The sequence below is a fragment of the Hymenobacter sp. BT559 genome, from assembly GCF_017571525.1.
Lineage (GTDB): Bacteria > Bacteroidota > Bacteroidia > Cytophagales > Hymenobacteraceae > Hymenobacter > Hymenobacter ginsengisoli.
In genome coordinates this window covers 1-114,269 of sequence record NZ_JAGETY010000005.1, presented here as the reverse complement: position 1 = coordinate 114,269, position 114,269 = coordinate 1, and the positions used below count along the sequence as shown (strand labels likewise).

Below are 114,269 nucleotides of genomic sequence, written 5' to 3'. Positions count from 1 at the left end.
AAGTAATTATATACCGCCGTAAGGCCAAAGCCCGCCGGAATGCCCTGCATCACATACAGGTAGAAGAAGGTGGCGTAGCGCAGCCAGGCGCTGTCGCGGAGGACGAGAGAAGGCAAAGCGGGCGGGAAATGGAATGGGCCTTGCCACAACGAGTCGGGCCAGACTACTTTTGACAAGATACATCTCCATACGTCTATGCGCTTTGTGCTACCTACTTTACTGCTGCTCGGCCTTGGGCACTGCGGCTTCGGGCAGGGCACCGCTCCCGCCAGCGAAAAGAAAATCACGATGTCTTTTTCTGGCTCGCCGCTAGAAATCCCGTTGATTGGGTTGGTGTATACGCTGCCGCAGCGGCCTTCGCTGGAAGACTCGCTGGCTCGTCGCTTTTACACCCGCAACCGGGTGAAGAGCGTGGCACTGGTGCGCCTGCGCCCTAGCGGCGGGGCTCCCGACACCGTCGACTACACCGAGTTTGACCGGGCGGGCTACCCGGTGCTCATGGCTAATCCTGATTTCAAGCAACGCCAGCACTTGCGCTATAATCGGCGGCACCAGCTCATCAGCCTGACGAAAGATGCCGAGCCTGGCTTCGCCTGGGTGGTGCAAACCGACTTCGACCCTGCCACCCAAACTACAACTACGCGCGTGGGCCCCACGCCAGCCGCGCTAGCCCTCTTCCAAAAGGGGCACACCACCCAGCACGGCGCGACGCGCGACTACGAAACCTTTCTAACGGCGGTGCCCGGCTTGCCGGCGCCACCGGTTAGCCGCGTGCTGCTACGCACCCGTAAGCTGGGCGGTGACACTACGCGCACCGACGTGCTAGGCTACGAGGGCGAGCAAGTAGTTCAGTCAGAGTCATATTATGCCATTGGCCGGCTGCATCGGCAACTCGAAAGCGGGACCATTGTACTGCCCGTGGCAGGCCGCGCCACCCGGACCCTGGAGGGAAAATTTGTTCCCAACCAGCGCAGCACCTTCGATGCGGCGGGCCAGCTTATCCGCCTCCAGTATCTGCCTAAGCCGCCCGAGCTCACCGCCAAACCCGTGACCCAGACCAGCGCCGACGGGAGCGGCAGCCTGACTATCAAAGCCTCCTCCGATACGCTGACTACCACTTACCAGCGCGACGCCGATGGCCAATTGCTGCGCGAAGCGATTAGCGGAATGAGCTACGCCGGGTTTACGAAGCCCGCTAGCCCGCCTTTCACCACGTATGACTACCTGCCCAACGGCCTGCGCCGCAGCAAAACCGACAGCCACGGCACGCGCTACGAGTACCGCTACACGTTTTATTAGCGTGCTTTAAGCGGCTAGGGCCTCGGTGACGCGGCTGAGGTCGGTGCTTACTTTTTGCAAAAAGGCCAGCTGCTCGGCCAGGGTGCGGTCGGGGTTGGTTGTGTCGGCTTGGGCATCGACGCGCACGTCTTGCATAAGCGCCACGGTGGCAGAAGCTGCCGGGGCAGCGGTATCGGGTGCCGGCGCGGCGGCTAGCCGGGCCAGGCTCTTGCTGAGGGCGGCCTGGGCACTGGTAAGCACGCGGCGCGCCTCGGGCGGCACGGCAGGGTTGGGCGTGGCCTCGTCTTGCCAGGTGGTAGTGAGGGCCGAGATATTGGCCGACAAAATGTGGTTGAGCACCACAAACTCGTGCACCTCGCTAGGGCGGCGGCGGGTGCGGCGCGGCTCGGAGAGCATGCGCTGGAAGGCCGCCGCCAGGTTGGCCGAGGCCACGTACACGTCTTTGCGCAGCAGCCGGTAGGTAGTGGGCAGCACCTCGCGGCCGGCCAGGCGGTCGGCCAGCTGGCGCAGGTAGGCCAGGTTGGCGCGCAGCGTGGCGGCCAGCAGGTCGGGCAGCTGCTCGCCCTCCCAGCGCGGAAACAGCAGGTAGGCCGTGGCCAGGGCAATGGCGCAGCCCAGGGCCGTGTCGGTGAGGCGCTCCTCAATCACCCCAAGGTAGCTCAGCCCCAGAAAGCTGAACATGATGAGCAGGTAGGCCGTGAGAAAAATCACCGTCACGAGGTACTTGGTGCGCTGAAACGAATAGGCGATGACCATAAACACCAGCAGCAGCCCGAAGCGCACGTCGCCATTGGGCACCGCCCACAGCACCAGCGAGCCCATCACGCCGCCCACCAGCGTGCCACTGATGCGCTGGATGTTGCGCTCGCGGGTGAGGCTGAAGCCGGGCTTGAGCATAAACGTCACCGTCATCAGAATCCAGTAGTTGTGCTGCCCGTGCCACAGCAGCTCGGCCACCGTGAAGGCTACCGAGCAGGCCACGGCCATGCGCACCGCGTGCCGGAATACCGACGAGCTCAGCGTCAGGTTTTCGCCTAAAGTGCTCCACTCCAGCTCTTGCCGAGCCACAAACTGGGTATGCCCCGCCACGCGGCGCGGGTCGGGGGCTAGCGCGGCGGCCTGGCCCTCGTCGAAATAGCGCCGGATGCTGCGCACGCGGCGGTGCAGGTCGCGCAGGTTCACGAGTATTTTCTTCAGCACCAGCGTGCTCAGGCCGGTGCCAGGGTCGGGCGTGGGCAGGGCATTGATGCGGGCCTGCAGCTGCGTGAGCTCGGGCAGGCGGTCGGGCGGCGGGCTGCCATAGGCCCGGTTGGCCAGGATGGCGCTGCCCAGGTAGTCGAGGTCCACGGCCAGCCGGTTGATAAAGCCCTGAATTTCGCCCAGCACGCCCGTGCTGCCAAAGGCCGCGCGCAGGGCACCGTAGTCGTAGTACCCCGCCGTGATGTGCTCGTAGAGGTCCACCGTTTCGGTGAAGGTGAGCACGAGGCGGCGGCCCGTGCTGGTAGTCTCGCTCACTATCTGGCGCGAGCGGAAGATGAGGTCGCGCACGGCTTCCTGCTTCTCGTTCACCGTCACCTGCTGAGCCACCAGGCGGCGGTAGTCGTCGGCAAGGTCAGTGCTTGCGTTGTAGAAAGTAGCCTTAATGTGCAGAAAGCCCGCCACCGCGTGCAGGCACTCGCCCAGCGCCTGCTGGGCCGAGCGGTAGGGCTGCACGCTGCTTTGCACCATGGCCAGCAGCAGGTACCACAGGCCCCCTAGCCCCAGCAGGCCGGCGTGCACCGCGTTGGCCTGCCAGCCCTCGGGCGGGTGGGCCAGCGTGAGCACCATGCCCAGCAGCGTAGCCGACCCCACCGCGCCCGCACGCGCGCCCCACACCAGCAGCATAGTCAGCCCAAAGCTCAGGCTCACCAGCAGCAGGCCCAGCGCCAGCCGGTAGGGGGCTAGCCAGCCTACCAGCAGCGCACCTATAAACACCAGCGCCAGAGCGGCCAGCAGGCCATTGCGGCGGTGCTGCAAGGGGCCGGGCGTGTCGGTCACGCTCAGGCACACGGCGCCGGTCGAAAGGGTGATGCCCGCCGCAAACTGCCCCCACTGCGCCCCTAGCACCGCCGGCAATAGAATAGCCAGCGTGGTGCGCAGCCCATCGGAGAAGTGCTGGCTGAAGAAAAAATACGACAGGTCGCGGCGCGACACGCGGGGCAGGGGCATTCAGCAGTGAACAATGAGCAGTGAGAACTGCGCAATTAACGAGTAAGAAGGCCACAAGGTCATCTGCGGCGGCCAACTATTCACTCTTCACTGCTCACTGTTCACTCCTTACAGCAGCAGGGCCGCCAGCGCGTAGTCGGCCAGCAGAATCGAGATGATGGAATTGGTGACGGCCGCGGTGCTGGCCTTGCCTACTTCCAGGGCACCACCCTTCAGCGTGTAGCCTTTGTAGGAAGAAATAGCCGACACCAGAAAGGCAAACACCACCGACTTTATCAGCGAAAACAGCACCGTGTAGGGCTTGAAGGCGTAGCGAATGCCCTCAATGTATTCGGCGCCGGTCATGGAGCCCGATACCTGCGTGGCCACGTAGCCGCCCAGGATGCTCAGGTTCATGGCCAGGATAACGAGCAGCGGAAACACAAACAGCGAAGCCAGAATGCGCGGCAGCACCAGGTACGAAGCCGAGTTGATACCCATCGCGTCGATGGCCGAAATCTGCTCCGTGATGCGCATAGTGCCTAGCCCGCCCGCAATGGCCGAGCCTACCTTGCCCGCCAGCACCACCGAAATGATGGTAGGCGCGAGCTCCAGAATAGTCATTTCGCGCACCATAAAGCCTACGGTGCTCATCGGGATGAGCGGGTTGACCATGTTGTAGGCAATCTGCACGCAGGTTACGGCGCCGATGAAGGTCGAAACTAGGCCCACGATAAAAACGGAGTCGGTGCCGATATCGACGGCCTCGTCGAGGGTACGGTGCCAGAGCACGCTGCGGCGCTCGGGGCGGGTCACCATCATTTGCATCAACAGCACGAAGCGGCCAAACGCAGAAATTGGCCGAGGATATTTATACATCACCTAGAGATAACTAACGAGCCGCAAAGGTACAACCCAAGGCAGGGCGCTAAAAAAAGAACGTCAAGCAGGGCTAGCCCTGCCTGACGTTTTACTGCGCGTTGTACTTTACGTATAGCACCTGTTTTAATACAAGACGTCGGCTACCGGCTGCAGCGGCTTGGGCAAGTCGGTTTCGCTGAGCATCTGGCGCAGGTCGATTTCGATGCTGCGGCAAATGGCCGACATCGACACATCGTTCTCTAAGTTTTCAAAGGGGTTCTCGCTGTTGTGGCCCACCTTTTCGATGGTGTGGAATACCCAGCTCACGAGCGTGGCGAAGGGCACCATCAGCCACACGTGGTAGGGGCCGAGGGCCACGCGGTGGTCAAACTCTTCGACCAGGCCTAGCGGCAGCAGCAGCGCAAAAATCATGACGAAGACGTAGCTGAAAAAAGCGTACTGCCGCGGGAAAGGCGTGTTTTTGATGCGCTCGCAGGCGCCTTGGTGGTTGTTGAGCTCGCGCAGGGTTTCGGCCATCGATACCTCCCGAAACTCCGTTAGCATATTATCAAAGCTGAGGCGGCGCAGGTCGTGCCCCTGCCGGATAACCAGCTGCGCCGGTGGGTTATTGGCTTGCCCTAGTGCATGGTCGGCGGGGTCGAGCAGAAAGGGCACTACATCGGTTTGCCAAAGCTCGGCCGTTTGGCGGCGCAGGTGCAGGCGCAGGGCATTTACCCAAGCGATGTGCCGGTATACCAAGCGGCGGTGAGCCGCCAGCTCGGCGCTGTCATAGTGATAGTTGTCGTCGGGCGTGCGCACAAAATCGAGGGCCCGCCCCGCCCAGGTGCGCGACGAGTTTACCACGGCCCCCCAGAGCTGGCGAGCCTCCCAAAAGCGCGAGTAAGACGCGTTGCTCTTAAAGCCGATGTAGAAGGCTACTGCCGTGCCCAGCGTGGCCACTGGCTGCCACGGAATGTCGAGCCAGTGGATATTGAGCGGCCCGTAGAGCAGCCCGATAAAGGCATCATAAAGCGCAAAAAGCAGCAGGGGCCGCCAGCCATATTTCTCCCAGATAAAGCGAACCCGCAGGTTTTGTCCGATGTGCATAAGATGAAGCTTTGCGTAAATATCCTATCGCATCCCTGAAAGCAGCCAGCGTAGGCGCGCGGAGGGTTGTACGGCAAAAGCTACTTGGGCTGCCACCGCCCGGCCCAGCAGGGCTAGCCGGCGGCCACACGCGGGCGGCCGTTGTAGCTTCGCACAAAACTCACTAGCCTATTATTCTATGAAGCCCCACGCTCTTGCTTTGCTCCTGCTGGCCACCGCGCCCGCACTCGCCCAAAAACCCGTTAAGCTCAAATACAAGGCCGACGACCCCAAAACGGTGTACGACGCCGTGGAGCAGCCGGCCGTGCCCAAGGGCGGCCCCCAGGCCTACGCCGAATACCTGGCTAGCCACCAGAAATACCCCACTGCCGCCATGCAGGCCAAGCAGGAAGGCACCGTGCTGGTAACCTTCGTGGTAGAGCGCAGCGGCAGCGTGGGCGAGGTAGAAGTAAAGCAGCCGGTGGCACCGCTACTTGATGCCGAGGCCATTCGGGTGGTGAAGGCCGGCCCCAAGTGGACGCCCGCCCACAACCACGGCCAGCTGGTGCGCCAGCGCGTAACGCTGCCCGTAAGCTTCGTGCTGGCCGAGGGCTCGGGCGAAACCGTGGAGGTGCCCGCCGCCGGTAGCACCAAGCCCGGCGCGCCGCTGCCGCCCGGCGCGGTGGCTGCCGCACCCGGCACCACCTCGGTGGTAGGCACCACGGCTAGCGGCACCAACATCATCCGGCCCGAAAAATCGGCGCAGCCGGTAGGAGGCAATGCGGCGTTCTTCGCCTGGATAGCCGCCAACCAGAAATACCCGGACCTGGCTCGCAAGCGCCACATTCAGGCCAAGGTGCCGGTTGAGTTCGTGGTGCAGCCCGACGGCTCGCTCACCGATGTGCGCGTGGTGCAGAAGCACGGCTCGGGCCTCGATGAAGAAGCCGTGCGCCTCATCAAGGCCGCCCCTAAGTGGGAGCCCGCGATGTATCAGGGCAAGCCAATAAAGCAAAAGATGGCTTTACCGGTTATATTTCAACTGTAGGGCTTGTGCGCGTCAGCACGCACTGATATTAGCCCTACTGCCCTGGTCTATGTCCCTTTTCTGCGCCATGACGCCCACCCTTGCCCCTACCCGGCCGGTTGCTCCCGCCCTACCCGACCACTACATCTGGCCGCACCAAGGCCGCTACCGCGAAAGTGCCCAGGCCATTGCCCAGGCCTTGTTTGATGCCCTCGACGATGACCTGCGCCCGCAGGTGTCGGTGCTGTGCCTGTCGCTCGACCCCTCGGCTAGCCAGCTGGTGTGCCAGGAGCCACACGAAAGCGAGCTGCCCAAAGATGCTTTTGCCGAAGTAGTGGCCGAAGGCCTGGTGCTGGAAGCTACCGGTCTGGGACCACCCGTGGCCAAATCGGCTGACTGGATGAACCCCGCGCAAGTGCAGCAGCGGCTCGAAAACCTGGGCATCCGGGCGGCGCTGGTGCGGGTACTAGAGCGCCTCGACGCCGGCGCTACTACCCAGCATTTTGTGGGCTATCCGGTGCGCCTCAACGGCTACCTGGTGTTTACGCTGCTGCGAATGCAGCGCAAGCCGCTACGCTCATACCCGGCGCTTAAGCCCGAACGCTTTTACACCAACGGCAAGCCGGTAGCCAACTCGCTGCTGGCCGCCGCCATGTACCGCTTCAACGAGGAGTGCCTTAAGTCGCTGAATGAGCCGTCGCCCGGTGCAGGCTTCCTCTTCCGCCCACGCGATACCGAAGAGCTGCTGCGCGCCGCCGGCCAAAGCCTGCTCGACACGCCCGCGCTAGCCCTCGGCACCGACCCGAGCATCGCCCAGCTGTTTAATACGCTCAATACCATTTCGAGCCTGCGCTATGAGGGCGCCGAGGGCATCGGCCGCCTGCTGCTGGTGCCGCGCGGCCACCCCAACATAGAGGAGGTTTTTGCCCTCACCTGCCCCACCGAGCTCAGCGACTACCGCGCCGTGCGCAAGCTGCTCGAAATGACTAGCCACGATGTGCACTTGCTCGCCGATGGCGAAAAAGTGTACGCGCTAGGCCGCCAAATCGGCCACTACGACGCCGCCCGCGAAGACCTGTTCGACATTCACTTCGTGACGCACTACGCCTGGGAATTTGCCCACGCCGGGCAGGTGCTGCTGCGCTCGCGCTACGGCCTGCCCAACCTGCCGCGCCCGCGCCTCAACCGCACCCGCTTCAAGCGCGACCTCAAGCGCACCTTCGACCTGCACCGCTCCGACAAGGTGGCCCACCTCTGGGACGTGGTACTCGAAGCCAGCAAGCAGCCCAAGGGCACGCTGCTCGTTATCACCACCGAGGCCCTAGCTGAGGCCGACCGCCTCAAGCTGCAATGCACGCTCATCGAACCCGTGCCGCTCACGCCGCTCATTACCCAGCTCATCACCAGCATCGACGGCGCCGTACTGCTCGACCCCGACGGCTACTGCTACTCCATCGGCGTCATCCTCGATGGCAAGGCTAGCGGCCACGGCAACGGTACCCGCGGCGCTCGCTTCAACTCGGCCGTGCGCTACGTCGAAAGCTCGCCCTACCCTTGCCTCGTGGTAGTGGTAAGTGAGGATGGTATGGTGGACGTGCTCACTAAGGAAAACCTGGCCGAAGTGCGCGAGTAGGCTATTATTCTTACCAACTAAAAACCGTTTGTCATTGCTTCGCAGGGCTCGCAATGACAAACGGTTTATTTTTTAGCCCGAAACGACCACGTTATCTTAAACACCGCTACTACGTCGCCGGCCTCGTCGCGGCCAGTGCTGGTGCACACCACCGTGCGGCCCTCACCGGTGGCGCGACTCTCAGCCACGGCTTGGGCGATGACTGCGCCATCGGGACAAGTGAAAGCGATGGTGCCCACTGCCTTTTTGCTAAACTCAGCCGTAAGGCCCACTACCAGCATCGATACCGGGCCGCCGCTCTGCACCTGCATCATCGCCTGAATGCCGCTAGCCAGCTCGGCCGCCATAGCCAGACAGGCGAAATAGATGCTGCGAAACGGATTCTGGGTAAGGTACTTGTAGCGGATGGTGACCGTAGCCGCCTCCGGCGTGAGCGCCCGCAGGCGTAGACCGGCCAGCCACGCCATCGGCAGCTTACGCAGCATAAAGAGCCGCAGCTTGGCGGGGCTAAGTACCTGGCGGCGAAAGACCTGGGCGGCCGGCGAATCTTGCGGGAGTGAAGGCATGGCGCATTCGCCCCCTGCAACAAACCAACGGGAGCAAGGCGAAGCTAATGCTTTTTGGGCTAGGTGGTAGTGGGTGGCATTTTCCTGGTTGGCTAGCCGCAGGGTGAGGCTGCCTACGCAGGTGAGCACAGCGCCCGCCTCCAGGTAGGGAGCCGCCACAAAGGCCGTGAGCTGCTGACGCAGGTCATCGCCGGGCTTTAGGCGGAGGGCGTAGACGAAGGAGCCATGGGGGCAGTAGGTACGCCCACGCCAGGCTAGCCAGCAGCGCAAGCAAAAGCAGCAAAACAGGTTTCATCACCCCACAAAAGAACGGTGGACCGGGCTAGCGCTTATTGCTAGCCCGGTCCACCGTTCTTATTTAGCCCAAAGGGATTTTACTTGCTAAAGCGCACCGTACCGTAGCGCACCTTGATGTTGACATTGCCAGCACCGCGGGCCGGCACGCGGCCACCGTACACGCCCATTACGTCGGCGATGCCGTCGGCTTTGCCGCCTTCTGAGAGTACCCGAACCTGCTTTTTATCAACCAGCAGCTGGCCCTGCTCGGTACTCACATCAAAGCGAAAGCTCGGCGTGGCCTCGGCAAAACCCAAGCGAATGGTACTGTAGCCACCATCCAGCGTTATCTGGCGAAAGTTGGCTCCCATGTCGCGCACCTCAAAATCGGGGCAATAGCGCACGGCCATGTCGAGGCCCTCACTGAGCTTGCCCACGCTGAAGTGCGAGTAGCCCGACGAGCCGCGCAGTGTGCGCACCGTGCCCAAAGCAACGTCGCCGTACTTGCTATGCACCGTCAGGTCATGCACGGTGCCCATGTCGATGTCAGAATAATTCGTTTGCAGCTCAATCTGCTCGCCGGCATCGAGGCGCAGGCGGGCATAGTCGGCTTGCAGGCTGGCCTGCCGGGCGTAGGGCAGGGTGGCGTCGCCATTGGCAATGTGCACTACGTTGGCGGTGCCGCTTAGGCGGCCGGTGCGCAGGGCGCCGTAGTTTACGGTAAGCTGGGCCGGGCCCTGCCAGTCGCTCGCCACCGTCACGTCGGCAAATGAGCTGGTGAGGCGCAGCGCCGTGGTGCTAGGCAGCCAGATGGTATAGTTGACTTCGTAGCGGCAGCCACCGCCGCTGCACCGGCCCTTCAGGGCGGGCCCAAACTGCGAGTTCACGGCCACGCCGCCCGTGCGGGCGTCGTAGTCGAGCCACTGCACGCCCAGGCCGTCGAGCAGCTGGCTAGCCCCGGCATCCGTTTCGGCGCGGGCTATCAGCTCGGCTTCTACTTTCATCTCGGGCTTGTTCCAGGCGCTGATGCGCACGTGGCCGTAGCGCGTATCGAGCGCAAACGCCTGCCCGGGCTTGGCTACCCGAAAGCTGCGGCTCAGGCGCCGTCGCTGCTCGATGGGGGGCATGGTTTCTTCCTGGCCAGGGTGCGGCTGGGGCTGGGCGCTGGGCCCATCCTGCGCGGCACTACCCGGCACTGGCGCCATGTAGTAGTTCAGCTGGCTGCGCTCGGGCACCTGCTCGGGGGCAGTCTGCGCCAGCCCCGGCAGGGCTAGGCCCACCAGCGCGGCAGCCAGGCGCCAGGTACGGTTAGCGGCCATTGCGGCGAACAATATTATCGGCCAGGCTGCGGCTGTCGGCCAGCACATATTCGCCGTTGCTGCCAGCCGTGCCGGCCAGGTTGGCCTGGTCACCGGCGTGCAGCTCCAGTTGCTTATCCAGTATATCGAGGCGAATTTGCAGGTTGCGGTTCATGGCCGTTAGCACTACTTCGGGCTGCGGATGCCGGGGCAGCTCGCGCTTCAGCTGCTGGTAGCTCGAATCGAGGCCTACGAGCTCGCGGGCCCATTCGGCCGTCGCATCGGGGGCTAGCTGGCCGAGCTGGGTTTTGCGGTCGGTAAGCTGCGCAATGTAGTAGCGCTCCATGCCGTGCACGGCGGTGTCGAGGCGCGCATCCACATCGGCGCCGCCCTGGCTGGCCGCCAGCACGTTATCGGGGCCGAGATATAGTGCGGCGTCGGCAGCGCTGGGGGCAGTTTCGGTAGCCTGAGCAGCCACAGCCGGGCTATGCTTGGTTTTCCAGGCTTCGCCCAGGCCGGCGGCCACCAGCAGGGCGGCCAGGGCGGCCGCAATGCCGAAGCGCTGCCAGCGCTCGTTTTTCTGTACCCGCAGCACGGGTGGGGCTAGCGGCAGCGAGGCGGCGGGTTGAGCGGTATAGTCGGGGGCAGCAATAGCCATGTGCGGCACATCTGAGGTAGCCGTGCTCTCGCCGTGCAGCTGCTTTTCGAGGGCAGCCCATAGCTCAGGCCGGGGCTCATGCAGGTCGAAATCGGCCCGGTGCCGCTCCGCGTAATTTTCTAGTGAATGACGATTAATAGGGTCCATAATGAATAGGTGCCGCAGAGCTGCGGCGTAGGACTATTACGCGAGGCTAATACGAGTGCCCCGCCGCAACGGCCAGTAACTAGGGTGGGAAAATTTAATTTTCTGCGCTGAAAGCGGCTAACTAGCTTAAGCCGCGCTCCATAGCCAATTCGCGCAAGCGGGTGCGCGCCCGGCTGTACTGCGACTTGGAAGTAGACTCCGTAATGCCCAGAATGCCGGCTATTTCGAGGTGGTCGTAGCCTTCGAGCAAGTACAGCGACAGCACCACCCGGTAGCCATCGGGCAGCTCCTGAATGCAGCGGCGCAGCACGTCGGCGCGGTATTGCTGCTCTTCGGCGTCTTCGTGAGCGTGGGGAGGGCTAGCCTCGGCCGGGGCCGAGTCGTGGTGAAAGTCTTCGAGCGGCACCAGCTGCAAGCGCCGTTGCCGCAGACAGTTGATGCTTTTATTGACGACTATGCGCTTAAGCCAGGCCCCAAACGACGAGTCGCCCTTGTAGCCGCTCAGTTCGCGAAACGCGCTTAGAAAAGACTCTTGCAACACGTCCTCGGCCTCGGCGTAGTCGCCCGTGATGCGCAGGGCGGCGTTGAACATGGCTTTGGAGTAGCGCCGATACAGCTCGGCTTGCGCCTGGCGGTCATTTACGCGGCACCGCTCTACCAGCGGGGCATTGATGTCGATATACGCAACGGCTTCCATAGGCAAACGCAGCTGGGATAAAGCGCAAAGGTCGGTGCTAAGCCGAATTTGTAGCTAACAGACAAGGCGCGTGGCGGCTAGGTTGCACCAAGGCTACTTAAGCTTCTGTTTTGCTACGCTGCTGTAGCAGCCGTACTACCAATCCCGTCCACCCAGTTTGGTGGCTAGCCCCTAGGCCGTGGCCATCGTCGCCGTGAAAGAACTCGTGAAACAACAGGTAATCGCGAAAGTGCGGGTCGTCTTGCAACGGGCCAGCCGGGCCAAAGGCCGGGCGACGGCCCGTTTCGTCTTTCAGCAGCAGCTTGGCCAGGCGCTCAGAAAGTGCATCGGCCACCTGACTCAGGTTGTAGAGCTGGCCCGAGCCAGTCGGATATTCGACCTTAAACGAGTTGTCGTAGTAAGAATGCAGCCGCTGCAATGACTCGATAATGAGATAATTGACTGGGAACCATACTGGCCCGCGCCAGTTGGAGTTACCGCCAAACATATCCGACTCGGCTTCGCCGGCCACATAGCGCACCTCGAAACTGTCTTCGGCAGTGTGGTACTCATAGGGATGCTCCAGATGGTAGCGCGAAAGCGAGCGAATGCCATAATCGGAGAGAAACTCTGTTTCATCGAGCATGCGCGTGAGCACGCTCTTGAGGCGGTTGCGGCGCATAAGGCTCAGCAGGTGGCGGGCACCCTTGCCGGGCTCCTGCCAGCGGCTCACCAGGGCCGCCAGGTGGGGGCGGTGCTGCACTAGCCACCACGCCCGGGCCGTAAACTGCGGCACGGCTTCCAGCAGCTCATCCTCAATTACTTCTACCGCAAACAACGGAATCAGCCCCACCATCGAGCGGATGCGCAGACGCTCGCGCGAGTCGTCGGGCATGTGCAGCACGTCATAGTAAAACTGGTCCTGCTCATCCCATAGATTAAACTCGCCGCCGCCCCCTAGCGTCATGGCGTGGGCAATGTAGAGAAAGTGCTCGAAAAACTTGCTCGCCATTTCCTGATACACCGGGTTGGTTTTGGCCAGCTCCAGGGCCATTCGCATCAGGTTGAGAGAGAACATGGCCATCCAGCTGGTGCCGTCGCTCTGTTCAATCTTACCGCCCGTTGGCAGCGGCGCCGAGCGGTCAAACACACCAATGTTGTCCATCCCCAGAAAGCCGCCCTCGAAGATGTTGCGCTCATCGCGGTCCTTGCGGTTTACCCACCATGTGAAGGTCATCACCAGCTTTTGAAAAACGGCTTCCAAAAACTGCGTGTCGCCCTGGCCACCGTTTAGCTTGCGGTCCATCTGGTACACGCGCCAGGTAGCCCAGGCATGCACCGGCGCATTCACGTCCTCAAATTTCCACTCGTAGGCGGGCATCTGGCCGTTGGGGTGCAGGTAGCCATCCTGCGTCAGCAGCCGCAGCTGCTGCTTGGCAAAGCTGGCATCGAGCATAGCTAGCGGCAGGCAGTGGAAAGCTAAATCCCAGGCCGCATACCACGGGTATTCCCACTTGTCGGGCATCGAGATGATGTCGGCATTGTGGAGATGGCGCCATGTCGAGTTACGCCCCCTTTGGCGGGCTCCCTGCGGTGCCGGCCAGTTGGGGTCGCCATCAAGCCACTGGCTTACGTCGTAGTAGTAATACTGCTTGCTCCACAGCATCCCGGCGAAGGCCTGGCGCTGCACAGCCCGCGCATCGGGGCTAGCCACTCCTTCCTGCACGCAGTCATAAAACACGTCGGCCTCTTGCTGGCGCTCGGCAAAAATCTGGTCGAAGTCGGCAAACGGTGCCTCATGCGCGGGCTGGCTCAGACGCAGGCGCACCTGCTGCGACTCGCCCGGCGCGATGGTCAGCGTGTAGTGTGCCGCCGCCTTCGTGCCACGCTGGGCAGGGTTAACTGCCTTGCGGTGGCGCCGCACCACGTAGTCATTGATTCCATCCTTCCAATAGCTGCCCCAGCCGGCCTTACGGCCCAGCAGTTTGGGATTGGTTTCGTTGTCGCAAAAGAGGAGCGCACCAGGTCGCTCGCAATACAGCTGGTACTGCCCTAGCGCGTGGTGCCGGGCCTCTACCCTATCGGGCCGGGCCTGGCGCAACTCTGGCTTCCGGTCATCATAGCCCCAGGCCCAGGTATTGCGAAACCATAGCTGCGGGAGTACGTGCAGCGTGGCGGCTTCGGGCCCACGGTTGTGCGCCGTAATGCGTATCAGCACGTCATCAGGTCCAGCCTTGGCATACTCTACAAACACGTCGAAGTAGCGATTCTCCTTAAAGATGCCCGTATCCAGCAACTCATACTCTGGCTCTAAGCGGCTGCGGCGGGCATTCTCCGCGCACAGGTCTTCGTAGGGAAACGCCTGCTGCGGATACTTGTACAGCATCTTCATGTACGAGTGCGTAGGCGTGCTGTCGAGGTAGTAATACTGCTCCTTCACATCTTCGCCGTGGTTGCCCTGCCCATTGGTCAGGCCATACAGCCGCTCCTTCAGTAGCGGGTCCACGCCATTCCACAGCCCTACTCCAAAGCAAAGCTGTTGCTGGTCGTCGCTCAGGCCCGCTAGGCCCTCTTCGCCCCAACGATAGGCGTACCCACGTGCCATATCATGGGTAATAAAATCCCAGGCATTGCCATCAGCACTATAATCCTCGCGTACCGTGCCCCACTGCCGTTCGGTGAGGTAAGGGCCAAACTTCTTCCACGCTGCCGTCTGGTTATTGGCTTCCGCCAAGCGTCGCTGTTCCTGCATAATAACTCACTAAAAGCCTCGCTGGCCGCTAGCCCTGCCTTGGTTGGCAAAACAGCTCTTAGCTTGGCTGACTCTCAAATTCCTCTCATACTGCTAGCGTCCGCCACAGTTGCCTTACCTGGACCCTAGCCAACTCAATCTACCTGACTGTCTCTTGCATAAAAAAGGGGGATGCGCCTCACGGCACATCCCCCTTTTCTGTACAGCTTGTACTAAAACTACTCAGCCGTCTCGGCTTCCTCACGGGTTTCGCCGTTCGTCAGCGTATCGGTAGCTGTGTCAGCCGGAGCCGACTCAGCAGTAGCAGCCGGAGCATCAGCTACCACGGCAGCCGACGTACCAGCTTCGTTGCCAGCAGCTTCAGCGCCGCCTTTGCCACCCCGACGACGCGAACGACGCGTGGTAGTAGCCTTGGCTTCGTTAGCATTTTTAGCTTCGAGCAGCGTCTCGTTGAAGTCAACCAGCTCGATGATGCACATATCGGCATTGTCGCCGGCGCGGGTGGCGCTCAGCTTCAGAATGCGCGTATAGCCACCGGGGCGGTTAGCAATGCGGGCAGCAACCTCACCATACAGCTCTTTCAGGCTCTCCTTGTTTTGCAGGGTAGCAAACACGGTACGGCGCGAGTGCGTGGTATCATCTTTCGATTTGGTCAGCAGCGGCTCTACAAACTGGCGCAGGGCTTTAGCTTTGGCTAGGGTCGTCGTTACGCGCTTCGAGATGATGAGCGACGAAGCCATGTTCGACAGCATCGCATTGCGGTGGGCGGCAGTACGGCCCAGGTGGTTGATTTTTTTACCGTGTCGCATCGGACAGTTTTGGGTAAATGCTACGCTTGCGGACCAGGACCACGGCGGGTCGCGAGAACCTCATTAGAACCCTAATCCCTAGGGCGTAGCGGGTTGAATAAATAGGTAACAATAAAAAATTACTGGCTGCCACTTCCTTTCAGCAAGGAGTTAGCAGCCAGCAAGGCAATCTACTTCTAGTCTTCGTCCAGGCGGTATTTGCTCAGGTCCATGCCGAAGTGCAGGCCCTTCTCTTCCACCAGGTTTTCCAATTCAGTGAGGCTCTTCTTACCGAAGTTGCGGAACTTCATCATGTCGGCCATGTCGAGCTGCACGAGCTCGCCCAGAGTCTTGATGTCGGCCGCTTTCAGGCAGTTGTAAGCGCGAACCGAAAGGTCCATCTCGCCAAGCGAGGTCTTAAGCACCTTGCGCATCGCAAGGGTTTCCTCGTCGATAGGCTCAGCGGCTACTGGGCGGTTGCCGCTCAGCTGCATCGTGCTATCCGAGAACAGCATGAAGTGCTGAATGAGGATATTGGCGGCACCTTTCAGTGCTTCCTCAGGGTGAATCGAACCGTCGGTCGAGATTTCAATTAACAAGCGCTCGTAGTCCGTCTTCTGCTCAACGCGGGTGTTCTCGATGCTATACTTCACGTTCTTGATAGGCGTGTAGATAGCATCGATAGCAATTTGACCGAAAACCTGGTCGGCAGGCTTGTTCTCGTCGGCGGGCACATAGCCACGACCGCGCGCGACCGTCAACTCAAACTCCAGTTCCTTGGCCGGGTCGAGGTTGCAGATAACCAGTTTCGGGTTCAAAATCTGGAAGCCCACAGCAAATTTGCCGATGTCACCTGCAGTGAAGCTGTCTTGCCCACTCACGCGCACCGTAATCTTGTCCTCAATGGCGTCGCTGATTTTTTTGAAGCGCACCTGCTTGAGGTTCAGGATGATTTCGGACATGTCCTCAATCACCCCCTCAATCGTCGAAAATTCGTGCAGCACCGAAGTCGTGCGCACCGACGTAATGGCGAAGCCCTCCAGCGACGAGAGCAGAATACGCCGTAGCGCGTTCCCAATCGTTACGCCGTAGCCCTTCTCCAGAGGCTTGAATTCAAACGTCCCGGTGAAGTCGTCGGATTTCTCCATTACCACCTTCTCCGGCATTTGAAAAGCTAAGATTGACATATGTGGGGCAGTTAATTAGTGTAATACAGGAAAAGCAAGCCGAAGCTTGCCTCAAATTTGGGTAGCCAGCCAAAACCACAAATGGGTTGTTTTCGTGCCCTAGCGCGCTAAAAAGCAACTATCTAGGGGCACCGGCTTAGCACAAATGCGGCCCGAGCCGAGCCCGGGCCGCACCAAGTGCCAGTATTACTTCGAATACAATTCGACGATGAGCTGCTCCGTGATTTTCTCCGGAATCAGGTCACGCGACGGCATATTGGTGAACTTACCCACCATTTCCTTGCCATCCCACTCCAGCCACGAGAACTGACGAGCATTGCGCACGGTCAGCGAGGTCGTGATAGCTTCGAGCGACTTCGACTTCTCACGCACGCCAACTTGGTCGCCAGCGCGGAGCTTGTACGAAGGAATGTTTACTACCTCACCGTTTACCGTGATGTGCTTGTGCGACACCAGCTGGCGAGCAGCACGGCGGGTGCTGGCAATACCCAAGCGGTAAACTACGTTGTCAAGGCGCGACTCCAGCAGGCCCAGCAGGTTGTCACCGGTGATGCCGGGCAACACAGCAGCTTTGTGGAACAGGTTCTCAAATTGCTTCTCGAGCACGCCGTATAGGTATTTCACCTTCTGTTTCTCCATCAGCTGGACAGCATATTCCGACTGCTTCTTGCGGCGGCCACGGCCGTGCTGGCCGGGGGGGTAATTCTTTTTGTTGAGCGCTTTGCTCGGGCCGAAAATCGGCTCCGAAAAGCGACGGGCGATTTTGGCGGTAGGGCCAGTATAACGTGCCATTTTAGAAAAATATCAGAAGTAAAAAATCAAACGCGGCGACGCTTTGGCGGGCGGCAGCCGTTGTGCGGCAGCGGCGTCACGTCGCGGATGGTCGTCACTTCGATACCAATGTTGCCCAGTGCACGGATGGCCGACTCACGACCAGCACCAGGGCCTTTCACAAACACCTCGGCTTTGCGCATACCCAGGTCATGGGCTACTTTGCCACAGTCGCTAGCTGCCATTTGAGCAGCGTAAGGCGTGTTTTTCTTCGAACCACGGAAACCCATCTTACCGGCCGAAGCCCAAGAAATTACTTGGCCGTTCGAGTTGGTTACCGAGATGATGATGTTGTTGAAAGAGGCGCGGATGTGGACCTGGCCCACCTGCTCCACTACGACAAGCCGCTTCTTGGCTTTGTCTTTTCTTTTTTGTGCCATTTAGTTATCGCTGTAAATGCGGCAGGTGTTGGCTCCGCCTCACGCTCACGCAGAGCATGGGGCGGAGCCGATTGCCGCTACTGGTTATTTCGTTGCTTTCTTCTTGCCAGCCACGGTTTTGCGCTTGCCCTTGCGGGTACGCGAGTTGTTCTTGGTACGCTGACCACGAACAGGCAGTCCTTTGCGGTGGCGCAGGCCGCGGTAGCAGCCAATATCCATCAGACGCTTAATGTTGAGCTGAATCTCCGAGCGCAGTACGCCTTCGGTCTTATGTTCAGCAGCGATGATGGCGCGGATTTCACCCGCTTCGGCCTCGGTCCAATCTTTCACCTTCTTGTTGATATCAATACCAGCTTTGGTGAGAATTTTAACCGAGTTGCTCCGGCCGATGCCGAAGATGTAAGTCAGGGCGATTTCGCCGCGCTTGTTGTCCGGGATGTCAACCCCTGCGATACGAGCCATATTGGTTAGTTAGATGTTTGCGGACCAGAAAGCCCGGCAGCGGCTTGGAAGGCGGCCTAGCGAACAAAAGTTCAAAAGGCCAGTACCCAAGGCTCCGGGTTTCTGAAAATTGATTTAGCCCTGACGCTGCTTGAAGCGGGGGTTCTTCTTGTTGATAACGTAGAGCTTGCCGTTGCGACGGATGATTTTGCAATCAACGCTACGTTTCTTCACCGAGGTTTTTACTTTCATGACCTTGAAAAGAACGAAAAAAATTACTTGTAACGATACTTAATGCGGCCTTTCGACAAGTCGTAGGGCGACATTTCGAGCTTTACCTTGTCGCCGGGCAGAATCTTGATGTAGTGCATCCGCATCTTGCCCGAAATATGGGCAATCAGTTGGTGGCCATTTTCCAATTCCACGCGAAACATGGCGTTAGAAAGGGCTTCGAGGATGGTACCGTCCTGCTCGATGGAGGCTTGTTTTGCCATAAGGGCTATTGCAGTGCTTTTTCTATGTAGTCAAAGGAGGTCAGAATCTCTGCCTTGTCTTTTCTAACAACAACGGTGTGCTCAAAGTGCGCGGCTGGCTTATTGTCGCGCGTTCGGATAGTCCAGCCATCTTTTTCCTGCACCACGTCCTTCTTGCCAAGGGTAACCATTGGCTCAATGGCTAGGGTCATGCCGGTTTGCAAGAGTGGTCCAGAGCCCCGCTTGCCGTAGTTTGGCACCTCCGGTTTCTCATGGAGCTTTGCCCCTACCCCATGGCCTACTAGCTCGCGCACTACGCCGTAGCCCTTGGGCGCCACGTAGTTTTGAATGGCATAGCTAATATCGCCTACGCGGTTGCCGGCCACGGCCTGCTCTATGCCTTTATACAGCGATGCCTTCGTTTCCTCAAGCAACTTCTGCACTTCCGGCGCCACCTCCCCGATTGGGTAAGTGTAAGCACTATCTGCGTGGTATCCATTAAGGAACACCCCGCAATCTACTGTCAAAATATCCCCACTCTTCAATGGTTCATCAGTAGCAAACCCGTGTACCACCACCGAGTTAGGACTCAGGCAACAGCTGTGAGGGAAACCGTATAATCCTTTGAACGAAGGGGTAGCTCCGTGGTCACGGATGAACTCCTCGGCGCGGCGGTCTAGTTGTCGCGTCGTGGCTCCCTCCCGCACCAGCGCAGCTACCTCGCCGTGGGCACGCGCCAACAGTTGCCCAGCGGCGCGCATTAAGTCTATTTCTTCTTCAGTCTTATACTGAATAGTACCAGTTGCCATTCTACTACTTTACGAGGCAATGGCTATCGGCTGCGATGGGCGACCGCGCAATTTACCTGATTTCATCATACCGTCGTAATGGCGCATCAGCAAGTAGCTTTCTACCTGATTGAGTGTATCCAATACTACACCCACCATAATGATGAGCGAAGTACCGCCGTAGAACAGCGACAAAGGCCGAGTGACGCCTAGCAGCAATGCCAAGGTCGGGAAGACTGCAATTAAGGCAAGGGCTACAGCGCCTGGTAGCGTAACACGAGTCAGAATTTCGTCAATGAATTCCGATGTATCGCGGCCCGGCTTCACCCCTGGAACAAACCCACCACTACGCTTCAGGTCGTCTGCAATCTGATTAGGATTGACGCTGATAGCAGTGTAGAAGTACGTGAAAACGATAATCAGCAATGCGAATACCGTATTATACACCCAATGTTCGGGCGAGAAATACGCCGCGATGGTGGCCGCCATATCACTGTTCTTGTCCCACGCCGAAGCTGCAATACTAGGCACAAACATGAGCGACTGAGCGAAAATGATAGGCATAACGCCAGCAGCATTAACCTTCAGTGGGATAAACTGGCGCTGAGCATCCAATTGAGTAGCTCCTCCTACTTGTTTGGCATACTGCACCGGAATACGACGAACGGCTTGGGTAAGCACGATAACCGCCATTACTACTAAGAACAGCACAACCATTTCCAGTAGGAAGACCAGCGCATGACTCAGGCCCTTCGAAGCGCCTTCGCCAATGAGGGCACCGGGCAGACGCGACACAATACCAATCATGATAATCATGGAGATACCATTGCCAATGCCTTTATCAGTAATCTTCTCCCCTAGCCACATGCAAAACAGCGTACCTGCTGTTATGATGAGTATGGTAGAAATAGTGAAGAATGTACCTGGGTTAACAATAGCCTCGGCATTAATCGTGGCTAAAAAGCCTACCGATTGCGCCATCACAATTGGAATAGTGAGTATGCGGGTATACTGGTTGATTTTGTTTCGGCCAGACTCACCTTCCTTTTGCAGCTTCTGAAAGTAAGGCACGGCTATCGTGAGCAATTGTAACACGATAGAAGCCGATATATAGGGCATAATACCCAACGCGAAAATCGATGCGTGGCTAAATGCCCCACCAAGTAGCGTATCGAGAATACCGAATACACCCCCAGTACCTTGCTTAAGCTGTGTGGGGTCTACACCAGGCAGAACCACGTAGCAGCCTAGCCGGTAGATAGCAATGAAAAATAGCGTATTGAGGATTCGCGTACGCAAATCCTCAATAGCGAAAATATTCTTTATCGTTTCGATAAACTTATTCATTGCCAATGACTAACAATATAAGCTACAGCGTAACTGCTTTGCCACCTGCTTTTTCGATTGCCTCAACGGCTGATTTCGAGAAAGCGTGAGCGTGTACCTCGATAGCGGCGCTAAGTTCGCCACGGCCAAGCACTTTGATTTTAGAATTCTTCGACACTAAGCCAGCTTCGGTGAAGTAGCCATCAGCCATCGTAGCTGAGTTATTAGCTTCGAACAGGCCCTGGAGTACATCTAGGTTGATGCCTTTGTACTCAACGCGATTAATGTTTTTGAAGCCGAATTTAGGCACGCGACGCTGAAGCGGCATTTGCCCCCCTTCGAAGCCCGACTTGCGCGAGTAACCTGAGCGCGACTTGGCACCCTTGTGGCCACGGGTAGCGGTACCACCGCCGCCCGAACCTTCACCACGACCGAGGCGCTTGTTGTTGCGCGTAGAGCCAGCGGCGGGTCTGAGATTAGATAGATTCATGACTAGGATAAACGCTTACAGTTCGGTTACTTCCAGCAGGTGCTTCACTGCGTTCACCATACCCAGCACGCTGGGGTTGGCTTCGTGAGTAGCGGTGCTGTTCAATTTATTCAGGCCGAGGGCCTGCACGGTGCGCTTCTGACGCTCGGGGCGGTCAATTGCGCTGCGCACGAGCTTTACTTGAATCTGTGGCATGGTCAATTAACCGTTAAAAACGCGAGCGAGAGAAATGCCACGCGCCTGAGCGATTTGCATCGGGTCGCGCATTTTGGCAAGAGCAGCAAAGGTAGCCTTTACCACGTTGTGGGGGTTCGACGAGCCTTTCGACTTAGCCAGTACATCTTTGATACCAGCTGATTCGAACACGGCGCGCATGGCACCGCCGGCGATTACGCCCGTACCAGCCGCAGCGGGCTGCACGAGTACGAAACCTCCGCCGTAGCGGCCTTCCATTACGTGAGGAACAGTGTGCTTGTACAGCGGCACTTTCACCACGTTTTTGCGAGCGTCGTCAATGCCTTTGGCAATGGCGTCGGTTACCTCGTTGGCTTTGCCCAGGCCGTAGCCCACGTTGCCTTTTCCGTCGCCTACCACCACGATAGCCGAGAAGCTGAAGCGACGACCACCTTTCACCACTTTGGCTACACGGTTGATGGCTACTACCTTTTCTTTGAAATCCGAGTCGCCTTGCACAGCGCTGTCGTTGCCGCGGCCACCGCGGTCATTGCCGCGACGGTCGTTACCGCCCCGGTTGTTACCCCCACGGTCGTTGCCTCCGGCACCGCCACCACGGTTGTTGTTGTTATACTCTGCCATGATGCCTTAGAAATTGAGGCCGCCTTCGCGGGCTCCTTCTGCCAATGATTTAACGCGACCGTGATAGAGATAGCCCGAACGGTCGAACACTACTTTGGTAATGCCAGCCTCCTGCGCTTTTGCAGCGATTTCGCGGCCTACGGCGGCAGCTAGGGCCACGCCGTTACCACCTTCAGCGGTTACCTTCTTCGACGAAGCAGCAGCTAGCGTGCGACCAGCCGTGTCATCGATAATCTGGGCATAGATGCCCGTGTTGGAGCGGAACACCGACAGGCGCGGGCGCTCCGGTGTGCCGGACACTTTCGTGCGGATGATGCGCTGAATGCGCTTCCGGCGAGATGCTTTATCGAAAGCCATGATACTAGATTACTTTTTAGCGGCAGTCTTGCCGGCTTTACGACGAACGATTTCACCCACGAAGCGAACACCTTTGCCTTTGTAAGGCTCCACTTTGCGTAACGAGCGGATTTTGGCGGCTACTTGGCCCACCAACTGCTTATCGATGCTGGTCAGGGTAACGATGGGGTTCTTACCTTTTTCAGTGACGGCAGTAGCCGATACTTCAGGAGGCATAGCCAGATACACGTTGTGTGAGTAGCCGAGCGACAGTTCCAGGGCTTTGCCGTTGAGAGCGGCCTTGTAACCTACGCCTACCAGCTCAAGCTTGTGCTCATAGCCAGCGCTCACACCGGTAACCATGTTATTGATGAGGGCGCGGTAGAGGCCGTGCATCGCCTTGTGGCGCTTCTGCTCCGTGGGACGAGTTACTACTACGTTGCCATCTTCGGTAGCTACCGTGATGTCACGGTCTACTTGCTGAGTCAGCGTGCCCTTAGGGCCTTTCACCGTTACGGTGTTTTCGTTGTCAACCGAAACCTGCACACCGCTGGGCAGGCTAATCGGCAGTTTACCAATGCGGGACATATAGATACTAGGGCTTAGCAGGTTAGTACACGTAGCACAGCACCTCGCCGCCCACGTTCTCGTTTTTAGCCTCCTTCTCGGTCATTACCCCTTTCGAGGTCGACAAGATGGCAACACCCAAGCCACTCAGTACGCGGGGCAGGTTCTCGACATGCCGATACTGGCGCAGGCCGGGGGTGCTCACGCGCTCCAGCTTGGTGATAGCCGGGGCTTTGGTAGTGGGATTATACTTCAGGGCGATTTTAATCACGCCTTGGGCCGAAGTATCATCAAACCGGTAGCTCTGAATGTAGCCCTTGTGGTAGAGCACTTTCGTGATTTCCTTTTTGATGTTGCTGGCCGGGATTTCCACTACCCGGTGGTTCGCCTTGATGGCGTTGCGCAACCGGGTGAGGTAGTCGGCAATCGGGTCAGTATTCATTTGTTTTTAATTGGTCCACAACTTGGGGCCGCAAAGATAAGAAAATTTCGCAGCAGTAGCTAATAGCCCTACAGCGAAATTTCAGTTAAGACTACTGGGCTCGGCTTTCGGGGCGCGGCCCATGGTTTCTTTCGGCAACCTGCCAAATAGGGTGGGCTAGGCCCACGGATATTCTGTTTCGGGGTGCAAAGGTAGCAGGAAGTGTGGCACTTATGCAAGGCCCACTTTCAACAAAAATTTGTGACGACTCAACTATTAGACAAAAAAGCCCTCAACTCGGTAAGTTGAGGGCTTCATATTCTCTAAGCTGTAGTACTACCAGCTCGACTTCGTAACGCCGGGAATCTTACCAGCCAGCGCCATTTCGCGGAAGCGAACGCGGCTGATACCAAACTTGCGCATGTAGCCACGGGGGCGGCCGTCAATCATGTCGCGGTTGTGCAAACGCACAGGCGACGCGTTGCGGGGCAGCTTGTCGAGGCCAGCGTAGTCACCGGCAGCTTTCAGGGCCTTGCGCTTCTCAGCGTAGCGGGCTACCAGGGCAACGCGCTTGCGGGCCCGGGCTTTGATAGATTCTTTAGCCATTATTCAGCTTCCTTTTTAGCGTTAGCGAAGGGCATACCGAAAGCGCGGAGAAGCTCATAGCTTTGCTCATCGTTTTCGGCCGTCGTTACGAAGGTGATATCCATACCAGAGATGCCTTTGATTTTATCAATCGAAATCTCGGGGAAGATAATCTGCTCCTTTACACCTAGGGTATAATTACCCCGGCCGTCGAAGCCCTTATCGTTGATGCCTTTGAAGTCACGTACACGGGGCAAGGCCACGGTCAGCAAACGGTCCAGGAATTCGTACATCCGCTCGCCGCGCAGCGTAACGCGCGCACCGATGGGCATACCCTCACGGAGTTTGAAGTTAGAAACCGAACGCTTCGCGATGGTTGGAACAGCTTTCTGACCGGTGATGGTCGTCAACTCTTCTACCCCGTTGTCAACCAGCTTCTTGTCAGCAACAGCGGCACCGATGCCACGGTTGATGCAGATTTTGGTGATGCGCGGTACCTGCATGATGCTCTTATACTGGAATTTCTCCTGGAGCGCGGGTACCACCTCTTTTTCGTATTTATCTTTTAGACGGGCCATGGTCGTAGTGCGGATTAAGCGGTGGCCGAATCAACCTTCTTCACGTTCGACACGTGAATGGGGCTTTCGATTTTGGTGATGCCGCCCTGGGGGTTCTTCGCACTCGGCTTGTTGTGCTTGGTTACCAGGTTTAGGCCTTCTACGATGACGCGCTGCGTCGAGCGGTTCACCGACTTGATAACGCCACGCTTGCCCTTTTCATCGCCAGCAATTACGAGTACGTTGTCGCCCGTCTTCACGTGCAGCTGAACGGGGGCTGCTTTCTGTTTCGTTGCCATAACTTAAATTACTTCAGGGGCTAACGATACGATTTTCATGAACTGCTTCTCGCGCAGTTCGCGGGCTACTGGCCCGAAAATGCGCGTGCCGCGGGGCTCGTCGTTGTTGTTGAGCAGTACGGCAGCGTTGTCATCGAAGCGGATGTAAGAACCGTCCTTGCGGCGGATTTCTTTCTTCACACGTACGATAACGGCCTTGCTAACCGTACCCTTCTTGGCGTTGCCCGAAGGTATAGCCGATTTGATGGCTACCACGATTTTATCACCAACCGTAGCGTATTTCTTGCCCGTGCCACCCAGTACGCGGATGCAGAGCACTTCCTTGGCGCCGCTATTGTCGGCTACCGTGAGGCGGGATTCTTGCTGTATCATCGTTCAGGATTATTTAGCACGTTCAACAATTTCAACCAAGCGCCAGCGCTTGGTCTTGCTCAGGGGGCGGGTGCTCATGATGCGCACCAGGTCACCTTCGCCGCACTCGTTTTTCTCGTCGTGGGCGTGGAACTTGGTGGTCTTGCTCACGAATTTGCCGTAAATCGGGTGCTGGTGTTTTGCAACAACGGCTACCGTGATGGACTTATCCATCTTAGAGCTGGTCACCTTGCCCACGATTTCTTTCCGCATGTTGCGGTCCGAAGCGTTATCGTGAGCCGGCAGAAGGTTTTCTTGAGTCGGTTCCATTACTAGGCTTTGTTAGAGGCCTGCTCATTGTTCCGACGCGAAAGCTCCGTTTGCAGGCGAGCAACGGTTTTGCGGTTGGCCTTCAGGCGGCCGGGGTTTTCGAGCGGGCTGATAGCGTGCGCGAAGCGCATCTGCTGGCCGTTGGTTTGCTCGGTCTTAATCTGAGTGCGCAGGTCGTCGAGCGACAGGGCGCGGATTTCTTCGTTTTTCATCGAATTAAGCAGCGTTCTCTACGTAGTCGCGACGAACTACAAATGAGGTACGAACCGGCAGCTTCTGAGCCGCTAGGCGCAGCGACTCTTTTGCGGTTTCGAGGCTCACGCCATCCGATTCAAACATGATTTGGCCAGGCTTCACGCAGGCTACCCAGTACTCGGGCGAACCTTTACCCTTACCCATCCGCACTTCAGCAGGCTTCTTGGTAATTGGCTTATCTGGGAAAATGCGAATCCATACTTGCCCTTCGCGTTTCATAGCACGGGTCATGGCAATACGAGCAGCCTCAATCTGGCGAGCCGTAATCCAAGAGATTTCCAGTGACTTAAGCGCGAACGAACCGAAGTCTATGGAGCTGCCGCGGTAGGCTAGGCCTGTTACGCGACCCTTTTGCATCTTGCGATACTTGGTCCTTTTCGGTTGTAACATCTTGAGTAAAAAAAGAAAACTTAAAAAATTATTAGCGTTAAACCGTACCCTGAAAAGAATAATTCAGGATACGGTTTAGACTTTCAATTAAAGCTTAGCGACGGGGGCCGCCACCTTGACCGCCACGGTTAGCACCACCTTGGCCGCCGCGGTTGCCACCGCCTTGACCACCACGGTTGGCACCGCCACCCTGGCCGTCACGACGCGGACCACGGTCACCACCACGGTCACCATCGCGACGCGGGCCGCGGTCACCGCCACGGTCATTACGCGGGCCACGGTCATTACGACCGCCGCGCTCATCGCCACCTTGGCCACCAGCAGGAGCCTGGTTAGGCGAAAGGTCGGGCTTGCCGAATACCTCACCACGCATTACCCACACTTTGATGCCAATTTTACCATACACCGTTTGGGCTTCTGACAAAGCATAGTCGATGTCGGCACGCAGTGTATGTAGTGGGGTGCGACCTTCCTTGTACTGCTCCGAGCGGGCGATTTCAGCACCGCCCAAACGACCACCGCACTGAATTTTGATGCCCTCAGCACCAGCGCGGAGCGCAGCCTGAATTGACATTTTCATTGCACGGCGGAACGAGATACGAGCAGCCAGCTGCTGAGCGATGCTCTCACCTACGAGGCGAGCGTCTAGCTCAGGGCGCTTAATCTCGAATATATTGATTTGAACGTCCTTCTTTGTAATTTCCTTGAGTTCGTCCTTAATCTTATCTACCTCCTGGCCGCCTTTACCAATTACCACACCCGGGCGAGCCGTGTTGATGGTGATGGTGATGCGCTTCAGGGTGCGCTCGATAACGATGCGTGAGATACCACCCTTTTGAATACGGGCGTTGATGTATTTGCGAATCTTTTCGTCTTCAACTAGTTTGTCGGCAAAATCTTTGCCACCGTACCAGTTAGAGTCCCAGCCTTTGATAACGCCGAGTCGAAAGCCAACCGGATTTACTTTTTGTCCCATGGTAGATTAGGCGTTAGCGGGGGTTTCGGTAGAAGTTGCCGCGTCGATGGTCGAGATAGCACGCTTTAGCGCGTTTAACTCTTTTTTCGACATTTGCGACTCGCGCTGCGGGCCAACCGTCAGCGTGATGTGGTTCGAGCGCTTGCGGATGCGGTGGCCACGGCCCTGAGGGGCGGGGCGCAGGCGCTTCAGCTGGCGTCCTTCGTCCACGAAGATTTCGGTGACGTAGAGGTTGGCATCTTCGATGCGCTCCTCAGCGTTTTGCTGCTGCCAGTTGGCTAGGGCCGACAGGAGAAGCTTCTCTACCTTCTCGGCACCCGAGTTGGCTTCGAAACGGAGCAGACCGAGGGCCTGGGTTACGCGCTTGCCGCGTACCAGATTGGCTACCAGGCGCATCTTGCGCGGCGAGGTAGGCACGTTACGGAGTTTGGCTACTGCTTCCATCTTAACGCTTGCCTTTATCTTTTTTGGCGACGTGGCCGCGGAAGTTGCGCGTAGGTGCGAACTCACCGAGTTTATGGCCGACCATGTTTTCAGTTACATAAACCGGGATGAACTTATTCCCGTTGTGGACTGCGAAGGTGTGGCCTACGAAGTCGGGCGAAATCATTGAGCGCCGCGACCAAGTTTTAACCACTGACTTCTTGCCAGCGCTATCCAGCGCTTCTACCTTTTTTTCGAGCCGGAAGTCAATGTACGGCCCTTTTTTGAGTGAACGTGCCATATATTACTTCTTGCCTTTGCGGCTGACAATCAGGTTTTCAGAGTACTTATTCTTGTTGCGGGTCTTCTGACCTTTAGCGAAGATACCATTGCGGCTGCGCGGGTGACCACCCGACGACTTACCTTCACCACCACCCATGGGGTGGTCAACAGGGTTCATAGCTACACCACGAACGCGGGGACGACGACCAGCCCAACGGTTGCGACCGGCTTTGCCCATTACCACGTTCATGTGGTCACCGTTCGATACCGTACCAACCGTAGCGGTGCAGGTAACCAGTACCATACGCATTTCACCCGAAGGCAATTTCAGCGTAGCGTAACGGTCCTCACGGGCTACAAGCTGAGCGTAAGTACCAGCTGAGCGAGCGATAGCAGCACCTTGGCCGGGCTGTAGTTCGATGTTGTGCACGATAGTACCGAGGGGCATCTCACGGAGCGGCAATGCGTTGCCAACTTCCGGAGCTACACCGGGGCCCGATACGATAACGGTATCTACATTCAGGCCAGCAGGGGCAATGATGTAGCGCTTCTCGCCGTCGGCGTAGTGCAGCAGGGCAATACGAGCGGTACGGTTAGGGTCGTACTCGATGGTCTTCACTGTAGCAGGAACACCGTTCTTGTCACGCTTGAAGTCAACGATACGATACTGGGTCTTGTGTCCACCGCCGATGTAGCGGTTAGACATTTTACCCTGAGAGTTACGACCACCGCTCTTTTTGAGCGAGGTCAGCAACGACTTCTCCGGCGTCGACGTGGTTAGCTCGTCGAAGGCCGGGGCTACGCGGAAGCGTTGGCCTGGCGTAGTGGGTCTGAGTTTTTTAAGTGCCATTACTAGCTAGTTGGGCTTTTGCGGCGAAGGCAATTAGAGATTGCCGTAGAAATCAATAATGTCACCATCTTTCAGGGTCACGACGGCTTTTTTGCCGTGCGAACGACGACCCGAAACCTGGCCACCTTTGGTGAACTTCGACTTTACTTTGCCAATCGTGCGCATCGTGTTGATGCCTAGCACGGTCACGCCGTATAGTTGCTCGATGTCCTTTTTAATCTGCACCTTATTGGCCGTGCGCTCTACTTCGAACACGTAGCGGCCTTTTTCGGTGAGGCTGGTGGCCTTCTCGGTGATAATGGGGCGTTTCAGCGTGCTCATTATTCGGCAGAGTTATTAGCGGTGTACAATTGCTCCAGCGAACGCAGACCTTCCTCGCTCAGGAGCAGGGTATCGGTGTTCAACAAGTCGTGGGTGTTGAGGGCTACAGGGGTAGCAATTTTCACCTTCTGCACGTTGCGGGCGCTCAGCAGCAGGTTCTTGTCGGCCTCAGCGGCTACGTACAAGGTCTTGCGGCCATTGTTGAGCTTCAGACCGTCGAGGATAGCAACGAACTCTTTGGTCTTAGGAGTGCTCAGCGTCAGATTTTCAACCAAGGCTACTTTGCCTTCGCGAGCCAGCACCGACAGGGCTGACAGACGAGCGACGCGCTTGGTCTTTTTGTTCAGCTTGAAGCCATAGTCGCGGGGCTGTGGGCCAAACATACGGCCACCACCTACGAATACACCCGATTTCATCGAACCAGCACGGGCACCACCGGTGCCTTTCTGCTTCTTCAGTTTCTTGGTGGTGCGGGCCACTTCGGCGCGCTGCTTCGATTTGTGCGTACCCTGACGCTGGTTGGCCAGGTACTGCTTCACGTCGAGGTACATGACGTGCTCGTTTGGCTCGTGGCCAAACACGGCGTCGGACAGCGTAACCTTGCGGCCAGTGTCTTCGCCTTTGCTATTGAATACGGACAGTTCCATCTCTAGTAAGCTTAGCAGGTTATTTCTCCAGAACCACGTAGCCATTCTTGGCACCGGGCACCGAGCCGCTCACCAGAATCAGGTTCTTATCAGCTACAATACGCATCACCTTCAGGTTCTGAATCTTGACGCGGTCCGTGCCCATACGGCCACCCATGCGCATTCCTTTGAATACGCGCGAAGGCCATGAGCAAGCACCGATAGAACCGGGGTGACGCAGGCGGTTGTGCTGGCCGTGGGTTTGGCCACCCACGCCCTGGAAGTTGTAGCGCTTCACAACGCCTTGGAAGCCTTTGCCTTTCGAGGTGCCAACTACGTCAACAAACTCACCTTCTTCGAACAGCGTGGTTTCAACCGTGCTGCCGAGCGAGTAGGTGGCTACGTCTTCGGTGCGGAACTCTACCAAGCGCTTCTTAGGCGTGGTGCCGGCTTTGGCGAAGTGGCCAGCCAGAGCTTTGGTGGTGTTTTTGGCTTTTTTCTCGCCATAGCCGATTTGAACAGCATTATAGCCGTCCGTTTCGACCGTCTTAACCTGCGTCACTACGCACGGACCCGCCTCGATGAGCGTGCAGGGAATGTTTTTCCCGTCCGGAGTGAAGAGGCTTGTCATACCGATTTTTTTACCGATGATGCCAGGCATTCTGTGTGGATATTAAATGACACAAAAAGAAAAGGCCCGAGTGGCCTTTTCGCTAAGGGAGTGCAAAGGTAGGAGTTTTAGCGGAGAAAAGCTAACAGGGCTGAGAAAAATTTTATGAGTCAGCTAATTAGGAAATTCTGTCTTAACCAGCAGTACAATATAAAGCAGTACTGCTAGGTGCCATACTGTTTCTGCTTACAATGCATACGGCTAATGATGCGCTACTCTAGTTCTAGCTTCAAGCTATATGCTTTTCAGGCCGAATGGAAGCCGACATTTGTGCTCCTTGGGCCAGAAATTTTGCCAATCGTAAGTACTGCTTGTTGCGTCGAGCCCGAAAAATCAACTTGACTACGAACAGCCACCTAACTAGCCAAGCGTGCATAGGACTGAAGTTTTTGCGCAGAAAATAGGCTAGCGAAATGTAGAACTCACGCAAAATACCGTATCCCGGTGTACTGCTGCTGCCTCCGAGGTGGGTAAATTCGGCAGTTGGTAAGACCATTACTTGCCGCCCAGCTTGCCATACTTGCCAAGCTAGGTCCTCTTCCTCGCAGTACAGAAAATACTCTGTATCTAAGCCACCGACGAGCTCAAACAGTGCAGCGTCGACAAACATAGCCGCGCCAGTTACCATATCAACCAGATAAGGCTGCTGAGCAGTTCGAGCACCGCGCGGCGGGTGGTGCCCCAGCCCCAGCGCACGGCACAAAGCCCGGCCCAACAACTTATCGGCCAGAGTAGGAAAGAAACCATAGCTTTCCTGCCATTCCCCTTTCCTGCCAAACATTTGCGGAGCGGCTAGGCCCACTTGAGGATGGGTAGTCAGTAGATTAGTTAGCTCAGTCAGACAATCGGTACGTAGTAAGGTATCGTTGTTTAGTAGAAATACATACGCAGGGCGGCGCTGAGCTGCGGCTACGCGGTAGCCTAACATGTTACCGCCGGCGAAACCCAGGTTACTATCTGAATAGCATACTTCTACTTCAGGAAATACGGCTAATTGTTGCAGCATCAACTTGTCGGCTGGCGACGAAGCATTATCAACTACCACTACCCGATAAACCGTATTGGGATGGGTGTGCTGACGCAGCGACTGTACACACGCCAGCGTATAAGCCGAAGAATTATAATTAACCAGTATAACTGCTATCATATTAAAAGCTATAAAAAACGCGTAGTTGGGAGCACGTTATAAACTCGTTTCAGGCTATTGAAGGGGTTAATAATTCTATTACAGCGCTAACTACACGGCTTATGTCTATTTCGCTTAGGTCAGGGTCTTGAGATGGGTGCGTAAAATCGCCCCTAGCGAAGCGGGTTTCCTGGCTAGGAGGAAACAGGCAGTAGCAGGGAGTTTGTAACAACTCGGGAGGGTAAGGGAAAAACTTACCGTAGTTTTCTCCCATCAGTATTACAACACAGGGCGTTCCGGCTTGAGCTCCCAGGTGTGCCGCAACTGTATCGTTACTAATTAAAGCTTGCGCACCGGCAATGAGCGCTGCTAGGCCTGGCAGATCAGTTTTACCGCAATAGTTAAGCAAGGGTACTGCTGTACCCGCTGCTCGCTGTACACGTCGAGCCAGTACGGAGTCGGCTGCACTGCCTGCTAGCACCAATTGATACTTGCCTCCGTAATACTGATGCAAATACTTCGCTAAGCGGCCAAAATGCCCGGTAGGCCAACGCTTTTGCCGAGCGCTAGCCCCAGGAAATAGCACTACATATGGCTTACCAATACTGGCGGCCATCACGGTGGCTTGTTGCCGCACAGTTGCTGGCAGCGTAAGTGGTGCAACAGCTACTTCAACTGAACTCGCTACACCAGTTGACTCATCACTAAGCGTTTGCCAGTGTAAAAAAAACTCACGGTTGCGGTAGTATTCAAACAGCACTTCACGTGTGGTTGGCAGCAATCGGGTGTAACCTGCATCGAGAGCTGCATACCACTCACCTGTGGGGTGCGAACCTTGGCTACCGACGCGTACTGGCGCACGCAGGAAGCGGATAAAATTCTCGACGGCTGCTTGCCTTACATGTACCGGGTAAATTGCTTCTGCCACTCCCAGCCCACCAACTGCTTGTAATATCTTTACTCGGTAAGCTAAATCCTTACTGAAGCGACCGAAATCTACTGCTATTACTTCGGTGAGTATATCGCTGTCCCATAGCTGCGCTAGGGGTGCCCATAAGGAATTCGCGAGCAAAGTCAGATGCTGCCCCCGGTGTTTCATAACGGCCGCCATTTGCCGCAACCAAGGTCGATATAGGAGATAATCGCCAATGGAATCGTTGCGCACCACTAGCATCTGGCCCTGCTTGGGCATCGCCTGTAGCTTGAGCGCCTCTGCATCACAGGTATTCAGTCTCTTCCATTCTTCTTGCTGCCGATACGCACGCCTGAACTGCCGAAACTGAGATAAAAGAGTACGTAGCATGATGCTAGCAAAGGCAAGAAAGCCACATAGAACTAACGATTAGGTGGAACCGGTTGTTGGACTGATGGTCGCAAACCAATTGGTTCAGCAGCTATCATCAAAAAAAATATTCCAGTTAAAATACCAACGTGAGTTTCCAAAGTATATTCTACTAAGAAAGAGATACTCACAATGACATAGAGCAGTATCATCAGTACATTTTGACTACGCCACGCAAATAACAAGGGATAATAAAAACTCAACAAGAAAATAAACAGGCCTATCCACCCATAAGCCAAAAGATTGTAAATAAATTGATTATGCGGCATTAAATAATGCACGACTTTAATGGCGGGGTATTGCAACTTGTATTGACGAGCTATCTCCTCATTCATCCGCACTTTACTCACTCCTATTATTGGATGCTTCCTAATTAAATTCCAAGCTATTTTGTAGGAATATACCCGCGCCGTAATGGAGTAATTATTAGCAGCATCTACTATCTCAATCCTTCCTACGTCTGAACGTGTATTGATAACCTTATTGCGTAACGTTGGAAATAACAAGATGCTTATCAAGGCAAGTATTCCACCCAATGTAGCCACAGAAAGCATCATCTTCCAGCGATGACGCTGCCAAACCAGCCATAGAATACCAGCTGCGTACATTGTAGCCAGTCCACTACGAACTGCTAGCAAATGCTGAAACATAAATAAAATGATTGTTCCAGCCAACATAGCCCGTCGTAAGATGACTGGAGCATTTGCGTCAGAGGCTACTACTGCTCCTGCTATTACTGCGATACTTACTAGTAAGCTAAAGCGGATATGGTCAGGCACAGTGGGCATTACTTGTGACTGAATATAAAGCTGATTAATTTCCTCATAGTGCTGTAAATAAGTAATAGTAGCTCGTCCAGCAGAAATTAAGCAGCAAATCATCAGTAAGAGCCACAAGGAGTTGCTATCTCGCTTTGACATCGCTGGCAAAAGACAAAAAGCAATGGGCAATACTAGCAGAGGTAACTGTAACAATAAGTCGCGCCACAATTCACTATTATTTAATGAACTATTAGTGACCCCCCAAATCAAATGCAACAAGTAGACAAAGCCAATAGTCAACAGGTATTTATTATTCAAATAATATAACCTGCTTTTGTTTGCTATAGCATACAATAGGCTCCATACAAATAATCCTCCTACCCCAATGCTTGGTAATACCCGCACAAAATCAGAAGAGAATATTCCAATAATAATAACTGAGCTCCATAATACACTCAACACCCGAGTTCTAGCCTCTGAAAAAAGTGCTACATAAGAAAACGTCAGATTCTTGGCAAGCTTCATAAATACAATCCGCATGTATCCAATAATTCGATACATGAAATAATTGGCTTCGTCATTTTCACTAGTAAATGGCTCGTCGATAAAGCGATTACACTAGCTTTAAAACTACTTCACGACCACTACTGTGGCAGCGCTTCATTTTTGTTGAAGGCACAAAGCTACATGCAGACTGTCGCCGGCTCGACAGTTCACACCTCGACTTCGTAACTTAAGCAAAGTAGATAGGAGTAAAAAGCCCCACCGGCAAATGTCGGTGGGGCTTTCATTATTATAAGCGTTAGGCTCAGACTTTGATTTCAACGTCAACGCCGCTGGGCAGTTCCAGCTTCATTAGCGCATCTACTGTCTTGCTGCTGGTCGAAAAAATATCTACCAGGCGCTTGTAAGTGCAAAGCTGGAATTGCTCCCGGCTCTTCTTGTTTACGTGGGGCGAGCGCAACACCGTGTACTTCTCCTTTTCCGTGGGCAACGGAATGGGGCCGCTTACGATGGCACCGGTAGCTTTTACGGCCTTCACGATTTTCTCGGAAGACTTATCGACCAAGTTGTGGTCGTAGCTTTTCAGCTTGATTCTGATTTTTTGGTTCATGGTTGGTTAGGGCCGATTGCCCTAGGGTTGACAAGCTGAGAGAATACTAGGCGCGAGTGCCTTTGGTTTTAGCCACAATGGCATCAGCCATGTTGGTGGGCACCTGCTCGTAGTGCGAGAAGGTGAGCGAAGCCGAGGCACGGCCCGACGACAGCGTACGCAGGTCGGTTACGTAGCCGAACAGCTCCGACAGCGGAACGTCTGCCTTGATAACCTGAGCACCGCCTTTGGTGTCCATTCCTTTCATCAAACCACGACGACGGTTCAAGTCACCAGTTACGGGACCCGTGTACTCGTCGGGGCAAACTACTTCAACAGCCATGATGGGCTCAAGCAGTTTCGGACCAGCTTTGCGAGCAGCCTCACGGAAGCCATCACGAGCAGCGAGTTCGAACGATAGGGCGTCCGAGTCAACGTCGTGGAACGAACCGTGGTAGAGGCGCACCTTCATCGTTTCGATGGGGAAGCCAGCCAGCGGACCACGCTTCATTGCTTCCTCAAAGCCTTTTTGGATAGGAGCAATGAATTCGCGGGGAATTACACCACCTACGATAGCATTGTCGAACTCCATACCGGGCTTTTCCGGCTCAGTCTCTTTCGGGCCAAGCTCAAATACGATGTCGCCGAATTTACCACGGCCACCGGTTTGCTTCTTGTACGTTTCGCGGTGGTCAACCTTCTTCGTGAGGATTTCCTTGTAGGCAACCTGGGGAGCACCCTGGTTGATTTCTACTTTGAATTCCCGACGCATGCGGTCGATGATGATTTCAAGGTGCAGCTCACCCATACCACGCAGGATGGTCTGGCCGGTTTCCTCGTCGGTGTTCACACGCAGCGTGGGGTCTTCCTCGATGAGCTTGGCGATAGCCATGCCCATTTTGTCAACATCAGCCTGCGTCTTCGGCTCGATAGCGTAGCCGATTACCGGCTCGGGGAACGACATCGACTCGAGAACTACGGGGTTCTTTTCGTCAGTCAGCGTATCACCAGTTTTGATGTCTTTGAAGCCTACACCAGCAGCAATATCACCCGCTTGGATTTTGTCAATCGGGTTTTGCTTGTTGGAGTGCATCTGCATAAGGCGCGAGATACGCTCCTTCTTGCCAGTGCGGTTATTCAGTACATACGAACCACCGTCGAGCTGACCGCTGTAGCAGCGGAAGAAGCAGAGACGACCAACATAGGGGTCAGTAGCAATCTTGAACGCTAGGGCCGTGAAGGGCTCCGAGTTGTCGGGGTGACGCTCTACCGGCTCACCAGTCTCAGGGTTAGTACCCTCAATGGCAGGCATGTCGAGCGGCGAGGGCAGGTATGCCATAACAGCATCCAGCATCGTCTGTACACCTTTGTTTTTGAAAGCCGAGCCGCACAGTACCGGCGAGAACTTCATGTCGATAACCGCTTTGCGGATAACAACCATCATTTCTTCGCGGGTAATGCTTTCCGGGTCTTCGAAGAATTTCTCCATCAAAGTATCATCGTACTCAGCAACGCTCTCGATGAGCTTCTCGCGCCACTCGGCTACAGTATCAACGAGGTCCTCGGGAACGGGAATTTCGTCGTACGACTTGCCTTCGGTTTTGTCGTCCCACACAATGGCTTTGCCAGTCAGCAGGTCAACTACGCCTTTGAAAGTGTCTTCTGCGCCAATCGGGATTTGCAACGGCACAGGGTTAGCGCCAAGCTTGTCCTTGATTTCGTTAACTGCTTTGAAAAAATCAGCGCCCGCACGGTCCATCTTGTTGACGAAGCAGATGCGGGGTACGCTGTACTTGTCAGCCTGACGCCATACGGTTTCCGACTGGGGCTCTACACCCGATACGGCGCAGAAAAGGGCCACAGCACCGTCAAGCACACGCAACGAACGCTCAACTTCTACCGTAAAGTCAACGTGACCGGGGGTATCGATGAGGTTAATCTTGTATTGCTTGGTTTCGCCGGTCGTGTTACCCTTCGCGTCGGTCGGATAGTTCCAAAAGGTAGTAGTAGCAGCCGAGGTAATAGTGATACCGCGCTCCTGCTCCTGCTCCATCCAGTCCATCGTGGCGGCACCGTCGTGTACCTCCCCGATTTTGTGGGTCTTACCCGTGTAGTAGAGAATGCGCTCCGAAGTGGTGGTCTTGCCCGCATCGATGTGGGCCATGATACCAATGTTGCGCAGGTACTGAAGGTCTTTATTGACTGCCATTACGGTAGGTTAAATAGCGCGTTAGCGGATTATTGAGTTCAGAGGTGAAGACAACCAAAGCTGGCTAAACATTCAATCTAAACTCAACAACCCGCTAAACGCCCGATAGATTAGAAACGGAAGTGCGAGAAGGCCTTGTTAGCTTCAGCCATCCGATGGGTGTCGTCCTTTTTCTTAACGGCAGCACCTTCACCTTTGGCAGCAGCGATGATTTCGCCGGCCAGCTTGTCTTTCATGGTCTTCTCACCACGGCGACGAGCGTACTGAATCAGCCACTTCGAACCCACCGCGATACGGCGGTCGGCGCGCACTTCAATCGGCACCTGGAAGGTAGCACCACCTACGCGGCGGCTTTTTACCTCAACGGTCGGCATCACGTTGTTCAACGCTTTGCGCCACATTTCGAGGCCGCTTTCCTTGGTGCGGTTTTCTACCTGCTCTACGGCGTCGTAGAAAATGGTATAGGCCAAGTTTTTCTTCCCGTCATACATCATGTAGTTGACGAAGCGGGTTACGAGCGTCTCCTTGAACTTGGGGTCCGGCAGGAGAATGCGCTTTTTCGGTTTTGACTTACGCATGGTATAGTTGCTTGATTGTTAATTGTCGATTGCTTATTGTTGATTGCCAGCCGGTTAAAGCCAGCAATCAACAACCAACAATCAGCAATCAGCTATTACTTTTTCTTACCGGGTGCCGGCTTGCCACCTTTACCAGCGGCTGCAACCTGGCCCGGCTTCGGACGCTTAGCGCCGTACTTCGAGCGACGCTGCAAGCGGCCGCTTACACCTGCCGTGTCGAGGGCACCACGAATGATGTGGTAACGAACACCTGGCAAGTCTTTTACCCGGCCTCCGCGGATGAGCACAATGCTGTGCTCCTGGAGGTTGTGGCCTTCACCGGGAATGTATGCGTTTACTTCCTTACCGTTGGTAAGGCGCACACGGGCCACTTTGCGCATAGCCGAGTTCGGCTTCTTAGGCGTGGTGGTATACACGCGAGTGCATACGCCCCGACGCTGCGGGCACGAATCAAGGGCAGGCGACTTCGACTTGGTAGTCAAAGCCTCACGGCCTTTCCGTACGAGTTGGTTGATGGTTGGCATTTAGCGATTAGTTGAACGGGAGCCGTTTGCCCCCAGAATTTTCAGGCCTGCAAAGGTAAGAAAATAGTTTGGCAATAGCAAACTCGCTGAAAAAGTTAATTTTCCGCGTTTGCCATAGCGGCAGAAAAGTGGCTAGGCCTCCCCTACTGCACCGCCAAAATTCATGGGGTAGCTCGGGGTTTCCTGGTGCAGCTTAATGGGACCGTAGCTCTGCTCGAAGCGCTGCACGTTTTCCTCTAGCGCGGCGAGCAGGCGCTTGGCGTGCTCGGGCGTGAGGATAATACGGGCTTTTACTTTAGCCTTGGGCGCACCGGGCATCATGCGAATAAAGTCCACTACAAACTCGCTAGTACTGTGTGCAATGAGCGCAAGATTGGCATATTCGCCTTCGGCAATAGCTTCGGCTAGCTCAATATTAAGGGCAGTGGGGTCGGTGTCTTGGGGTTGATTAGGTTGCATATGGGTAAGGAATCTCAAATACAAGCAAACGATATGGGCAGTAAAAAAGCCGACCGGCTCTCACCGGACGGCTCTCTCATGCAAAATTACGGCTAGCCCTGCTTAGAGTTCACGCACCCAGATATTGCGGAAGCTCAGCGGCTCACTCTTATCACCGTGGGCTTGGAGCTTGATGGGGGCGGGGCCTCCCTTTTGCCCCTCGTAGCTGGCGGGGCCTATGTAGCGGGTGGGGCCAGCTAGCTCTACGTTGTTTTGAACGAGCACGCCGTTGAAGAGCACGGTGACGCGGGCGGGCGTTTGCACCGAGCCATCGGCTTTGAAGGTGGGCGCCGTCCAGATAACGTCGTAGGATTGCCATTCGCCGGCTTTGCGAGCGGGGTTGGCCAAGGGTACGCGCTGCTTGTAAATACTGCCTGCCATACCATTGACGTAGGTTTTGTTATTGTACGAGTCCACGATTTGCAGCTCATAGCCAAGGTCACCCTTGCCTAGCGAGGCCAGGAAGACCCCGCTGTTGCCGCGCGCCTGCCCGGTGCCGCTGATGTTGGCCGGAATGCGCCACTCGAGGTGCAGCTGGTAGTTGGTGAACGCCTTCTTGGTTTCGATGTTGCCAGTGGTTTTGTCCACGGTGAGGATACCGCTGGCAACTTTCCACTTGGCGGGCGTAGTACGCTCGTCGGTCATTACCCACTGGCTGAGGTCTTTGCCATCGAACAACACGACGGCATCGGAGGGAGCAGGCTCGAAGACGGGGCTAGCCACTACGGTTTTGGGCACTGGCTCATATACCTCCGTATCCTCGGGCTTGGCGGTTTGCTGGGCGCACGCCAGGGTGGTGGCACCAAGGAGGAATGCACTGGACAAGAAGAGCTTCATAAGGCAAGAAGGGTGAGGTGGAAAGATAGAAGGGCTAGCGGCCAGCTACACATCGCACAGGCGCACGGCCTGCCGCAGCGAAGCCAGCTTATCGGTTTTGGTTGGAATGAACTCCTGAGCTACGTAGCCCTGGAAGCCAGTTGCTTTGATAGCCCGCATGATGGCTGGGTAGTTTAGCTCTTGATTGTCGTCGAGCTCGTGCCGGCCAGGTACGCCGGCCGTATGGTAGTGCGCGATGTAGGCGTGGTTGTCCTTGATAGTGCGGATGACATCGCCCTCGTCAATCTGCATGTGGTAGATGTCGTAGAGCAGCTTGAAGTGCTCGGAGCCTAGCTTCTTGGCCAGGGCCACGCCCCAGCTGGTGCGGTCGCACATATAGTCGTGGTGGTCGACTTTGCTGTTGAGCAGCTCCATCACGAGCACTACTTTATGCTTCTCGGCCAGGGCCACTAGGGGCTGCAAGCCACGCACGGCATTGGCTAGGCCTACCTCATCGCTCATGCCCCGGCGGCTGCCGCTGAAGCAGATGAGGTTGGTGTAGCCGGCCGCAGCTACTTTCGGAATCATCTCACTGTATTGCTTCTGAAGCTGCGCGTGGAAGCGCGGGTCGTTGAAACCATCGGTGAGGTTGATTTCGGCGCCGTTGCACATGGGCGAATCGAGGCCGTGCTTTTTGAGCGTGGGCCAATCGTTGGGGCCCACCAAGTCGATGCCTTTGATACCCATTTCCTTTGCAGCCACGCAAAGCTGCTCCAAGGGCATATCCTGAAAGCACCAGCGGCATACCGATTGTTTGATAGTGCCCAGCAACGGGGCTGCGGGAGCAGGTTGGTTTTCTTCCATCGGGCGGGCGCCGGCCACGCCTACAGCGCCTACTGCGGCGGTGGTGGCTAGCAGGCCTTTGAGGGCAGCGCGGCGATTCCAGGTACTCATCATTACAAAAGAAGGGGATAGGTGGCTAGCCCGGTGCTACGGCCGATGCTTCGCCGTAGGCGACTGGGGCATCAGAGGCGGCGGGTGCAGTGGCGCGCTCACGGAACAACAGCAGGAACAGCAGCAACACTACTGCCGCGATGCCGGCGGGAATAAGCCAAATCATGCGCCAATCGTGGCCACCGCCGGCTAGGGTATTCTTATCGAAAATATCGCCCGACAGCAACGTGCCGATGAGCATGCCCACGCCATAGGTAGCCAAAGTGATAAAGCCTTGGGCCGAGCTCTTGAAGCGCTCGCCGGCCAGGTTGTCGGTATAAATCTGGCCCGTTACGAAGAAGAAGTCGTAGCACACACCGTGGAGCACGATGCCAGCAATGAGCATCCAGTAGTTGCTAGCGCCGTCGCCATAAGCAAAGAACACGTAGCGCAGTACCCAGGCCGCCATGCCGATTGCCAGCATTTTCTTCACCCCTAGCTTGCTAAAGAACAGCGGAATAGCCAGCATAAATAGCAGCTCCGATACCTGCCCGAGGCTTTGCACGCCGGCAGCGGCCTTCATGCCTACCTCGTTGAGGAAAGGATTGGTGAAGCCATAGTAGAAGGCCAGTGGGATGCAGATGGCGATGGAAGCCAGGAAGAAAATCAGGTACGAGCGGTTTTTGAGCAAGCCAATGGCATCGAGGCCTAGCAGGTCGCCGATGGAGCTTGACTGCCCGCTTTTTACGGGCGGCGTGGCGGGCAACGCGAAGCTGAACACGCCTAGCAGCGCCGAGGCACCAGCAGCCATCAGGAAGGTAGCTTGCAGGCTGTTGGTCTGCTCCCAGTTCAGCCAGCCGATGGTGAGGCCAGCGATAATCCAGCCCAAGGTGCCCAGTACCCGGATGGGTGCAAACTCCTTCTGCGGGTCTTTCATTTGCCGGAAGGCGATGGAATTAACCAGCGCCAGCGTGGGCATATACAACACCATGTAGGTGAGCACGTTGGGGTAAAAGCTGTTGAAATCGGGGGCCGAAGAGGCACGCCACAGCAATAGAGCACCAGCCAGGTGTAGCACACCCAGGATTTTCTGCGCCGAGAAAAACCGGTCGGCAATAAGCCCGATGATGAACGGCGCCACGATGGCCCCGATAGACTGCGTGAGGAAAGCTACACCTACCTGTGTGCCCGTGGCGTGCAGGTTGTGCAGCAAATAGGTGCCTAGCGTCACAAACCACGCGCCCCAGATGAAAAACTCCAGGAACATCATGATGGACAGCTTAACCCGGATGGTGGAAGACATAGGCAGAAAGGGTGGGATAAGGAAGCAAAAGGATGATATCAGCCTCGGCAAGCGCTAAGCCAGCGGCTTACTTGAGGCTGAGAATGTAGCGAACCATTTCTTTCGAGTCGCTTTCCGACAAGCCGGGGTGGGGCGTCATGGCAATATCGCCCCAGTGGCCGGCCCCGCCCTTGATAATGTGCTGGCTCAGCATGGTGATATTAGCGGGCGTGGCGGGGTACTTCTGGGCTACGGCGGTGTAAGCGGGGCCTAGTAGCTTGTCGCGCTCGCGGTGGCAGCTGGCGCAGTCGGCTGCGGCCATCAGCTTGGCGCCCTGGGCGCCCGGGGCGCCGGTGGGCTCCGTCCCAATTTTGGTGTTGCTGGTATCTACCTGCGGCTGGCGGGCTACAGCCGTTACGTTGGCGCCGGTGGTGCTGTCGGTGTTCAGCTCATCCGATTTTTCGGTGGCAGCGGCTTTCGAGGCGTTGGCCTTGTCGGGGCCATCCTGCTGGTAGCCGCTGTTGCAGGCCGCTAGCAGCACGCCAGCGCTGAGAAGAAGGAATACCTTTTTCATAGGGAAAAGGGGAATTAAAGTCCTAGTAATGTTTTGTTAAGCGTCTTGTCGATGCCCGAGGCAGCAAAGTCGTCGAAGGTGCGGTCGGTGACGCGGATAATATGGTCTTTGATGAACTGCGCGCCTTCGCGGGCGCCGTCTTCGGGGTGTTTCAGGGCGCATTCCCACTCCAGCACGGCCCAGCCGGGGAAGTTGTACTGGGCCATCTTGCTGAACACCGCCTTGAAATCGACCTGCCCATCGCCCAACGAGCGGAAGCGCCCGGCGCGCTCCAGCCACGACTGGTAGCCGCCATACACGCCCTGCCGCCCGCTAGGGTTAAATTCAGCATCCTTGACGTGGAACATCTTGATGCGCTCGTGGTAGATATCGAGGTGCTCCAGGTAGTCGAGGCACTGCAGCACGTAGTGCGAAGGGTCATAGAGCAGGCAGGCGCGCGGGTGGTCGTTTACTTCCGTCAGGAAGCGCTCGTAGCTGATGCCATCGTGCAGGTCTTCGCCGGCGTGCAGCTCGTAGCAGAGGTCAATGCCTTCGTTCTCAAACTCATCCAGAATTGGCAGCCAGCGGCGGCCCAGCTCGGAAAAGCCTTCCTCCACCAGCCCGGCCGGGCGCTGCGGCCAGGGGTACACGTAGGGCCACAGCAGCGCGCCGCTGAATGTGACGTGCGCCGACAACCCCAGCCGCCGCGACGCCTTGGCCGCGTAGGTGAGCTGCTGCACCGCCCACTGCTGGCGGGCGGCCGGGTTACCGCGCAATGCCTCAGGCGCAAAGCCGTCGAACAGTTGGTCGTAGGCCGGGTGCACGGCCACGAGCTGGCCCTGCAAGTGCGTCGAAAGCTCGGTGATTTCGAGGCCCGCGGCCCGCACCTTGCCTACCAGCTCGTCGGCATAGGTCTGGCTTTCGGCGGCCAGCTTGAGGTCGATGAAGCGATTATCCAGCGTGGGCATCTGAATGCCCTTGAAGCCCAGCCCGCTAGCCCAGCTGCACATGCCCTCCAAGCTATCGAACGGGGCCTCATTGCCGATAAACTGCGCTAGAAAAACGGCTGGTCCTTTGATGGTTTTCATGGGCAATTACACGGTAAACTCGGTCCACTTCTGGTCGGAGCGGCCCGAGGCAATGACGTTTTCAATAAAGGCCATGCCGCGCACGCCTTCTTCTATACCAGGGTAATCGTGCGCTTCGGGCCCCGCCGGTTGGCCGGTCTGCTCAGCCTGCAAGGTCAGGGCGAAGTTGCGGTAGAGGTTGGCGAAGGCTTCGAGGTAGCCCTCGGGGTGGCCGGCGGGCGTGCGGGTATTGTGCGTGGCGTAGGAGCCTACGCCGGCCCCGCCCGTGCGCCAGATTTCGGTGGGCTTATCGAGCCACTTCACCAGCAAGGTATTGGCGTCGGCCTGCATCCAGTCGACGCCACCTTTTTCGCCATATACCCGGATGCGGACATTGTTCTCCTCCCCTGCCGCTACCTGCGTAGCCACCAGCACCCCGCTAGCCCCGCTGCTGAGGCGCAGCAGCACCGCGCCATCGTCGTCGAGCCGGCGGCCTTCGACTACGGTGTTGATATCGGCGCAAAGTTTTTCGACTTGCAGCCCGCTTACGTACTCCAACAGGTTGAACGCGTGGGTTCCAATGTCGCCCATGGCGCCGGCCACGCCGCTCTTGGTCGGGTCGGTGCGCCAAGCGGCCTGCTTGTTTTCGCCGCCTTCTTCAAACTTGCTGAGCCAGCCCTGCGGATACTCCACATACACCTTGCGGATGCGCCCTAGCGTGCCCTCCGCCACTAGCTGGCGGGCCTGCTTCACCATGGGGTAGCCGGTGTAGGTGTGCGTAAGGCACAGGTGCCGGCCGGTGGCCTGCACCACGGCGGACAGCTCTTTGGCCTCGGCTAGCGAGAAGGTCATAGGCTTATCGAGCACCACATCGAAGCCACTTTCGAGCGCCAGCTTGGCCGGGGCAAAGTGCAGGTGGTTGGGCGTGACAATGCTGATAACCTGCACCCGCTCGGCGGCAGGCCGCGCTTTTTCCTGCTCAATTAATTCCTGGTACGAGCCATACACGCGCGCCGGGTCGAGGCCCAGCAGCTGGCCGCTAGCCCGCGACGTATCTGGGTTGCTGCTGAAGGCGCCGGCCACTAGCTCATATTGGCCATCGAGGGCAGCGGCCAGGCGGTGCACGGCGCCGATAAAAGCGCCCTGCCCGCCACCAATCATACCCAATCGTAATTTCATCATGTAGCTGTTCGCTCCTAAGCTATTGACCCCTAGCTGCAAGCAAAAACGTTACAGCTAGGGGTCAATAAATAAAGAAATCAGGTAGTTGCCCAGGCGCGGTCGCCTTTTTTGTAGGGGTAGTTGCCGTCGTACTTGCCCGGCACGGGCAGGTAGCGCAGCGCCTGCGTAGCGCCCACCTCCGAGGTGAAGAAGCCAAGCAGCGTCAACTCCTTTACCATCCGGAAGTAGTGGTTGGGCTGCTCGGGCGTCTTGGTCTTGGCGTAGCTCTTTTGCTCGGCATTAAGGGCTGTGAGCAGGGCCGTGCGCTGGGCCGGCGTGCTGGCCAAGAAGCCTTTGCCGTTCATTTTCTGGCTAGCGGCTTCCAACTCGGTCAGGCCCTTGGTGAAAATCTCCTGGTCGGCCGGCGTGTAGCAGTCGCGCACCATCACGTTCATAAACGCACCTACGTTGGCGGCTTTGGCGCCCGGCGTCTTGGTGGCAGGAAGGATGGTGTCGGCCACCTCATTGAGGTAAGCCGTCTGCTCCGGGTTCAGAACATCTTTAGGCTTGGCGTTGGCGGTATCCTTGGTTTGCGCCTTGTCTTTGTCAGTGCTAGCGGGGCTGCACCCGGTCAGGAAATAGTCGGCCCCAATCACAGCGCCGCCCATCAATAGGGCTACCCGCGCCAGGGCATCTCTGCGGTTCATCATGGCTTTGAGAAGTGAAGGGGTTAGACGTTCTGTTTTTTAAGCTCGCCCACGGCGTGGTCTACGGCGCGGGCCGTCATGGCCAGGTAGGTGAGCGAGGGGTTCTGGCAAGCAGCCGAGGTCATGGCCGCGCCGTCGGTCACGTACACGTTGGGGGCATCCCACACCTGGTTGTACTTGTTGAGTACCGACGTTTTGGGGTCGCGGCCCATGCGCGCCGTGCCCATTTCGTGGATGCCGCCGCCCATCGCGTAGCCGTTGTTGTAGGTCTTCACGTTTTTCAGCCCGGCTTTCTCCAGCATTTCCTGGGCATCGGCCATCATATCCACGCGCATTTTCTGCTCGTTGTCGCGGATAACGGCGTCCATGGCCAGCACCGGCAGGCCCCACTTGTCCTTCTTGGTTTTGTCGAGGGTAATCTTGTTGTCGTGGTAGGGCAGGGTTTCGCCGAAGCCCGTGATGCCCATGGTCCAGCCGCCTGGCTCGCTCAGCGCGTCCTTAAACTCGCCGCCGATGCTCATTTCCGGAATCTCGCGGCTCCAGCCCTCGCGGCCGGCGCTGCCTTGGTAGCCAAAGCCGCGGATGTAGTCGCGCTTATCGCCAAACAGGTTGCGGTAGCGCGGAATGTAGATGCCATTGGCGCGGCGCCCGTACACGTACTTGTCCTCGTAGCCCGGCATTTCGCCGTGCGCACCGGCCCGGAAGTGGTGGTCCATTACATTATGGCCTAGCTCGCCGCTGCTGCTGCCCAAGCCATCGGGCCACACGTCGGTGGCCGAGTTCATCAGCACCCAGGCCGAATTCAGGGCCGAAGCGTTCAGGAAAATAACCTTGGCGTAGTACTCGTAGGTCTGGTTGGTTTCGGCATCCAGCACTTCCACGCCCTTAGCACGCTTGGTGTCCTTATCATAAAGGATTTTGGTGACGATAGAAAACGGCCGCAGCGTGAGCTTGCCAGTCGCCATAGCCGCTGGCAGCGTAGCCGACTGCGTGCTGAAGTAAGCACCGAATGGGCACCCTAGCCAGCACTTATTGCGATACTGGCAGTTTACGCGGCCATTGAGGTGCGGGCGGGTAATGTTGGCCGTGCGGCCAATCACCATGTGGCGGTCCTTATAATGCTTCTTGATGCGAGCGGCCACGTCCTTCTCCACGATGTTCATTTCCATCGGGGGCATGAAATCGCCGTCGGGCAGCTGGGGCAGGCCGTCGCGGTTGCCGCTGATGCCCGCAAACTTCTCGGCGTGGCTGTACCAGGGCGCTAGGTCGGCGTAGCGGATGGGCCAGTCCACGGCGATGCCATCCTTGGCATTGGCCTCGAAGTCGTAGTCGCTCCAGCGGTAGCTCTGGCGGCCCCACATCAGCGAGCGGCCACCCACCTGGTAGCCCCGAAACCAGTCGAAGGGCTTTACTTCCACATAGGGGCTTTCCTTCTCATTCACCCAGAAGTTGAGGTTGCTCTCATTCAGCGTGTAATCGCGCTTCAGCACCGGGTGGTCTTCTATCATCTGCTGGGTTTTGCCGCCGCGGTGGGGCAGCTCCCAGGGAGCTTTGTTGGCGTTTACGTAGTCCTTGATGTGCTCTACGTTGCGCCCGCGCTCCAGCATGATGGTCCGCAAGCCTTTTTCGGTCAACTCTTTGGCAGCCATGCCGCCCGAGATACCAGAGCCAATGACGATGGCGTCATAGGTGTTCTTTTCCATAAAAATTGGGTGGGGATAGAAAATTCGGGGAGAAGCCAGCCAGCGGCCAGCTTACACCAGCGTACGCTTTATATAAGTGATGCTCTGCTGGATGCTGTCGAAGGGCGAGCCAGGCGTTTTATCCTGCTCCACAAAGAAGTACTGCATGCCCGCCAGCTTGGCCTGGGCGAAGATGCGCTTAAAGTCGATGCTGCCATTACCGACTTCCGTGAAGTTGCGCTCGGCGGTCTTGTCCATGTCCTTCACGTGCCAGAGCGGGAAGCGGCCGGGATGCTTTTGGAACATTGCCACCGGGTCCTGGCCGGCTTTGGTAGCCCAATAGAGGTCCAGCTCCATCTTCACCAGGTTTTTGTCGGTCATGTTGAGCAGCGTGTCGTAGGGCAGCTTGCCATCCTGCGCCTTAAACTCGAAGTCGTGATTGTGGTAGCAGAGCTGGATGCCGGCCTTTTTGCAGCGCTCACCGGCTTTGTTGAGGTGCTCGGCAATCTGCTTGTAGTGGTCGAGGCTGCCGCGCTCGCTATCCATGAGGTAGGCGCACACCATGTACTTTACCCCTACTTTGGCCGCGTCGTCCACGGCTTTGTCCCAGCCGTGCAGGATGGTGCCTTGCGTGGGCTGGCCGTTCATCATGGCCTCGCCCAGCACGTAGTGGCTGCTCGGCATAATGAGGCCATTCTGCTTCAGCACCTGGGCAAACGCAGCGGGCTCCATGCCATAAAATTTCTGGCTGCCCGTGTAGGTAGCGCCTTCTACCGAGTTGTAGCCCATCTTGGCTACCTTGGCCAGGGTACCGGTGGGGTCTTGCGCCATCGCATCGCGCACGGTGTAGAGCTGCAGGCCGATGTATTTGGGCGCTGCCGCTAGCAAGCTAGGGCTAATAAATGCTCCGGCAGAGAGCAAGGTGGCAGACTTGACAAAAGCGCGGCGTGAGGTCATAAGCGCGAGGGAGGTGGGAAAAAGGAGAGAAAGTCAGCCACTGATATAAGCAGCATAATCGCTTCATCAACTAGCTGCTTATTCCAAATTCACTAGCTGCTACACTTAGCGTGGGCAAGGTAATAAATAGGGAAGAAAGAATGCGCTAGCTGGGGAGTTAACAACTGCTAATTTATTGGCTGTTTTTTCCGGAATAGGTACCATTGCGCGTCCATTCTTAACCACAACATTACACTTTGCCCGCTCAGAGTACGCCTACGACACACTTCTGAGCCGATTTAGGCCCTAGCACTGGAAACACCAGGGCTAGCCAGGTACCGGTTAAAAAACAATTCACAAAAAATCCCCTTCTTCGCCTCTACATGGCTTCTCTTATCATTCTGTTAGCTGTGCTGGCGCTCGTAGGCCTCATTAGCTGGGCCAAAGTCAATGCCTTTCTGGCCTTCTTACTGGTATCGCTGGGCGCTGGCCTGGCGCTGCACATAGCCCCGGCGGCGCTGCTGGCGGCCATGTACCAGGGGCTAGGCGACACACTGGGCTCCGTTACTATCATCATTGTGCTAGGGGCCATGCTCGGCAAAATAGTGGCTGATAGCGGTGCCGCCCAGCAAATCACAAGCGCGCTGGTCGATGCCTTTGGCCCCCGGTATTTGCTATGGACCTTGATGCTGTCGGGCCTGCTCATCGGCATTCCGCTCTTTTACAACGTGGGCTTCGTGCTGGTAGTGCCGCTGATATTCGCGGCCGCAACCCGGTACCGGCTACCGGCCGTGTACGTGGGGCTGCCAATGCTGGCGGCGCTCTCGGTACTGCATGGTTTTTTGCCACCCCACCCCTCGCCCACGGCGCTGGTGGCGCAGTTTCATGCCAGCCTGGGTCGCACGTTTGTCTATGGGTTGGTGCTGGCCATTCCGGCCGTTATTCTGGCGGGACCGGTGTATGCGCGCACGCTGCGCGGGCTGGTGGCCGTGCCGCTAGCCGGCTTCGTGGCCCCGCCCCTACCCGCCAGTGCCCTGCCCGGCCGCCTCAATAGCTTTCTGTCGTCGTTGCTGCCAGTGCTGCTACTTGGGGGCGCTTTGCTACTGAAAGCCCTGCTGCCTACTAGCAGCGCGCTAGCCCCCCTGCTGACGCTGCTTGCCGAGCCAGCCGTGACGCTGCTGCTCTCGGTAGCGGTGGCTACCTGTAGCCTGGGCCTGGCGCGCGGCCAGCGCATGAGCCAACTTATGGATAGCTATGGCCTGGCGGTGAAAGACGTAGCGGCCATTTTGCTGGTGATTGGCGGGGCGGGCATGCTCAAGCAGGTGCTCGTAGCCAGCGGGGCTAGCCAGGAAATAGCGGCCAGCCTGCGCGGCACGGGGCTGCCGCCGCTGGTGCTGGGGTGGCTGCTGGCCGCTTTTATTCGGGTTTGCCTCGGCTCGGCCACCATTGCCGGGCTCACGGCGGCGGGTGTGATGCTGCCTACTCTGAGCCAGGGCCACGTCAACCCCAACCTGATGGTGCTGGCCATCGGGGCGGGTAGCCTAGTGCTGTCGCACGTCAACGACTCGGGCTTCTGGATGTTTAAAGAGTATTTCAACCTGTCTATCAAAGACACCCTGCGTTCGTGGACGGCGATGGAAACCATCGTGGCGGTGGTGGGGCTAGCCGGCGTGCTGGTACTCGACTGGCTGCTGCCGCTGCTGCACCTCTAATTGTTAGCGGCTTGGCCCCAGCTTGCGAAGCACTGCCTGGCTTTTGCCAGTCTTGGCCCTGCTATTGGGGGCTAGCACCCTGGCCACAATGTAGCGGCCGATTTTGCGGCCCTGCTCATTGCCTTGCTCGATGCTATCCATGTAGTGAATGCCGCCGTAGAAGCGCGACACTGACGCCTCGGCCGCCGCCTGGCGGAAAGATGAGAAGGCGCGCTGCCCGCTGCCAAACGGAATCTCGGTGTCATCGACGTAGGCAATTTTGTCGCCCAGCAGGTAGGTCAGCACTTCGGCAGAGGCGTTGGATACTACCGCGTGGCCGCTGGTGTACTCTGGAAAGGGCGGCGTTTGCAGGAAAGGCTGCCACTTTACGTCCATGTATTTGTTGATGTATGTTTCGGGCCGGATGCGGTTGGTGGCGTACTTCATTTCCCAGGTGCTGATGAAGGAATCCATTAGCGTAATACCTTCGGCGCAAAGCACGTACACTGTTTTGTCGAAGCCTACTTTGCGCTGCCGGGCCACCAGGGCCGCAATGTTCATCCAATGCCCGCCGGGGCTAATTTTCTTAAAGCCGATGGACATATGGCCCGCCGTGTTGATGGCAAACGGGTTGCAGTCCCAGAACTGCGCTATCTGCACCTGCTCGGGGCTCAGCTGCTTGCCTACCCGGTACACAGCCTGCGCTTGCCGGTAAAAGACTGAAGCTGTGTCCTTGCTGAACGCGCACGGCAGCGCGGTCCGAAACTGGCTGGCCGAGTCGATAACCAGCGGCCGGATGGTTTTCCAGTTGGGCTCCACGGCTTCCATGTAGGCCGGCGGCGTGGGGTACCAGTTGCCCTCAGCGCGCATCGGTGTATAGCGTTTGAGCGCGCTCAGCTTACCGTAATTATCGGTCTTGGAGAATTTTATCACGGCCGCGGCAGCCAACTTCGCCACTCTTATCGATTGGCTCAGCACGGCGGGGCTTAGCCCTTGCTTGGTAAGGCTCTGCACGAAAGCAGCCTGCTCCTCAGCCAGGTTTTCGCCCGAGGGCAGCAACAGACGGGCGGTTTCGAGCATGGCGTAGTAAGCGGCTAGTTGGTAGTCGTAGGGCGACCGCACGGTATCGAGCCGCAGGTCGGCAGTGAAATTCCGGACCAGCTGCTTCGGGGCCGGCAGGGTCTTGTTGTGCGCGGCCACGATACTGTGCGCCCCCAGCATGCAGTAGGCGTAGTAGCGCGCCGCCGAGGGCGGGCTGATGACGTCGTGCACCATCGTCATATTGATGGCATCGAGCGCCTTGCTAGGGTCGGGCAGCGCGGCATGGCGCGGGGCCTGGGCGGCGCCGCGGTGAGCTAGCAGGGGCAGCACCAGGGCTAGCCAAACAGTACGAAACGTCATCGCGAAAGCGGCTGAAAAACTTCTTCCTGGTAAAACTGCACGGGGCCGCTGCTGACGCCCACCACCAGGTAGGGCTGGCGGCCCACGGTAATCTCGCTGGCCGATTTCACGTCGCCGACCACGCAAATACCCGCCGCCGGCTGCGCCACGTAGCGGAATCGGCCCCGGCCGTCGCCGGCCAGCAGGCAGCCGTAGCTGGCGTCGATGCTGCCCATTTTCAGGCGGTTGTCGGTGTGGTTGCCCAGCAGCAGCAGGTCGGGGTGGCCGTCGTGGTTGTAGTCGCCGCTCAGCACCTGGGTCACCACCGAGAACTGCGCCTCTACTGGCAGTTCGGCGGGCGCGAATTTACCCTTAGTGTTGAGATACAACATGGTGCGCAGCTCGGTAGCTTCCAGCTTGCTGGCCTTAGCCAGCTCATCGGCGGGGAAGATATCGGCCATCGTGGCGTCGGCGTAGGCTTTGTACGAGGTGAAGCGGCGGCGCATGGGGTAGATAAGGTCGTTGAGCTCATCGCGACTCACGTAGGGGTAGCTCTTGCCGTCCATGTAGAAGTTGAAGAACGGGTCGATTGAGCCATTACCATCAAAATCAGCGTAGTACAGCGAGGCCGGCTCCTGGGCGCTGGCCCGCAGCGGGCTATTCAGGCCGAGGTTACCGGCCACGATGTCGGGCTGGCCGTCGGCGTTCACGTCGGCCACGTGCAGGCTGAACCACAGGCCCGGCTGGGGACTGGCGAAGTAGTCGGTAGTCTGGTTTTTGAAGCCCTGCGGCGTATTGACCCACACCGTTAGCGGCATCATCTCGCCGCACAGCACGAGGTCGGGGCGCTTGTCTTTGTTGAGGTCTACCCACTGCGCGTCGGTCACCATGCCGGCCTGGGCGAAGGGCACTGCCGCGGCCGTGAAGGCGCCGTGGCCGTCATTAAGCAGCAGGTAGCTGGGCGGGGCTAGCGGGTAGCGGCCGGGGATAACGCGCCCGCCCACGAACAGGTCGAGGTCGCCGTCCTGGTCCACGTCGGCGGCGCGCACGCAGCTTTTGCTGCCTGCCGTGAGCACCGGCAGCCCGGCGGGGGCTAGCGACAGGCGGCCGTGGCCGTCGTTGAGGTACAACTCGTCCTGCAAGTCTTCCTGCCCGGCTTCGTAGAGCGCGTAGCCGCCCTTGGCCAGGTAGAGGTCAGGGTAGCCATCGCCGTTGGCGTCGAAAAACGTGGCGGCCGCTACCGTGCCGGCCGGCCGGCTGGTGCTGCGCGCTAGCGGCGCCTCGGTGAACTTGCCGCCCGGCTGCTGGAGGTAGAGCTTGCCTACCTCGTCCTTGCCGCCGCTCACGAACAGGTCGTCACGGCCGTCCTTGTTCACGTCGGCCTTCGTCATTACCGGCGCCGTTTTCGAGTACATGAACAGCATGAGCACCTGGCGCTTGAAGTCGTTAAGGGCCACTTCCTCAGGCTTGAAATCGAACAGCGGCGCGGCGGGCCGGAACACCTTTTTGGGCACCGCCGGGGCTAGGGCGTAGGGCCGGTCCTTGGGCTGGCCGCTTAGCTGGAGCAGCTGGTTAGCCTTCACGTTGGTGAGCAGTTGGGTGGTCTGGTTGGGCCAAATGATGCGCACCGAGTCGGCCCGCTGGCTGGTGCCGAGCCCAAAATTCAGTGTCGTGGACACGCACGAGAGGTAGCCGCGGCTAGGGTTCAGCTCCTGATACTGTGCCTGGCCGGGCGTGTACACGTACACCTTGGCGCCCACGGCCTGGGTGTTCAGACCAGGGCCTTTCAGCTTGAAAGCCAAATAGCTGGTGTGGTTCGCTTCGCTGGCGTGGTTGCGGTAAAGGCTGGCCGGCTGGTTGATAGTATTCACCACCAAGTCCAAGTCGCCGTCGTTGTCGAGGTCGGCGTACACGGCGCCGTTCGACATATTGGTCTGGTTCAGGCCCCACTCCTGCTGCTTGTTGGCGAAAGTCAGGTTGTGCTCGTTGCGGAAGATATAGTCGGGCATAGCCGTGGCGGGCATGGCCGTCACGAGGTCCATCAGCAAAAATGGCTCCCTCGCCATCGCCTTTTTAATCTTGTAATCGCCCCAGTAGCGCAGAAAATCCTTGTTGGTGTAGTCGCGCAGGTAGCCGTTGCTGATGAAAATATCCTTGTAGCCGTCGTTGTCGAAATCGGCGATGAGCGGGCACCAGCTCCAGTCGGTTTTGGCCACGCCGGCCAGCTGCCCGATTTCGCTGAACGTGCCGTCGCCGTTGTTGAGGTGCAGCATGTTGCGCATGTACTGTGGGTACAGGCCCTGCTGCTGCTGCAACTCAAACAGCTCGTAGTTTTCCTGCAATTGCAGCGACTTCTGGCGGTGGTTGTCGGCCGGCAGCATGTCGAGGGTGAAGATGTCGGGCTGCGTATCGTTGTTGAAATCAGCGATATCCACGCCCATCGAAAACTGCGAGTGGTGGCGCAGCATCTGCTGCGAGTGGTCGGTGAAGGTGCCGTTCTTGTTGTTCAGGTACAGGTAGTCGGGCTCGTTGTAGTCGTTGGTGACGTACACGTCCTGCCAGCCGTCCTTATTGATGTCGGCCACGGCAATGCCCAGCCCAAACGTGAGTGGATTCTGCACGATGCCCGCCGCCCGCGACACGTCCACGAAGTGCCCGTTGTCGTTCCGAAACAGCTTGTTGCCGGCCAGCACGTCCACCTCATCCTTGTGGCGCGCAAATTCCATATTGTCAATCTTTTTGACGTTATGGTTGAGCAAAAACATGTCGAGGTCGCCATCATTATCGTAGTCGAAAAAGGCAGCCTGGGTGCTGTAGCCGGGGTCATCGAGGCCGTACTGGCTGGCCTGCTCCGTGAACTTGCCGTCGCCCTGGTTGATAAACAGCTGGTTGCGGCGCACGTCGTCGGCCTTTTTGCCCGAGTAGCACACGTAGATATCGAGGCGGCCGTCGCCGTTCACGTCGGCCATCGTGGCGCCGGTTTTCCAGCCATCCTTGCGGCCCGCCAGCAAGGGGCTAGCCTGGTCGGTCACGTCCTTGAACTTGCAGCCGCCCTGGTTGAGGTACAGCTTGTTGGGCCGCATGTTGCCGGTAAAGAACAGGTCGGGCAGGCCATCGCCGTTCACGTCGCCCACCGCTACGCCGCCGCCGTTGTAGAAGTACTCGTAGGACAGAATATTTAACGCCTCGTTCTCGCTGATGGTGTTGGTGAACGCGATGCCCGTTTCCTGGGGAGTGAGCAGGCTGAACAGTGGCTGCTGGGTCTGGGCCAGCCCAGCGGGGCTAGCCCCCAGCAAGGCCAATACAGCCAGGCAACTAGCTCTGAAATAGCGGTTAATCATACGTAAACCCAGCGTAAAAGAACTTATGCAGAAAAACGGGCGCAACGCCTTGAGCTTTGCTGGTTAAAAGATACTACCTGCGCATTTATCTTCTTGCGCAGCAGCCGGCTGCGGACCAGCCCCGTTGCGCTAGGCAAATGCTACGCTATGGCTTCAGGGTTTCAACCAGGCCCTCGTCGTTGAGGCGGATGGTGGGCTGCCCGGCCGCCGTGAGGATAGCCGTAAACTGGTAGGGCGTGGCGGCCAGTGCCAGCTGGTTGGCTTGCTTCGCCACCTGCATTTGGGGTGCTACCCGAAGCTCGGCCAGGCTAGCGGCGTAGTGGCCGGTGCGCTGCTTGTACTGCTGCTGGCGGTAGTACACCAGCCACAAATACTGCTTGCGCAGCTCGGCCACCGGCAGTTGCCAGGTGGTGCCGGCCCGGCGCGTAAACTGCAGGTAGCCCCAGCGCTCGGGGCAGTGCATGTTGATGACACCCTGCGGCGACCACACCCAGTTGTGCTCGGATAGGTCTTTGCCAGCGGCGTCTTGCAGCTTCACATTCTGGGTGCCGGCCACCTTGGTGTCCCACTCCACCCGCGAGAAGTTGATGCGCCACAGCGTGCCCTCGGTGGGCGGCTGCCACGGAAAGCCCATACGCACGGCCTTCAGCGGAATGGCCATTTCGACGGTCCAGCCCTGGTCCTGGTCGTGCGGCTGGTTGAGGGTACCCGCTAGGGCCACCCCCGAGCGCAGACCGGCCACATCCCAACTGATGAGGGCGTCGCCCTTGTCGCGATAGGGCTTGGGCAAGTATAGGTCGAATATCTTGTTTAGCGCATTTACTTCCACCTCAAAATATTGGTGCGCATTATTGTCGGGGTCGATAAAGACCTCAAAGTCATTATCCTTATAAATAATATCGTCGTGGTGCGTTTGGTAGGCCCAAAGCTGCGGCTCCTGCAAGGTGGCGGCAATGAACAGCGTCGAGTCATTCCAGAGCATTTTCACCCGCGTTTGGAAAGTGGGCCGGGGCTTAGTCGCGCCCTCAATATCGACGAAATCGGTGGTCCAAGGAGCTTTTTGCCAGTCGCTTTCCTGCAGGCTGCCATCCATCGCCAGGGGCTGGCTGGTGTGCTGCACCACGTAGCCCAGCGGGGGCGTAAATAAGTTTTCCAAGCCCTGAAAGGGCGTTTGGGCGTGCCCGGGCAAGCTGCCCAGCGCCGCTAGCCCCAGGCCAGCGCAAATTGGTAACAGTGGTTTCATGAATAGCAAGGAACTGGCCGACGTTTATAAAAAAGTGGGGCTTTACCCCAGGCTTGCCCGGAATAAAGCCCCACTTAGCTGTTGAGCACGGCAGGCTTATTTATCCCACCACACGCGCGAGGTGAGCAGGTCGCCACCGGCCAGGCCCGCCACCCCCGCTGCGTAGCCTGCAGGGTTGTTGCCGATTTCAGTGGCCGGGTAAATCATGCGGCGCGGAATCGTCCCGTTGGTCACGTTGCCGGGGTAGTTCACGGGTGTCAGCACGGGGTAGCCCGAGCGGCGCCAGTTGAACCACGCCTCCAGGAAGTTAAACGTGGTGCAGGTTTCCACCCAGTACTGCTCGTTTATCTGCTGCAATGCGTTGGCGGTGCTCAGCGGGTTGGCCGCCACGAAGGTGGCGATGTCGGCCGGGGCCACCGTAGCGTTCGTATTAAACTGCCCCAGCGACTCCAGGGCGCTGCGCAGGCCGTTGGCGTAGTGCGTGGCGGCAGTGGCGCCCACGCTCCAGCCGCGGGTAGCTGCCTCGGCCAGCAAGAATTCGGTTTCGGCGTAGGTCAGCAGGTAGATGGGGGCATTGCGCTGGATATATACTTGCACCCGGGGGCGCGAGTAGTTGCCGAGCGGGGCCACGTCGTTGCCACTGCCCGTGGGGCCGGGATAGTCGGCACGCTTGTGGATATCGTTAGCCCCGCCCGTCTGGTCATAGCCATTGGGCAGGCCGCGCTGCAGGCTGGGCGTGTTGTCGCCGGGCAGTGCCTGGTTGGCGTTGTTGCCGGCGCCGGGCTGCGGTATCTCGGCAATAGCCCCTAGCCGGGGGTCATTGCTGGTGCGCAGGTAGTCGATAAGGGTTTTGCTCCACTTCACTTCCCGGAAGTCGTCGGTCGTCAGCAGGGCGTTGGTGGTGGCGTTCTGCGTGTCGCCGAAGGCAATGTCGGTTTTCACGATGGCATTGTCGGCGGTGCCCGTCATGGTACCCCCGGCAGCGGCTTTCTCGGTATAGGTTTTAGCCAGCGCGGGGTTCACCTTGGTCATGCGCATAGCCACCCGCACCATCAGCGAGTAGCCGAGCTTTTTCCACTGGGTGATATCGCCGCCGTAGAGCAAGTCGCCGCTAGCCTTGACGCCCGTGGTGTTCAGGCTGGCAATGGCGGCATCGAGCTGGGTCAGCAGAGCCGGGTAAATGTCCTGCTGCTTGTCGTACTGCGGCGTTACGATACCCGCAGCTGCCTGCACGGCCTGCGTGAAGGGCACGTCGCCATACGTGTCGGTGATGCGCTGGAATATCATCACCTTCATAATGTTGCTGATGGCGATAACGTTGGCGTAGCGCGTGGCGCTTTGCGTATTCGCCACGCTGATGGCCTGCTGCAAGCGGCTTAGGGCGGTGTAGCCCTGGTTGAAAACGAGCGCCTGATAGCCCGTAAAGCCGCCGGCGTTCACGTACTTGTCGCCGTTGCCGTAGTAGTTGAACGTGCTGGCTAGGCCCTGAATTGACGTTGACGGATACAGCAGCTGCCCATAGCCAGTATTGGCAAAGGTGAGTTCGCCGTCGGTGAGCAGGTAGTTGGGGTCGAGGTTATTGGCCGAGGCTGCGTTGGGGTTGGTATTTATCTGGTCGAGGTACTTCTCCGAGCAGGAAGAACCCCCTAGCACGGCCGCCAGCGCAATAAATGGAATGAGCTTTTTCATAGCGTTGCTTATTTGAATTTCACGTTGAGGGTCACGCCGTAGGTGCGGGCGAAGGGCAGCGAGCCACCTTCTACGCCAGCGTAGGCCACCAGCGGCGAGATGGTATTCTCGGGGTCGATGTTGTCGGTGTGCTTAAGAATGGTGAACAGGTTGCGGCCCACCAGCGACAGCGTGATATCCTGGAAGGGCGTGTGCGACAACACGCTCTGGTTGAAGGTGTAGCCTAGCACCACCTGGCGGAACTTGATGAAGCTGCCGTCGAGCACCGACAGGGTCGACACGTTGGCCGCCAGCTGTGGGTAGTAAATGTAAGCTGGCACCGAAACGTTGTTTTGCGCGCCGGTTTCCGTCACGCCAGTGGCTACTACGCCGGTTTCGCGGCCGTTCAGGGTAGCTTGGTTCTGGCCACGAACGTAGGAGTAGTATTCGGTAGCCGACAGGATTTTATTGTTGAAGCGGAAATCAACCAGGAACGACAGGTTCACCCCGTGGTAGTTGAAATCGTTGTTCCAGCCGCCGTAGAGGTTGGCAATGCCCGAGCCCATAGGAGTGAGGTTGCCGCGCAGCGGCACGCCGTTGGCGCCTACTATAATGTTGCCGCTAGCGTCGCGCTTGTAGTCGTAGGCCATAATCTGCGCGATGGGCAGGCCCTTCACGATAGAGATGTTGGCGTTCATCGGGCGGTACGTGCCGGTTTGCAGCGGCGTGGGCGTAGCCGACTGGTCGATGTCCAGCACCTCGTTCTTCAGCTTGGTAAAGTTCAGCGAAGACGTCCAGGTGAAGGAGCCGCGCTTTATCGGCACTACGGTCAGCAAGGCTTCCACACCGCGGTTGCGGGTAGCACCCAGGTTTACCGAGCGGCTCTCAAAGCCGGAAGCCACCGACGTGGAGGCCCCCACAATCTCACCGTTGGTCTGGCGGTCGAAGTAGGCTACATCTACGCCAATACGCCCGTTGAAGAACCGCAACTCGGTACCCACCTCAAATTCGCGCAGGCTAAACGGCCGCAGGTTGGCATTGGGCAGGCGCGAATCGAAGCTGGCGCGCGGCGTACCGTTGATGGGGTTGCCGATGTTGTAGTAGAAGTTGGTCTGGTAGGGGTTAGCCGGCTCACCGCTGGTTTTGGCATACGAGGCGCGCAGCTTGCCGTAGCTCAGCACCGACGATTGCAGCAGGTCGGAGAAAACGAAGCTACCCGACACCGAAGGCGTGAAAATGCTGCGGTTGCCATTGGGCAGCGTCGAGAAGCGGTCGTAGCGGCCGGTGGTGCTCAGCGTCAAGAACTTGTAAGTGAAGTCGGCAGTATAATAAGCCGAAGGCGTTACAAGTTCCGTGAACTGGTATTCTAGGTTGCGGTTGCGCAGGTTGGTGGGCGTGTACAGGTAAGGAACGATAAACTGCCCACCATACAACCGGCTGCTTTCGAAGCGGTTGTAGCGGTAGTTGCCCCCCACGCTGGCGCTCACGGTGATGTCCTGCGTGAATTGCTTGTTGAACGACAGCAAAGCGTCGCTGTTCATTTCCAGGCGAGTGCCCAGGGTCAGGTTGTCGAGTCCTCCTTCACCAGCCGATGAATAGAGCGTGCCGTAGGGCGTCACGTTGAAGCGCCGGTCGCTGGAATAGTCGTAGCCCGTGCGCGCCATCAGCGAGAGGAAATCGGTGAACGCGTACTTGGCTGATACCACGCCAATCAAACGCTTGCGCGACAGGTTGTTGACGTACTGATTTACCACAAACCACGGGTTGGTGGCATAGCTATCCGAGTTCCAGGCAGTTTCCAACCCATTTTTATTCACATCATAGCCAGGCTGCAATATCGACTGGTCGATGTTGGGCGACAAGAACAGGATGTTGTTGGCGTTCAGCGGGGAGTCGCTCAGCTGCGGGCGGTTCTTGTCCTCCTGGTCGATATAGTTAAGCGACAGGTTGAAGCTCAGCTTCTTGGTCAGGTCGTAGGCCGTGGTGAAGGTGGCCGTGCGGCGCGACAGCCCGCTGTTGCGCAGTATCGAATTGTTGTCGAGGTTGGAGAGCGAGAGACGATAATTGCCTTTCTCACCACCGCCCGAAACGGCTACGGTATTGGTCCAGGACGTACCGGTGCGGTAAAACTGGTGGAAGTTGTCGCCCGCCAGCGAGTATGGGTGCGTCTGCCCGTCGATGCCCACGGTGGGCGCGCCATCCAGCTTCTGACCCCAGGCCGTATTGCCCGAGATAATGGCCGAAGCCTGGTCGGTGGGCCGCAGGCCCTGGCTGCCCTGGCCGTACACAGTCTGGAAATTGCGGTTATCTACCGCGTGGTCGAGCTGGTAGTTGGTGTTGTACTCGATGGTGGTTTTGTTGCGCAGGCCCGATTTGGTCGTAATCTGAATAACGCCGTTGGCGGCACGCGCCCCGTAGAGGGCCGAAGCCGTCGAGCCTTTCAGCACCGTCATCGTCTCGATGTCGTCGGGGTTGATGTTGCTGATACCGTCGCCGAGGTCGGCCCCGCCCCACTCGCCCGAGCTGCCGCGCACGGTGTTATCCATCGGCACGCCGTTGATAACGATGAGCGGCTGCGAGGTGCCCGAAAACGACGTAACGCCCCGGATGTTGAGGCGGGCCGCCGAGCCCGGGCCGCCGCTGGTGCTGCCCACGTTCAGGCCGGCTACGCGGCCCTGCAAGGAGGTTGCCACGTTGGTTTCGCGGGCTACCGACAGGGCGCCACCGTCTACCTTGGTCACCGAGTAACCGATTTTCCGTTCGTCTTTTTTGATACCTAGCGCCGTCACTACTACTTCGCCAAGCTGCTTATTATCAACGGCCATGATGATGTTGATAGACGAGCGGCCCTTCACGGCCACCGTCTGGCTCACGTAGCCCACGTACGAAAACACCAGCGAGGCATCATCGGCCGCCGTGAGGGTGTAGTTGCCGTCTACGTCCGACGTAGTACCTTGGGTGGTACCGCTTACCACGATGCTCACCCCAATGAGGGGCTCGTTGGTGGCATTGGTAATCCGGCCCGAAATTTTGCTCGCCTGGGCATAGCTGTAGCCGTGGCTAAGCAGCAGGAGGAGCACAAGCAATTGTAGGGTTTGTCTCATGGTGCATGGGGTGAAGTGACTGAAGAAATTTGGGTGGGTTAAGAAGTGAGAGAAAGGTGGTTGCTGATTACAAAAGAATACTTAGCAGACTGAGTATGTACCTATTCGCAGCAAAATTATGAATTCCTAATTGTTCAGGTTGCCGTCTATGGAGACAAAGACCGGGCTTATTTAGCAACAGCAAGCTAACCCATTGACCACCTGGCGCTAAAACCTTTTACTAGGCTTGCAAAATACCTCGCTTCCTGGTCCTTGACCAAGGGTTGGCTTTAACCTGAAAGCCAACCGGTAATTATCTGGCCTAAAAATAGTTGCCTGCTCAGTATAAAGCAAGCGAATTGCTCATTGCTGGTAGAAAATATTGATTACTTGCTAGCCCCTGTTTTCAAGGCATTACCGACCGGGGCCGGTCGGCCAGGGCCACGCCCCAGGTGGGGCTGGGCCGGGGGCCCATCTCGAACACGAGCTGGCCGCCTTGTAGCAAGTCTTGGTGGGTGATGTAGGACTTGGTGTAGGGCCGGCCGTTGCGCATTACGCGCTGGATATATTTGTTGGTCAGGCTGTTATTCTTCGCCTCTATCGTGAGTGTTTTGCCGCCGGCCAGGGTGATAACGGCCTGGTCTACTGATGGGCTGCCAAACACGTAGGCGCCATTGGCGGGGTTGAGGGGGTAGAAACCCAGCGTCGAAAACACGTGCCACGACGACATCTGCCCCACGTCTTCGTTGCCGATGATGCCGTCGGGCTTGGTGGTGTAAAAGTTTTCGGTGATGAAGCGGACTTTCTCAGCCGTTTTCCAGGGCTGGCCGGCGTAGCTGTAGAGATAGGTGATGTGGTGGCCCGGCTCGTTGCCGTGCGCATACATACCGATGAGCCCCGAAATGTCGGGCGAAGCCTCGGAGCCCATGTTGCCCTGCACCACAAATAGCGAGTCGAGCTTCTGGGTGAAGCGCTTTTCACCCCCTAGCAGCGCCATCAGCCCTTCCACGTCTTGCGGCACCAGCCAGGTGTACTGCCAGGCGTTGCCCTCGGTGAAGTCGCTTTTCATGTGCACCGACGCAAACGGGTTGAACGGCGTGCGCCACTCGGTTTGCGACACCCGCCCGCGCATGAAGCCGACGTGCTTGTCGAAGTAGTTCTGGTAGTTTTTGGCCCGCTTGCTGAAGTAAGCGTAGTCAACCTGCTTGCCCATCTTCTTGGCCATCTGCGCAATGCACCAGTCATCCACGGCATATTCGAGGCCTTTCGACACGCTTTCCACCTCACTATTGGCCGGAATGAACCCTAGCGCTTTCACGTCTTTCAGGCCCGACTCATCGCGCATGGCGGTTGCTTTCATGGCTTCAAAGGCTAGGTTGGCGTCGAAGCCCTTGTAGCCTTTGAGGTAGGCGTCGGCCACTACCGGCACGGCGCTGTAGCCCACCATGCAGTTGGTTTCATTGGCCATGAGGTGCCACACGGGCAGCTTGCCCTGCTGCTGGTAGATGGCCAGCATCGTGCTTACCATGTCATTCACGCGCTGCGGCTGCAAGAGTGTGAACAGCGGGTGCGCCGCCCGGTAGGTATCCCAGAGCGAAAACGTGGTGAGGTTGGTAAACTTGGCCCCTTTGTGCACTTTTTCGTCGGTGCCCCAGTAGTCGCCGTTGCGGTCATTGAAGACGGAGGGCGCCACCATGGTATGGTAGAGCGCGGTGTAGAACGTCTTTTTGCGCTCGTCGCTGGCCTGAATACGGACCTTTTGCAGCTCCAGGTTCCAGGCGGCATCGGCGGCAGCTACTACTTTCTCGAAGTTCCAGCCCGGTATTTCAGCCCGAATGTTGGCCTGCGCATTGGCGGTGCTTACGGGCGAGATGCCCACTTTCAGCTTTACTTTTTCACCAGCTAGGGTCGCAAAAGTGACCACGCCCTTGATGCGGTTGCCGGTAGCAGCCGGGGCGGTATTACCCAACGAGTCAGTTACCTGCACGCTAGTAAACTGCTTGATGGGCTTCGAGAAAACCGCCGCGAAGTAGAGGCGCTGCTTCACGGCCCAGCCCTTGGAAAAGCGGTAGCCTACCAGGGTGCTGTCGTTGAGCTTTTCGATGTGGGTATCGGTGGCCAGGTCCCAGCCGATGCCCTGCTGCAAGTCGATGACGAGGTGCGCCGCGTCAGACTTGGGGAAGGTGTACTGATGAAAGCCGACCCGGGGGCTAGCCGTTAGCTCGGCCCTGATGTCGTAGCGCTTTAGCCGCACCGAATAATAGCCGGGCCGCACGCGCTCCTCTTTGTGCGAAAACAGCGATACGAAGCCCTGCTCTGGGTTTTTGAGGGTGCCCTTGCGCACGCGCACCGCGCCGGTAGTGGGCATTACGGCTACATCGCCCAGGTCGCCGATGCCGGTGCCGCTGAGGTGGGTGTGCGAGAAACCCACGATGGTAGAGTCGGAATAGTGGTAGCCCGAGCACCAGTCCCAGCCCTCCGACAGGTTTACCGGCCCTAGCTGCACTGCGCCAAACGGCACGTTGGCGCCCAGGAATACGTGGCCGTGAAACCCAGTGCCGATGTAAGGGTCTACGTACTGCGTGAGCCCAGCGCTAGGCCCGGGCGAGCTAGACGCAGCCGAATTGGGGGTGGGCGAGCTGGGGAAAGCCAGCGACAGCAGGGGTAGCGGCGGGCGGGCCGCCACCGCCAGGGCAAGCAGGCCAGCCCCTATCACGGCAGCCGGCCAAGCCAAGGATGGACCTTTTCGCGTCATAAATATGTAGTGCTAGGGTGGGAAAAGCCAGGATATTACTTGGTGGCGGCGCCCGCAACGGGCAATAGGAGTTTGTCTACATTCCAGCCCTCAACCGATACCACGGGCGCGGGCTGGCCGGCCGCCGGGGTGTAGTCGAGCCCAACGGTTTTGCTTTCGCCGGGCAGCACCGACACGTAGTTGTCGGTATAGAAAACCGGGAGGATGCGTTTTTGCGTGCTAGGGTTCACCAGGGCGAGGCGGTTGAAGAAGGCCACCGGCGCGCCACTCGGGTTGGTGAGCGTCACGGCAATTTTGCCGAGCGCCGTTTGGTGGGCGGTGGCGCGCACGGCAGTTTTCGGCATGTTTTGCAGGCCCGAGTACTCGCCCCGGCCGTCGGGTAGCCAGTAGAAATTATTGCTGACTACCTGCTTGCGCAGGTCTTGCAGCTGTAGTGATAGGAACAGGCCTTTCTGCTGGCCTAGCTGCTTCACGACGCTGTTGATGGGCAGGAATTTCTTCGACATCGACGGCCCGGCCTCTACTATTACCTGCGTGATGTTGGTCTTTTTGCCGGCCATGTCATAAGCATCGACTACCAACATCAGGTCGCGCTTCGCCCGAAACAAGTTATTGGTAATCATCACCATGCTATCTACCGGGTTATACATCACGTGGAGCGGTTCGCTGCCGGAGCGCAGGCCGTAGAGGCAGGCGTTGGGGTCGAGGTAGTAGTCGTACATCTGCCCGCGCATGGCGGTCCAGGGGTTCTGCGTTTTCCAGATGATGCTGCCGGTGTACCAGTCCCACATGTGCGAGCTGAAGCCTTCCATGAGGGCGCGGTACTGGTCGTAGTTCACGAGCTGGGCCTTCAGGCCGAAGTCCTTAATGTTCCTAGGCGCGCCGTAGGGCAGCAGGTACTGCTCGTAGTTGATGTAGGTGTGGTAAGTCCACATGGAGTCGACCTGCTCGGTGGGCTTGCTGCTAGCCCCCAGGTAGCGCGGAGCCACGAGGTTGGCCGCGGGCAGGAAGCGCTCAAGCGACTCGACATCGCCCACGCCCACCGAGCCTACCTCCGAGTTGAAGGGGTAGGTGCGGTGCGCCCAAAACTGGCTGATGGGCTGAATGCCATACGGCCCGTCGCCGTTGCCGCCCTGGTTGTTGAACGACATGCTGTCGGCGTTGGAGAACGGGATAAACCACCGCGTGCCATCGAGCCGGGGCAAGAGCGAGTCTTGCAGCGCCGTGAGAATATCGTGGGGCGGAGTGATTTCGTTGCCGCCGCACCAGATGCCCAGCGAGGCGTAGTTGCGCACCATTTTTATCTGGTCGGCGGCCGAGTTGATAAACAGCCGGTGGTCGTTCGGGTACTGGCGGCGGGTCCACTGGTCTTCCAGCTTCTGGGGGTCTACCCAGCGGCCATTGGCGTCGCCCGACACCCAGAAGTCCTGCATCACGAGCAGGCCGTATTTATCGCAGGCTTCGTAAAACTCGGGCCGCTCTACCAGCGCCCCGCCCCATATCCGGATGAGGTTGAGGTTCATGTCGCGGTGAAACCGGATTTCGGCATCGTAGCGCGCCTTCGTGAAGCGCAGCATGGCGTCAGAAATAATCCAGTTGCCGCCCTTCACGAAGATTTTCTGACCATTGAGCAGCACCTGCATACTCTGAGTGTGCTCATTCCAGACGTGCCCTAATTGGCGCACGCCCACTTGCAGGTTCTCTTCATCCGAAACGGTTTTGCCGCCCGTCAGGAACTGCATCTTCAGCGCGTACAAGTTTTGCGGCCCGTAGCCATTAGGCCACCACAGCCGGGGGCTAGCCAGCGTGTGAGCGGGCATGCGCACCAGCTTAGTGGCATGCGCAGGCACCGTCACGGCTTGCTTCACCAGCTGGCCCGCAATAGTGTATTGCAGGGTGCCGGCCACGGCTTTGGCGGTCGGGTTTTCCAGCTCGGCCGTCACGTCGAGGCTAGCGGGGGCCTGGGGGCCATCGGGCAGGCGCACACCCGGCACGCGGGTGATGACGTGCGGGTTTTTGAGGTTGATAGCCCGCGTTTTCTCAATCGTCACCTTGTCCCAGATGCCGGTATTGCGGTCGCGGATGGGCCGAATCCAGTCCCAGCCGGCCGTGTATTGCGTGCTCACATTGCGGGCAATGGTGCCGTCGCCACCCTGGCCGCCGTTGGGGTTACCCACGGGGTCGGGCGGGTACACCACTACGGCCAGGCGGTTGCGGCCGTCCTTGGCCAAGTAGGGCGTGATGTTGTAGGCCTGGCGCAGAAACATGCCGTGGTGCGTCTGCTTGTTGAGCTTCTGACCATTCAAAAACACCTCGCAGCTGTAGTTCACGCCGCGCAAGTGCAGCCACACCTGCCCATCGCCAGCGGCGGGTGCCTCCTGAAAATCTTTGACAAACCAGTAGGTGTAGTAGTCGCGCCCGGTGCGGTAAATGTCCGGGATGCGCTCGTTGTTCATCCCGAAGAAGGGGTCGGGCACTTGCTTGTTGGCCAGCTGCGTGGTGAGCACCGTGCCGGGCACCACGGCCGGTAGCCAGCCCGTGAGCGCGTAGCCCGGCCGCGAGAGCTGCGCTCCAGCAGCTGGCACTTTGGCAATGGGCATGGCCTGCCAGCCGCTGTTCAGCTCATAGCGCTGCTGCGCGGCCAGCGGAGAAATGCTGGCTAGCGTGAGCAGTAAAAGCAGGTAACGAAATATTGTCATTCGAAAAAACATGTGGGCGGGATGCCCCACTAAAACAACCCCTAGGCACGCCGGGCTTTATGCCCGACCGTGCCGTAAAACAGCAAAAACAAGTAGCACGGAATCACCAGCCAATAAGCATGTTGTGGCGAAGAATGGTCGGCGAGCAGCCCGTAGAGCGGCGGTAGCACCGCGCCGCCGGCAATGGCCATGATGAGCAACGACGAGCCCAGCTTGGTGAAGCGCCCAAGCCCCTCAATAGCCAGCGGCCAAATAGCCGGGAAAATCAACGAGTTGGCTAGCCCCAGCAGCGAGATAAAGAGTACTGATAGGTAGCTGTGGGTGAACAATGCGCCCAGCGCAAACATCACCCCCAGGATGGCTGAAACCTGCAGGGCCTTTTCTTGCGAGATAAACCGCGGAATGGCCACAATGCCCACGCCATAGCCCACTATCATGGCTACCAACGTGCACGTGGTGAAAAACTTAGCCGTAGCCAGGACAATACCCTGCGAGGCACCGTAGCTGATGATGGTGTCGCCGGAAATTACCTCGACCCCCACATAAAAAAACATGGCTAGCGCCCCTAGCAGCAGGTGCGGAAAGTGAAAAATGCTCGACTTATAGGTGTTAGCGGCCGCCACGCTCTCGTCTTCGTGGTCGGTGTCTATTTCGGGCAGCGACGAGAAGTAGATGAGCCCGGCCAGCACCAGCAGCACAGCCAGCATCAGCAGGTAGGGCGTGATTACGCGGGCGGCCAAGGCGTCGAGTTCAGCGGCCTTGGCCGCCGTGCTGAGGCTACCCAGGCGCTTTACCAGGGCATCGGCATCCTTGAGTGCTACGGTGCCGAGCGCGATGGGCGCCAGCGCCCCAGCCACCTTGTTGCAGATGCCCATGATGCTGATGCGCTTGGCGGCGCTTTCGCGCGGGCCTAGGATGGTGATGTAGGGGTTAGCCGCCGTTTGGAGCACCGCTAGCCCCGTGCCTTGCACAAACAGCCCTAGCAGGAATAGCCCGTAGGTGCGCGTGAGCGCCGCGGGCACGAAAAGCAATGCCCCCACCCCCATCACCAGCAGCCCGAGCGACATGCCCTTCTTAAACCCGGTGGCCTTCAGCACCCAGGCCGAGGGAATAGCCATCACCAGGTACGAGATGTAGAAGGCAAACGTGACCAGGTAGGCCTCGAAGTTGGTCAGCTCGCAGGCAATGCGCAGGTACGGAATCAGCACCGAGTTGAGCCAGGTGACGAAGCCGAAGATGAAAAACAACGCCCCGATAATGACAATCGACTTGGTGGGCTGGCCGGTGGCCGGGCGGGTGGGCGCCGGGGCCGTGGTAGCTACAGTAGGCATGATGCTATCAGGTTGATTTTTAGGGGAGGGCAAACGGGCAAGCAGGCCAGTTAGCAGGTGGCAAGCAATGGGTTACTCAACCACCAGCTCGTCGGCAAATAGCCAGGTATCGGTGTCTTGGGGTGTGGTACCGGGGGCTAGCGGCTGGGCATTCTTGGCCGTGACGCGCACGAAGCGGGCTTTGGTTTTCTTCCAGTCGGCTTTCACTTCGCCGATGCTGGTGCCAGACTGGGCCGCCTCAACCGGCCCGGTGTACACCGTTTTGTAAGTGCGGCCATCATTCGACACGGCTACTTCCAGCACTCTGGGCAGCAGTATTTTGTCTTCGAGCTTTTGCAAGAACGTGCTGCGCAAGCTGCTGACTTCGGCGGTCTTTTTGAGGTCAATAGTGGCCATCAGGTCAGTACCCAGAAAGCCTAGCCAGCGCCCATCGGTGTGGCTCAGCGAGCCGTGCAGGCCATCGACCAGCGTGAGCGGGCCCTGGGCCAGGTAGTTTTTATTGGGCGCGCTGGCTAGCCGGGTTGGGGCAGCCAGGGCTTTGTGGGCGAGCAGCTTGGTAGTCGTGGTCTTGCCGGCGGGCTGGCCGTTCTCAAAGGAAGTCGCCTTCACCACGGCCGAGCTGCTGAGCGTGAAGGGGCCCTTGTAAATGGCGGAAGACGGGCTTGGGGCCGAGCCGTCGAGGGTATAGACTATTTGTGGGCCGGTGGCATCGAGCAGCAGCCTTACCACGTCGCCGCCCTTGGTGGTGTCGGGCACAAACTGCTGGCGCACGTTGAAGGCGCTCTTGGCATAATTGGCCCCTAGCGCGGCAAAGCGCTGGTACTGCGGCTGCATCCGCACCTTGAAGCTCTCCCAGTTTTTGAGGCTGGCCGGCGTCCAAAGCACTTCGGCCAGGGCCGACATGCGAGGTAGCACCATGTACTCGGCCTGCTGCGTGGTCGGGATATACTCGGTCCAGAGGTTGGCCTGGGCGCCCAAAATGTACTTGCGCTCCTCGGCCGTCAGCTCCTTAGGCGTGGGCTCGAAGGCATAGACTTTCTCCAGCGGCAGGTAGCCGCCGATGCTCAGTGGTTCCAGGCTAGGGTCGCCCTGGGCGTGGTCGAAGTACACAAACTCGCCGGGCGTCATCACCACCTGGTGCTTTTGCCGGGCGGCGGCCGTGCCGCCTTCCATGCCGCGCCAGCTCATCACGGCCGCATTGGGGGCTAGCCCACCCTCCAGGATTTCATCCCAGCCCATGATGGTTTTGCCCTTGCTGTTCACGAATTTTTCCATGCGCTGCACGAAGTAGCTCTGCAATTCATGCTCGTCTTTCAGGTGCTCGGCCTTGATGCGGGCCTGGCACTTGGGGCAAGTTTTCCAGCGGGTTTTAGGGGCTTCGTCGCCGCCGATGTGCACGATTTTGCTCGGAAACAGCGGCATCACCTCCGTCAGCACATCCTGCAAAAAGGCGAAGGTTTGGTCGTTGCCGGCGCAAAAAATGTCGTCATACACGCCCCAGGTCTGCCCTACCTGAAACGGCCCGCCAGTGCACGACAGCTCCGGATAGGCCGTGAGCGCCGCCAGCGCGTGGCCGGGCATTTCAATTTCGGGCACCACCGTGATGTAGCGGTCCTGCGCATACTTTACCACCTCTTTTATCTGCTCCTGGGTGTAGAAGCCGCCGTAGCGCACGTGGTCGTATTCAGGCACTTTGGCGCCGTAGTGGCCGATGAGCGTGCCCTCGCGGAACCCGCCCACCGAGGTCAGCTTGGGGTATTTCTTTATCTCGATGCGCCAGCCCTGGTCATCCGTGAGGTGCCAATGGAAGGTGTTCATCTTGTGCAAAGCCAGGTAGTCGATGTACTGCTTCACAAACTCCACCGGGAAGAAATGGCGGCTCACGTCGAGGTGCATGCCGCGCCACTGGTAGCGGGGCTTGTCGGTCACTTCCACGGCGGGCAGGCTAGCCCCTGCCGTACGCTGCGGCGGCAGCAGCTGCCGGATAGTCTGGGTGCCCAGGTACAAGCCCTGCGGCTGGCGCGCGGCCAGCACTACCTGGCCCGGCTGCACGCTCAAGGTGTAGCCTTCGGCCCCTAGAGTATCGGGCGCCGCTAAAAGCTTTAAGTGGATGGCCCCCGCAGCCTGCTTGCCCGGGGCGGCAGCCACTACGGGCGGCGTTACGCCGGTAGCGCGGCCTATCTCGGCGCTCAGGCTCTGGCCGATGCGGCGCAGCTCCTCATTCTTGGGCCCCACGTAAATCTTGGTCTCGGGCGTAATCGCGAAGCGACCCGTGCCGGGCACCAGCCGCACCGGCTGCGGAATAACCGCGATGCCGGCCGCGCTGACAGGGGCCTGCTGGCTGTGGACCGGGGCTAGCCCGGCCAGGCTCAGCGTGGCAGCTACGGCGGCTAGTAAAGTCTTCTTCATGACGCGAGCGCGGGGTGGTGAGAAGTAAGCTGTTTCATGTGGCAGAGGGCCGCCGCGCCCAGCACGGCGGCGTTGCCGAGGGCCGAGGGCGCCACGACCAGCCGCTCCGTTACTTGTTTGAAAGGAAACGCGGCCAAGCTTTCGTGCAGGCTGCTGCGGAAGTACTCAAAGCCCTTGCTCACCGAGCCACCCAGGATAACAGCCTCGGGCGCCAGGGCATATAGGATGATGTGCAGCGCCTGCCCCAGGTGCCAGCCAAACTCGGCGTACATGGCCAGTGCCTCGGCGTCGCCCCGCCGGGCGCGGGCGTACCACTCGGTGCCCGGCCGGCCGGTGCGCTGCGCGAAAAACTTGCCGCTGCAATAGTCCTCCAGCGTTTTGTCGAGGTAGGGCACGCTGCCAAACTCACCGGCACTGGCCAGCGTGCCGCCATACACCTGGTGGTTGATGATGATGCCGCCCCCTAGCCCGGTGCCCAGCACCAGGCCCACCAAATTGGCGTAGGGCTGGCCTTGGCCATACATCTTTTCGCCAACGGCAAAGGCATTGGCATCGTTGGTCATATACACCGGCTGCTCGAAGTGGCCGGCCAGGTGCTGCCGCAGATGCACCTCCCGCCACGACGGAATATTCTGCACGTTGTGCACGATACCATTCACCTCATCTACCAGCCCCGGCACCCCGATACCGATGCCCGCCACGTCGTCGGTCAACAGGGGGGCTAGCTGGCGCGTCAGCTCGGCCAGAATCACTTCCCGAGGTGCATCCATCGGCGTTTCAAACCGCGTTTCCTGCACCACCTGGCCGTGCTGCACTACGCCCAGGTGCACCTTCGTGCCGCCAATGTCTACGCCCAGGTATTTGTCGCTGCTCATCGGGTTCAGCTTAAAAATGCCAGCGCACGAATGCTTCCATGGCCTCGTAGTTGGCCATGCCCAGGCGGTCGTATTGCTGCGCGGTTTCGTGGTTGCGGTGCTCAGCCCGCACCCAGAACTCGCGCGCGTCGTCGCCCGGAAACACTGGCGTATCCTTCTGGCTTTGGTGTTTGAAAATGGCGTTGCGCTTGCGAATCACCTCCTGCGGCGACAGCGGCACGGCCATCTCAATCTCGTAGGGCTCAAACTCGTGCCAGGCCCCGCGGTACATCCACATCCAGCAGTCTGCCACCCAGGTCTCGGTTTTACGCAGGCGGCGCAGCGCCTCCACCACAATATTGAAGCACACCACGTGCGTGCCGTTGGGGTCGGCAAAGTCGCCGGCCACGAACACCTGCTGCGGCTGTACCTGCTGCAACAGCGCCATTGTCAGCTCAATATCCTTATCCGTCACCGAGTTCTTTAGCGTCTTGCCCGACTCGTAGAAGGGCAGCGCCTGAAAGTGAATGTGGTCGTCGGCTAGGCCCGCGTAACGCGCCCCCGCAATAGCCTCGCTCTTGCGGATAAAGCCTTTGACGTTGCGAATCTCTTGCGTATCAACCTGGTTGGTTTGCTTCTGCTGAATAAACTCGCGCATGTTTTCGTACACGCTGCGGAGTGGGCCGGCATCTTTGCCCAGGCTGGTTTCAAAGTCGATGGCAAACTCCACGTAGCGCAGCACGTCGTCGTCCCACACGGCCGTGTTGCCCGAGGTCTGGTAGGCCACGTGCACGTCGTGCCCCTGGTCGATGAGCCGGATGAAGGTGCCGCCCATCGAAATCACGTCGTCGTCGGGGTGGGGTGAGAAAATGACCACCCGCTTCTTGGCCGGCACGGCGCGCTCGGGGCGCTGCGAGTCGTCGGCATCGGGCTTGCCGCCCGGCCAGCCCGTAATGGTGTGCTGGAGCTTATTGAAAATGTGGATGTTAATGGCATAGGCTGGCCCTTGCTCGGTCACCAGCTGCGCCATCCCGTGAGCATTGTAGTCCTCGTCGGTGAGCTTCAAAATAGGCTTGCCCAGCGTATTGGAGAGCCAGATAACCGCCTTTTTAATAAGCTGCTCATCCCACACGCAGTCCTTCACCAGCCAGGGCTTGTCGAAGCGCGTGAGCTCGGCGGCCGCCTCGGCATCCACAATAAACTCTACGTTTTCAGCCAGTTGCAGATACGTAGCCGGCACCTCGCTCGATACCTCGCCCTCCACGGCTTTCTTGATAATGGGCGCCTTCTTGCCGCTCCAGGCCAGCAGCAAAATCTCGCGGGCCTGGAAGATGGTGCCGATGCCCATCGTGATGGCCTTGCGCGGCACGTACTCTTTGCCCCCGAAGTCGCGCGAAGCATCGCGGCGCGTCAGGTCGTCGAGCGTGACCAGGCGCGTGCCCGAGTTAGGGGCCGAGCCCGGCTCGTTGAAGCCCACGTGGCCCGTGCGCCCAATGCCCAGCAGCTGCAGGTCGAGCCCGCCGGCCTCCTCAATCTGGCGCTCATAGTTGAGGCAGAAGGCGGCCACGTCTTCCGGGGCTAGCGTGCCGTCGGGGATGTGCACGTTTTCCGGCGCAATGTCGATGTGGTCGAACAGATTTTCGTGCATGAACGTCACGTAGCTCTGCGCCGACGTGGGCTGCATGGGGTAGTACTCATCCAGGTTGAACGTCACCACGTTGCGAAAGCTCAAGCCCTCCTCGCGGTGCAGGCGCACCAGCTCTTCGTACACCCCTACCGGCGTGGCGCCGGTGGCTAGCCCTAGCACGGCCTGTTCGCCGGCCTGCTGCTTGCGCTTGATGATGGCCGCAATGCGCGCGGCCACTTTTACGGCAGCCGTTTCCTTGTCGCGGTACACGGCCACCGGCAGCTTTTCAAAACGCGTTTCCTCTAGGAGGTTCAGGCGAGTCATGATGGGTAGCGTGACGTTTTGCATAGGGGCAAAGCCAGGAGTTTTAGAAGAAAGTCAGAACGAGTGAATCAATAGCAATCAGCTGCTTAGGCAAAATGCGGGGTAGCCTAAGCCAGCTCCAGGTAGCTTTCAAAAATGTTTTCCATGACCGTGGCCACCGAGCCCAGAATCACGGCGTTATCGCCCAGCTCCGATACCATCACGGTGGTCTTCTCACGCAGCTGCGCCATGCAGTACGTATTGATAGCCTGCTGAATAGCCGGAAAAATGAACTGCTTGGCCTGGGCAATCTTACCGCCCAAGATGATGAGCTCGGGGTTGAAAAGCTGAATCAGAATGGCAATGCCTTTGCCGAGGTTGGTGCCCACTTCGGCTAGGGTATTGATGGCAAACTGGTCGCCCTGCTGGGCAGCCTCGTACACCTGCTCAGGCCCTAGCTGCTCCAGCTCGGAGGCCGGCAGCTGGCTGAGCAGCGTGCGCTGCCCGGCCTTCAGGCCGGCCTTGGCCAGCCGCACAATGGCGCTGCCCGAGGCCACGGTTTCGAGGCAGCCGCGCTTGCCGCAGTGGCACAGTGCGCCATCATCGACCAGCGGAATATGGCCAAACTCGCCGGCGAACCCTAGCGCCCCACCGCGCAGCTTGCCATCGAGAATAATGCCTAGCCCGATGCCCCAGTCCATTGACAGTACCAGCGCATCGCGCAGCCCGTGCGCCAGCCCGAAGCGGTACTCGGCCAGCGCCGCGCTGTTGGCATCGTTCTGAATGAAAACGGGCTTGCCAAACTGCTCTTCCAGTAGCTGCTGCAGCGACTTATCCATTCCGGTCGTGAGCAGGTGCGTGTGGTTGTTGCCTTCCTTCGACGCCACCAGCCCCGGCATGCTAATGCCCACCCCTACCAGCTTTTTCAGCTCAATTCCGGAGGCTAGCAGTAGCTCCTGCGCGTGTTTGTGCACTTGCGCAATCGCACTCAAATCGGTAGCCAGTTCAATAGCAAATGAATGAATACCATTGACAATGTGATTGTTATTGTCAAAAATAGCTATCCGGGTCTTAAACTGCTCGATGTGAATGCTCAGCACAAACAGCGACCCATCGCGCAGGCCGTACAGCTCCGGCTTGCGCCCCCCTAGCGATTTGCCACGGCCCTGCTTCTCGACTAGCCCCTCCGCTACCAGCTCGTTGAGAATGGCAATCGAGGTGGGCGAGCTGATGGCAAACCGGCTGCAAATGTCTGCGTTCGTCTTGGCCCCCTTCACATACAGATGCTTGATTATTTTAAGCTTCTGAATATGCTTCCGCCGCTCCACGTTGTTAAGGCGGGCGAGGTAAGTTTCTTCAAGAGCTAGCAATGAACTCATCGTGAGCAAGGACCAAGTTTTTTGTAAATGAAGTTAAAGTTTTTCATAAGTCAAGCGACTTATGTTATTTTTTTATAAAAGTGCGCCGCCTAATAAAAAAAAATGACAAAACTCAGATAGTACTGGTTTTGTCATTTACTCGCTATAGATATGCCCGAACTGGCTATGCTTACTCTGACTTTAGCACCACATGCTTGATATTCTGACGATTATAGGTATAGGTAATATGCACCAAGCCGTCCTGTGCCTGAATGATAGCCGGGTAGCTATACTCCTCAGTAGTACCATTTTCCAGCACAGCCACATCGTGCCAGCTTTTGCCATCGGCCGACTGGGCCACGCGCAGTTGGCTGCGGCCGTTGAACCAGTCCTTACCCGGCACATCCGGATTGTAGACCAGCAGTTGAGTACCATTTTTCAGGGTTACGGCGTCGGTACCGGAGTTAGGGTTTAGCAGCGCCGTCTGGGTTAATGGCCCCCAGGTGGCGCCATTGTCGGCAGACCAGGCTTGCACCAACTTTCCCTGCTTGCTGCGGCACAGCAGCTGCAGGCGGCCATGCGGATATGTGAGAATGCTGGGCTGAATGACGTCGAGCACCGACGTGTTATCGACCGGAATGAGCTGCCACGTCTGGCCGCCATCGGTCGATTTTTCGAGGTGCACGGTCCAGTGCCCGCTAGCCTCCTCCACGCTCGACGGGGCTAGGATGGTGCCATCAGCCAGTTGCACCGGCTTGTTTTTGATGGGCCCCAGCACGCCCGGCGGCAGCCGCCGCGCCGCCGACCAAGTGCGGCCGTTATCGGGAGATGATTTGACTATGCCCCACCACTCGCGGGGGTTCGGGCCCACTTTGTAGAAGAGCAGCAGGTCGCCCCCGCGCGGCCGAAACAGTACCGGGTTCCAGGCTGGGTAGCGCAGCGTGTCGCGCACCACACCATCGGCCATCTGCCGCGGCGGCGAAATTCCATTTTTATCAAAGGCTGTGAGCCAGATAGCTACGTCGGGCTTGCTTTCCTGCGACCCGCCAAAGCAGGCCACCAAAAATTTATTTTTGGCCACCTCGACCAGCGTAGAAGCGTGGCATTGGCGAAACGGCGGGGCCGTGAACAGCAGCTCTTGCTTGGCAATAGTCCAGGTTTGCTGGGCTAGCAGAGGCGTAGGCAGGGCTAGCGCGATGAGGAAAAAAAGCTTGTTCATGGGCTGCGTTTTTTATGGATGGGGGCTCCACTACCACGCAATGTCCTCTATTGCGTGGCCCACGGTAAACTGCCCGCGCAGCCGCACATCTTCCGATGAAGCACCCACCTGCACAGTAAATGAGCCGGGCTCAACTGCCCATTTCATGCGGCTGTTGAGCAGCATCAGGTCCTCCGCTCCCAACTCAAAGGCTACCTCCTGCTGCTCGCCTGCCCGCAGCGTCAGGCGCTGAAATTTTTTGAGCTGCTTCACGGGCGTCACTACCGAGCTGACATCGTCGCTCAGATACAGCTGAGGCACTTCGTCGCCAAGGCGAGCGCTGGTATTTTTAACCTTGAAGCGCACCGCGATGCGCACCGCGCCGGCCGTTTCGACGGGGCTAATCAGCAAGTCAGTATACTCGAACTTGCTGTAGCTCAACCCGTGGCCGAAGCTGTAGAGCGGCTTTGCATCGACCTCGACGTAGTCGTGCGTGGTGGGGCGCTTAGCATTATAATACACCGGCAATTGGCCCACACTTTTGGGCACCGAGATGGGCAGGCGGCCGGCCGGGTTATAATCGCCAAACAGCACGTCGGCCACGGCATGGCCGCCCTCCTGGCCGGGGTACCAGGCATCGAGCAGGGCCGGCACGTGGGCGGCCATCCAGTTCAGGTTCAGCGGCCGGCCCTCGATGAGCACTACCACTACCGGCGTGCCGGTAGCCACCACGGCTTGTAGGAGTTGCTGCTGCTTGCCCAGGAGGTCTAGCGAGGCGCGGTCGTAGCCCTCACCCGCCTCCATGTCACTCACCTGCTGCCCACCGGCGGTCACGGTGGCGGCGCCGGTGCTTTGGTACTCGGTTTTAAAATCGCGGGCGCTGGAGCCCCCTAGCACTACCACGGCTACCTGCGCCTGCTTGGCAGCGGCCACGGCCGCGGCAATGTCAGCGCTGGCCGTGTCGCGAATGGCACAGCCCTTTACGTAGGTTACCTGCGCGGCCGGCAACTTGGCCCGAATGCCTTCAAGCACCGTCACCACGTTGCTTTCGGGCTGGGGAGCGGTGTAGTCGCCGAGCTGGTTGTAAATATTATCGGCGTTGGGGCCGATAACGGCAATGCGCTGCAGCGTTTTGGCTAGCGGCAGCAGGTCCTTCTCATTCTTGAGGAGCACCACCGACTCGCGGGCTACCTGCCGGGCTAGCTGTATGTTGGCCGGGGTGTGCACCTGCTTGGCAACCCTAGCGGGGTCTACGTAGGGGTTTTCAAACAGGCCCATCTCAAACTTCACGCGCAGCACGCGGCCCACGGCGCGGTCGAGCGCCTCGGCCGTCACCAGCTTTTGCTCCACGGCCGCCAGCAATTCTTTGTCGTAGCCGTAGCCGCTCAGGTCGTCGTCGAGGCCGGCGTTGAGGGCTAGCGCGGCGGCCTCGGGCGCTGTGGCAGCCACGTGGTGGTTATTCACCAGGCCCGAAATGCTGCCGAGGTCCGACACCGTAAAGCCCTGGAAGCCCCATTGCTGCCGCAGCACCTCCGTGAGCAGGTAGGGGTTAGCCGAGCACGGCACGCCGTCGATGGAGTTATAGGCGGTCATAATGGACTGCGCCCCGGCTTTTACCGACGCCCGAAACGGCGGCAAATAGCTCTGAAACAGCTCGCGCTGGCCCGTGCTGATGCTGCCGCCGTTGTGCCCGCCCTCGGGCACGCCGTAGGCTGTGAAGTGCTTGAGGGTCGAGACGATGTTGGCGCTGCTCTTAAGGCTAGCCCCCTGAAAGCCTTGCACCATCGCCACACCCATTCGGCTGTTGAGCACCGGGTCTTCGCCGTAGGTTTCCTCTACCCTCGACCAGCGCGGCTCGCGAGCCAGGTCCAGCACCGGTCCGTAGCCGATGTGCGCGCCCTGCACCCGCGCCTCGGTGGCGATGGCAGCCGCCATGCGCCGAATCAGGGCCGGGTCCCAGGTGCTGCTCTGGCCGATGGACGTCGGAAATACCGTGGTGCCGATGGCCATGTGGCCGTGCGGACACTCCTCGGCCAGCAGCAGCGGAATGTGCAGCCGCGTGTGCTCCACGGCGTATTTCTGCAAGGCGTTGGTGGCCTCGGCGGCTTGGGTGGGGTTGAGGCCCGTCAGCAACGTTTTTTTAGTCCAGGGGTCGGCGCGCAGCGTGGCCCACAGCGCCCCGATGTGGCGCTCATCTACCGCTTTGCGGTAGGCCGCGCTGGTCGTCACGCGCTTGCCCGCCTTCTCGTACATCTCCCACCCTAGCAGCGTCGAGAGCTGGCCCACCTTTTCGGCGGTGGTCATGCGGCCCAATAGGTCCTGCACCCGCGCCTCGGTGGGCGCCTGGCTGTTCTGGTAAAGCGGCCGGGCCTGCTGGGCGCCGGCGGCCGTAGCACTGAGCACGGCTAGCCCGAGCGCGAAGTACTTTATCATGAAAGGATGACCGAGCGGGATGAGAACATATAGAATATGGCCGGCGCCGCAGCTTTATTCGGCTACAAATGCGAACGCCAGCGCCGGATAGGCCCCGGCTTGCCTGGCTAGGGTGGCGGGCAACGTCAGGGTCACTTTGTCGCCGGTAGCGGTCCACTTCACGGGCTTACCGGTTTGCAGCAGGGTTAGCTTGGAACCCTTTTTGGGCACGTTGCCGGTCCAAGTAAGCGTTGTGGGTGCGGCCTCCTTCTCGGGCAGGCAGGCAATAGCATAGCGAGTACCCTTCTTGCCCTGCGTGAAGTACGTGCTGCCATCCTGGTAACGCGGCGTCGAGCGGGTGCTATAGATGGCTGCACCATTCACATTCAGCCACTTGCCGATGGCTTCGAGGCGCGTCACGGCCTCCTGGTCGAGGGTGCCGTCGGGCTTGGGGCCGACCCCTAGCAGCAGGCTGCCCCCTTTCGCCACCACTTCGACCAGCGAGTGGATGATGGTGGTGGGCGACTTATACACGTCGTTGGGCACGTAGCCCCAGTTGTTGGCCAGGGTCAGGCAGCTTTCCCAAGGGTTAGGCAGCTGGTGGTCGGGCACTTTCTGCTCGGGCGTCTGGTAGTTTTCGTAGGGGCCGTGCACGGTGCGGTCTACCATCAGCAGGCCGGGCTGGGCCTGGCGGGCCATCGTGGCTATGCGCGGCATATTCACATCCTGGCTGAAGTCCGGAATTGGCGCACCCCAGGCCCGTACTTCCGCGTTTACGGTTTCCTTGGGGCGCACCCAGCCGCCGTCGAGCCACAGAATGTCCATGCTCCCGTAGTTGTGCATCAGCTCACTTATCTGGTTGTAGGTGAAATCCTGATACTTTTTCCAGCGCCACGGGTACTTCTTGATGTCGTAGTTCACGTTGCGGTTGGGCGTGGCGTACTTCGACCACCAAAAATCCTGCGAGTGCCAGTCGGGCTTCGAGAAATAGGCCCCAATCATAAAGCCCTCCTTGCGAAAAGCATCGAAGACGTACTTGGCCACATCGGCGCGCGGGTTATCCTTAAACGGCCCGTTGCTAATCTTAAAGTCCGACTGCTTCGTGTCGAACATGTTGAAGCCGTCGTGGTGCTTGGTCGTAAACACGAGGTAGCGCATCCCGGCCTTTTTAGCCACGCCAGCCCACTGCTCTGGGTTGAAATTCACTGGGTTAAACTGCTTGCTGTAGTCCCAGTAGTGCTTTTTATAGTCTTCATAGGCAATAGTGCTGTCGCGCTCAATCCAGTCTTCCGAGCATATCGACCACGACTCGATGATGCCCGGCACGGCATACAGCCCCCAGTGCAGAATGAGGCCGAACTTTTGGTCGCGCCATTTGTCCAGCTTCTGCTTCACCAGCGGGTCGGTGGGCGCTTCGTACTCCGTCGATTGCTGGTGAATGCCCTGCTGCTGGGCTAGGGCCGGCCGGGCAATAGCCGCGCTCAGAAGGGCTAGGGTAAGAACAGTTTTTTTCATGCGAGCAGCTTACTTATTGACAGTCAAAGAATTTTACTTACCTGTTGGCATGGCCTGCTTGTATAGTCCAATGGCCGAAAGCGTAGGATTAAGCCGCGAGGAGGTGATGCGCAGCCGCACATATTGCGCCCGCACGGGCGCAAACGGCAGAATTCGTTTGTAGCCCACCGTGGTGCCGGCCGTCAATGGCAGCCACTTAGCGCCGCTTTTGTATTCCAGCACGAAGCTTTCGATGCGCTGCCCCACAGCAATATTTTCCTGAAGCTGTAGCAAGTCAATCGTTTGTGGAACAGGCAGCGCAAAGCTGAGTGTAGCCGTGGTATCGTGGCCAGGGGTCGTCCAATAGGTGTCATACTTCATGTCGAGCAACGCGGCAGTCTGGTTGGTACTCAATCCAGTTGCCGTACTGCCACGCAGCAGATTGTTAGCGTAGGTAGCTGCCAATAAGTTGCTAAAACCTTTTAGGCTACTAATATCAGGCTCAGCCAGCAAACCCCGCTTATCGGGCGGAATATTTAGCAGCAATACGCCATTACGCCCAACCGAACTGTTGTAGATATCAAGCAATTGCGCGGGCGTCTTCACCTTGTCGTCTTCAGCCGGATGATAAAACCAGCCCGGCCGGATAGATACGTCAATCTCAGCCGGATACCAGACCAGGGCCGGCGCGTGCGCGATTTTGGCGCGGCTACCCAAGTCGTCCTCCATCATATTCTTAGGGGCAAAGGCGGCCTCTTTTTGCGAATTGGCGGCGATGCTAGCCTGCTGCTGTGCCCCGGTGGGCACCACGCTCCACTCGGTTTCGCGGCCGTAGCCCGACTCGGTGCCGACCCAGCGCACATCAGGCCCCATCACGGCGATGGTTGCCGCCGGCTGCAACCGGCGAATGAGCGCGTACCAGCGGTTGAAATCATACACCTGCTTCTTGCCGCTAGGCCCCTCACCGTTAGCCCCGTCAAACCAGACCTCATCCACCCGCCCGTAGTTAGAAAGCAGCTCGGTCAACTGATTGACAAAGTAGTTATTATACTTAGCCGAATCGCCAAAATAAGGCGAGTTTCTATCCCAGGGCGACAGGTACACGCCAAAGCCCAGGCCGTATTCGCGGCAGGCCTCGGCTACTTCCTTCACTACGTCACCCTTGCCGCCTTTCCAGGGGCTGCTTTGCACCGAGTGCTTGGTAAACTTCGAGGGCCACAGGCAGAAGCCGTCGTGGTGCTTGGCCGTAATAATGACTTGCTTGATGCCCCCTTCTTTGCAGGCCCGTACCCACTGCCGGGCGTCGAGCGCAGTAGGATTAAACAACGCCGGGCTTTCGGTGCCATCGCCCCACTCTTTGTTGGTGAAGGTGTTCATCCCGAAGTGAATAAAGCCAGTGCGCTCTAGCTGCTGCCAACGCAGCTGCCGTGGCGAGGGCACCACCTTAGCCGCCGCCCGCACAACCGTAGCCGACGAGCTACCCGGCGCGATGGCCACGTAGTTCTTAGCAGTGTAGAGCTGTGCAAGGCTAGCCAGCGGCAGCAGCCCCGCCGCACTGGCTAGCAGCCCGGCTAGCCCCCGTCGCATGGCCCTACCCCAACCAGTTGTCAGATACTTTGCCATTAGATATTGAAAGGTTGGGTGAATACATCGTGCATTTAGCCTCCCCGGTAGCTTATCAGGCGTGCTCAGCTATTGGGCGCGTACGCCGGCCAGCAGCTGTCAGCAAGGGTTCCGCCGCAGGCAAGCCCAGGTATGAGGGATAGCCAAGTAGCTGACTAGCCGCCGCCTGCTAGGGCTAATTTTTAGCTCTGATACGGAAATAGCATCCGCCAAAGGTACTGAGCTGGTCGAAAAGCCAATCTGAATTCCCGGCATTTACCGGAAAATCACTGCTGTGCCCTGGCACCTATCTTTCAGCTGCTAATGCAAACTAGCGACCTAGCGCACCGAAGAGCCGCGCACCACCAGTGAGAGCGGTAGTACTATCTGCTGCCGGTCGGGCGGGGTGAGGCGGGTAGTATCCAGCCCGTCTAGTAGCACGTTTATCAGAGTTTCGGCCAGCGCTTCCACGGGCTGTGCTACCGCCGTAATGGGCGGCGAGTGCAGCCGAAACAAGTCATTGTCATCGAAGGAAATGACAGCCACATCCTGCGGAATGCGCCGCTTCAACCGCGCTATTGCCTCCAGGCCATAGACAGTCAAGGAGTTATTCGCAAAAATAATGGCCTCGCACGTCGGATTGTCTTCTAAAAACTGGCCGATGGCCACCACGCTATGCTCTTTGTCGCCCTCGAAGGCTAGCGGAATGCGCTGCACCGTGAGTGGCTGCCCATGCGCCTGCATGGCGCGCGCGTAGCCCCCGAGGCGGGCGGCCATCTGCGTCTGGTCCGACTCGGTGGTGAGAAATGCCACGTGCTTCAGGCCCTGGTCGAGCAAATGGCAGGCGGCCTCGTAGGCACCGGCTTCGCCGTCTACCACAATATAATCGGTGGGTACGCTAGGCAGGTAGCGGTCAAAAAGCACGGTCGGAATACCATTTCTCAGTAATGCCTCTATTTCCTTTTCCACTCCGGCCGGCGGCGCAATGATATAGCCATCAATATGCCGGTCTTGCAGCATGGCAATCAGGTCCTTAGCCTTGGCGGTGTCGTTTTCGGTGCTGCAATACAGAATGTGGTAGCCCCGCGCCAGCGCGTGCCGCTCAATGAGCCCGGCCACCGTAGCAAAAAACGGGTTAGCTATATCCTCAACCAATAAGCCGATAACGTGCGTTTTACCCGTGCGCAGGCTTTTCGCTAGCTGGTTGGGCTTGTAACCTACTTCTTCCACGTACTTCAGCACGCGCGTGGCCAGGGCGTCGCTGATGCGGTGTTCCTTGGCCTTGCCATTCAGCACCAGGGAAACAGTCGCAATAGATACCTCTAAGTGCTTGGCAATGTCGTGGATAAGAGTTCGCTTTTTCAACTTAATTACGCTGATGGAATGCAGTGCTGCCTGACAAGCTGTGTGCTACAAGGGCCGCATCCACCAACAGTCAATATTAGCCCTGCCAGCCCCAATAATTGGTATTGGGCACGCCTACCCAGGCACATTCAACGCAAAAACCCCCGGCTAGCCTGCGCCAACCGGGGGTTTCTTTTACAAACCTACGTCAATCGTTATTCCTGCACCGTCGTCTCACGCTTGGCGCGCGAAGGACGCTTGGTGGGCGTCGCTGTTTGCTCGGCAGCCTGGGTAGCGAGCTTGGTAGCCTGCTCTTCTTTCGAAGATACCTCGATGCCCTGGTACTCGCGCAAGCCAGTACCAGCCGGGATGAGGTGGCCGACAATCACGTTCTCCTTCAGGCCAAGCAGTTCGTCGGCTTTGCCACGGATAGCAGCCTCGCTGAGCACCTTGGTCGTTTCCTGGAAGGAAGCAGCCGAGATAAACGAAGCCGTGCCGAGCGAAGCCTGCGTGATGCCTTGCAGCGTGGGCCGCGATACGGCCGGCTGGGCGTCGCGCACTTCGGCGAGCTTAAGGTCGCGGCGGCGGAGCGACGAGTTTTCGTCGCGCAGCTTGCGGGAAGAGATAATCTGACCCGGACGCAGCTCGGTCGAGTCGCCGGAATCGGTCACGACTTTCATGTCGATTACGATGTCGTTCTCTTCCATCAGCGATACCTTATCAACGAGTTGGTTCTCGAGGAAGCTGGTGTCGCCGGCGTCCATTACGAGCACTTTCTGCATCATCTGGCGGACGATAACTTCAATGTGCTTGTCGTTGATTTTCACACCCTGCAAGCGGTATACTTCCTGAATCTCGTTCACGAGGTATTCCTGCACTGCGCCCGGACCCTGAATGTTCAGGATGTCGTTCGGAGTGATAGCACCATCGGAGAGCGGCGCACCGGCCCGTACGAAGTCGTTGTCCTGCACGAGGATAAACTTCGACAGCGGCACCATGTACTTCCGCTTCACGCCGTCTTTCGACTCTACGAAGATTTCGCGGTTACCACGCTTCACCGAACCGTAGGTCACAACACCATCGATTTCCGATACAACGGCCGGGTTCGACGGGTTACGAGCTTCAAACAGTTCAACTACGCGGGGCAGACCACCCGTAATGTCGCGGGTCTTGCCCACGGCACGCGGAATCTTCGCCAGGATGTGGCCGGCTTTCACCTTCGTGCCGTTCTCGACATTCAAGTGAGCTCCTACCGGCATGCTGTACGACTTATTAGCATCGGCGTCAGCGCCTTTTGCCGGAAGTAGGATTACCGACGGGTTTTGCGCTTTGTCCTTCGATTCAACGATTACTTTCTCGCGGAAGCCCGTCTGTTCGTCGGTCTCTTCACGATACGTAATGCCTTCGGTCAGGGCATCGTACTGTACGGTACCATCAAACTCGGCCAAAATAACGGCGTTGTAGGGGTCCCAGTTAACGAGCTCCTGGCCTTTCTCTACCGTATCGCCTTCCTTCACGAGGATAAACGAACCGTAGGGAACGTGATTCGAAATGAACACTTTACCAGTGCCTTTTTCCACGATGCGGATTTCGCCCGAGCGACCCATTACCACGTTGGTAGCCCCGCCTTCGGCGTTGACCCCAGCTACGGTACGGATATCTTCAAACTCAATCACACCGCTGAACTTGGCGCGGATGTTAGCTTCTACAGCAATGTTCGAAGCCGTACCACCTACGTGGAAGGTACGGAGCGTCAGCTGCGTGCCAGGCTCACCAATCGACTGTGCGGCGATAACACCTACTGCTTCGCCCTTCTGCACCATGCGGCCAGTGGCCAGGTTACGGCCGTAGCACTTAGCACAGATACCGCGCTTGCTTTCGCAAGTCAGTACCGAGCGGATTTCAACCGACTCGATAGCCGTAGCGTCGATGCGGCGGGTGGTTTCCTCCGTGATTTGCTCACCAGCGGCCAGAATCAGCTCGTCGGTCAGCGGGTCGATGATATCGTGCACAGCCGTACGGCCGAGGATACGCTCAGACAGCGGCTCCACGATGTCCTCGTTGTCTTTCAACGCGAAGGTTTCGGTACCGCGCAGCGTGCCGCAATCCGGCTCGTTTACGATAACGTCCTGCGATACGTCAACCAGACGACGGGTCAGGTAGCCGGCGTCAGCCGTCTTCATAGCCGTGTCGGCTAGGCCCTTACGAGCACCGTGCGTCGAGATAAAGTACTCGATCACGTCGAGGCCTTCTTTGAAGTTCGACAGAATCGGGTTCTCGATAATCTCACCTACCGAACCTTGGAGCGACTTCTGGGGCTTGGCCATCAGACCACGCATACCGCCGAGCTGACGAATCTGCTCGCGCGAACCACGGGCGCCCGAGTGCATCATCATGTAGATAGAGTTGAAGCCTTGGTTCTCCTTCTCGAGGCGACCCATCAGCGTCTCCGTAATCTGCGAGTTGATGCGCGTCCAAACGTCGATTACCTGGTTGTAACGTTCGTTGTTCGTAATCAGACCCATCTGGTAGTTCTGCGTTACGGCAGCTACATCGGCTTGCGCCTGCTTGATGAGAATGTCTTTCTCCTTCGGAATCTGGATATCACCCAGACCCATGCTCAAGCCGCCTTTATAAGCCGACTGGAAACCTAGCGTCTTGATGTCGTCCAGGAACTGAGCGGTACGGGCCATGCCCGTGCGCTTGAACACCATCGAGATGATTTGCTGCAGCTTTTTCTTAGTCAGCAGTTCATCTACGAAACCTACTTCCTTGGGCACGAGCTGGTTGAAGAGCACGCGGCCGGCTACAGTTTCAATGATTTTCGGCACCAGGTCATCGTTGGCATCACGCACCATAGTTTTCACCTTGATGTATGCATGCTTCGACAGCTGGCCTTCGTTCAGGGCGATAACTACTTCTTCGTCTGAGTAGAAGATACGGCCTTCGCCCTGAATCTTCTCATCTTCCGTCGAGCGCTTGCCCTTCGTTACGTAGTACAGACCCAGAACCATGTCCTGCGACGGTACCGCGATGGGCGCGCCGTTGGCAGGGTTCAGGATATTGTGCGACGCCAGCATGAGCATCGAGGCTTCCAGGATAGCAGCAGGGCCTAGCGGCACGTGCACAGCCATCTGGTCACCGTCAAAGTCAGCGTTGAAGGCCGTACAAACGAGTGGGTGCAGCTGGATAGCCTTGCCCTCGATGAGGCGCGGCTGGAATGCCTGGATACCCAGACGGTGCAGCGTAGGAGCACGGTTGAGGAGCACGGGGTGGCCCTTCAGTACATTCTCCAGGATGTCCCATACTACGGCGTCCTTGCGGTCCACGATTTTCTTAGCCGACTTCACCGTCTTCACGATACCGCGCTCGATGAGCTTACGGATGATGAACGGCTTGAACAGCTCGGCCGCCATGTTCTTGGGCAGACCACACTCGTGCAGTTTCAGCTCAGGACCAACGACGATTACCGAACGACCCGAGTAGTCAACACGCTTACCGAGCAGGTTCTGACGGAAGCGGCCCTGCTTGCCTTTCAGCATATCGGACAGCGACTTCAGCGCGCGGTTGCCTTCGGCGCGCACGGCGTTCACCTTACGCGAGTTATCGAAGAGCGAGTCGACAGCCTCTTGCAGCATGCGCTTCTCGTTACGCAGAATCACCTCGGGAGCCTTAATTTCAATCAGGCGCTTGAGGCGGTTGTTGCGGATAATAACGCGACGGTACAGGTCGTTCAAGTCGGAGGTAGCAAAACGGCCACCATCCAGCGGAACGAGTGGGCGCAGCTCCGGCGGAATAACCGGCACCATGCGGATTACCATCCACTCGGGCTTGTTTTCCACGCGGGTAGCGGCGTCACGGAAAGCTTCTACTACACGCAGACGCTTCAGGGCCTCAGCCTTACGCTGCTGCGAAGTCTCGTGCGCAGCCGAATCGCGAAGCGAGTAGCTCAGCTCGTCGAGGTTGATGCGTTCGAGCAGCATTTGCAGCGCGTCGGCACCCATCTTGGCGATGAACTTCTGCGGGTCCTCGTTGGGCAGCATCTGGTTCTCGCGGGGTAGCTTATCGATGATGTCCAGGTACTCATCCTCCGTGAGGAAGTCGAGCTGCTGCACACCTTCTTCGGCTTGCACGCCGGGCTGCACTACTACATAGCGCTCGTAGTAGATAATCTGGTCGAGCTTCTTGGTAGGCAGGCCTAACAGGTAGCCGATTTTGTTCGGCAGGCTCTTGAAGTACCAGATGTGGGCTACGGGCACCACCAGCTCGATGTGGCCCATGCGCTCACGACGCACCTTCTTCTCAGTCACCTCCACGCCGCAACGGTCGCAGATGATGCCCTTGTAGCGGATGCGCTTGTATTTGCCGCAATGGCACTCCCAGTCCTTCACCGGCCCGAAAATCCGCTCGCAGAACAAGCCACCCATCTCGGGCTTGTACGTGCGGTAGTTAATCGTTTCGGGTTTTACCACTTCGCCGGTGCTACGCTCCAGAATTGCTTCGGGCGAGGCTAGCGAGATGGTAACTTTCGAGAAGTCCTGTACTAACTTCTTGTTTTTTGCGAAAGCCATTAGGTTGATTTATTAGCTGTTAGCTGTTTGGCTTTTAGCTGTTAGAGTCTGTTCTAACAGTTCGACGCTACGAAAAGTGCTCTGCGGGTCGGACAGGTACGCCGCGCAGTAGATTTCCGTCAGGCCTTAGTACTCACTCTATATTCTAAGCGTCCGATTCCTTTTACTACCCTGACCTGTCTCGGGATAGCTGTTTCGTATCAGTTGCTTTTTAACTTTTACTATTAAAAAGGTGCCCTAGCAAGCCTTTACCGGGGTCAGCTACAGGTGCAGCCAACCCCGGCATGTTGCTTAGTCGAGCGAAATCTCCAGGGCTAGGCCACGCAGTTCGTGGATAAGCACGTTGAACGACTCGGGGATATTCGGCTTGGGCAGTACGTCGCCTTTTACAATGGCTTCGTATGCTTTGGCACGGCCTACCACGTCGTCCGACTTCACCGTCAAGATTTCCTGCAGCACGTTGGAAGCACCGAAGGCCTCCAATGCCCACACTTCCATCTCGCCAAAGCGCTGGCCACCAAACTGCGCTTTACCACCCAGCGGCTGCTGCGTAATGAGCGAGTATGGCCCGATAGAGCGAGCGTGCATTTTGTCGTCAACCAAGTGACCCAGCTTGAGCATGTAAATCACGCCCACGGTCACCGGCTGGTCGAAGCGATCGCCTGTCAGGCCGTCGTGCAAATACGCCCGGCCCCAGTCGGGCAGGCCTGCTTCCGTCAGTTCCTTGGCAACCTCAGCTTCGGTAGCACCGTCAAAAATCGGCGTAGCGTACGTACGACCCAGTTTCAGACCAGCCCAACCGAGTACGGTTTCGTAAATCTGGCCGATGTTCATACGGCTAGGTACACCGAGCGGGTTAAGCACGATATCCATCGGCGTGCCATCGGGCAGGAAGGGCATATCCTCATCGCGTACGATGCGGGCTACTACCCCTTTGTTACCGTGACGACCAGCCATTTTATCACCCACCTTCAGCTTGCGCTTCTTGGCGATGTATACCTTGGCTAGCTGCACAATGCCGGCGGGCAGCTCGTCACCAACCTCCAGCGTGAAGCGGTCGCGCTTGAAGCGAGCGGTGATGGTATTGCGACGCTTCGCGTAGTTTTTGATGAGCTGTTGTAGCATCTCGTTCACGCGGTTGTCGGCCGTCCAGTGGTCCAGCTGCAAGTCCTTGAAGAGGTTTACTTCTTCCGGAACAGCGTAGTTGCTTTCGTCACGGTAGGCGTTCTTATCGGGGAACAGCGCTTCGCTGATGTTCTTCCGGTTGAACTTCACGCCCTTAGCAAGCACCTCGTCACCAAAGCGGTGCTTGATGCCTTGCGAAGTCTTGCCTTCCAGCAGAGCTACTAGCTTATCAATCATGATAGCCTTCACGCCACGGAGTTCGCGGGCGTAGCCTTCCTTTAGGTCTTCAACTTCTTTCTTCGACTTGGCACGCAGGTTCTTGTCCTTTTTAGGACGCGAGAACAGCTTGGTGCCAATAACCACACCGTTGAGTGAGGGCGGTGCCTTAAGCGAGGCATCCTTCACGTCGCCAGCTTTGTCGCCGAAGATGGCGCGGAGCAGTTTCTCTTCCGGAGTCGGGTCAGTTTCGCCCTTAGGCGTAATCTTACCGATGAGAATGTCGCCTTCGCGAACCTCAGCGCCAAGGCGGATGATGCCGTTGTCGTCGAGGTTACGCACAGCTTCTTCGCTCACGTTCGGAATTTCCGACGTCAGCTCTTCTTCGCCACGCTTAGTCTCGCGTACTTCCAGCTCAAACTCCTCAATGTGAATTGAGGTGAAGATATCGTCGCGCACTACACGCTCCGAGATAACGATAGCATCCTCGAAGTTGTAACCCTGCCACGGCATGAACGCCACCTGCATGTTACGACCCAAGGCCAGCTCACCACGGTTAGTGCCATAGCCTTCGCAAAGCACCTGGCCTTTAGTAACACGCTCACCGTTTTTCACCAGCGGCGTGAGGTTGAGGCAGGTATCTTGGTTGGTACGACGGAACTTGATAAGGCTGTATGACTTGCGCTCAGCATCGAAGCTTACCGATAGGTCATCTTCCGACAAGTCGTACTTGATGATGATGCGGTTAGCGTCTACCGAGTCAACTACCCCTTCGCCTTCCGCAATGATGAGTGCACGCGAGTCGATAGCCGTACGGCCTTCCAGACCCGTGCCCACAATCGGAGCCTGTGGGCGCAGCAAGGGTACTGCCTGGCGCTGCATGTTCGAGCCCATGAGCGCACGGTTGGCGTCATCATGCTCCAAAAATGGAATCAGCGAAGCAGCTACCGATACAATCTGGTTCGGAGCAACGTCCATATAGGAATACTCTTCCGGACCAACAACCGGGAAGTCACCTTCAAAGCGGCCTTTCACCAATTCCTGCGTCAGCTTGCCTTCGTTGTTGAGCAACGAGTTGGCCTGGGCAATGTGGTGCGTGTCTTCTTCTTCAGCAGTCAGGAACTTCACATTCTCGGTCATGTCTACCGTGCCGCTTTCTACCGTGCGGTAGGGCGTCTCGATGAAGCCCATTGAGTTCACACGAGCGTGCACGCAAAGCGACGAAATCAGACCGATGTTCGGGCCTTCCGGCGTTTCGATAGTGCAAAGACGACCGTAGTGCGTGTAGTGTACGTCACGTACCTCAAAGCCAGCGCGCTCACGCGACAGACCTCCCGGCCCTAGCGCCGATACGCGGCGCTTGTGCGTCACCTCGGCTAGGGGGTTAGTTTGGTCCATGAACTGCGACAGCTGGTTGGTACCAAAGAACGAGTTAATCACGCTCGAAAGCGTGCGGGCGTTAATCAGGTCAACCGGCTTGAAGTCCTCGTTGTCGCGCACGTTCATGCGCTCCTTGATGGTTCGCGCCATACGGGCTAGGCCCACACCGAACTGGGCGTAGAGTTGCTCCCCTACCGTGCGCACACGACGGTTGCTCAAGTGGTCAATGTCATCGACAATGGCCTTCGAGTTAATCAAGCCAATCAGGTACTTCACGATGAGAACGATGTCCTCATTGGTCAGTACGCGTGACTGCTGGTCCATGCCAATCTGAAGCTTCTTGTTAATCCGGTAGCGCCCAACCTCACCGAGGTCGTAGCGCTTATCCGAGAAGAACAGCTTCTGGATGATGTCGCGGGCAGTTTCTTCGTCGGGAGCTTCCGTGTTGCGGAGCTGACGATAAATCTGCTCAACAGCTTCTTTCTCCGAGTTGGAGTTGTCTTTCTGCAAGGTGTTGTAAATGATTGCAAAGTCTGCAATGTTTACGTTCTCCTTGTGCAGAATTACCGACTTGGCGCCGGCCTCCACGATAGTGTCGATGTCTTCCTCGTTGATAGTCGAGTCGCGCTCCAAGAGCACTTCGTTCCGGTCGATAGAAACTACCTCGCCGGTATCCTCATCCACGAAGTCTTCCGTCCAGGTGCGAAGCACACGGGCGGCTAGTTTGCGGCCAACGGCCTTTTTAAGGCTCTTCTTATCAGCTTTTACTTCTTCGCTCAGGCCAAACAAGTCCAGAATGTCTTTGTCCGTACCGTAGCCGATAGCACGCAACAGCGTCGTAACCGGGAATTTCTTCTTGCGGTCGATGTACGCATACATCACGTTGTTCACGTCCGTGGCGAATTCAATCCACGAGCCTTTGAACGGGATAATACGGGCCGAATACAGCTTCGTACCGTTGGTGTGCTTGCTCTGGGCAAAGAATACGCCCGGTGAGCGGTGCAGCTGCGATACGATAACGCGCTCGGCACCGTTGATAACGAAAGAGCCCTTTTCCGTCATGTACGGAATGTTGCCCAAGAAAACTTCCTGCTCAATAGTTTGGAAGTCCTCGTTATCCTTGTCGTTGCAAATGAGCTGAAGCTTCGCTTTCAGCGGCACTGCGTACGTCAAGCCACGGTCGATGCACTCATCCACCGTATACTTGGGTGGGTCGACGTGGTAATCGATAAAGTTCAGCACGAAGTTTTCGCGCGAGTCCGAAATCGGGAAGTTCTCGGCAAACACCTTGAACAAACCCTCATTAGTACGGCTAGCGGCGGCCGTTTCGAGCTGGAAGAACTCCTGGAACGACTGCACTTGCACGTCCAGGAAGTCCGGGTACTCGATAACTTTCTTAATCTTGGCGAAATTGATTCGCTCACTGGCCCCAGTCAGGTGTTTGACTTCGGCGGCCTCAGTTGCTTGCGGTGTAGCCAATTGGAAAGATTTTAAAAATGTACACGTAAGCTATTGTAGTTACGCGAGTTAACTCTAGTATCAACCTTGATTCGGAAGTTTGCTCTCACATCTGCACCTACAGCGAGAGCCTTCAGACAAACCTAGGCGCATTGAGCGCAGCAAAGGACCTTACCACGTTGATTGTCAAATGAGTCCGAAACTCTTGCGACTGTTAACGTGATAAGGTCCTCGTATTTTGCTTCACTCCATGCGGAATGATAGAAGAAGAAAACTGCTAGCGTAAGACAACCGAAAGCAAAAGCTTTGAGTTGCAAAAGGTAACTTATTCTCCTAGAAACAGGAAAAGACCTGGCTAAGTGCCAGGCCTAATCCGTTGCGGGAGCAAGCCCGTAGGCGAACCTACTTAACTTCTACTTCGGCGCCAGCTTCTTCGAGCTGCTTCTTCAGGCCTTCGGCCTCATCTTTGGTTACGCCTTCTTTCAGGGGCTTGGGAGCACCGTCAACCAGTTCCTTAGCCTCTTTCAGGCCCAGGCCAGTCAGGTCTTTCACCAGCTTAACTACTGCCAGCTTCTGGCCACCAGCAGCTTTCAGGATTACGTCGAACGAGGTCTTCTCTTCAGGAGCCTCAGCAGCAGCAGCGCCACCGCCACCAGCTACCATTACGGGAGCAGCAGCAGCCGGCTCAATGCCATACTCATCCTTCAGGATGCCTGCGAGTTCGTTTACTTCTTTAACGGTGAGGCTAACAAGCTGCTCAGCGAAGGCTTTCAAATCGGCCATTTCGGTAGGTATTAGGGGGTTGTAAATTGAAAGTTGAAAGTTGAAAAAGGTGAGCAGCGGTTAGCCAGCAGCTTCTTCTTTTTCGGAAAGCGTTTTGAGGATACCAGCCAGCTTGTTGCCGCCGCTCGACAGAGCAGAGATAACGTTTTTGGCGGGCGATTGCAGCAGGCCGATGAGTTCACCGAGCAGTTCCTGCTTGCCTTTGATGGTGGTGAGGCCTTCGAGCTGGTTAGCACCGATGAAGATGCTAGCGTCGATGAAGGCACCCTTCAGCGCGGGCTTAGGCTCTACGCCGCGGGGGTAAGCCTGGGCCTTATAGAAGTCCTTCAGCAGCTTGGCCGGCGCGTTGCCACTCTCTTTCGAGAACAGTACACCCGACTGGCCTTTCAGCGCCGCGTCCATCTCGCTGGTGTCGCCGCCGAGGGTATCGAGGGCTTTGCGGATGAACGAGTTTTTATACACCTTGAATTCCATCCCGCGGTTGAAGCAGAGGCGACGGAAGTCATTGATTTTCGCTACCGACATGCCTGAGGCATCGGCGATATAGAATGCGTTGTGCGACTGAAACTTCTCGCTCAACTCATCCACGAGGGCTTGTTTTTCTTCCCGATTCATGGCTGGTTGGTTTAATTATTGTGCGGAAGAAACCGTGCTGTCAACCGGAACGCCGGGCGACATGGTGCTGCTGAGCGTGATGCTGCGGATGTATGTCCCTTTCGACGAAGACGGCTTCAGGCGACCGAGCGTCTGGATTACTTCCAGCGCGTTCTCAGCCAGCTTGGTCGGGTCAAAAGAAACTTTACCTACCGAACAGTGAATGATGCCGGTTTTGTCAACTTTGAAGTCGATTTTACCAGCTTTCACTTCCTGTACTGCCTTAGCTACATCGGTCGTTACTGTGCCCGACTTCGGGTTCGGCATCAGGCCACGGGGACCAAGTACGCGACCGAGGCGACCAACTTTCGCCATTACCGAAGGCATGGTGATAATCACGTCGATATCGGTCCAGCCTTTCTCGATTTTGGCGATATAGTCGTCCAAACCAACGAAGTCAGCACCAGCTGCGGTAGCTTCGGCTTCTTTGTCGGCGGGCACGAGGGCTAGCACGCGAACGGTTTTGCCAGTGCCGTGGGGCAGGGTGGCTACGCCGCGTACCATCTGGTCGGCTTTGCGGGGGTCCACGCCTAAGCGAACGTCGATATCAACCGAGGCGTCGAACTTGGTAAACGTGATGTCCTTCACCACTTGCGCGGCTTCGAGCAGGCTGCGTACCTGCGTCAGGTCATGCTTGGCAAGGGCTTCCTTGCGCTTTTTGCTGATTGCTGCCATTGTGTATGTCCTCCGGTTAGTTATTCAGCAAAAGGCGAGTCGCCCTTCACGGTGATACCCATGCTGCGAGCCGTACCGGCTACTTGCTTCATGGCCGACTCCACTTTGAAAGCGTTCAGGTCGGGCATTTTGGTTTCGGCGATAGTACGAACCTGGTCCCAAGTTACCGAGCCAACTTTGTTACGGTTAGGCTCTTTCGAACCGTTCTGCAACTTGGCGGCATCCATAAGGAGAACCGGTACCGGAGGAGTCTTAATGACAAAGTCAAAAGACTTATCGGTGTACATCGTAATTAGGACGGGGCAGATTTGGCCGGCTTTATCCTGGGTGCGAGCATTGAACTGCTTGCAAAACTCCATGATATTCAAGCCTTTACTACCAAGCGCAGGTCCAATCGGCGGCGCGGGGTTTGCGGCACCTCCCTTTACCTGAAGTTTCAGGTAACCTCTAATTTCTTTGGCCATTTGGTTTGTAAAGCTGTGGCTGTCGTGACGTAACTCGCGCTAGCCTCAGTTTAAAGTAAACTCCTGGTGGAAGCCCCGCCTGACCGGAGTGGATATCAGGCGACGTATAGTAAGTACCTATTCTTTTTCTACCTGCGTGTAACTCAACTCTACTGGTTGAGCACGGCCGAAAATCTTTACGATAACGTTAAGCTTCTTGCGCTCTTCGAATACTTCGTTGACATTGCCGCTAAAGCCATTGAATGGCCCATCGATAACCTTTACCAATTCGCCCACTGTGAAAGGAGTTTCAATTTCGGCCGATTTCTCTTCAGCCTCATCAACTACCCCTAGCAAGCGATTCACCTCATTTAGTGAAAGGGGTACTGGCTTGGCATTAGCAGTTTTGGTTTCTTTATCGCCCAAGAAACCAATGACACCTGGCGTCGAAGTGATGATATTCTGCACCTCGCCGTGAGTCAAATCCGAGTGGATGATGATGTAGCCCGGATATAGGTTACGCTCACGAACGCGCTTCTTGCCGTTGCGCATCTCGAAAACCTTCTCAATCGGAATCAACACCTGCGGAAGAAGCTCCTGCAGATTGTGCCGACCAATCTCGGTTTCCATATACGTCTTGGCTTTCTTCTCCTGGCCGCTTACGGAGCGTACCACGTACCATTTCAATTCACCCATTGTGTATAAGACCTAGCGGGCGAAAGATTGGTAGAAAGCATTAAGGACGGAGTTGAAGCTCACATCCATCAGGCCTACTACGGCGGCGAATATAAGAGAACCGAGTAGCACCAGCCCAGCGCTTTTTTGCAGCTCGGTGGTCGAGGGCCACGTTACGTTGTAACGCATTTCCTCGATGGTATCGCGGAAATAGTTGTTCAGCTTAGCCATGTCGCAATCAAGCCGGTGAGGGCGTAAAAAGAGCCGCCAGTGGCGGCCCCGGGTGGCACGAGTGGAGAGATTCGAACTCCCATCAAAGGTTTTGGAGACCTCTATTCTACCCTTGAACTACACTCGTAGATAACAAACCCGCTAGCACTATTTGCCAATGGGAGTGCAAAGGTACAAAACATTTTAAACAAAACAAATCCGCCCCCGAAAAATCGGAGGCGGATTGTCTTAATTTTTAGCCCGTAGGCTAAAATTAGTCGAGGATTTCGGTTACCTGACCGGCACCTACCGTACGGCCACCCTCACGGATAGCGAAACGGAGGCCTTTCTCCATTGCCACCTTGTTGATGAGCTCAACCGTGATGGTGATGTTGTCGCCGGGCATTACCATTTCAACGCCCTCGGGGAGGGTGATGATGCCAGTAACGTCGGTGGTACGCAGGTAGAACTGCGGACGGTAGTTGTTGAAGAACGGAGTGTGGCGGCCGCCTTCCTCTTTCGAGAGCACGTACACCTCAGCTTTGAACTTCTGGTGGGGCTTAACCGAACCGGGCTTGCAGATAACCATGCCACGACGGATGGCTTCTTTTTCAATACCACGGAGCAGCAGACCTACGTTGTCACCAGCCTCGCCACGGTCCAAGATTTTGCGGAACATTTCCACACCCGTTACCGTCGACTTCAGGCCTTCGGCACCCATGCCGAGGATGTCAACTTGCTCACCCGAGTTGATGATACCGCGCTCGATACGACCGGTAGCAACAGTGCCACGGCCAGTAATCGAGAACACGTCTTCTACCGGCATCAGGAAGGGCAGGTCGGTCAGACGAGCGGGAATCGGAATGAACGAGTCAACCGCGTCCATCAGCTCGTTGATTTTGGGAACCCAGTTGGCATCGCCGTTCAGGCCGCCCAGAGCCGAGCCCTGGATAACCGGAATGTTGTCGCCATCGAAGTTGTAGAACGAGAGGAGTTCGCGGATTTCCATTTCCACGAGCTCGAGCAGCTCGGGGTCATCCACCATGTCCACTTTGTTCATGAACACAACCAGCTGGGGAACACCTACCTGACGAGCGAGCAGGATGTGCTCACGGGTCTGGGGCATCGGGCCGTCGGTAGCAGCTACTACGAGGATAGCGCCGTCCATCTGAGCAGCACCCGTTACCATGTTCTTCACATAGTCAGCGTGACCGGGGCAGTCAACGTGAGCATAGTGACGGTTGGCGGTAGCGTATTCTACGTGGGCGGTGTTGATGGTGATACCACGCTCTTTTTCCTCGGGCGCATTGTCAATCGAGGAGAAGTCGCGCTTTTCAGCCAGACCCTGGTTAGCCAGCACCGTGGTGATAGCTGCGGTCAGGGTCGTCTTGCCGTGGTCAACGTGACCGATGGTGCCGATGTTTACGTGCGGCTTCGACCGGTCGAAATTTTCTTTAGCCATTGTAAAGAGTTGAGAAAAAAGAGGGAATTAAAAACTTGAAAGCAACTAGAATAGGCCTATTACAAGAAAAGCGAAACCCAGCTTGGGCCAATTCAGGCTTGAGTGCTGCGTATCGCTTTTGCTTTGCTGACCCGGCTCTAACCCATCGCAAAGATAGGTAGTTCCGTATTTGCTGAGCCATTTATGGGATTTGAACCCATGACCTCTTCCTTACCAAGGAAGTGCTCTACCACTGAGCTAAAACGGCTTATTCTAAAATCTCTGAGCGGGAGACGAGGTTCGAACCCGCGACCTGCAGCTTGGAAGGCTGCCGCTCTACCAACTGAGCTACTCCCGCAGATGGCCTCAAAAATAAATGTGGGGGTAACAGGACTCGAACCTATGAACCCGAAGGAGGTGAGTTACAGTCACCCGCAATTGCCGCTATGCGATACCCCCATTTATGGTCACTTCCGGCCGTTTGCTGGAATTGAGACGCAAAAGTACAGGTTTTTTGGGAAGATGCAAGAGGTAGCAAAGAAAAAAGTGGTGCCGTCAGCTCTTCTTTTTTGTTGACCTAGAGCATTACGCCACGTACGCCTGCTTCTATAAAAAGCCTTTTAATTGATTTACATAAGGTTATAATAGGCTTTGAGGCGCTCATCCGTTTCTTTGGTTTTTATATCCATCAGTACACTTTTTAGGTCGGGCTGGCTAGGTACCAGAGCCATTAGGCCCCGATAGGCCCCTAGCCGCACGACGTACTGCGGGTGAGTGCGCGCCAAGACTTCAAGCGTATGCACGCCTTTTTCGCGCTCGATGACGGGCATTTGTACCATGAACGTGCCAAGTGCCTGGAGGTAGGTATAGAGGTCAACGTCGGTGAGGTCGGGTAGGCGCCGCAGGAACCAGCCATATTGCTCCATGCCGCCACGCTGGGCATAGTAGTTAGCGATGGCTACAAGCAACCCCGAGTTAGGGGTGTTTTCCAGCGCGGCCAGCTGGGTGCGGGCGTTGACGGTAGGTATTTTGGCCAAGGCATCAATGGCTGCACTTTCTACCAGATACGAGCTGTCGCGCAATGCAGCCTGATAGGTAGCCGCGTAGTTTTCGTTGGGGAATGAAGCTAGCGTTATCAGGGCCTGAGCCCGCACGGCACTGCTAGGGTCGGTAGTAGCTAAACGCTGGATTTCATTGCGCACGGCGTTGGCGCTAGGCCCCCGGTAGCCACGCAGATGGTCGAGCGCGGCACGGCGCACAGCGAAGAAATTATCCGACAGGGCATTACGCATCAAGCCACTCACGGCGAAGTCGGAGGTTTTATTTTGCAGCAACTCCATTGCCTCGTACTTCTGCAGGTAGTTCTGGGCGTGATAGAATTGGAAAACTAGCTCTTCCATACTGCGCTCTTCGTCGAGTTGGGCTAGCAGCTGGCTTTCGCTATCGAACTTCACCATCGTTGGTTTGTCGTTGGCAGAGAACGAAAAGGTCTGGTCGGCTTTCGTAATGGTAATGCGGTGCTCGGTAGGCTTTTCCTTTTGCCAAACAGTAACCGTGACGGGCAAGCGGAACACTGGCTGAAACACCGTATCCTGGGTTTGCTGCACGTGTAGCCGCACTTGACCGTTGGCATACGCATGGGATATCTTCAGCTCTGGATGGCCCCGCTGCATAAACCATTGGTCGAAGAACCACTGCAAATCCTCTCCGGTTGTTTCCTCGAAGGCCGTGCGCAGCTTACTGATTTCAACCGAACTGAACTTATTGCGGGCGAGGTAGCGATTCAGGGCGGTGAAGAATGCATCGTCGCCGATGTATTTGCGCAGCATATGAAGCACCCGCCCACCTTTCTCATAGGAGTGCCGGTCGAACATGTCCTCGCGATTGACATAATGGTAGCGAATAAGCGGCTCGCGCTTTGATTCTGCCTCTTCTATATAGTGCGCCAGGTCTTGCTGCTGCACTAGGGCAGCTGCATCGGCGCCGTACTTGTGCTCGGCCCAGAGGTACTGCGAGTAGTTGGCGAAGCTTTCATTGAGCGGCAGGTTGCTCCAGCTTTCGCAGGTTACATAGTCGCCAAACCAGTGGTGAAACAGCTCGTGGGCAATAACTGACTCCGAAGTTTCGTACGTGTTATCGAGCAGTTCGCGGCTAGTGACCTGAATGGCAGCGCCATGCACCGTAGCGGTAGTGTTTTCCATCGCGCCGCTTACGTAGTCGCGCACCGCTATCTGGGCGTACTTCTCCCAGGGAAACTCAATCCCGAGCTTCTTGGAGAAAAACTCCATCATCTCGGGCGTGCGGCCAAATACAGCTTTAGCAGTGCCTTTATACTTAGGCTCGACGTAATAATCGACGGCTTTGCCGTGCCAAGTATCTGGTACAACTGCAAAGTCGCCTACAGCGAGCATGGTGAGGTAAGGCGCGGCAGCTAGGCTCTGCCGCCACGTATCGGTGCGGCTGCCGTCAGCATTCTTCTTTGAGTTTACAAGCAAGCCATTAGAAAGCGTTTTGAACTGGTCTTCTACCGTCAGCGTGATTTCCTGCGTCATGCGCTGATTGGGATGGTCGATAGTCGGAAACCAACACGAGCTGCTTTGCGTCTCGCCCTGGGTCCAGATTTGGCGGGGCTTGTTAGGCTCCTTGCCAAGGGGGTTGATAAAATAAAGCCCCTTAGCCGAGGTAATGGCTTCGCTGCCACCAGCAGGCAGTTCGTTGGGCTTGGCTACGTAGCTGATGCGCAGCTGGTAGGGCTGCTCGCGGGCATAGGCATGGTCGAGATTAACGGCAAGCTGGCGGCCATCATACTTGTAGGTAAGCGTCTTGCCCCCTAGCAGCTGCACCGACTTAATAGTGAATCCCTTGGCGTCAAGCACGGCCACCGACTGCGGGTAGAAGTGCGAATGCAGCGTGAGCACTGCCGTGCCAAGTACGTATTGGTGCGCATAGTCGAATCGCACATCGAGCTTGGTGTCGGTAACGTCGGTGAGCTGCGTGGCGCTAGGCTGGTAAGGAGCTGCCGCCGGCAGCCAGGAGGGCACCGTGATACCGCTTGAAACAACTGGCGCGGAAGCCGTCGCCTCAGGCGCTTTTTTGCGCGTGTCCTTATTGTGGATGCCGTTTGACTGCCCAAAAGCTGAAAAGCCAGCCAGAAAAACCAAAATAGAAGTAACAGAAAGCGAATAGTTCATTGCGAGAGGCAGACCCGGGATAAGGCCAGCAAGTTCCGCATGAAATTAAGATTTGGCTTACCTTTAACCCCATTTCGCCCAGTAGGGCTCGCTTTCCTATGCTCCACATTAGCACTGGCCCGGCGCATAGCTGGGAGGTAGACTTTCGCACTGCCGATTCTGTTACGGTCAATGGCCAGCCCTTTTTGTGGGATATTGCGCCGCTCGGCGGCGGCCGCTATCACGTGTTGTACCAAGACAAGTCGTACAACGCCGAGCTCGTGAGCGCCGACTATGCAACCAAGGTTTTCGTTTTAAAAATCAACGGCCAGCGCATCGAGTTGCAGGCTAAAGACCGCTTCGACCAGCTGCTCGACCGGCTAGGGCTGAGCGATGCCACCGCTCAAAAAGTGAACGAGCTCAAAGCGCCCATGCCGGGCCTGATTATCGACGTGCGGGTGCAGCCCGGCCAGGCAGTGCAAAAGGGTGACCCACTGCTGGTGCTGGAGGCCATGAAGATGGAAAATATTTTGAAGGCACCTGCCGACGGCACCGTGGCTAGCATCAAAGTCGAGCTACGCGCCAACGTAACCAAGGGGCAAGTGCTGGTGCAATTCGCCTAGCTCGCTTCCCTCCCACCCGATTTACTATTTTTTCTGCTTGTGACTTACAAACGAATTCTTCTAAAGCTCAGCGGCGAGGCGCTGATGGGCCAGCAGCAGTATGGCATTGATGCCGACCGCCTAATGCAGTATGCCACCGAAATCAAGGCGGTTGCTGCCACAGGGGTGCAAGTAGCGGTGGTGATTGGCGGCGGCAATATCTTCCGGGGTGTGCAGGCCGAGCATTTTGGCTTAGACCGCGTGCAGGGCGACTACATGGGTATGCTAGCCACCGTTATCAACTCAATGGCTTTGCAAAGCGCCCTCGAAAAGCTTGACGTGAGCACGCGTCTGCTTTCGGGGCTTACCATTCAGCGGGTGTGCGAGCCTTACATCCGCCGCCGCGCGGTACGGCACTTGGAAAAAGGCCGGGTGGTAATTTTCGGGGCTGGTATCGGCTCGCCGTATTTTACTACCGACTCGGCTGCTTCGCTGCGCGCCATTGAGATTGAGGCCGACGTAGTGCTGAAAGGCACCCGCGTCAACGGCATTTACACTGCCGACCCCGAGAAGGACCCTAGCGCCACCCGCTACACCGAAATCACTTTCGACGAGGTTATCAGCAAGGGCCTAAATGTGATGGATATGACAGCTTTTACGCTATGCAAGGAAAATAACCTGCCCATCATTGTATTCGACATGAATACCGAGGGCAACCTAGAGCGCCTCATAGCCGGCGAAAACCTGGGCACGCTCGTGACGATGGAGCCCGGGGCTAAGGCCCAATCGGCCGCTAGCCCTACCCTACCTGCCTCGCAGCACAGCAGCCTGCAGCCCCAGCTAGGCACCCAGTCCGAGCAAGCTTAAGCGTACTATCGGTGCTGAATGTTGCGGCATACGGCTGCGCATCAGCGTGCATTCAGTACTACTCCGACATTCAATATTTAAAACTCAACCTTTCAGAAAGTGGACGAGGAAATTCAATTTTACCTCAGCGATGCTGAGGAATCGATGGGCAAAGCCGTTGCCCACGTTGGCGTAGAGATGAGCCGTATTCGGGCAGGCAAAGCTTCGCCGGCCATGCTCGATGGCCTGCGTGTAGACTACTACGGCACGCCCACCCCAGTATCGCAGATTGCCAATATCTCGGCGCCCGACCCCCGCTCGCTGCACATCAAGCCCTGGGAGAAAAATATGGTGAGCGAAATAGTGAAAGCTATTAAGAATAGTGACCTGGGCCTCAACCCGGTATCGGATGCCGATGGTGTGCGCCTCAATATTCCGGCTATGACGGAGGAGCGCCGCCGCGACCTCGTGAAGCAGGCCAAGAATGAGGTAGAAAGCGGCAAAGTGCGTGTACGCGCTATTCGCAAAGACACCAACGAGGCGTTGCGCAAGCTGCAAAAAGACGGCGCTGCCGAAGATGCCATTAAGGATGCGGAAGCCAAGGTGCAGAAATACACCGACGCCCACATCATCGAAGTAGACAAGCTCTTCACCAAGAAAGAGTCGGAGATTATGACCATCTGAGGTCAATATTTTAGACACCAAAAAGGCCCAGCGATAACTCGCCGGGCCTTTTTATTTTCTTGCCGAGTCGCTAGCACTGAGCGACACAGTTAGTAATTCCCGTTCGACCGCGGGCGGTACCAAGTACCGGACTGACAACCCGCGCCGAAGGCTTTCGCGGATGTAGGTGGCCGAGATATCGAGTAGCGGCGCTTGAACTACCTGCACGCGCGGAAAAGGCGCCAAGTCGGGCAGCGGCGTGCCAGGACGAGGATACACGTAGATGTCGAACTCGGCTAGCAGGCGGTCGGCGTGCTGCCAGCGCGGCAGACCAGGCAGGTTATCGCCGCCTATCAAGAGCACAAACTCGACCGCCGGGTGGCGCTCGCGGAGTGCGTCAAGCGTGGCAATGGTGTAGCTGGGCCGTGGCAAGCTGAGCTCTATCGGCTCGGCGCGCAGGCGCGGGTTTTCAGCTACGGCCAACTCTACCCAGTGCAGGCGTTGCGCCTCGGGTAGTAGGTCGGCTGCTGCTTTGAACGGGTTTTGCGGCGACACGACCAGCCATACTTCGGCTAGGTCGGAGCGAGTGGCAAAATGCTCGGCTAGAATAAGATGGCCAACGTGCACGGGATTGAACGAGCCAAAGAGCAAGCCTACCCGCCTAGAGGCGGGTGCGGGACTAGCCAGCATCATCCTGCTCGGGCTCAGGCGCGGCCTTGATGAAATCACGCACCAGCTTCTCGGCATGAGCCACGGCTTCGTCGAGTTTATCGTTGACGACGGTTACGTCGAACTTATCCTCGAAAGCCAGCTCGAACGTGGCTTTGTACACTCGCGATGAAATGCTGGAGGTAGAGTCGGTAGCGCGGGCGGTGAGGCGCTGCGCTAGGGCCTCGATAGACGGCGGACGCACGAAAATGGCCAGCGCCCGGTCCTTGTAAAATTCCTTGATGCTGAGGCCACCCTTCACGTCGACATCAAGAATGGCGTGCTGGCCATTGGCCCAGATACGCTCGATTTCGGATTTGAGAGTGCCGTAGAAGGCACCTTCATACACCTCTTCCCACTCTACAAACTCGTCGTGGCGGATTTTATCTTGAAAATCGGCCACCGAGATGAAGTGGTAGTCCTTGCCATTGACCTCGGCGCGGCCCCGGCGGTCGCGGGTACAGGCGGAGATGGAAAAGCTCAACTCAGGGATTAAGTCCATGAGCCGGTGCACGATAGTCGTCTTACCCGCGCCCGAAGGAGCTGAGAATACAATGATTTTGCCCTGCATAGGGCTGCAAAGCTAGGCTATTTCGGCGTGTAAGCGCGCCATGATAGCGTTTGGCAGGGCCGAAGGGGCCGGGCGGCGGCCTACTTTCTGATTCAAAAAGCCAATGAAGAACCGTTGCTTGTTGATATCATCAAAGCAAGGCGAGCAGTCATCGCCATGATGGATGAGGTAATCCTCATCTTCTTCCGTCAGGACCCGTCCTTCGAGAAGCTGGTCAAGTACAATGTTCACGCGGTCGCAGTCGGGGGCACTAGCCAGCGGCGAAGCCGAGGCAAGGGGGGCCGACGTATTGGTTGTAGTAGCGGTAGCTTCCATGAGCGAAACGGGAACAGGTTCTTAGCCTGGGTTAAATAGTGAAAGAAAAATTAACTTATTCGTCTTCGGGTTCGGCGGCATTAACGGCGTCATTCGCCTCATCGTTCCCGTAGCCCATCGAGGAAGCGTATTTTTCGAGCTTGTCCTTGAGGAAATTGCGAGCTCTGTGCAAGCGCGAGCGCACGGTACCGATAGGGATATCGAGCACTTTGGCCATCTCTTCATAGGTGAAGCCCTCTAGGTCGCACAGAATGATAACTGTCCGAAAATCAACAGGTAGCGAATTTAAGGCACTTGCCACCTCATCCCCGATAAGGTCGCGCGAGGACTGTTGCCGCAGGTCGGACGACGAGGCGCCGGTGTCGGCGTCGCCCTCTACCTCATCCGGATTATAATATCCTTCAACTTCGCTGTAGTCAACCTTAGCAGGCTGCTTGCTTTTCTTCCGAAAATCGTTGATAAACGAGTTTTTCAGGATGCGGAAAAGCCAGGCCTTGGCGTTGGTGCCAGGCTCGAAGTACTCGAAAAAACGGTACGCCTTGAGATAGGTTTCCTGCACCAGGTCGTTGGCGTCGTCTTCGTCGAGCGTGAGGCGATAGGCGAAGTTGTAGAGCGGGTCGAGCACAGGCATCAGCTCGGCTTGAAAACGCCGGTCTTTTTCCTCTTTGCTCAGCTTCACCCGTTCGGGAGAGTCACTCATAATAGGTAGATAGGGCAGGTAATAAAGGCAGTAGCGAGCAAAAGTAAGACCGGAAGCCAGCGATTTAGTTGGCCAGATGCATTAAAAGCACATGAAATAGCCCCCTGTCAGGCTGGTTGCGGACCGTGGTATACGCACCACAGCACGTACCTACGGTAGCTACTACTCGTTAGGTTGTCGGCAATGGTTGCCAATGCGCAATTTGGCCCGCTACAGTAGCAGCTTCTATGGCCTTAATACAGGTGCAGGCAGTTGGCCGGGCACGGCAGTCCTGGCAGTTGGGCCGGTCAAAAACCAGGTACTCGGCGTGCGGCCCTAGTGGTCCCCAACGCCCGGGGTGCATGGGCTTGATAGGCGGATACAGCCCTAGCGCATGGCGACCCAGCGCGGCTGCCAGGTGCAGCGGGCCGGTGCTGCCAGCCACCAGCCCATCGGCAGCAGCAATGAATGCGATAAACTCGGGTAGCGCTAACTGGCCGGTGAGGTCAGCCGTGAAGAAGGCAGCATTTTCGCGCAGCCACTCGGCCAGCTCTTCTCCTTCGGCCGCCGTGCCACTAATAAAAACCCGGTGACCTGCGGCGTACAGCAGCCGGGCTAGCTGGCTAAAATGCGCTAGCCCCCACTCGCGGGCGCTGCCCCGGCTACGCGGGTGCAGGATGACATTGAGCTGGCCGGGCTGCCGGGCAGCTAACAGTTGCTGATACTCGGAGCGGAGCGGCGCAGCAGGCGCGAGGCGTACCAGCTGCGCCACTTTCTTTAGCGCTAGCGGCTCGCGGTAGCCTAGCAGGGCCAGCAGCTGCAGATTGAGCTGGGTCTCGTGCAGAGGCGAATGGCGGCGGCTCAGCGCTACTAGTTGGTTGCACGTAAGCCAGTGAAACACCCGGTTGCGCGTGCCGATACGCATGGGAATGCGCGCCAGCTTAGCTAGCCGGGCCAGCCGCTTATTCGGGAAAACGTGGATGATGGCCGTAGCAGTCTGGCTTTGCAGCTGAGCTACCTGTTCACTTTCAGGCAGTTGCCACAGCTCGTCTGCGTTCAAAAAGTCATCGACCCAGGGGCACGCGGCGGCCACGGCAGCCGTGTAGGCCCGCCCGATGAGCACTACCCGGCAATCGGGATAGTGCTGCTTTAGCCAGCCCGCTACCGGCAGGGTGAGCACTACGTCGCCGATGGCATCGGTGCGCGATATGAGGAAGGTAGGCTTACTCATGGAGTAGGCGCGTTCTGGGTGCCGGTTTTGAGCTTGGCGAATTTCAAAAACACGCCCCAGGCCGAGATGCTGGCAATGCTCAGGCCGGCAAAGCCATCGAGGAACCCTAGCCTAAACACATAGCCGTACATAAATTTCCAGAGTGGCTTGAGCAGCAGGTGAAACAACGTGACGTTGGTTTGGCCCCTCAGCGCCCGCTCACGAGCCGTGATGCTGGTGAATTTATTGAGCTGATTAACGTGCTGGGCAATGGAATGATAGGAGTAGTGCAGCGCATCGCCGGCAAGCTGGCCGGTGGTTTGGCCCGGCTGCACTACATAGTGCTCATGCAGCAGCAAGCCCTGCCAGCGGCCCAGGCGGCGGTCGTAAAGGCGCAGCTTGCGGTCGGGATACCAGCCGCCGTGGCGCACCCAGGTGCCGCAATAGTTGGTGAGGCGGGCTAGCCCGTAAGCCGCGTGCTGCCAGTTTTTTTTCACCGCCATGATGCTTTGGCGCAGCTCTTCGGTGAGCACCTCGTCGGCGTCGAGCTGCAAGACATAATTATAGCGGGCCTGGTCGGTGGCAAAATTTTTCTGCTCGACATAGCCAGCAAAGGCATTCTGAACGAGGCGCGCGCCGTGCACGCGGCAGATTTCGACGGTGCGGTCGGTAGAGAAAGAATCGACCACCAGCACCTCGTCGGCCACGGTGCCTAGCGCTTGCAGGCAGCGCGCAATGTTGGCCTCCTCATTGAGGGTGATGATAACAACGGAGAGCGGAATGGTGGGCATAGCTAGTACAAAGCTAGCGGCGCAGCCCCCGAGTAGGGGCTCCTACCCTAGCCGTCTGGCTGCGTATGCTAGGGCTACCTTTTCATTCCTTTTCCTCATGGCTGACCTTCAAGCTAAAATTATCCTCGTCACCGGCGCCACGTCGGGCATTGGCGAAGTCACGGCCCGCGAGCTGGCGCGGCAGGGCGCCCACGTCATCATATTGGCCCGCAACCGGCAAAAGGCCGAGCGCACCCGGCAGGAAATCATCGCTGCTACCGGCAATCAGCAAGTAGACATCGTGCTAGCCGACCTTTCGGTGCAGCAGCAGGTGCGCGACGCGGCCGCTCAACTTCATGATAAGTACCCGCGCCTCGACGTGCTGGTGAACAACGCCGGCCTCATGTTTGGAGCCAAGCGCGAGCTTTCGGCCGATGGCTATGAGATGACCCTAGCCACTAACCACCTCGGGCCCTTTCTGCTTACCAGCCTGCTACTCGATTTGCTGCAGAAGAGCCCTGCCGCGCGCATCGTCAACGTGGCCTCAATGGCCTACCGCTTTTCTAAGCCCACACTGGATGATTTGCAGTCGGAGCAGTCGTACAGCCCCGTGTGGGAGTACGGCAACACCAAGCTTTGGAACATTATGTTTACGCAGGAGCTCGCCAAGCGCCTGCGCGAGCACGGTATCTCAAACGTGACAACCAATGCCCTGCACCCCGGCGCAGTGGCTACCGGCTACGGCCAGCAGACGGGCGGCATCATTTCGGCGGTGCTGGCGCTAGGCCGGCCCTTTATGCTTTCGCCCGAGAAGGGCGCCGAAACCAGCCTTTTCCTAGCTACCGACCCTAGTGTGGCTGCTACCAGCGGCGGTTTTTTCAGCAAGAAAAAGCCCGAGCCGGTAAAAAGCAGCTTCAATACGCCCGCCAACAACCAAAAACTGTGGGAGCTGAGCGAAGCATTAACCAAAACAAACTTCCTTGATTAAATTAATGTTGGTACATTAATTGAGCTGCAAAGTGCTTTCTTTGCAGTCTTAAGTAGCATTTGTCCCAACCTGAATTTTATGGAATTAGGAATCAGTTCTTTCGGTGAGTTAGCCCCCGCGCACCAGCCAGGCGGCGACCGGGCGGCGGCCCAACGTATGCAGGAACTTGTAGCGCTAGGCCGCTGCGCCGACGAGGCCGGCCTCGATGTGCTGGCTATTGGCGAGCACCACCGGGCCGACTACGTGGTGTCGTCGCCCGAAATGGTATTGGCCGCTGTAGCATCGGTCACCAAACGAGTGCGCCTCACCAGTGCCGTCACGGTGCTCAGCTCGACCGACCCGGTGCGCACCTTCCAGAACTTCGCCACCCTCGACTTGCTCTCTAATGGCCGGGCCGAGATTATTGCCGGGCGCGGGTCGTTCACGGAGTCGTTCCCGCTATTTGGGCAAAGCCTGAATGACTACGACGAGTTGTACGCCGAAAAGCTAGGGCTATTACTGACGCTCAACGACAACGAAGTAGTGACCTGGCAGGGCAAGCACCGGCCGGCTATTGCGGGCCGGGGCGTGTACCCGCGCCCGGTACAGCCCAAGCTGCCCATCTGGATTGGCGTGGGTGGTACGCCCGCTTCGGCAGCGCGGGCTGGTTCGCTGGGGCTAGGGCTCACTATTGCTATTCTGGGCGGTGCCCCAGCGCAGTACGTGACGTTTGCTGATATTTTCCGTCGGGCGGCTCAGCAGGCTGGCCACGATGCTGCCGCACTGCCACTGTGCATCAACTGCCATTTTCACCTGGCCGAAACTGCCAAGCAGGCCGCCGATGAGTTTTTCCCCGCCTACTCGCTGACCATGAACCGCATCGGCCGCGAGCGCGGCTGGCGGCCGTTTACGCGCCAGCAGTTTGACTATCTCTGTGGGCCGGAGGGCCCCCTGTTTGTAGGCACGCCGCAGCAGATTACCGACAAGCTGGTTTACCTCAGCAACATATTCGGTAACACCCGCTTCCTTGGCCAACTGATGCTGGAAGGCATGCCGCACGAGGCCGTGCTGCGCTCGACCGAGTTGTTTGGGCAGCAGGTGTCGCCAGCCGTGAAGAAGGAGCTACAACTTGTCTGAACCACGGATTCGGACGGATTTGTTGGATTACGCGGATTTTGTAGCCGATTCTCTTCCGCTAGCCTGTGTAAAGTAATTAAAAAGGCCGCCTGATAGGCGGCCTTTTTAGCGTACACAACATCCGCGTAATCCGACAAATCCGTCCGAATCCGTGGTTCAGAAAACTCTTAGTAGCGGTACAGGTCTGACTTGAACGGGCCTTCTACTGGCACCTTGATATAATCGGCCTGCTTGGGCGTCAGCTCATCCAGCTCTACGCCAATTTTGGCGAGGTGCAGGCGGGCTACCTTTTCATCGAGGTGCTTGGGCAGGGTATATACCTGGTTTTCGTACTGATTGGTGTGCTGCCACAGCTCTAGCTGGGCTAGGGTCTGGTTGGTGAACGAGTTCGACATCACGAACGACGGGTGGCCGGTAGCGCAGCCCAGGTTTACCAAGCGGCCTTCGGCCAGAATGATAACCTCTTTGCCGTCGATGTTATAGATATCGACCTGCGGCTTTACGGTGTCTTTAGTGTGGCCGTAGTTATTGTTCAGCCACGCCATGTCGATTTCATCATCGAAGTGGCCGATGTTGCACACAATAGCCTTGTCCTTGAGGGCGCGGAAGTGCTCCTCCCGGATAATGTCGCAGTTGCCAGTGGTGGTAATGACGATGTCGGCGCGCGGGATGGCGTTCTCCATCTTCTTCACCTCGTAGCTATCCATAGCCGCTTGCAGCGCGCAGATGGGGTCGATTTCGGTGACAATAACACGGGCGCCGGCGCCGCGCAGGCTCGCGGCGGTACCTTTTCCTACGTCGCCGTAGCCAGCTACTACGGCCACTTTGCCTGCCATCATGATATCAGTAGCGCGGCGAATAGCGTCCACAGCCGACTCTTTGCAACCGTATTTGTTATCGAATTTCGACTTGGTCACCGAGTCGTTTACGTTGATAGCGGGGAAAGGCAAGGTGCCTTGTTTCACACGCTCGATGAGGCGCAGCACGCCGGTCGTGGTTTCTTCCGAGCAGCCTTTAATGCCAGCGGCCAGTTCGGGAAACTGGTCGAGGACCATGTTGGTGAGGTCACCGCCGTCGTCAAGAATCATGTTGAGCGGCTGGCGCTCCTCGCCAAACCACAGCGTCTGCTCGATGCACCAGTTAAACTCCTCCTCGTTCATACCCTTCCAGGCATACACCGGAATGCCCGCGGCGGCGATGGCCGCAGCCGCGTGGTCCTGGGTCGAGAAGATATTGCACGACGACCAGGTTACATCGGCACCTAGCTCGATGAGCGTTTCGATGAGCACAGCCGTTTGGATGGTCATGTGCAGGCAGCCAGCAATGCGGGCTCCTTTTAGCGGCTTGCTAGGGCCAAATTCGGCGCGCAGGCTCATCAGGCCCGGCATTTCGGCTTCGGCCAGGCGAATCTCCTTGCGGCCCCACTCGGCCAGGCTCAAGTCTTTTACTTTATACGGAACGTAGGTCGTGGGCTTAGTTTCTACCATGATAGTCAGCAGTTGAGAGGTCGGATACTTGAACCGCAAAGATACTCCTTTGTTAAAGGTTGGAAGCATCTTAAGCCGCACTACCTTTGCCAGCTATGACTTGTCCCTTCATTTCTTCTGGCCAGGTAGTACGGTTGGTTACTGCTGCCCTAGTAGCCGGGCTGGGCCTAGCTGCGCAGCCCGCCGCCGCCCAAAGCACCCCCACTACCATTCGCCTACTGCCCGAAGATGCGGAGCGAGGCCAGTATGGTCATCAGCACAATTTTTACTTTTTGCCTCCCGGCAAAACTGGCGAGGACTATCAGAACGCCGGTTTTTTTGGAGGCAAGCTGCGGCCCTATATTAAAAATAATGCCTCGGCCCTGACTGAGCTCGACCATTATAAGGCCAATAAAACTGCCTATCTGATAGATAAAATAGTGCTCGTAGGCTCGCTAGGGCTCTATGGCTCGCAGGTGTTTGGGCACAGCGGCGATGCGCAGTATTTCAACAGTACGCAGCAGGTAGCGGCCGGGGTGGCCGTCGCAAGTTTGCTCGCTACCATCTTCATTAATCGCCATACCAACGAGTATTTAAAGCAGGCCGTAGACAACTACAACACTGGTACGCCCGGTGTTCATGGCACGCTGTGGCCGCGGCTGCGGCCAGCAGGCCTGGGGGTAGCTACCACGGCTGGGCGGCCGGTGCTGGCGCTCCGCTGGCAGCTGTAGCCTTCTCAACACGTTAATTATAAGCACAGAGTATAAACTGGCATGACTGGCAACGCACCAGTCGGCCAGTTTTTTCGTTAGTAGCTACATAATGGAGTTTCCCTTACCCGAGGCGGCCCGGCGCTACGTGGCTGCCCACCTGCACGACGACCCGGCCCACTTGGCCTTGCAGGCTCGCCGCCACCCGCACCTACCCGTGCCCGAACTGGTGCGCCAGATTCAGGCCCGCCAGAAAGCCCGCATTAAGCTACCCACCTGGGCCGACAACCAGGAGTTGATTTTTCCGCCTGCACTCTCCGTAGAGCAGGCTTCTTCCGAGCGCACGGCTACCTACAAGGCTGGCCTGGTAGCGGGGGCTAGCCAGCTAGCCGACCTCACGGGGGGCTTTGGGGCCGACGCGGCGCATTTTGCGGCCGTGGTGAGCCAGGTAGATTATGTGGAGCGCGACGCCAAGCTGGCAGCGGTAGTAGCCTATAACCTGCAGCAGCTCGGCATTGCGAACGTGACGACCCATGCCACTGATGCGGCGGCTTTTTTAAAGGCTAGCGGCCAGCACTACGACTGGCTCTTTCTGGACCCGGCCCGGCGCGACCAGCGCGGCGGCAAGACTTTCCGGCTGGCCGACTGTGAGCCCGATGTGCCGCGCCTGCTGCCGCTATTGTTGCGCCACGCCCCGCGCATTCTGCTCAAGACCTCGCCTATGCTTGATATTGAGCTAGCTATTCAAGAGCTAAAGCACGTGCGGCGGCTATGGGTTATTGCTGTTGATAATGAGGTAAAAGAGGTGCTGTATGAGCTAGGCGAAGAGCCGGCGATTGACCCCGAGCGCCTGGCCGTCAATCTGCGCCGTGATGGCAGCCAGCAGGATTTTCGCCTCAACCGGGCCCGCGAAGCCCGGGCTGTGGCTCGCTACGCCGAGGCGCAGCAGTACCTCTATGAGCCGAATGCCGCCATTCTGAAGGCTGGGGCCTTTAAAAGCATTGGTACCGCTTTTGAGCTGCTCAAGCTGCACCAACACAGCCACTTGTATACCAGCCAAGAGCTGCGAGCCGATTTTCCGGGGCGCATTTTCCGCATCCTAGCCACAGAGAAGGCCGATGGGCCCAGCCTGAAAGCCCACCTTGGGCCCGAAGGCCGGGCGCACGTTACGACCCGCAACTTTCCGGAGTCGGTGGCCGATTTTCGGCGGCGCACGGGTATTCGGGAGGGCGGCGACATTTATTTGTTTGCCACTACCGACCTGCGGGGCCGGCTTGTCGTACTGGTGTGTGAAAAGGTAGCTGCGCCTATACCCGCCTAGCCTTTGCCCGGCCAACACGTGGCCGGTCAGCATTTAATGAGTAGTTTTGCCCCCCGCCCGCCCGCGCCTCCGACTGGCCCGGCGGGCGGATTTTTGTTTGTTAATTCCCTGCCATGCCCTATCTGTTCACTTCCGAATCGGTTTCGGAAGGCCACCCCGATAAAGTTGCCGACCAGATTTCCGACGCTATCCTAGACGAATATTTGCGCCAGGACCCCACGGCCAAAGTAGCCTGCGAAACCCTCGTAACAACGGACTTCGCGCTCGTAGCCGGCGAGATTAAGTCAACGGCTCACGTCGATGCCGAACCCATTGTACGCAACACCATCCGGCACATTGGCTACAATAAGTCTGAGTACCTGTTCAACGCCGATACCTGCGAGGTGATGAACCGGCTGCACGAGCAGTCGCCGGATATCAACCAAGGCGTAGTGCGCAAAGCCCCAGAGGAGCAAGGGGCCGGCGACCAGGGTATGATGTTCGGCTACGCCACCAATGAAAGCGCTAGCTACATGCCGCTAGCCCTCGATTTGTCGCACCGATTGCTCGAAGAGCTGGCTATCATTCGCCGGGGAGGGCAGGAAATGACTTACCTGCGCCCCGATGCCAAGAGCCAGGTAACCATTCGCTACTCTGACGACCATCGCCCCGAGGCCATCGAAACCATCGTCATCAGCACCCAGCACGATGACTTTGACGCGTCGGAAGAGGTAATGTTGACCCGCATCAAGCAGGACATTCTCACCATCCTTATCCCGCGGGTAAAAGCCAAGCTGAGCGTCGAGGTACAGGCCCTCTTTACCAATGACATTCAGCACCATATCAACCCCACGGGCAAGTTTGTTATCGGCGGCCCACATGGTGACTCGGGCCTCACGGGCCGCAAAATCATTGTGGACACCTACGGTGGCAAGGGTGCGCACGGGGGAGGCGCCTTTTCGGGCAAAGACTCAAGCAAAGTAGACCGCTCGGCGGCTTATGCTACCCGCCACATTGCCAAAAACCTGGTGGCGGCCGGCGTGGCCGAGCAGGCACTGGTGCAGGTAGCCTATGCTATTGGCGTGGCTAAGCCAGTAGGCCTCTACGTCACCACCTATGGTACCACCAAGGCGCTAGGCCCCAATGGCCAGCCCCTTACCGACGGTGAGATTGCCGATAAAGTAAACGAGCTGTTCGACCTGCGTCCTTATGCCATCGTGGAGCGGCTAGGCCTGCGCAATCCGATTTTCAGCGCTACGGCCGCCTATGGCCACATGGGCCGCCAGCCCGGCACCGTTACGGTAAAGATGAAGGACGGCGAGGAAAAGACTTTTGAGACCTTTACCTGGGAAAAGCTTGACTATGTAGACCGCATTAAGGCGGCTTTTAAGCTCTAGCTTACCTTCACTTATGATGTAAAAAGCCCCGGCTGCCGCATGGCAGCCGAGGCTTTTTGCTGGTAGCAAATCAGGCCTAGTGGCTCAGGTTTTTTTCTTTATACTTGGTAATCTGGCGCTTTAGCGCCTCCACGGCAGCATCGGTGGCAGCTTCGAACGAAGTAGCATCTTCCTGGCTGAAGAGCGTGCTGCCGGGCACCATCAACTTAATTTCAACCGTTTTATTAGCAGCGCCATCTTTGTTGTTGAGGCGCAGAATCACTTCACCGTCCGTTACACGGTCGTAGAAATGCTCGAGCTTATTGAGGCGTTGCTGAATGAAGTCGAGCAGAGATTTGTCGGCATCGAAATGAACCGACTGCATTTGCACTTTCATGGGCGAAAGAGGAGTTAGGTGGGAAATTAATCGAACGAATCAGGAAGCAAAACTTAGCAGCCAAAAACCGGCTGGCTACCCTAACGGGCTAGCGGCCAATTGCTAACTACCAGTTTTGCTTTCTTACTCAGTTAAGCCCGCGGATGGGCTTGTTCAAATACGGATTTTAGGCGGTCCACGGACAAGTGCGTGTACACTTGAGTAGCTGCCAGGCTGGCGTGGCCGAGAAGCTCCTTAATGGCGTTCAGGTCGGCCCCTTTGCCTAGTAGGTGCGTGGCAAAGGCATGGCGTAGCGCGTGCGGGTGCTGATGCGCCGCCGAAGTTGATACCTGGCTCAAATACTTTTTAACTGTGCGGTACACCAGCTTCTCATAAAGCGGCTCGCCTTTGTCGGTGCGCAGCAGGGGGCTAGCCGAGGTAGCTGGCCCGAACTCGGCCAGCCGGCTAGCCCGGTATTTTTCCAGCACCAGCAGCAGTGAGGGGTTCAGAGGTACCAAGCGCTGTTTATTGCCTTTGCCCGTAACGCGCACGGTGCGCGCGCCGCTGTCGATATCGTCTTCCGCAATCCCCAGCAACTCAGACAGGCGAATACCCGTGCCATACAGCATCTCCAGCACCAGTTGGTCGCGCGCGCCGGCAAAGCTGGCTTCAAACTCAAACGAGTTGAGCAGCCGATTGAGCGATTCTTCAGGCACAAATTCGGGCAGCTTTTTGGCCATTTTCGGTGCCTTAATGCGCAGCATCGGGTTAGCCTCGATGCGGTGAACGCGTAGCAAGAACTTATAAAACGAGCGCAGGCAGGCCACCTTGCGGTTCACAGTGCGCGGGTCGAGGTCCTGGCCCATCAGGTTCACCACCCAGCCCCGAATGAGCGGGTGCGTAGCCTGAATGGGGTCAGCCAGCTCGTATTCGGCCAGCAGATACGCTGAATATTGGGCCAGGTCAGTCTGGTACGAAATAACAGTGTGTGGGCTAAAGCGCTTTTCGTAGCGCAGAAAATCTAAAAACTCTTCCATACAGACGCTAAAAAAGCCCAACCTATAAGGTTGGGCTGCTAAGGTATGAGGTATGCATTACCCTACTCCTGCTCCTTTACTTTTACACCCATCAGGGCATTGTATATTTTCCCTCGGTAGTAAGGCGATAGTCTAGACAATGAGTGAGCTTCACCTTCTTTCTGCCAGGTTTGTTTATTGTCACCAATGCTTGTCCAAGTATAAGACTCGGCCATTGAGAGATTAGCTGCCAATGGCGCACTACGGGTTTTCCTTTCTGCTACGTCTTCAGTAGCACGCACATATTGCCACTCGGCTACTACGTAGAGCCCGCTCATTGGCAATGTCAAAGGGCTAGCCAACTTTACTTCCTGCTTCCCCTCTCGAAACTTATGGCTCTGCTTAGGGCTAATAATAAGGTCTTGTGGTAACAAGCTAGCCCCTGGCGGGTGGTCTACATCTTTCGCCTCACAAAGGCGAATCCGTAGCTCACCTTGCTCAAACTTTTCTTCAAATGAGCGCAACCGGTGCAGTTGTAGCGTGACAGCCTCAACAGTATAGACTGCCGTCGTCGCCGGATGTGGGATATACACCGCCATTTTATCTAATGTATTACCCCGGTACCCTGCTTGCTGCGGCAAATTGGTCAGGCCTATTTCCTGTACTCCTTTCACGCCTAGCACGGCTACCTCGGGCAGCGGAATATTCTTCCTTCGAGCAGTGTCTTGGTCTGTTGCCTTACTCGTAAGAATAGCCAACACTTCTGCCCAGTTTGCCTCCCTTTTATGGACAATAGCATTACGCTTTTTAGTTGCTCCCTTTCTATTCAGCCCATATGCTATGCTACATACGCAAAGAAGTAAAAAGCAACAAGTACTTATTTTCATTATCTTAATAATATATATCATAAACGTCCTAAAAGCAGGAAGATGGGCGTTCATTACCCGTCTTCCTGCCTAGTAAGCAGCAAAGCCGTCAAAGCTTTGCTTAGGGTGGTTTAGCAACCGGTAGTATCACCCATTTGAGGCTCGCCTATCTCAAACCCGAAGATATAAAGCTGCTCAAAATGAGTAGTAAATCCCTCCACGCAAGGTGTATCGTACCCTAGTACCCTACGGTACCACAACCCAAAAGCAGTGCGGAAGCTGATTGAATTGAGGCAATAGTGAGGGACAGGCATAGCCCGCCAATAAAAATAAATTTCTTTTTCATTATGAGGAAGAAGATTGAAATATTGCCTACTATATCACTCCTTTTCGGCTGCTGCAGGTCGACAGCACAAATAAGAATAAAAATTTTAAGAATATTAAATTTTAATATATATTAATTTTACTAATTTTCTTTATTAAAGTCTTATATAACTATTTATCAGATACGTAATCTCACTAAGGTATATAGCTAGCCTGCCCATAAGCACTAAGCCCCGCTAGACTACACGTGTAGTCTAGCGGGGCTTAGTGCTTATGGGCAGGCT

The 114,269-nt window shown here is 57.4% G+C and carries 104 protein-coding genes and 4 tRNA genes (1 of these 108 running past the window's edge); 12 read left to right on the top strand and 96 right to left on the bottom strand.

Going from position 1 to position 114,269, the window contains the following annotated elements:
* Window positions 1-116, bottom strand: partial view of an MFS transporter gene (locus J4D99_RS08665; protein ID WP_208131300.1) — the beginning only. 1,189 nt of this gene lie to the left of the window's left edge; 116 of the gene's 1,305 nt are visible here — the first part of the coding sequence; it begins with the start codon at window positions 114-116; its stop codon lies off the left edge, out of view.
* A gap of 79 nt (window positions 117-195) precedes the next feature.
* On the opposite strand from J4D99_RS08665, the gene J4D99_RS08660 reads away from it, so the two are divergent.
* Window positions 196-1,299, top strand: a complete 1,104-nt coding sequence (locus tag J4D99_RS08660) for an RHS repeat domain-containing protein (RefSeq protein WP_208131299.1) — start codon at window positions 196-198, stop codon at window positions 1,297-1,299.
* Between the two features lie 6 nt (window positions 1,300-1,305).
* Here J4D99_RS08660 and J4D99_RS08655 read toward each other — a convergent pair whose 3' ends face one another.
* From J4D99_RS08655 to J4D99_RS08645, 3 genes are all read right to left on the bottom strand, one after another.
* Window positions 1,306-3,507 (bottom strand): FUSC family membrane protein, encoded by a 2,202-nt coding sequence (locus tag J4D99_RS08655; RefSeq protein WP_208131298.1) that lies wholly within the window; start codon window positions 3,505-3,507, stop codon window positions 1,306-1,308.
* Window positions 3,508-3,615: 108 nt separating this feature from the next.
* Window positions 3,616-4,365 carry an MlaE family ABC transporter permease gene (locus J4D99_RS08650; RefSeq protein WP_208131297.1) on the bottom strand — a complete coding sequence of 250 codons (750 nt, stop codon included), beginning with the start codon at window positions 4,363-4,365 and terminating at the stop codon, window positions 3,616-3,618.
* Between the two features lie 126 nt (window positions 4,366-4,491).
* On the bottom strand, window positions 4,492-5,454 hold the full coding sequence (locus J4D99_RS08645; protein WP_208131296.1) for a bestrophin family protein: 963 nt from the start codon (window positions 5,452-5,454) through the stop codon (window positions 4,492-4,494).
* Window positions 5,455-5,632: 178 nt separating this feature from the next.
* On the opposite strand from J4D99_RS08645, the gene J4D99_RS08640 reads away from it, so the two are divergent.
* Together J4D99_RS08640 and J4D99_RS08635 are read left to right on the top strand one after the other, a co-directional pair.
* The gene (locus tag J4D99_RS08640; protein ID WP_208131295.1) at window positions 5,633-6,478 is read left to right on the top strand and encodes an energy transducer TonB; all 846 of its coding nucleotides are present in this window, start codon (window positions 5,633-5,635) and stop codon (window positions 6,476-6,478) included.
* Between the two features lie 67 nt (window positions 6,479-6,545).
* A complete protein-coding gene (locus J4D99_RS08635; RefSeq protein ID WP_208131294.1) occupies window positions 6,546-8,090 on the top strand; it encodes a DNA integrity scanning protein DisA nucleotide-binding domain protein in 1,545 nt (514 codons plus the stop codon).
* Between the two features lie 65 nt (window positions 8,091-8,155).
* On the opposite strand, the gene J4D99_RS22175 is transcribed toward J4D99_RS08635, so the two are convergent.
* The 51 genes from J4D99_RS22175 to J4D99_RS08380 form a co-directional block, all read right to left on the bottom strand.
* Window positions 8,156-8,926 carry a DUF4442 domain-containing protein gene (locus J4D99_RS22175; protein WP_309509620.1) on the bottom strand — a complete coding sequence of 257 codons (771 nt, stop codon included), beginning with the start codon at window positions 8,924-8,926 and terminating at the stop codon, window positions 8,156-8,158.
* 104 nt (window positions 8,927-9,030) lie between these two features.
* Complete coding sequence (locus tag J4D99_RS08625; RefSeq protein ID WP_208131293.1) at window positions 9,031-10,251, bottom strand: hypothetical protein; 1,221 nt, start codon at window positions 10,249-10,251, stop codon at window positions 9,031-9,033.
* Window positions 10,241-11,035, bottom strand: a complete 795-nt coding sequence (locus J4D99_RS08620; RefSeq protein WP_208131292.1) for a hypothetical protein — start codon at window positions 11,033-11,035, stop codon at window positions 10,241-10,243. Before J4D99_RS08620 ends, J4D99_RS08625 begins: the two co-directional genes overlap by 11 nt.
* Before the next feature lie 121 nt (window positions 11,036-11,156).
* Entirely contained in the window at window positions 11,157-11,732 is a 576-nt protein-coding gene (locus J4D99_RS08615) for an RNA polymerase sigma factor (protein ID WP_208131291.1), read from the bottom strand.
* Between the two features lie 97 nt (window positions 11,733-11,829).
* The gene (locus tag J4D99_RS08610; RefSeq protein WP_208131290.1) at window positions 11,830-14,463 is read right to left on the bottom strand and encodes an MGH1-like glycoside hydrolase domain-containing protein; all 2,634 of its coding nucleotides are present in this window, start codon (window positions 14,461-14,463) and stop codon (window positions 11,830-11,832) included.
* A 218-nt stretch (window positions 14,464-14,681) separates the two neighbouring features.
* A complete protein-coding gene (gene rplQ / locus J4D99_RS08605; protein ID WP_208131289.1) occupies window positions 14,682-15,272 on the bottom strand; it encodes a 50S ribosomal protein L17 in 591 nt (196 codons plus the stop codon).
* Window positions 15,273-15,448: 176 nt separating this feature from the next.
* Window positions 15,449-16,438 (bottom strand): DNA-directed RNA polymerase subunit alpha, encoded by a 990-nt coding sequence (locus J4D99_RS08600; protein ID WP_208131288.1) that lies wholly within the window; start codon window positions 16,436-16,438, stop codon window positions 15,449-15,451.
* A 186-nt stretch (window positions 16,439-16,624) separates the two neighbouring features.
* On the bottom strand, window positions 16,625-17,230 hold the full coding sequence (gene rpsD / locus J4D99_RS08595) for a 30S ribosomal protein S4 (protein ID WP_144846928.1): 606 nt from the start codon (window positions 17,228-17,230) through the stop codon (window positions 16,625-16,627).
* Between the two features lie 26 nt (window positions 17,231-17,256).
* The gene (gene rpsK, locus J4D99_RS08590; RefSeq protein ID WP_144846925.1) at window positions 17,257-17,649 is read right to left on the bottom strand and encodes a 30S ribosomal protein S11; all 393 of its coding nucleotides are present in this window, start codon (window positions 17,647-17,649) and stop codon (window positions 17,257-17,259) included.
* 84 nt (window positions 17,650-17,733) lie between these two features.
* Window positions 17,734-18,111, bottom strand: a complete 378-nt coding sequence (gene rpsM, locus J4D99_RS08585) for a 30S ribosomal protein S13 (RefSeq protein WP_208131287.1) — start codon at window positions 18,109-18,111, stop codon at window positions 17,734-17,736.
* 114 nt (window positions 18,112-18,225) lie between these two features.
* Window positions 18,226-18,342, bottom strand: a complete 117-nt coding sequence (rpmJ, locus tag J4D99_RS08580; RefSeq protein ID WP_068340511.1) for a 50S ribosomal protein L36 — start codon at window positions 18,340-18,342, stop codon at window positions 18,226-18,228.
* Between the two features lie 23 nt (window positions 18,343-18,365).
* A complete protein-coding gene (gene infA, locus J4D99_RS08575; protein ID WP_035567874.1) occupies window positions 18,366-18,584 on the bottom strand; it encodes a translation initiation factor IF-1 in 219 nt (72 codons plus the stop codon).
* Window positions 18,585-18,589: 5 nt separating this feature from the next.
* Window positions 18,590-19,372, bottom strand: coding sequence for a type I methionyl aminopeptidase (map, locus tag J4D99_RS08570; protein WP_208131286.1), 783 nt, complete (start codon window positions 19,370-19,372; stop codon window positions 18,590-18,592).
* Between the two features lie 9 nt (window positions 19,373-19,381).
* Window positions 19,382-20,698, bottom strand: coding sequence for a preprotein translocase subunit SecY (secY, locus tag J4D99_RS08565; protein WP_208131285.1), 1,317 nt, complete (start codon window positions 20,696-20,698; stop codon window positions 19,382-19,384).
* A gap of 22 nt (window positions 20,699-20,720) precedes the next feature.
* A complete protein-coding gene (rplO, locus tag J4D99_RS08560; RefSeq protein WP_208131284.1) occupies window positions 20,721-21,167 on the bottom strand; it encodes a 50S ribosomal protein L15 in 447 nt (148 codons plus the stop codon).
* A gap of 15 nt (window positions 21,168-21,182) precedes the next feature.
* Complete coding sequence (gene rpmD, locus J4D99_RS08555) at window positions 21,183-21,362, bottom strand: 50S ribosomal protein L30 (RefSeq protein ID WP_144846911.1); 180 nt, start codon at window positions 21,360-21,362, stop codon at window positions 21,183-21,185.
* Between the two features lie 6 nt (window positions 21,363-21,368).
* The gene (gene rpsE, locus J4D99_RS08550) at window positions 21,369-21,983 is read right to left on the bottom strand and encodes a 30S ribosomal protein S5 (RefSeq protein ID WP_208131283.1); all 615 of its coding nucleotides are present in this window, start codon (window positions 21,981-21,983) and stop codon (window positions 21,369-21,371) included.
* A 6-nt stretch (window positions 21,984-21,989) separates the two neighbouring features.
* Window positions 21,990-22,340, bottom strand: a complete 351-nt coding sequence (gene rplR / locus J4D99_RS08545; RefSeq protein WP_144846905.1) for a 50S ribosomal protein L18 — start codon at window positions 22,338-22,340, stop codon at window positions 21,990-21,992.
* 9 nt (window positions 22,341-22,349) lie between these two features.
* Window positions 22,350-22,907, bottom strand: coding sequence for a 50S ribosomal protein L6 (gene rplF, locus J4D99_RS08540; protein WP_208131282.1), 558 nt, complete (start codon window positions 22,905-22,907; stop codon window positions 22,350-22,352).
* Window positions 22,908-22,929: 22 nt separating this feature from the next.
* Complete coding sequence (gene rpsH, locus J4D99_RS08535; RefSeq protein ID WP_144846899.1) at window positions 22,930-23,328, bottom strand: 30S ribosomal protein S8; 399 nt, start codon at window positions 23,326-23,328, stop codon at window positions 22,930-22,932.
* 315 nt (window positions 23,329-23,643) lie between these two features.
* A complete protein-coding gene (gene rpsN, locus J4D99_RS08530) occupies window positions 23,644-23,913 on the bottom strand; it encodes a 30S ribosomal protein S14 (RefSeq protein WP_144846881.1) in 270 nt (89 codons plus the stop codon).
* Entirely contained in the window at window positions 23,913-24,470 is a 558-nt protein-coding gene (gene rplE / locus J4D99_RS08525) for a 50S ribosomal protein L5 (protein ID WP_173116018.1), read from the bottom strand. Before rplE ends, rpsN begins: the two co-directional genes overlap by 1 nt.
* Window positions 24,471-24,484: 14 nt before the next feature.
* Window positions 24,485-24,748, bottom strand: a complete 264-nt coding sequence (rplX, locus tag J4D99_RS08520) for a 50S ribosomal protein L24 (protein WP_208131281.1) — start codon at window positions 24,746-24,748, stop codon at window positions 24,485-24,487.
* 3 nt (window positions 24,749-24,751) lie between these two features.
* Window positions 24,752-25,120, bottom strand: coding sequence for a 50S ribosomal protein L14 (gene rplN / locus J4D99_RS08515; protein ID WP_068340463.1), 369 nt, complete (start codon window positions 25,118-25,120; stop codon window positions 24,752-24,754).
* Window positions 25,121-25,129: 9 nt separating this feature from the next.
* On the bottom strand, window positions 25,130-25,429 hold the full coding sequence (rpsQ, locus tag J4D99_RS08510; RefSeq protein WP_133656906.1) for a 30S ribosomal protein S17: 300 nt from the start codon (window positions 25,427-25,429) through the stop codon (window positions 25,130-25,132).
* A 2-nt stretch (window positions 25,430-25,431) separates the two neighbouring features.
* Window positions 25,432-25,641: a 50S ribosomal protein L29 gene (gene rpmC, locus J4D99_RS08505; protein WP_173116020.1), complete on the bottom strand. Its 210-nt coding sequence runs from the start codon at window positions 25,639-25,641 to the stop codon at window positions 25,432-25,434.
* 4 nt (window positions 25,642-25,645) lie between these two features.
* Window positions 25,646-26,074 carry a 50S ribosomal protein L16 gene (gene rplP, locus J4D99_RS08500; protein WP_068340453.1) on the bottom strand — a complete coding sequence of 143 codons (429 nt, stop codon included), beginning with the start codon at window positions 26,072-26,074 and terminating at the stop codon, window positions 25,646-25,648.
* A 94-nt stretch (window positions 26,075-26,168) separates the two neighbouring features.
* The gene (gene rpsC / locus J4D99_RS08495) at window positions 26,169-27,050 is read right to left on the bottom strand and encodes a 30S ribosomal protein S3 (protein WP_208131280.1); all 882 of its coding nucleotides are present in this window, start codon (window positions 27,048-27,050) and stop codon (window positions 26,169-26,171) included.
* Between the two features lie 6 nt (window positions 27,051-27,056).
* Window positions 27,057-27,494 carry a 50S ribosomal protein L22 gene (rplV, locus tag J4D99_RS08490; protein ID WP_208131279.1) on the bottom strand — a complete coding sequence of 146 codons (438 nt, stop codon included), beginning with the start codon at window positions 27,492-27,494 and terminating at the stop codon, window positions 27,057-27,059.
* Between the two features lies 1 nt (window position 27,495).
* Window positions 27,496-27,774, bottom strand: a complete 279-nt coding sequence (gene rpsS / locus J4D99_RS08485) for a 30S ribosomal protein S19 (RefSeq protein WP_198990960.1) — start codon at window positions 27,772-27,774, stop codon at window positions 27,496-27,498.
* A gap of 3 nt (window positions 27,775-27,777) precedes the next feature.
* Window positions 27,778-28,605, bottom strand: coding sequence for a 50S ribosomal protein L2 (gene rplB / locus J4D99_RS08480; RefSeq protein WP_208131278.1), 828 nt, complete (start codon window positions 28,603-28,605; stop codon window positions 27,778-27,780).
* A gap of 33 nt (window positions 28,606-28,638) precedes the next feature.
* The gene (rplW, locus tag J4D99_RS08475) at window positions 28,639-28,926 is read right to left on the bottom strand and encodes a 50S ribosomal protein L23 (protein WP_144846853.1); all 288 of its coding nucleotides are present in this window, start codon (window positions 28,924-28,926) and stop codon (window positions 28,639-28,641) included.
* Entirely contained in the window at window positions 28,926-29,573 is a 648-nt protein-coding gene (gene rplD, locus J4D99_RS08470) for a 50S ribosomal protein L4 (RefSeq protein ID WP_208131277.1), read from the bottom strand. Before rplD ends, rplW begins: the two co-directional genes overlap by 1 nt.
* Window positions 29,574-29,592: 19 nt before the next feature.
* Window positions 29,593-30,213 (bottom strand): 50S ribosomal protein L3, encoded by a 621-nt coding sequence (rplC, locus tag J4D99_RS08465; protein ID WP_208131276.1) that lies wholly within the window; start codon window positions 30,211-30,213, stop codon window positions 29,593-29,595.
* Between the two features lie 238 nt (window positions 30,214-30,451).
* Window positions 30,452-31,369, bottom strand: coding sequence for a glycosyltransferase family 2 protein (locus J4D99_RS08460; protein WP_208131275.1), 918 nt, complete (start codon window positions 31,367-31,369; stop codon window positions 30,452-30,454).
* A 49-nt stretch (window positions 31,370-31,418) separates the two neighbouring features.
* The gene (locus J4D99_RS08455; protein WP_208131274.1) at window positions 31,419-32,651 is read right to left on the bottom strand and encodes a glycosyltransferase family 9 protein; all 1,233 of its coding nucleotides are present in this window, start codon (window positions 32,649-32,651) and stop codon (window positions 31,419-31,421) included.
* Between the two features lie 32 nt (window positions 32,652-32,683).
* On the bottom strand, window positions 32,684-34,012 hold the full coding sequence (locus tag J4D99_RS08450) for an O-antigen ligase family protein (RefSeq protein WP_208131273.1): 1,329 nt from the start codon (window positions 34,010-34,012) through the stop codon (window positions 32,684-32,686).
* Between the two features lie 247 nt (window positions 34,013-34,259).
* The gene (rpsJ, locus tag J4D99_RS08445; RefSeq protein WP_144846844.1) at window positions 34,260-34,565 is read right to left on the bottom strand and encodes a 30S ribosomal protein S10; all 306 of its coding nucleotides are present in this window, start codon (window positions 34,563-34,565) and stop codon (window positions 34,260-34,262) included.
* 46 nt (window positions 34,566-34,611) lie between these two features.
* Window positions 34,612-36,753 (bottom strand): elongation factor G, encoded by a 2,142-nt coding sequence (fusA, locus tag J4D99_RS08440; protein WP_208131272.1) that lies wholly within the window; start codon window positions 36,751-36,753, stop codon window positions 34,612-34,614.
* Between the two features lie 110 nt (window positions 36,754-36,863).
* On the bottom strand, window positions 36,864-37,331 hold the full coding sequence (rpsG, locus tag J4D99_RS08435; RefSeq protein WP_173116035.1) for a 30S ribosomal protein S7: 468 nt from the start codon (window positions 37,329-37,331) through the stop codon (window positions 36,864-36,866).
* A gap of 95 nt (window positions 37,332-37,426) precedes the next feature.
* A complete protein-coding gene (gene rpsL, locus J4D99_RS08430) occupies window positions 37,427-37,855 on the bottom strand; it encodes a 30S ribosomal protein S12 (protein ID WP_173116037.1) in 429 nt (142 codons plus the stop codon).
* A gap of 132 nt (window positions 37,856-37,987) precedes the next feature.
* On the bottom strand, window positions 37,988-38,314 hold the full coding sequence (locus J4D99_RS08425; protein WP_208131271.1) for a DUF3467 domain-containing protein: 327 nt from the start codon (window positions 38,312-38,314) through the stop codon (window positions 37,988-37,990).
* A 102-nt stretch (window positions 38,315-38,416) separates the two neighbouring features.
* Window positions 38,417-39,190 (bottom strand): 3-keto-disaccharide hydrolase, encoded by a 774-nt coding sequence (locus J4D99_RS08420; RefSeq protein WP_208131270.1) that lies wholly within the window; start codon window positions 39,188-39,190, stop codon window positions 38,417-38,419.
* 45 nt (window positions 39,191-39,235) lie between these two features.
* Window positions 39,236-40,123 carry a hydroxypyruvate isomerase family protein gene (locus J4D99_RS08415; RefSeq protein ID WP_208131269.1) on the bottom strand — a complete coding sequence of 296 codons (888 nt, stop codon included), beginning with the start codon at window positions 40,121-40,123 and terminating at the stop codon, window positions 39,236-39,238.
* 25 nt (window positions 40,124-40,148) lie between these two features.
* Window positions 40,149-41,405 carry a nucleoside permease gene (locus J4D99_RS08410; protein ID WP_208131268.1) on the bottom strand — a complete coding sequence of 419 codons (1,257 nt, stop codon included), beginning with the start codon at window positions 41,403-41,405 and terminating at the stop codon, window positions 40,149-40,151.
* Window positions 41,406-41,472: 67 nt separating this feature from the next.
* Window positions 41,473-41,958, bottom strand: a complete 486-nt coding sequence (locus J4D99_RS08405; protein ID WP_208131267.1) for a c-type cytochrome — start codon at window positions 41,956-41,958, stop codon at window positions 41,473-41,475.
* Window positions 41,959-41,972: 14 nt separating this feature from the next.
* Window positions 41,973-43,025, bottom strand: coding sequence for a sugar phosphate isomerase/epimerase family protein (locus tag J4D99_RS08400; protein WP_208131266.1), 1,053 nt, complete (start codon window positions 43,023-43,025; stop codon window positions 41,973-41,975).
* 6 nt (window positions 43,026-43,031) lie between these two features.
* On the bottom strand, window positions 43,032-44,186 hold the full coding sequence (locus J4D99_RS08395; RefSeq protein WP_208131265.1) for a Gfo/Idh/MocA family protein: 1,155 nt from the start codon (window positions 44,184-44,186) through the stop codon (window positions 43,032-43,034).
* A gap of 77 nt (window positions 44,187-44,263) precedes the next feature.
* Complete coding sequence (locus tag J4D99_RS08390) at window positions 44,264-44,875, bottom strand: gluconate 2-dehydrogenase subunit 3 family protein (RefSeq protein WP_236018583.1); 612 nt, start codon at window positions 44,873-44,875, stop codon at window positions 44,264-44,266.
* Window positions 44,876-44,895: 20 nt separating this feature from the next.
* On the bottom strand, window positions 44,896-46,575 hold the full coding sequence (locus J4D99_RS08385) for a GMC oxidoreductase (protein ID WP_208131264.1): 1,680 nt from the start codon (window positions 46,573-46,575) through the stop codon (window positions 44,896-44,898).
* Between the two features lie 51 nt (window positions 46,576-46,626).
* On the bottom strand, window positions 46,627-47,511 hold the full coding sequence (locus J4D99_RS08380) for a sugar phosphate isomerase/epimerase family protein (protein ID WP_208131263.1): 885 nt from the start codon (window positions 47,509-47,511) through the stop codon (window positions 46,627-46,629).
* 362 nt (window positions 47,512-47,873) lie between these two features.
* Here J4D99_RS08380 and J4D99_RS08375 point away from each other — a divergent pair, with 362 nt between their 5' ends.
* Window positions 47,874-49,202, top strand: a complete 1,329-nt coding sequence (locus J4D99_RS08375) for a gluconate:H+ symporter (protein WP_208131262.1) — start codon at window positions 47,874-47,876, stop codon at window positions 49,200-49,202.
* 3 nt (window positions 49,203-49,205) lie between these two features.
* On the opposite strand, the gene J4D99_RS08370 is transcribed toward J4D99_RS08375, so the two are convergent.
* The 31 genes from J4D99_RS08370 to J4D99_RS08220 form a co-directional block, all read right to left on the bottom strand.
* On the bottom strand, window positions 49,206-50,582 hold the full coding sequence (locus J4D99_RS08370; protein ID WP_208131261.1) for a vanadium-dependent haloperoxidase: 1,377 nt from the start codon (window positions 50,580-50,582) through the stop codon (window positions 49,206-49,208).
* Window positions 50,579-53,902, bottom strand: a complete 3,324-nt coding sequence (locus tag J4D99_RS08365; protein WP_208131260.1) for a VCBS repeat-containing protein — start codon at window positions 53,900-53,902, stop codon at window positions 50,579-50,581. Before J4D99_RS08365 ends, J4D99_RS08370 begins: the two co-directional genes overlap by 4 nt.
* A gap of 145 nt (window positions 53,903-54,047) precedes the next feature.
* A complete protein-coding gene (locus J4D99_RS08360) occupies window positions 54,048-55,145 on the bottom strand; it encodes a carbohydrate-binding family 9-like protein (RefSeq protein WP_236018582.1) in 1,098 nt (365 codons plus the stop codon).
* 96 nt (window positions 55,146-55,241) lie between these two features.
* Window positions 55,242-56,834, bottom strand: a complete 1,593-nt coding sequence (locus tag J4D99_RS08355) for a SusD/RagB family nutrient-binding outer membrane lipoprotein (protein WP_208131259.1) — start codon at window positions 56,832-56,834, stop codon at window positions 55,242-55,244.
* 8 nt (window positions 56,835-56,842) lie between these two features.
* The gene (locus tag J4D99_RS08350) at window positions 56,843-59,917 is read right to left on the bottom strand and encodes a SusC/RagA family TonB-linked outer membrane protein (RefSeq protein ID WP_208131258.1); all 3,075 of its coding nucleotides are present in this window, start codon (window positions 59,915-59,917) and stop codon (window positions 56,843-56,845) included.
* Window positions 59,918-60,302: 385 nt separating this feature from the next.
* Window positions 60,303-62,651 carry a GH92 family glycosyl hydrolase gene (locus tag J4D99_RS08345; RefSeq protein ID WP_208131257.1) on the bottom strand — a complete coding sequence of 783 codons (2,349 nt, stop codon included), beginning with the start codon at window positions 62,649-62,651 and terminating at the stop codon, window positions 60,303-60,305.
* A 35-nt stretch (window positions 62,652-62,686) separates the two neighbouring features.
* Complete coding sequence (locus J4D99_RS08340) at window positions 62,687-65,350, bottom strand: glycoside hydrolase family 2 protein (RefSeq protein WP_208131256.1); 2,664 nt, start codon at window positions 65,348-65,350, stop codon at window positions 62,687-62,689.
* Window positions 65,351-65,391: 41 nt separating this feature from the next.
* Window positions 65,392-66,681, bottom strand: a complete 1,290-nt coding sequence (locus J4D99_RS08335) for a sugar MFS transporter (protein WP_208131255.1) — start codon at window positions 66,679-66,681, stop codon at window positions 65,392-65,394.
* A gap of 72 nt (window positions 66,682-66,753) precedes the next feature.
* A complete protein-coding gene (locus J4D99_RS08330; protein WP_208131254.1) occupies window positions 66,754-69,090 on the bottom strand; it encodes a glycoside hydrolase family 20 protein in 2,337 nt (778 codons plus the stop codon).
* Complete coding sequence (locus tag J4D99_RS08325; RefSeq protein WP_208131253.1) at window positions 69,087-69,965, bottom strand: ROK family protein; 879 nt, start codon at window positions 69,963-69,965, stop codon at window positions 69,087-69,089. Before J4D99_RS08325 ends, J4D99_RS08330 begins: the two co-directional genes overlap by 4 nt.
* A gap of 10 nt (window positions 69,966-69,975) precedes the next feature.
* Window positions 69,976-71,919, bottom strand: coding sequence for a glucosamine-6-phosphate deaminase (gene nagB / locus J4D99_RS08320; RefSeq protein WP_208131252.1), 1,944 nt, complete (start codon window positions 71,917-71,919; stop codon window positions 69,976-69,978).
* A gap of 83 nt (window positions 71,920-72,002) precedes the next feature.
* Window positions 72,003-73,253, bottom strand: a complete 1,251-nt coding sequence (locus J4D99_RS08315) for an ROK family protein (RefSeq protein WP_208131251.1) — start codon at window positions 73,251-73,253, stop codon at window positions 72,003-72,005.
* A gap of 169 nt (window positions 73,254-73,422) precedes the next feature.
* Entirely contained in the window at window positions 73,423-74,451 is a 1,029-nt protein-coding gene (locus J4D99_RS08310) for a sialidase family protein (protein ID WP_208131250.1), read from the bottom strand.
* A gap of 30 nt (window positions 74,452-74,481) precedes the next feature.
* Window positions 74,482-76,863, bottom strand: a complete 2,382-nt coding sequence (locus J4D99_RS08305) for a glycoside hydrolase family 3 N-terminal domain-containing protein (RefSeq protein ID WP_208131249.1) — start codon at window positions 76,861-76,863, stop codon at window positions 74,482-74,484.
* Window positions 76,864-76,917: 54 nt separating this feature from the next.
* Window positions 76,918-78,357 (bottom strand): alpha-L-fucosidase, encoded by a 1,440-nt coding sequence (locus J4D99_RS08300; protein ID WP_208131248.1) that lies wholly within the window; start codon window positions 78,355-78,357, stop codon window positions 76,918-76,920.
* 33 nt (window positions 78,358-78,390) lie between these two features.
* Entirely contained in the window at window positions 78,391-79,959 is a 1,569-nt protein-coding gene (locus tag J4D99_RS08295; RefSeq protein ID WP_236018581.1) for an alpha-L-fucosidase, read from the bottom strand.
* A 318-nt stretch (window positions 79,960-80,277) separates the two neighbouring features.
* Window positions 80,278-81,303 carry a LacI family DNA-binding transcriptional regulator gene (locus tag J4D99_RS08290; protein WP_208131247.1) on the bottom strand — a complete coding sequence of 342 codons (1,026 nt, stop codon included), beginning with the start codon at window positions 81,301-81,303 and terminating at the stop codon, window positions 80,278-80,280.
* Window positions 81,304-81,497: 194 nt separating this feature from the next.
* Window positions 81,498-85,853, bottom strand: coding sequence for a DNA-directed RNA polymerase subunit beta' (rpoC, locus tag J4D99_RS08285; protein WP_208131246.1), 4,356 nt, complete (start codon window positions 85,851-85,853; stop codon window positions 81,498-81,500).
* Window positions 85,854-86,144: 291 nt separating this feature from the next.
* Window positions 86,145-90,011 (bottom strand): DNA-directed RNA polymerase subunit beta, encoded by a 3,867-nt coding sequence (gene rpoB / locus J4D99_RS08280; RefSeq protein ID WP_208131479.1) that lies wholly within the window; start codon window positions 90,009-90,011, stop codon window positions 86,145-86,147.
* 423 nt (window positions 90,012-90,434) lie between these two features.
* Window positions 90,435-90,815, bottom strand: coding sequence for a 50S ribosomal protein L7/L12 (gene rplL, locus J4D99_RS08275; protein ID WP_208131245.1), 381 nt, complete (start codon window positions 90,813-90,815; stop codon window positions 90,435-90,437).
* 60 nt (window positions 90,816-90,875) lie between these two features.
* Window positions 90,876-91,430: a 50S ribosomal protein L10 gene (gene rplJ / locus J4D99_RS08270; RefSeq protein ID WP_208131244.1), complete on the bottom strand. Its 555-nt coding sequence runs from the start codon at window positions 91,428-91,430 to the stop codon at window positions 90,876-90,878.
* A 15-nt stretch (window positions 91,431-91,445) separates the two neighbouring features.
* On the bottom strand, window positions 91,446-92,144 hold the full coding sequence (gene rplA, locus J4D99_RS08265) for a 50S ribosomal protein L1 (RefSeq protein ID WP_208131243.1): 699 nt from the start codon (window positions 92,142-92,144) through the stop codon (window positions 91,446-91,448).
* Between the two features lie 20 nt (window positions 92,145-92,164).
* On the bottom strand, window positions 92,165-92,608 hold the full coding sequence (rplK, locus tag J4D99_RS08260; RefSeq protein ID WP_208131242.1) for a 50S ribosomal protein L11: 444 nt from the start codon (window positions 92,606-92,608) through the stop codon (window positions 92,165-92,167).
* A gap of 117 nt (window positions 92,609-92,725) precedes the next feature.
* On the bottom strand, window positions 92,726-93,283 hold the full coding sequence (gene nusG / locus J4D99_RS08255) for a transcription termination/antitermination protein NusG (protein WP_208131241.1): 558 nt from the start codon (window positions 93,281-93,283) through the stop codon (window positions 92,726-92,728).
* 12 nt (window positions 93,284-93,295) lie between these two features.
* Window positions 93,296-93,493 carry a preprotein translocase subunit SecE gene (gene secE / locus J4D99_RS08250; RefSeq protein WP_208131240.1) on the bottom strand — a complete coding sequence of 66 codons (198 nt, stop codon included), beginning with the start codon at window positions 93,491-93,493 and terminating at the stop codon, window positions 93,296-93,298.
* Window positions 93,494-93,546: 53 nt separating this feature from the next.
* Window positions 93,547-93,620, bottom strand: a tRNA-Trp gene (locus tag J4D99_RS08245).
* Between the two features lie 126 nt (window positions 93,621-93,746).
* Window positions 93,747-94,934, bottom strand: a complete 1,188-nt coding sequence (tuf, locus tag J4D99_RS08240; RefSeq protein WP_144846808.1) for an elongation factor Tu — start codon at window positions 94,932-94,934, stop codon at window positions 93,747-93,749.
* Window positions 94,935-95,109: 175 nt separating this feature from the next.
* A tRNA-Thr gene (locus tag J4D99_RS08235) sits at window positions 95,110-95,181 on the bottom strand.
* 17 nt (window positions 95,182-95,198) lie between these two features.
* Window positions 95,199-95,271 (bottom strand) — tRNA-Gly (locus J4D99_RS08230).
* Between the two features lie 21 nt (window positions 95,272-95,292).
* Window positions 95,293-95,372, bottom strand: a tRNA-Tyr gene (locus J4D99_RS08225).
* A gap of 170 nt (window positions 95,373-95,542) precedes the next feature.
* Window positions 95,543-97,954: a M1 family aminopeptidase gene (locus J4D99_RS08220; protein ID WP_309509619.1), complete on the bottom strand. Its 2,412-nt coding sequence runs from the start codon at window positions 97,952-97,954 to the stop codon at window positions 95,543-95,545.
* 248 nt (window positions 97,955-98,202) lie between these two features.
* Here J4D99_RS08220 and J4D99_RS08215 point away from each other — a divergent pair, with 248 nt between their 5' ends.
* The 3 genes from J4D99_RS08215 (at window position 98,203) to frr (ending at window position 100,215) form a co-directional block, all read left to right on the top strand.
* Window positions 98,203-98,706 (top strand): acyl-CoA carboxylase biotin carboxyl carrier protein subunit, encoded by a 504-nt coding sequence (locus J4D99_RS08215; protein ID WP_208131238.1) that lies wholly within the window; start codon window positions 98,203-98,205, stop codon window positions 98,704-98,706.
* A 39-nt stretch (window positions 98,707-98,745) separates the two neighbouring features.
* Window positions 98,746-99,552: a UMP kinase gene (pyrH, locus tag J4D99_RS08210; RefSeq protein ID WP_208131237.1), complete on the top strand. Its 807-nt coding sequence runs from the start codon at window positions 98,746-98,748 to the stop codon at window positions 99,550-99,552.
* A 99-nt stretch (window positions 99,553-99,651) separates the two neighbouring features.
* Entirely contained in the window at window positions 99,652-100,215 is a 564-nt protein-coding gene (gene frr, locus J4D99_RS08205; RefSeq protein ID WP_208131236.1) for a ribosome recycling factor, read from the top strand.
* A gap of 51 nt (window positions 100,216-100,266) precedes the next feature.
* On the opposite strand, the gene nadD is transcribed toward frr, so the two are convergent.
* The 6 genes from nadD to J4D99_RS08175 all read right to left on the bottom strand — a co-directional run bounded on the left by nadD (window position 100,267) and on the right by J4D99_RS08175 (window position 104,468).
* Window positions 100,267-100,884 carry a nicotinate (nicotinamide) nucleotide adenylyltransferase gene (nadD, locus tag J4D99_RS08200; protein ID WP_208131478.1) on the bottom strand — a complete coding sequence of 206 codons (618 nt, stop codon included), beginning with the start codon at window positions 100,882-100,884 and terminating at the stop codon, window positions 100,267-100,269.
* Window positions 100,874-101,473, bottom strand: a complete 600-nt coding sequence (gene gmk, locus J4D99_RS08195) for a guanylate kinase (RefSeq protein ID WP_208131235.1) — start codon at window positions 101,471-101,473, stop codon at window positions 100,874-100,876. The genes nadD and gmk overlap by 11 nt, the downstream gene beginning before the upstream one ends.
* Window positions 101,474-101,485: 12 nt before the next feature.
* A complete protein-coding gene (locus tag J4D99_RS08190) occupies window positions 101,486-101,788 on the bottom strand; it encodes a hypothetical protein (protein WP_208131234.1) in 303 nt (100 codons plus the stop codon).
* 55 nt (window positions 101,789-101,843) lie between these two features.
* Window positions 101,844-102,488 (bottom strand): sigma-70 family RNA polymerase sigma factor, encoded by a 645-nt coding sequence (locus J4D99_RS08185; RefSeq protein ID WP_208131233.1) that lies wholly within the window; start codon window positions 102,486-102,488, stop codon window positions 101,844-101,846.
* A 169-nt stretch (window positions 102,489-102,657) separates the two neighbouring features.
* The gene (locus J4D99_RS08180) at window positions 102,658-103,698 is read right to left on the bottom strand and encodes a glycosyltransferase family 9 protein (RefSeq protein WP_208131232.1); all 1,041 of its coding nucleotides are present in this window, start codon (window positions 103,696-103,698) and stop codon (window positions 102,658-102,660) included.
* Window positions 103,695-104,468 carry a glycosyltransferase family 2 protein gene (locus J4D99_RS08175; RefSeq protein WP_208131231.1) on the bottom strand — a complete coding sequence of 258 codons (774 nt, stop codon included), beginning with the start codon at window positions 104,466-104,468 and terminating at the stop codon, window positions 103,695-103,697. The genes J4D99_RS08180 and J4D99_RS08175 overlap by 4 nt, the downstream gene beginning before the upstream one ends.
* Before the next feature lie 97 nt (window positions 104,469-104,565).
* Between J4D99_RS08175 and J4D99_RS08170 the strand changes: the two genes are divergently transcribed.
* Window positions 104,566-105,435, top strand: a complete 870-nt coding sequence (locus J4D99_RS08170) for an SDR family oxidoreductase (protein WP_208131230.1) — start codon at window positions 104,566-104,568, stop codon at window positions 105,433-105,435.
* 78 nt (window positions 105,436-105,513) lie between these two features.
* A complete protein-coding gene (locus J4D99_RS08165; protein WP_208131229.1) occupies window positions 105,514-106,551 on the top strand; it encodes an LLM class flavin-dependent oxidoreductase in 1,038 nt (345 codons plus the stop codon).
* Window positions 106,552-106,718: 167 nt separating this feature from the next.
* Here the strand turns inward: J4D99_RS08165 and ahcY are convergent, their stop codons facing one another.
* The gene (gene ahcY, locus J4D99_RS08160) at window positions 106,719-108,038 is read right to left on the bottom strand and encodes an adenosylhomocysteinase (protein WP_208131228.1); all 1,320 of its coding nucleotides are present in this window, start codon (window positions 108,036-108,038) and stop codon (window positions 106,719-106,721) included.
* A gap of 95 nt (window positions 108,039-108,133) precedes the next feature.
* Here ahcY and J4D99_RS08155 point away from each other — a divergent pair, with 95 nt between their 5' ends.
* The 3 genes from J4D99_RS08155 (at window position 108,134) to metK (ending at window position 111,424) form a co-directional block, all read left to right on the top strand.
* Entirely contained in the window at window positions 108,134-108,748 is a 615-nt protein-coding gene (locus J4D99_RS08155; RefSeq protein WP_208131227.1) for a hypothetical protein, read from the top strand.
* Between the two features lie 91 nt (window positions 108,749-108,839).
* Window positions 108,840-110,048 carry a class I SAM-dependent methyltransferase gene (locus J4D99_RS08150; RefSeq protein WP_208131226.1) on the top strand — a complete coding sequence of 403 codons (1,209 nt, stop codon included), beginning with the start codon at window positions 108,840-108,842 and terminating at the stop codon, window positions 110,046-110,048.
* A gap of 113 nt (window positions 110,049-110,161) precedes the next feature.
* Entirely contained in the window at window positions 110,162-111,424 is a 1,263-nt protein-coding gene (gene metK / locus J4D99_RS08145; protein WP_208131225.1) for a methionine adenosyltransferase, read from the top strand.
* A gap of 76 nt (window positions 111,425-111,500) precedes the next feature.
* Here metK and hpf read toward each other — a convergent pair whose 3' ends face one another.
* The 3 genes from hpf to J4D99_RS08130 all read right to left on the bottom strand — a co-directional run bounded on the left by hpf (window position 111,501) and on the right by J4D99_RS08130 (window position 113,703).
* Entirely contained in the window at window positions 111,501-111,800 is a 300-nt protein-coding gene (hpf, locus tag J4D99_RS08140; protein ID WP_208131224.1) for a ribosome hibernation-promoting factor, HPF/YfiA family, read from the bottom strand.
* 131 nt (window positions 111,801-111,931) lie between these two features.
* A complete protein-coding gene (locus J4D99_RS08135; protein ID WP_208131223.1) occupies window positions 111,932-112,816 on the bottom strand; it encodes a tyrosine-type recombinase/integrase in 885 nt (294 codons plus the stop codon).
* Between the two features lie 62 nt (window positions 112,817-112,878).
* The gene (locus tag J4D99_RS08130) at window positions 112,879-113,703 is read right to left on the bottom strand and encodes a hypothetical protein (RefSeq protein WP_208131222.1); all 825 of its coding nucleotides are present in this window, start codon (window positions 113,701-113,703) and stop codon (window positions 112,879-112,881) included.
* Window positions 113,704-114,269: the final 566 nt, after the last annotated feature.

Excerpts from the sequence above, each read along its gene's own strand:
- J4D99_RS08175 (WP_208131231.1), bottom strand. The coding sequence starts at position 104,468 with ATGCCCACCATTCCGCTCTCCGTTGTTATCATCACCCTCAATGAGGAG.
- rplX (WP_208131281.1), bottom strand. The coding sequence starts at position 24,748 with ATGGCAACGAAACAGAAAGCAGCCCCCGTTCAGCTGCACGTGAAGACG.
- J4D99_RS08370 (WP_208131261.1), bottom strand. The coding sequence starts at position 50,582 with ATGACGTTTCGTACTGTTTGGCTAGCCCTGGTGCTGCCCCTGCTAGCT.
- J4D99_RS08330 (WP_208131254.1), bottom strand. The coding sequence starts at position 69,090 with ATGAAGAAGACTTTACTAGCCGCCGTAGCTGCCACGCTGAGCCTGGCC.
- J4D99_RS08345 (WP_208131257.1), bottom strand. The coding sequence starts at position 62,651 with ATGACGCGAAAAGGTCCATCCTTGGCTTGGCCGGCTGCCGTGATAGGG.
- J4D99_RS08315 (WP_208131251.1), bottom strand. The coding sequence starts at position 73,253 with ATGAGTTCATTGCTAGCTCTTGAAGAAACTTACCTCGCCCGCCTTAAC.
- rplK (WP_208131242.1), bottom strand. The coding sequence starts at position 92,608 with ATGGCCAAAGAAATTAGAGGTTACCTGAAACTTCAGGTAAAGGGAGGT.
- ahcY (WP_208131228.1), bottom strand. The coding sequence starts at position 108,038 with ATGGTAGAAACTAAGCCCACGACCTACGTTCCGTATAAAGTAAAAGAC.
- J4D99_RS08425 (WP_208131271.1), bottom strand. The coding sequence starts at position 38,314 with ATGCAACCTAATCAACCCCAAGACACCGACCCCACTGCCCTTAATATT.
- secY (WP_208131285.1), bottom strand. The coding sequence starts at position 20,698 with ATGAATAAGTTTATCGAAACGATAAAGAATATTTTCGCTATTGAGGAT.
- J4D99_RS08660 (WP_208131299.1), top strand. The coding sequence starts at position 196 with ATGCGCTTTGTGCTACCTACTTTACTGCTGCTCGGCCTTGGGCACTGC.
- J4D99_RS08365 (WP_208131260.1), bottom strand. The coding sequence starts at position 53,902 with ATGATTAACCGCTATTTCAGAGCTAGTTGCCTGGCTGTATTGGCCTTG.
- rpsJ (WP_144846844.1), bottom strand. The coding sequence starts at position 34,565 with ATGAACCAAAAAATCAGAATCAAGCTGAAAAGCTACGACCACAACTTG.
- rpsN (WP_144846881.1), bottom strand. The coding sequence starts at position 23,913 with ATGGCTAAAGAATCTATCAAAGCCCGGGCCCGCAAGCGCGTTGCCCTG.
- J4D99_RS08350 (WP_208131258.1), bottom strand. The coding sequence starts at position 59,917 with ATGAGACAAACCCTACAATTGCTTGTGCTCCTCCTGCTGCTTAGCCAC.
- J4D99_RS08215 (WP_208131238.1), top strand. The coding sequence starts at position 98,203 with ATGCTCCACATTAGCACTGGCCCGGCGCATAGCTGGGAGGTAGACTTT.
- J4D99_RS08410 (WP_208131268.1), bottom strand. The coding sequence starts at position 41,405 with ATGTCTTCCACCATCCGGGTTAAGCTGTCCATCATGATGTTCCTGGAG.
- J4D99_RS08640 (WP_208131295.1), top strand. The coding sequence starts at position 5,633 with ATGAAGCCCCACGCTCTTGCTTTGCTCCTGCTGGCCACCGCGCCCGCA.
- hpf (WP_208131224.1), bottom strand. The coding sequence starts at position 111,800 with ATGAAAGTGCAAATGCAGTCGGTTCATTTCGATGCCGACAAATCTCTG.
- J4D99_RS08155 (WP_208131227.1), top strand. The coding sequence starts at position 108,134 with ATGACTTGTCCCTTCATTTCTTCTGGCCAGGTAGTACGGTTGGTTACT.
- J4D99_RS08360 (WP_236018582.1), bottom strand. The coding sequence starts at position 55,145 with ATGAAACCACTGTTACCAATTTGCGCTGGCCTGGGGCTAGCGGCGCTG.
- rpmJ (WP_068340511.1), bottom strand. The coding sequence starts at position 18,342 with ATGAAAGTAAAAACCTCGGTGAAGAAACGTAGCGTTGATTGCAAAATC.
- J4D99_RS08375 (WP_208131262.1), top strand. The coding sequence starts at position 47,874 with ATGGCTTCTCTTATCATTCTGTTAGCTGTGCTGGCGCTCGTAGGCCTC.
- J4D99_RS08150 (WP_208131226.1), top strand. The coding sequence starts at position 108,840 with ATGGAGTTTCCCTTACCCGAGGCGGCCCGGCGCTACGTGGCTGCCCAC.
- infA (WP_035567874.1), bottom strand. The coding sequence starts at position 18,584 with ATGGCAAAACAAGCCTCCATCGAGCAGGACGGTACCATCCTCGAAGCC.
- J4D99_RS08170 (WP_208131230.1), top strand. The coding sequence starts at position 104,566 with ATGGCTGACCTTCAAGCTAAAATTATCCTCGTCACCGGCGCCACGTCG.
- J4D99_RS08455 (WP_208131274.1), bottom strand. The coding sequence starts at position 32,651 with ATGCTACGTACTCTTTTATCTCAGTTTCGGCAGTTCAGGCGTGCGTAT.
- rpsM (WP_208131287.1), bottom strand. The coding sequence starts at position 18,111 with ATGGCTCGTATCGCAGGGGTTGACATCCCGGACAACAAGCGCGGCGAA.
- J4D99_RS08450 (WP_208131273.1), bottom strand. The coding sequence starts at position 34,012 with ATGTATCGAATTATTGGATACATGCGGATTGTATTTATGAAGCTTGCC.
- J4D99_RS08180 (WP_208131232.1), bottom strand. The coding sequence starts at position 103,698 with ATGAGTAAGCCTACCTTCCTCATATCGCGCACCGATGCCATCGGCGAC.
- J4D99_RS08390 (WP_236018583.1), bottom strand. The coding sequence starts at position 44,875 with ATGATGAACCGCAGAGATGCCCTGGCGCGGGTAGCCCTATTGATGGGC.
- metK (WP_208131225.1), top strand. The coding sequence starts at position 110,162 with ATGCCCTATCTGTTCACTTCCGAATCGGTTTCGGAAGGCCACCCCGAT.
- J4D99_RS08310 (WP_208131250.1), bottom strand. The coding sequence starts at position 74,451 with ATGAACAAGCTTTTTTTCCTCATCGCGCTAGCCCTGCCTACGCCTCTG.
- rplW (WP_144846853.1), bottom strand. The coding sequence starts at position 28,926 with ATGAGCACGCTGAAACGCCCCATTATCACCGAGAAGGCCACCAGCCTC.
- rpoC (WP_208131246.1), bottom strand. The coding sequence starts at position 85,853 with ATGGCTTTCGCAAAAAACAAGAAGTTAGTACAGGACTTCTCGAAAGTT.
- nusG (WP_208131241.1), bottom strand. The coding sequence starts at position 93,283 with ATGGGTGAATTGAAATGGTACGTGGTACGCTCCGTAAGCGGCCAGGAG.
- rpsQ (WP_133656906.1), bottom strand. The coding sequence starts at position 25,429 with ATGGAACCGACTCAAGAAAACCTTCTGCCGGCTCACGATAACGCTTCG.
- J4D99_RS08655 (WP_208131298.1), bottom strand. The coding sequence starts at position 3,507 with ATGCCCCTGCCCCGCGTGTCGCGCCGCGACCTGTCGTATTTTTTCTTC.
- rplA (WP_208131243.1), bottom strand. The coding sequence starts at position 92,144 with ATGGCAGCAATCAGCAAAAAGCGCAAGGAAGCCCTTGCCAAGCATGAC.
- J4D99_RS08305 (WP_208131249.1), bottom strand. The coding sequence starts at position 76,863 with ATGATAAAGTACTTCGCGCTCGGGCTAGCCGTGCTCAGTGCTACGGCC.
- rpsE (WP_208131283.1), bottom strand. The coding sequence starts at position 21,983 with ATGGCAGAGTATAACAACAACAACCGTGGTGGCGGTGCCGGAGGCAAC.
- rplO (WP_208131284.1), bottom strand. The coding sequence starts at position 21,167 with ATGAATCTATCTAATCTCAGACCCGCCGCTGGCTCTACGCGCAACAAC.
- J4D99_RS08400 (WP_208131266.1), bottom strand. The coding sequence starts at position 43,025 with ATGAAAACCATCAAAGGACCAGCCGTTTTTCTAGCGCAGTTTATCGGC.
- secE (WP_208131240.1), bottom strand. The coding sequence starts at position 93,493 with ATGGCTAAGCTGAACAACTATTTCCGCGATACCATCGAGGAAATGCGT.
- rplV (WP_208131279.1), bottom strand. The coding sequence starts at position 27,494 with ATGGAAGCAGTAGCCAAACTCCGTAACGTGCCTACCTCGCCGCGCAAG.
- J4D99_RS08190 (WP_208131234.1), bottom strand. The coding sequence starts at position 101,788 with ATGGAAGCTACCGCTACTACAACCAATACGTCGGCCCCCCTTGCCTCG.
- J4D99_RS08615 (WP_208131291.1), bottom strand. The coding sequence starts at position 11,732 with ATGGAAGCCGTTGCGTATATCGACATCAATGCCCCGCTGGTAGAGCGG.
- J4D99_RS08385 (WP_208131264.1), bottom strand. The coding sequence starts at position 46,575 with ATGGAAAAGAACACCTATGACGCCATCGTCATTGGCTCTGGTATCTCG.
- J4D99_RS08295 (WP_236018581.1), bottom strand. The coding sequence starts at position 79,959 with ATGGCAAAGTATCTGACAACTGGTTGGGGTAGGGCCATGCGACGGGGG.
- rpsK (WP_144846925.1), bottom strand. The coding sequence starts at position 17,649 with ATGGCACAAAAAAGAAAAGACAAAGCCAAGAAGCGGCTTGTCGTAGTG.
- J4D99_RS08600 (WP_208131288.1), bottom strand. The coding sequence starts at position 16,438 with ATGTCAATCTTAGCTTTTCAAATGCCGGAGAAGGTGGTAATGGAGAAA.
- rpmD (WP_144846911.1), bottom strand. The coding sequence starts at position 21,362 with ATGCCACAGATTCAAGTAAAGCTCGTGCGCAGCGCAATTGACCGCCCC.
- J4D99_RS08420 (WP_208131270.1), bottom strand. The coding sequence starts at position 39,190 with ATGAAGCTCTTCTTGTCCAGTGCATTCCTCCTTGGTGCCACCACCCTG.
- rplQ (WP_208131289.1), bottom strand. The coding sequence starts at position 15,272 with ATGCGACACGGTAAAAAAATCAACCACCTGGGCCGTACTGCCGCCCAC.
- rplR (WP_144846905.1), bottom strand. The coding sequence starts at position 22,340 with ATGGCTTTCGATAAAGCATCTCGCCGGAAGCGCATTCAGCGCATCATC.
- rplB (WP_208131278.1), bottom strand. The coding sequence starts at position 28,605 with ATGGCACTTAAAAAACTCAGACCCACTACGCCAGGCCAACGCTTCCGC.
- tuf (WP_144846808.1), bottom strand. The coding sequence starts at position 94,934 with ATGGCTAAAGAAAATTTCGACCGGTCGAAGCCGCACGTAAACATCGGC.
- fusA (WP_208131272.1), bottom strand. The coding sequence starts at position 36,753 with ATGGCAGTCAATAAAGACCTTCAGTACCTGCGCAACATTGGTATCATG.
- nagB (WP_208131252.1), bottom strand. The coding sequence starts at position 71,919 with ATGCAAAACGTCACGCTACCCATCATGACTCGCCTGAACCTCCTAGAG.
- J4D99_RS08645 (WP_208131296.1), bottom strand. The coding sequence starts at position 5,454 with ATGCACATCGGACAAAACCTGCGGGTTCGCTTTATCTGGGAGAAATAT.
- J4D99_RS08335 (WP_208131255.1), bottom strand. The coding sequence starts at position 66,681 with ATGCCTACTGTAGCTACCACGGCCCCGGCGCCCACCCGCCCGGCCACC.
- rpsG (WP_173116035.1), bottom strand. The coding sequence starts at position 37,331 with ATGCGTAAGTCAAAACCGAAAAAGCGCATTCTCCTGCCGGACCCCAAG.
- rplL (WP_208131245.1), bottom strand. The coding sequence starts at position 90,815 with ATGGCCGATTTGAAAGCCTTCGCTGAGCAGCTTGTTAGCCTCACCGTT.
- nadD (WP_208131478.1), bottom strand. The coding sequence starts at position 100,884 with ATGCTGGCTAGTCCCGCACCCGCCTCTAGGCGGGTAGGCTTGCTCTTT.
- gmk (WP_208131235.1), bottom strand. The coding sequence starts at position 101,473 with ATGCAGGGCAAAATCATTGTATTCTCAGCTCCTTCGGGCGCGGGTAAG.
- J4D99_RS08165 (WP_208131229.1), top strand. The coding sequence starts at position 105,514 with ATGGAATTAGGAATCAGTTCTTTCGGTGAGTTAGCCCCCGCGCACCAG.
- J4D99_RS08325 (WP_208131253.1), bottom strand. The coding sequence starts at position 69,965 with ATGAGCAGCGACAAATACCTGGGCGTAGACATTGGCGGCACGAAGGTG.
- J4D99_RS08135 (WP_208131223.1), bottom strand. The coding sequence starts at position 112,816 with ATGGAAGAGTTTTTAGATTTTCTGCGCTACGAAAAGCGCTTTAGCCCA.
- J4D99_RS08620 (WP_208131292.1), bottom strand. The coding sequence starts at position 11,035 with ATGGACCCTATTAATCGTCATTCACTAGAAAATTACGCGGAGCGGCAC.
- J4D99_RS08460 (WP_208131275.1), bottom strand. The coding sequence starts at position 31,369 with ATGATAGCAGTTATACTGGTTAATTATAATTCTTCGGCTTATACGCTG.
- J4D99_RS08130 (WP_208131222.1), bottom strand. The coding sequence starts at position 113,703 with ATGATATATATTATTAAGATAATGAAAATAAGTACTTGTTGCTTTTTA.
- J4D99_RS08340 (WP_208131256.1), bottom strand. The coding sequence starts at position 65,350 with ATGACAATATTTCGTTACCTGCTTTTACTGCTCACGCTAGCCAGCATT.
- rpsH (WP_144846899.1), bottom strand. The coding sequence starts at position 23,328 with ATGAATACTGACCCGATTGCCGACTACCTCACCCGGTTGCGCAACGCC.
- J4D99_RS08300 (WP_208131248.1), bottom strand. The coding sequence starts at position 78,357 with ATGAAAAAAACTGTTCTTACCCTAGCCCTTCTGAGCGCGGCTATTGCC.
- rplJ (WP_208131244.1), bottom strand. The coding sequence starts at position 91,430 with ATGAATCGGGAAGAAAAACAAGCCCTCGTGGATGAGTTGAGCGAGAAG.
- rplF (WP_208131282.1), bottom strand. The coding sequence starts at position 22,907 with ATGTCCCGCATTGGTAAACTGCCGATTAGCCTGCCCAGCGGTGTGCAG.
- J4D99_RS08185 (WP_208131233.1), bottom strand. The coding sequence starts at position 102,488 with ATGAGTGACTCTCCCGAACGGGTGAAGCTGAGCAAAGAGGAAAAAGAC.
- J4D99_RS08405 (WP_208131267.1), bottom strand. The coding sequence starts at position 41,958 with ATGAAAAAGGTATTCCTTCTTCTCAGCGCTGGCGTGCTGCTAGCGGCC.
- J4D99_RS08380 (WP_208131263.1), bottom strand. The coding sequence starts at position 47,511 with ATGACCTCACGCCGCGCTTTTGTCAAGTCTGCCACCTTGCTCTCTGCC.
- rplE (WP_173116018.1), bottom strand. The coding sequence starts at position 24,470 with ATGGCCCGTCTAAAAGATAAATACGAAAAAGAGGTGGTACCCGCGCTC.
- rpsC (WP_208131280.1), bottom strand. The coding sequence starts at position 27,050 with ATGGGACAAAAAGTAAATCCGGTTGGCTTTCGACTCGGCGTTATCAAA.
- rplP (WP_068340453.1), bottom strand. The coding sequence starts at position 26,074 with ATGTTACAACCGAAAAGGACCAAGTATCGCAAGATGCAAAAGGGTCGC.
- J4D99_RS08635 (WP_208131294.1), top strand. The coding sequence starts at position 6,546 with ATGACGCCCACCCTTGCCCCTACCCGGCCGGTTGCTCCCGCCCTACCC.
- J4D99_RS08610 (WP_208131290.1), bottom strand. The coding sequence starts at position 14,463 with ATGCAGGAACAGCGACGCTTGGCGGAAGCCAATAACCAGACGGCAGCG.
- J4D99_RS08625 (WP_208131293.1), bottom strand. The coding sequence starts at position 10,251 with ATGGCCGCTAACCGTACCTGGCGCCTGGCTGCCGCGCTGGTGGGCCTA.
- rplD (WP_208131277.1), bottom strand. The coding sequence starts at position 29,573 with ATGGAACTGTCCGTATTCAATAGCAAAGGCGAAGACACTGGCCGCAAG.
- rpmC (WP_173116020.1), bottom strand. The coding sequence starts at position 25,641 with ATGAAAAACGAAGAAATCCGCGCCCTGTCGCTCGACGACCTGCGCACT.
- rplN (WP_068340463.1), bottom strand. The coding sequence starts at position 25,120 with ATGATACAGCAAGAATCCCGCCTCACGGTAGCCGACAATAGCGGCGCC.
- rplC (WP_208131276.1), bottom strand. The coding sequence starts at position 30,213 with ATGCCTGGCATCATCGGTAAAAAAATCGGTATGACAAGCCTCTTCACT.
- rpsL (WP_173116037.1), bottom strand. The coding sequence starts at position 37,855 with ATGCCAACCATCAACCAACTCGTACGGAAAGGCCGTGAGGCTTTGACT.
- J4D99_RS08415 (WP_208131269.1), bottom strand. The coding sequence starts at position 40,123 with ATGAGTACCTGGAATCGCCGCGCTGCCCTCAAAGGCCTGCTAGCCACC.
- J4D99_RS08355 (WP_208131259.1), bottom strand. The coding sequence starts at position 56,834 with ATGAAAAAGCTCATTCCATTTATTGCGCTGGCGGCCGTGCTAGGGGGT.
- J4D99_RS08650 (WP_208131297.1), bottom strand. The coding sequence starts at position 4,365 with ATGTATAAATATCCTCGGCCAATTTCTGCGTTTGGCCGCTTCGTGCTG.
- map (WP_208131286.1), bottom strand. The coding sequence starts at position 19,372 with ATGGCAACTGGTACTATTCAGTATAAGACTGAAGAAGAAATAGACTTA.
- rpsS (WP_198990960.1), bottom strand. The coding sequence starts at position 27,774 with ATGGCACGTTCACTCAAAAAAGGGCCGTACATTGACTTCCGGCTCGAA.
- J4D99_RS08395 (WP_208131265.1), bottom strand. The coding sequence starts at position 44,186 with ATGATGAAATTACGATTGGGTATGATTGGTGGCGGGCAGGGCGCTTTT.
- rpsD (WP_144846928.1), bottom strand. The coding sequence starts at position 17,230 with ATGGCACGTTATACTGGCCCTACCGCCAAAATCGCCCGTCGCTTTTCG.